The 112,606-nt window shown below is 56.2% G+C and carries 108 protein-coding genes, 3 tRNA genes and 2 pseudogenes (1 of these 113 only partly in view); 64 read left to right on the top strand and 49 right to left on the bottom strand.

Annotated elements, in window-relative coordinates; all coding sequences use genetic code 11:
* Nucleotides 1-51 precede the first annotated feature (51 nt).
* The gene (gene deoA, locus OKF39_RS04125) at nt 52-1,374 is read right to left on the bottom strand and encodes a thymidine phosphorylase (protein WP_041911290.1); all 1,323 of its coding nucleotides are present in this window, start codon (nt 1,372-1,374) and stop codon (nt 52-54) included.
* 103 nt (nt 1,375-1,477) lie between these two features.
* The gene (gene deoC / locus OKF39_RS04120; RefSeq protein WP_032644972.1) at nt 1,478-2,257 is read right to left on the bottom strand and encodes a deoxyribose-phosphate aldolase; all 780 of its coding nucleotides are present in this window, start codon (nt 2,255-2,257) and stop codon (nt 1,478-1,480) included.
* Nucleotides 2,258-2,519: 262 nt separating this feature from the next.
* Between deoC and OKF39_RS04115 the strand changes: the two genes are divergently transcribed.
* Both OKF39_RS04115 and OKF39_RS04110 read left to right on the top strand, forming a co-directional pair.
* Nucleotides 2,520-4,055, top strand: coding sequence for a YjjI family glycine radical enzyme (locus OKF39_RS04115; RefSeq protein ID WP_479983509.1), 1,536 nt, complete (start codon nt 2,520-2,522; stop codon nt 4,053-4,055).
* On the top strand, nt 4,030-4,890 hold the full coding sequence (locus OKF39_RS04110) for a YjjW family glycine radical enzyme activase (RefSeq protein ID WP_045631117.1): 861 nt from the start codon (nt 4,030-4,032) through the stop codon (nt 4,888-4,890). Before OKF39_RS04115 ends, OKF39_RS04110 begins: the two co-directional genes overlap by 26 nt.
* Here OKF39_RS04110 and OKF39_RS04105 read toward each other — a convergent pair.
* The 8 genes from OKF39_RS04105 to OKF39_RS04070 form a co-directional block, all read right to left on the bottom strand.
* The gene (locus OKF39_RS04105) at nt 4,885-5,667 is read right to left on the bottom strand and encodes a TatD family hydrolase (RefSeq protein ID WP_248110349.1); all 783 of its coding nucleotides are present in this window, start codon (nt 5,665-5,667) and stop codon (nt 4,885-4,887) included. The genes OKF39_RS04110 and OKF39_RS04105 overlap by 6 nt on opposite strands.
* Nucleotides 5,664-6,716 carry a patatin-like phospholipase family protein gene (locus tag OKF39_RS04100; RefSeq protein ID WP_032644971.1) on the bottom strand — a complete coding sequence of 351 codons (1,053 nt, stop codon included), beginning with the start codon at nt 6,714-6,716 and terminating at the stop codon, nt 5,664-5,666. Before OKF39_RS04100 ends, OKF39_RS04105 begins: the two co-directional genes overlap by 4 nt.
* A 120-nt stretch (nt 6,717-6,836) precedes the next feature.
* A complete protein-coding gene (locus tag OKF39_RS04095) occupies nt 6,837-6,998 on the bottom strand; it encodes a DUF1328 domain-containing protein (RefSeq protein ID WP_003856556.1) in 162 nt (53 codons plus the stop codon).
* Nucleotides 6,999-7,125: 127 nt separating this feature from the next.
* A complete protein-coding gene (osmY, locus tag OKF39_RS04090; protein WP_028015434.1) occupies nt 7,126-7,743 on the bottom strand; it encodes a molecular chaperone OsmY in 618 nt (205 codons plus the stop codon).
* Nucleotides 7,744-8,043: 300 nt separating this feature from the next.
* Nucleotides 8,044-9,633 carry a peptide chain release factor 3 gene (prfC, locus tag OKF39_RS04085; protein ID WP_028015433.1) on the bottom strand — a complete coding sequence of 530 codons (1,590 nt, stop codon included), beginning with the start codon at nt 9,631-9,633 and terminating at the stop codon, nt 8,044-8,046.
* 91 nt (nt 9,634-9,724) lie between these two features.
* Nucleotides 9,725-10,402, bottom strand: a complete 678-nt coding sequence (gene yjjG / locus OKF39_RS04080) for a pyrimidine 5'-nucleotidase (protein ID WP_479983508.1) — start codon at nt 10,400-10,402, stop codon at nt 9,725-9,727.
* 19 nt (nt 10,403-10,421) lie between these two features.
* Nucleotides 10,422-10,865 (bottom strand): ribosomal protein S18-alanine N-acetyltransferase, encoded by a 444-nt coding sequence (rimI, locus tag OKF39_RS04075; RefSeq protein ID WP_028015431.1) that lies wholly within the window; start codon nt 10,863-10,865, stop codon nt 10,422-10,424.
* Entirely contained in the window at nt 10,834-11,247 is a 414-nt protein-coding gene (locus OKF39_RS04070; RefSeq protein WP_479983507.1) for a DNA polymerase III subunit psi, read from the bottom strand. The genes rimI and OKF39_RS04070 overlap by 32 nt, the downstream gene beginning before the upstream one ends.
* A 102-nt stretch (nt 11,248-11,349) precedes the next feature.
* Between OKF39_RS04070 and rsmC the strand changes: the two genes are divergently transcribed.
* The 4 genes from rsmC (at nt 11,350) to OKF39_RS04050 (ending at nt 12,874) form a co-directional block, all read left to right on the top strand.
* A complete protein-coding gene (gene rsmC / locus OKF39_RS04065; RefSeq protein WP_047363626.1) occupies nt 11,350-12,378 on the top strand; it encodes a 16S rRNA (guanine(1207)-N(2))-methyltransferase RsmC in 1,029 nt (342 codons plus the stop codon).
* A gap of 174 nt (nt 12,379-12,552) precedes the next feature.
* Nucleotides 12,553-12,639, top strand: a tRNA-Leu gene (locus OKF39_RS04060).
* 28 nt (nt 12,640-12,667) lie between these two features.
* A tRNA-Leu gene (locus tag OKF39_RS04055) sits at nt 12,668-12,754 on the top strand.
* 33 nt (nt 12,755-12,787) lie between these two features.
* Nucleotides 12,788-12,874 (top strand) — tRNA-Leu (locus OKF39_RS04050).
* Between the two features lie 41 nt (nt 12,875-12,915).
* Here the strand turns inward: OKF39_RS04050 and OKF39_RS04045 are convergent.
* The gene (locus tag OKF39_RS04045) at nt 12,916-13,185 is read right to left on the bottom strand and encodes a DUF1435 domain-containing protein (RefSeq protein ID WP_032644970.1); all 270 of its coding nucleotides are present in this window, start codon (nt 13,183-13,185) and stop codon (nt 12,916-12,918) included.
* A gap of 216 nt (nt 13,186-13,401) precedes the next feature.
* On the opposite strand from OKF39_RS04045, the gene OKF39_RS04040 reads away from it, so the two are divergent.
* Nucleotides 13,402-14,466 (top strand): GGDEF domain-containing protein, encoded by a 1,065-nt coding sequence (locus tag OKF39_RS04040; RefSeq protein WP_479983506.1) that lies wholly within the window; start codon nt 13,402-13,404, stop codon nt 14,464-14,466.
* A 94-nt stretch (nt 14,467-14,560) separates the two neighbouring features.
* The gene (gene fhuF / locus OKF39_RS04035) at nt 14,561-15,349 is read left to right on the top strand and encodes a siderophore-iron reductase FhuF (protein ID WP_479983505.1); all 789 of its coding nucleotides are present in this window, start codon (nt 14,561-14,563) and stop codon (nt 15,347-15,349) included.
* Nucleotides 15,350-15,445: 96 nt separating this feature from the next.
* Here the strand turns inward: fhuF and OKF39_RS04030 are convergent, their stop codons facing one another.
* Nucleotides 15,446-16,792, bottom strand: coding sequence for a PTS sugar transporter subunit IIC (locus OKF39_RS04030; RefSeq protein WP_028015425.1), 1,347 nt, complete (start codon nt 16,790-16,792; stop codon nt 15,446-15,448).
* A 328-nt stretch (nt 16,793-17,120) separates the two neighbouring features.
* Here OKF39_RS04030 and OKF39_RS04025 point away from each other — a divergent pair, with 328 nt between their 5' ends.
* Nucleotides 17,121-17,579 carry a YbaK/EbsC family protein gene (locus tag OKF39_RS04025; RefSeq protein WP_023331967.1) on the top strand — a complete coding sequence of 153 codons (459 nt, stop codon included), beginning with the start codon at nt 17,121-17,123 and terminating at the stop codon, nt 17,577-17,579.
* A 40-nt stretch (nt 17,580-17,619) separates the two neighbouring features.
* On the opposite strand, the gene bglJ is transcribed toward OKF39_RS04025, so the two are convergent.
* Nucleotides 17,620-18,255 (bottom strand): DNA-binding transcriptional activator BglJ, encoded by a 636-nt coding sequence (gene bglJ / locus OKF39_RS04020; RefSeq protein WP_479983794.1) that lies wholly within the window; start codon nt 18,253-18,255, stop codon nt 17,620-17,622.
* Nucleotides 18,252-18,989 (bottom strand): helix-turn-helix transcriptional regulator, encoded by a 738-nt coding sequence (locus tag OKF39_RS04015; protein WP_041911300.1) that lies wholly within the window; start codon nt 18,987-18,989, stop codon nt 18,252-18,254. Before OKF39_RS04015 ends, bglJ begins: the two co-directional genes overlap by 4 nt.
* Nucleotides 18,990-19,397: 408 nt before the next feature.
* On the opposite strand from OKF39_RS04015, the gene OKF39_RS04010 reads away from it, so the two are divergent.
* The 10 genes from OKF39_RS04010 (at nt 19,398) to OKF39_RS03965 (ending at nt 27,423) form a co-directional block, all read left to right on the top strand.
* Nucleotides 19,398-20,174: a threonine/serine exporter family protein gene (locus OKF39_RS04010; protein WP_028015422.1), complete on the top strand. Its 777-nt coding sequence runs from the start codon at nt 19,398-19,400 to the stop codon at nt 20,172-20,174.
* Nucleotides 20,165-20,638 (top strand): threonine/serine exporter, encoded by a 474-nt coding sequence (locus tag OKF39_RS04005; protein ID WP_041911301.1) that lies wholly within the window; start codon nt 20,165-20,167, stop codon nt 20,636-20,638. Before OKF39_RS04010 ends, OKF39_RS04005 begins: the two co-directional genes overlap by 10 nt.
* A 67-nt stretch (nt 20,639-20,705) precedes the next feature.
* Complete coding sequence (locus OKF39_RS04000; protein WP_028015420.1) at nt 20,706-21,347, top strand: TetR/AcrR family transcriptional regulator; 642 nt, start codon at nt 20,706-20,708, stop codon at nt 21,345-21,347.
* A 41-nt stretch (nt 21,348-21,388) separates the two neighbouring features.
* A complete protein-coding gene (locus OKF39_RS03995) occupies nt 21,389-21,841 on the top strand; it encodes a MarR family winged helix-turn-helix transcriptional regulator (RefSeq protein ID WP_479983504.1) in 453 nt (150 codons plus the stop codon).
* A gap of 84 nt (nt 21,842-21,925) precedes the next feature.
* Nucleotides 21,926-22,354, top strand: a complete 429-nt coding sequence (locus OKF39_RS03990) for an organic hydroperoxide resistance protein (protein WP_013095463.1) — start codon at nt 21,926-21,928, stop codon at nt 22,352-22,354.
* 147 nt (nt 22,355-22,501) lie between these two features.
* Complete coding sequence (gene dnaT / locus OKF39_RS03985) at nt 22,502-23,047, top strand: primosomal protein DnaT (RefSeq protein ID WP_028015418.1); 546 nt, start codon at nt 22,502-22,504, stop codon at nt 23,045-23,047.
* Complete coding sequence (gene dnaC, locus OKF39_RS03980; RefSeq protein ID WP_028015417.1) at nt 23,044-23,781, top strand: replicative helicase loader DnaC; 738 nt, start codon at nt 23,044-23,046, stop codon at nt 23,779-23,781. The genes dnaT and dnaC overlap by 4 nt, the downstream gene beginning before the upstream one ends.
* An 84-nt stretch (nt 23,782-23,865) precedes the next feature.
* Entirely contained in the window at nt 23,866-24,348 is a 483-nt protein-coding gene (locus tag OKF39_RS03975; RefSeq protein WP_063438159.1) for a YjjA family protein, read from the top strand.
* Between the two features lie 268 nt (nt 24,349-24,616).
* Nucleotides 24,617-26,908 carry a phosphatidylglycerol--membrane-oligosaccharide glycerophosphotransferase gene (gene opgB / locus OKF39_RS03970; RefSeq protein WP_048959805.1) on the top strand — a complete coding sequence of 764 codons (2,292 nt, stop codon included), beginning with the start codon at nt 24,617-24,619 and terminating at the stop codon, nt 26,906-26,908.
* A complete protein-coding gene (locus tag OKF39_RS03965; RefSeq protein ID WP_479983503.1) occupies nt 26,908-27,423 on the top strand; it encodes a GNAT family N-acetyltransferase in 516 nt (171 codons plus the stop codon). The genes opgB and OKF39_RS03965 overlap by 1 nt, the downstream gene beginning before the upstream one ends.
* Before the next feature lie 90 nt (nt 27,424-27,513).
* Here the strand turns inward: OKF39_RS03965 and tsr are convergent, their stop codons facing one another.
* Together tsr and hpaR are read right to left on the bottom strand one after the other, a co-directional pair.
* Entirely contained in the window at nt 27,514-29,178 is a 1,665-nt protein-coding gene (gene tsr, locus OKF39_RS03960; RefSeq protein ID WP_028015406.1) for a methyl-accepting chemotaxis protein, read from the bottom strand.
* Between the two features lie 83 nt (nt 29,179-29,261).
* Nucleotides 29,262-29,702, bottom strand: coding sequence for a homoprotocatechuate degradation operon regulator HpaR (gene hpaR, locus OKF39_RS03955; RefSeq protein WP_023334396.1), 441 nt, complete (start codon nt 29,700-29,702; stop codon nt 29,262-29,264).
* A 271-nt stretch (nt 29,703-29,973) separates the two neighbouring features.
* Between hpaR and hpaG the strand changes: the two genes are divergently transcribed.
* From hpaG to yjiA, 14 genes and pseudogenes are all read left to right on the top strand, one after another.
* A complete protein-coding gene (hpaG, locus tag OKF39_RS03950) occupies nt 29,974-31,251 on the top strand; it encodes a 4-hydroxyphenylacetate degradation bifunctional isomerase/decarboxylase (protein WP_479983502.1) in 1,278 nt (425 codons plus the stop codon).
* The gene (gene hpaE / locus OKF39_RS03945) at nt 31,248-32,714 is read left to right on the top strand and encodes a 5-carboxymethyl-2-hydroxymuconate semialdehyde dehydrogenase (protein WP_045400869.1); all 1,467 of its coding nucleotides are present in this window, start codon (nt 31,248-31,250) and stop codon (nt 32,712-32,714) included. The genes hpaG and hpaE overlap by 4 nt, the downstream gene beginning before the upstream one ends.
* Before the next feature lie 2 nt (nt 32,715-32,716).
* The gene (gene hpaD / locus OKF39_RS03940; RefSeq protein ID WP_041911312.1) at nt 32,717-33,568 is read left to right on the top strand and encodes a 3,4-dihydroxyphenylacetate 2,3-dioxygenase; all 852 of its coding nucleotides are present in this window, start codon (nt 32,717-32,719) and stop codon (nt 33,566-33,568) included.
* A gap of 9 nt (nt 33,569-33,577) precedes the next feature.
* The gene (locus OKF39_RS03935; protein ID WP_224066243.1) at nt 33,578-33,958 is read left to right on the top strand and encodes a 5-carboxymethyl-2-hydroxymuconate Delta-isomerase; all 381 of its coding nucleotides are present in this window, start codon (nt 33,578-33,580) and stop codon (nt 33,956-33,958) included.
* A gap of 100 nt (nt 33,959-34,058) precedes the next feature.
* Complete coding sequence (hpaH, locus tag OKF39_RS03930) at nt 34,059-34,862, top strand: 2-oxo-hept-4-ene-1,7-dioate hydratase (RefSeq protein WP_048957186.1); 804 nt, start codon at nt 34,059-34,061, stop codon at nt 34,860-34,862.
* Between the two features lie 10 nt (nt 34,863-34,872).
* Nucleotides 34,873-35,667: a 4-hydroxy-2-oxoheptanedioate aldolase gene (gene hpaI, locus OKF39_RS03925; protein ID WP_059354706.1), complete on the top strand. Its 795-nt coding sequence runs from the start codon at nt 34,873-34,875 to the stop codon at nt 35,665-35,667.
* Nucleotides 35,668-35,688: 21 nt separating this feature from the next.
* Nucleotides 35,689-37,032, top strand: coding sequence for a 4-hydroxyphenylacetate permease (gene hpaX / locus OKF39_RS03920; protein WP_045631051.1), 1,344 nt, complete (start codon nt 35,689-35,691; stop codon nt 37,030-37,032).
* Nucleotides 37,004-37,894: a 4-hydroxyphenylacetate catabolism regulatory protein HpaA gene (gene hpaA / locus OKF39_RS03915; RefSeq protein WP_224066242.1), complete on the top strand. Its 891-nt coding sequence runs from the start codon at nt 37,004-37,006 to the stop codon at nt 37,892-37,894. The genes hpaX and hpaA overlap by 29 nt, the downstream gene beginning before the upstream one ends.
* 195 nt (nt 37,895-38,089) lie before the next feature.
* Nucleotides 38,090-39,652 (top strand): 4-hydroxyphenylacetate 3-monooxygenase, oxygenase component, encoded by a 1,563-nt coding sequence (hpaB, locus tag OKF39_RS03910; protein ID WP_028015397.1) that lies wholly within the window; start codon nt 38,090-38,092, stop codon nt 39,650-39,652.
* A 17-nt stretch (nt 39,653-39,669) separates the two neighbouring features.
* Nucleotides 39,670-40,182: a 4-hydroxyphenylacetate 3-monooxygenase reductase subunit gene (locus OKF39_RS03905; protein WP_069733125.1), complete on the top strand. Its 513-nt coding sequence runs from the start codon at nt 39,670-39,672 to the stop codon at nt 40,180-40,182.
* Between the two features lie 176 nt (nt 40,183-40,358).
* Nucleotides 40,359-41,276 carry a helix-turn-helix transcriptional regulator gene (locus OKF39_RS03900; protein ID WP_048957191.1) on the top strand — a complete coding sequence of 306 codons (918 nt, stop codon included), beginning with the start codon at nt 40,359-40,361 and terminating at the stop codon, nt 41,274-41,276.
* A 191-nt stretch (nt 41,277-41,467) separates the two neighbouring features.
* Nucleotides 41,468-43,621 carry a carbon starvation CstA family protein gene (locus tag OKF39_RS03895; protein ID WP_028015394.1) on the top strand — a complete coding sequence of 718 codons (2,154 nt, stop codon included), beginning with the start codon at nt 41,468-41,470 and terminating at the stop codon, nt 43,619-43,621.
* A 54-nt stretch (nt 43,622-43,675) separates the two neighbouring features.
* The gene (locus tag OKF39_RS03890) at nt 43,676-43,879 is read left to right on the top strand and encodes a YbdD/YjiX family protein (protein ID WP_003856610.1); all 204 of its coding nucleotides are present in this window, start codon (nt 43,676-43,678) and stop codon (nt 43,877-43,879) included.
* Nucleotides 43,880-43,889: 10 nt separating this feature from the next.
* Nucleotides 43,890-44,842 (top strand): annotated as a pseudogene (gene yjiA, locus OKF39_RS03885) (GTPase).
* Between the two features lie 53 nt (nt 44,843-44,895).
* Here the strand turns inward: yjiA and OKF39_RS03880 are convergent.
* The gene (locus OKF39_RS03880; RefSeq protein WP_479983501.1) at nt 44,896-46,254 is read right to left on the bottom strand and encodes an esterase-like activity of phytase family protein; all 1,359 of its coding nucleotides are present in this window, start codon (nt 46,252-46,254) and stop codon (nt 44,896-44,898) included.
* 410 nt (nt 46,255-46,664) lie between these two features.
* On the opposite strand from OKF39_RS03880, the gene OKF39_RS03875 reads away from it, so the two are divergent.
* Together OKF39_RS03875 and OKF39_RS03870 are read left to right on the top strand one after the other, a co-directional pair.
* Nucleotides 46,665-47,210, top strand: a complete 546-nt coding sequence (locus tag OKF39_RS03875; protein ID WP_028015391.1) for a YfaZ family outer membrane protein — start codon at nt 46,665-46,667, stop codon at nt 47,208-47,210.
* Nucleotides 47,210-47,530 (top strand): hypothetical protein, encoded by a 321-nt coding sequence (locus OKF39_RS03870; protein ID WP_028015390.1) that lies wholly within the window; start codon nt 47,210-47,212, stop codon nt 47,528-47,530. Before OKF39_RS03875 ends, OKF39_RS03870 begins: the two co-directional genes overlap by 1 nt.
* 44 nt (nt 47,531-47,574) lie before the next feature.
* Here the strand turns inward: OKF39_RS03870 and OKF39_RS03865 are convergent, their stop codons facing one another.
* Nucleotides 47,575-48,945, bottom strand: a complete 1,371-nt coding sequence (locus tag OKF39_RS03865; RefSeq protein ID WP_063438168.1) for an NAD-dependent succinate-semialdehyde dehydrogenase — start codon at nt 48,943-48,945, stop codon at nt 47,575-47,577.
* A 151-nt stretch (nt 48,946-49,096) separates the two neighbouring features.
* Between OKF39_RS03865 and OKF39_RS03860 the strand changes: the two genes are divergently transcribed.
* From OKF39_RS03860 to OKF39_RS03835, 6 genes are all read left to right on the top strand, one after another.
* The gene (locus OKF39_RS03860; protein ID WP_136486697.1) at nt 49,097-49,840 is read left to right on the top strand and encodes an AraC family transcriptional regulator; all 744 of its coding nucleotides are present in this window, start codon (nt 49,097-49,099) and stop codon (nt 49,838-49,840) included.
* 47 nt (nt 49,841-49,887) lie between these two features.
* Nucleotides 49,888-50,526 (top strand): LysE family translocator, encoded by a 639-nt coding sequence (locus OKF39_RS03855; RefSeq protein WP_324660208.1) that lies wholly within the window; start codon nt 49,888-49,890, stop codon nt 50,524-50,526.
* Between the two features lie 175 nt (nt 50,527-50,701).
* On the top strand, nt 50,702-52,969 hold the full coding sequence (locus OKF39_RS03850) for a type I restriction-modification system subunit M (RefSeq protein WP_136486701.1): 2,268 nt from the start codon (nt 50,702-50,704) through the stop codon (nt 52,967-52,969).
* Nucleotides 52,969-54,312, top strand: a complete 1,344-nt coding sequence (locus tag OKF39_RS03845) for a restriction endonuclease subunit S (protein WP_136486703.1) — start codon at nt 52,969-52,971, stop codon at nt 54,310-54,312. The genes OKF39_RS03850 and OKF39_RS03845 overlap by 1 nt, the downstream gene beginning before the upstream one ends.
* A complete protein-coding gene (locus OKF39_RS03840) occupies nt 54,309-57,569 on the top strand; it encodes a type I restriction endonuclease subunit R (protein ID WP_479983500.1) in 3,261 nt (1,086 codons plus the stop codon). The genes OKF39_RS03845 and OKF39_RS03840 overlap by 4 nt, the downstream gene beginning before the upstream one ends.
* Nucleotides 57,562-58,485: a DUF5655 domain-containing protein gene (locus OKF39_RS03835; RefSeq protein WP_150144771.1), complete on the top strand. Its 924-nt coding sequence runs from the start codon at nt 57,562-57,564 to the stop codon at nt 58,483-58,485. Before OKF39_RS03840 ends, OKF39_RS03835 begins: the two co-directional genes overlap by 8 nt.
* Nucleotides 58,486-58,575: 90 nt before the next feature.
* Here the strand turns inward: OKF39_RS03835 and tssD are convergent, their stop codons facing one another.
* Genes tssD through OKF39_RS03820 form a run of 3 tightly spaced genes read right to left on the bottom strand, consistent with a single transcriptional unit; the run spans nt 58,576 to nt 59,942 of the window.
* Nucleotides 58,576-59,067 (bottom strand): type VI secretion system tube protein TssD, encoded by a 492-nt coding sequence (tssD, locus tag OKF39_RS03830; RefSeq protein ID WP_193542094.1) that lies wholly within the window; start codon nt 59,065-59,067, stop codon nt 58,576-58,578.
* A complete protein-coding gene (locus tag OKF39_RS03825) occupies nt 59,068-59,580 on the bottom strand; it encodes a hypothetical protein (protein WP_333114075.1) in 513 nt (170 codons plus the stop codon). It abuts the gene before it with no gap.
* Nucleotides 59,580-59,942 carry a tlde1 domain-containing protein gene (locus tag OKF39_RS03820; protein WP_479983499.1) on the bottom strand — a complete coding sequence of 121 codons (363 nt, stop codon included), beginning with the start codon at nt 59,940-59,942 and terminating at the stop codon, nt 59,580-59,582. Before OKF39_RS03820 ends, OKF39_RS03825 begins: the two co-directional genes overlap by 1 nt.
* Before the next feature lie 241 nt (nt 59,943-60,183).
* Between OKF39_RS03820 and OKF39_RS03815 the strand changes: the two genes are divergently transcribed.
* Nucleotides 60,184-61,461 carry a DUF445 domain-containing protein gene (locus OKF39_RS03815; protein WP_479983498.1) on the top strand — a complete coding sequence of 426 codons (1,278 nt, stop codon included), beginning with the start codon at nt 60,184-60,186 and terminating at the stop codon, nt 61,459-61,461.
* On the opposite strand, the gene OKF39_RS03810 is transcribed toward OKF39_RS03815, so the two are convergent.
* Nucleotides 61,442-62,305, bottom strand: coding sequence for a LysR substrate-binding domain-containing protein (locus OKF39_RS03810; RefSeq protein WP_479983497.1), 864 nt, complete (start codon nt 62,303-62,305; stop codon nt 61,442-61,444). The genes OKF39_RS03815 and OKF39_RS03810 overlap by 20 nt on opposite strands.
* A 97-nt stretch (nt 62,306-62,402) precedes the next feature.
* Here OKF39_RS03810 and OKF39_RS03805 point away from each other — a divergent pair, with 97 nt between their 5' ends.
* Together OKF39_RS03805 and OKF39_RS03800 are read left to right on the top strand one after the other, a co-directional pair.
* Nucleotides 62,403-62,711: a carboxymuconolactone decarboxylase family protein gene (locus OKF39_RS03805; protein ID WP_028015385.1), complete on the top strand. Its 309-nt coding sequence runs from the start codon at nt 62,403-62,405 to the stop codon at nt 62,709-62,711.
* Entirely contained in the window at nt 62,711-63,091 is a 381-nt protein-coding gene (locus OKF39_RS03800) for a tautomerase family protein (RefSeq protein WP_045259543.1), read from the top strand. Before OKF39_RS03805 ends, OKF39_RS03800 begins: the two co-directional genes overlap by 1 nt.
* Here OKF39_RS03800 and OKF39_RS03795 read toward each other — a convergent pair.
* The 7 genes from OKF39_RS03795 to OKF39_RS03765 all read right to left on the bottom strand — a co-directional run bounded on the left by OKF39_RS03795 (nt 63,082) and on the right by OKF39_RS03765 (nt 68,689).
* Nucleotides 63,082-64,146 carry a DUF2955 domain-containing protein gene (locus OKF39_RS03795; RefSeq protein WP_479983496.1) on the bottom strand — a complete coding sequence of 355 codons (1,065 nt, stop codon included), beginning with the start codon at nt 64,144-64,146 and terminating at the stop codon, nt 63,082-63,084. The two genes, OKF39_RS03800 and OKF39_RS03795, sit on opposite strands and share 10 nt — an antisense overlap.
* On the bottom strand, nt 64,136-65,203 hold the full coding sequence (locus tag OKF39_RS03790; protein ID WP_479983793.1) for an HlyD family secretion protein: 1,068 nt from the start codon (nt 65,201-65,203) through the stop codon (nt 64,136-64,138). The genes OKF39_RS03795 and OKF39_RS03790 overlap by 11 nt, the downstream gene beginning before the upstream one ends.
* Nucleotides 65,200-65,670 carry a MarR family winged helix-turn-helix transcriptional regulator gene (locus OKF39_RS03785; protein ID WP_224066235.1) on the bottom strand — a complete coding sequence of 157 codons (471 nt, stop codon included), beginning with the start codon at nt 65,668-65,670 and terminating at the stop codon, nt 65,200-65,202. The genes OKF39_RS03790 and OKF39_RS03785 overlap by 4 nt, the downstream gene beginning before the upstream one ends.
* 149 nt (nt 65,671-65,819) lie before the next feature.
* On the bottom strand, nt 65,820-66,515 hold the full coding sequence (locus tag OKF39_RS03780; protein WP_224066234.1) for an ArsR/SmtB family transcription factor: 696 nt from the start codon (nt 66,513-66,515) through the stop codon (nt 65,820-65,822).
* A complete protein-coding gene (locus OKF39_RS03775; protein WP_248188661.1) occupies nt 66,490-66,885 on the bottom strand; it encodes an amino acid-binding protein in 396 nt (131 codons plus the stop codon). The genes OKF39_RS03780 and OKF39_RS03775 overlap by 26 nt, the downstream gene beginning before the upstream one ends.
* Nucleotides 66,878-67,201 carry an antibiotic biosynthesis monooxygenase family protein gene (locus OKF39_RS03770; protein WP_479983495.1) on the bottom strand — a complete coding sequence of 108 codons (324 nt, stop codon included), beginning with the start codon at nt 67,199-67,201 and terminating at the stop codon, nt 66,878-66,880. The genes OKF39_RS03775 and OKF39_RS03770 overlap by 8 nt, the downstream gene beginning before the upstream one ends.
* 75 nt (nt 67,202-67,276) lie before the next feature.
* Nucleotides 67,277-68,689: an aldehyde dehydrogenase family protein gene (locus tag OKF39_RS03765; protein ID WP_479983494.1), complete on the bottom strand. Its 1,413-nt coding sequence runs from the start codon at nt 68,687-68,689 to the stop codon at nt 67,277-67,279.
* A 100-nt stretch (nt 68,690-68,789) separates the two neighbouring features.
* Between OKF39_RS03765 and OKF39_RS03760 the strand changes: the two genes are divergently transcribed.
* A complete protein-coding gene (locus tag OKF39_RS03760; protein WP_028015376.1) occupies nt 68,790-69,692 on the top strand; it encodes a LysR family transcriptional regulator in 903 nt (300 codons plus the stop codon).
* Here OKF39_RS03760 and OKF39_RS03755 read toward each other — a convergent pair.
* The gene (locus OKF39_RS03755; protein ID WP_014882392.1) at nt 69,679-70,158 is read right to left on the bottom strand and encodes a carboxymuconolactone decarboxylase family protein; all 480 of its coding nucleotides are present in this window, start codon (nt 70,156-70,158) and stop codon (nt 69,679-69,681) included. The genes OKF39_RS03760 and OKF39_RS03755 overlap by 14 nt on opposite strands.
* 101 nt (nt 70,159-70,259) lie before the next feature.
* On the opposite strand from OKF39_RS03755, the gene pdxR reads away from it, so the two are divergent.
* On the top strand, nt 70,260-71,648 hold the full coding sequence (gene pdxR, locus OKF39_RS03750) for a MocR-like pyridoxine biosynthesis transcription factor PdxR (protein WP_207119554.1): 1,389 nt from the start codon (nt 70,260-70,262) through the stop codon (nt 71,646-71,648).
* Between the two features lie 80 nt (nt 71,649-71,728).
* Nucleotides 71,729-71,983: a DUF4282 domain-containing protein gene (locus OKF39_RS03745; protein WP_039265304.1), complete on the top strand. Its 255-nt coding sequence runs from the start codon at nt 71,729-71,731 to the stop codon at nt 71,981-71,983.
* 94 nt (nt 71,984-72,077) lie between these two features.
* Here the strand turns inward: OKF39_RS03745 and OKF39_RS03740 are convergent, their stop codons facing one another.
* Nucleotides 72,078-72,239: a DUF1127 domain-containing protein gene (locus OKF39_RS03740; RefSeq protein ID WP_048959778.1), complete on the bottom strand. Its 162-nt coding sequence runs from the start codon at nt 72,237-72,239 to the stop codon at nt 72,078-72,080.
* 176 nt (nt 72,240-72,415) lie between these two features.
* On the opposite strand from OKF39_RS03740, the gene OKF39_RS03735 reads away from it, so the two are divergent.
* Nucleotides 72,416-73,831 (top strand): aminotransferase-like domain-containing protein, encoded by a 1,416-nt coding sequence (locus OKF39_RS03735; RefSeq protein WP_041911335.1) that lies wholly within the window; start codon nt 72,416-72,418, stop codon nt 73,829-73,831.
* A 79-nt stretch (nt 73,832-73,910) separates the two neighbouring features.
* Here OKF39_RS03735 and foxA read toward each other — a convergent pair whose 3' ends face one another.
* The 3 genes from foxA to OKF39_RS03720 all read right to left on the bottom strand — a co-directional run bounded on the left by foxA (nt 73,911) and on the right by OKF39_RS03720 (nt 77,466).
* Nucleotides 73,911-76,019 carry a ferrioxamine B receptor FoxA gene (gene foxA / locus OKF39_RS03730; protein ID WP_479983792.1) on the bottom strand — a complete coding sequence of 703 codons (2,109 nt, stop codon included), beginning with the start codon at nt 76,017-76,019 and terminating at the stop codon, nt 73,911-73,913.
* A gap of 121 nt (nt 76,020-76,140) precedes the next feature.
* Nucleotides 76,141-77,094 (bottom strand): AraC family transcriptional regulator, encoded by a 954-nt coding sequence (locus tag OKF39_RS03725; RefSeq protein ID WP_248038461.1) that lies wholly within the window; start codon nt 77,092-77,094, stop codon nt 76,141-76,143.
* 138 nt (nt 77,095-77,232) lie between these two features.
* On the bottom strand, nt 77,233-77,466 hold the full coding sequence (locus tag OKF39_RS03720) for a DUF2171 domain-containing protein (RefSeq protein ID WP_028015371.1): 234 nt from the start codon (nt 77,464-77,466) through the stop codon (nt 77,233-77,235).
* A gap of 220 nt (nt 77,467-77,686) precedes the next feature.
* Between OKF39_RS03720 and OKF39_RS03715 the strand changes: the two genes are divergently transcribed.
* Nucleotides 77,687-77,875: a hypothetical protein gene (locus tag OKF39_RS03715; protein ID WP_047363975.1), complete on the top strand. Its 189-nt coding sequence runs from the start codon at nt 77,687-77,689 to the stop codon at nt 77,873-77,875.
* 38 nt (nt 77,876-77,913) lie between these two features.
* Here OKF39_RS03715 and OKF39_RS03710 read toward each other — a convergent pair whose 3' ends face one another.
* Nucleotides 77,914-79,035 carry a ribosomal protein uL16 3-hydroxylase gene (locus OKF39_RS03710; RefSeq protein ID WP_248038463.1) on the bottom strand — a complete coding sequence of 374 codons (1,122 nt, stop codon included), beginning with the start codon at nt 79,033-79,035 and terminating at the stop codon, nt 77,914-77,916.
* 135 nt (nt 79,036-79,170) lie between these two features.
* Complete coding sequence (locus tag OKF39_RS03705; RefSeq protein ID WP_479983493.1) at nt 79,171-79,773, bottom strand: ATP-dependent Clp protease proteolytic subunit; 603 nt, start codon at nt 79,771-79,773, stop codon at nt 79,171-79,173.
* 88 nt (nt 79,774-79,861) lie between these two features.
* On the opposite strand from OKF39_RS03705, the gene OKF39_RS03700 reads away from it, so the two are divergent.
* Both OKF39_RS03700 and OKF39_RS03695 read left to right on the top strand, forming a co-directional pair.
* The gene (locus tag OKF39_RS03700; RefSeq protein WP_045631073.1) at nt 79,862-80,248 is read left to right on the top strand and encodes a VOC family protein; all 387 of its coding nucleotides are present in this window, start codon (nt 79,862-79,864) and stop codon (nt 80,246-80,248) included.
* 179 nt (nt 80,249-80,427) lie between these two features.
* Entirely contained in the window at nt 80,428-81,045 is a 618-nt protein-coding gene (locus OKF39_RS03695) for a response regulator transcription factor (RefSeq protein WP_049138629.1), read from the top strand.
* Between the two features lie 3 nt (nt 81,046-81,048).
* Here the strand turns inward: OKF39_RS03695 and OKF39_RS03690 are convergent, their stop codons facing one another.
* The 5 genes from OKF39_RS03690 to OKF39_RS03670 all read right to left on the bottom strand — a co-directional run bounded on the left by OKF39_RS03690 (nt 81,049) and on the right by OKF39_RS03670 (nt 88,271).
* Nucleotides 81,049-86,631, bottom strand: a complete 5,583-nt coding sequence (locus OKF39_RS03690; protein WP_479983492.1) for a trifunctional serine/threonine-protein kinase/ATP-binding protein/sensor histidine kinase — start codon at nt 86,629-86,631, stop codon at nt 81,049-81,051.
* 9 nt (nt 86,632-86,640) lie between these two features.
* Nucleotides 86,641-87,021, bottom strand: coding sequence for a response regulator transcription factor (locus OKF39_RS03685; RefSeq protein ID WP_028015364.1), 381 nt, complete (start codon nt 87,019-87,021; stop codon nt 86,641-86,643).
* A 23-nt stretch (nt 87,022-87,044) separates the two neighbouring features.
* The gene (locus OKF39_RS03680; protein WP_028015363.1) at nt 87,045-87,305 is read right to left on the bottom strand and encodes a XapX domain-containing protein; all 261 of its coding nucleotides are present in this window, start codon (nt 87,303-87,305) and stop codon (nt 87,045-87,047) included.
* Entirely contained in the window at nt 87,302-87,523 is a 222-nt protein-coding gene (locus OKF39_RS03675; RefSeq protein ID WP_028015362.1) for a DUF1427 family protein, read from the bottom strand. Before OKF39_RS03675 ends, OKF39_RS03680 begins: the two co-directional genes overlap by 4 nt.
* A 61-nt stretch (nt 87,524-87,584) precedes the next feature.
* The gene (locus tag OKF39_RS03670) at nt 87,585-88,271 is read right to left on the bottom strand and encodes a hydrolase (RefSeq protein WP_023331928.1); all 687 of its coding nucleotides are present in this window, start codon (nt 88,269-88,271) and stop codon (nt 87,585-87,587) included.
* Between the two features lie 219 nt (nt 88,272-88,490).
* On the opposite strand from OKF39_RS03670, the gene OKF39_RS03665 reads away from it, so the two are divergent.
* The 6 genes from OKF39_RS03665 to mcrC all read left to right on the top strand — a co-directional run bounded on the left by OKF39_RS03665 (nt 88,491) and on the right by mcrC (nt 96,451).
* Entirely contained in the window at nt 88,491-90,362 is a 1,872-nt protein-coding gene (locus OKF39_RS03665) for an amidohydrolase (protein ID WP_479983491.1), read from the top strand.
* Entirely contained in the window at nt 90,362-90,769 is a 408-nt protein-coding gene (locus OKF39_RS03660; RefSeq protein ID WP_028015359.1) for a DoxX family protein, read from the top strand. The genes OKF39_RS03665 and OKF39_RS03660 overlap by 1 nt, the downstream gene beginning before the upstream one ends.
* Nucleotides 90,766-92,385, top strand: a complete 1,620-nt coding sequence (locus tag OKF39_RS03655; RefSeq protein WP_479983490.1) for an MFS transporter — start codon at nt 90,766-90,768, stop codon at nt 92,383-92,385. The genes OKF39_RS03660 and OKF39_RS03655 overlap by 4 nt, the downstream gene beginning before the upstream one ends.
* Before the next feature lie 30 nt (nt 92,386-92,415).
* Complete coding sequence (locus OKF39_RS03650; protein WP_023293378.1) at nt 92,416-93,237, top strand: alpha/beta fold hydrolase; 822 nt, start codon at nt 92,416-92,418, stop codon at nt 93,235-93,237.
* Between the two features lie 131 nt (nt 93,238-93,368).
* The gene (locus OKF39_RS03645; RefSeq protein WP_022650329.1) at nt 93,369-95,321 is read left to right on the top strand and encodes an AAA family ATPase; all 1,953 of its coding nucleotides are present in this window, start codon (nt 93,369-93,371) and stop codon (nt 95,319-95,321) included.
* Nucleotides 95,318-96,451, top strand: a complete 1,134-nt coding sequence (gene mcrC, locus OKF39_RS03640; protein ID WP_479983489.1) for a 5-methylcytosine-specific restriction endonuclease system specificity protein McrC — start codon at nt 95,318-95,320, stop codon at nt 96,449-96,451. The genes OKF39_RS03645 and mcrC overlap by 4 nt, the downstream gene beginning before the upstream one ends.
* 40 nt (nt 96,452-96,491) lie before the next feature.
* Here mcrC and OKF39_RS03635 read toward each other — a convergent pair whose 3' ends face one another.
* Both OKF39_RS03635 and OKF39_RS03630 read right to left on the bottom strand, forming a co-directional pair.
* The gene (locus tag OKF39_RS03635) at nt 96,492-97,886 is read right to left on the bottom strand and encodes an MFS transporter (RefSeq protein ID WP_479418754.1); all 1,395 of its coding nucleotides are present in this window, start codon (nt 97,884-97,886) and stop codon (nt 96,492-96,494) included.
* Between the two features lie 45 nt (nt 97,887-97,931).
* On the bottom strand, nt 97,932-99,020 hold the full coding sequence (locus OKF39_RS03630; RefSeq protein ID WP_479983488.1) for a cellulase family glycosylhydrolase: 1,089 nt from the start codon (nt 99,018-99,020) through the stop codon (nt 97,932-97,934).
* A 185-nt stretch (nt 99,021-99,205) separates the two neighbouring features.
* Between OKF39_RS03630 and OKF39_RS03625 the strand changes: the two genes are divergently transcribed.
* Nucleotides 99,206-100,213, top strand: a complete 1,008-nt coding sequence (locus OKF39_RS03625; protein ID WP_479983487.1) for a LacI family DNA-binding transcriptional regulator — start codon at nt 99,206-99,208, stop codon at nt 100,211-100,213.
* Here OKF39_RS03625 and fosA read toward each other — a convergent pair.
* On the bottom strand, nt 100,199-100,624 hold the full coding sequence (fosA, locus tag OKF39_RS03620; protein WP_227442006.1) for a FosA/FosA2 family fosfomycin resistance glutathione transferase: 426 nt from the start codon (nt 100,622-100,624) through the stop codon (nt 100,199-100,201). The genes OKF39_RS03625 and fosA overlap by 15 nt on opposite strands.
* A 199-nt stretch (nt 100,625-100,823) precedes the next feature.
* On the opposite strand from fosA, the gene trpS reads away from it, so the two are divergent.
* Entirely contained in the window at nt 100,824-101,825 is a 1,002-nt protein-coding gene (trpS, locus tag OKF39_RS03615; RefSeq protein ID WP_479983486.1) for a tryptophan--tRNA ligase, read from the top strand.
* A 43-nt stretch (nt 101,826-101,868) separates the two neighbouring features.
* On the opposite strand, the gene OKF39_RS03610 is transcribed toward trpS, so the two are convergent.
* Nucleotides 101,869-102,324, bottom strand: coding sequence for a SymE family type I addiction module toxin (locus OKF39_RS03610; RefSeq protein WP_479983485.1), 456 nt, complete (start codon nt 102,322-102,324; stop codon nt 101,869-101,871).
* A 299-nt stretch (nt 102,325-102,623) separates the two neighbouring features.
* On the opposite strand from OKF39_RS03610, the gene OKF39_RS03605 reads away from it, so the two are divergent.
* From OKF39_RS03605 to OKF39_RS03585, 5 genes and pseudogenes are all read left to right on the top strand, one after another.
* Nucleotides 102,624-103,493 carry a phosphorothioated DNA-binding restriction endonuclease gene (locus OKF39_RS03605; RefSeq protein ID WP_333065391.1) on the top strand — a complete coding sequence of 290 codons (870 nt, stop codon included), beginning with the start codon at nt 102,624-102,626 and terminating at the stop codon, nt 103,491-103,493.
* 317 nt (nt 103,494-103,810) lie between these two features.
* Nucleotides 103,811-104,421 (top strand): annotated as a pseudogene (locus tag OKF39_RS03600) (integrase core domain-containing protein); the annotation flags it as partial.
* 205 nt (nt 104,422-104,626) lie between these two features.
* A complete protein-coding gene (locus OKF39_RS03595; protein ID WP_303569716.1) occupies nt 104,627-105,118 on the top strand; it encodes an ImmA/IrrE family metallo-endopeptidase in 492 nt (163 codons plus the stop codon).
* 71 nt (nt 105,119-105,189) lie between these two features.
* A complete protein-coding gene (locus OKF39_RS03590; protein WP_479983484.1) occupies nt 105,190-105,807 on the top strand; it encodes a hypothetical protein in 618 nt (205 codons plus the stop codon).
* A gap of 69 nt (nt 105,808-105,876) precedes the next feature.
* Entirely contained in the window at nt 105,877-106,305 is a 429-nt protein-coding gene (locus tag OKF39_RS03585) for a hypothetical protein (protein ID WP_303569712.1), read from the top strand.
* Between the two features lie 704 nt (nt 106,306-107,009).
* Here the strand turns inward: OKF39_RS03585 and OKF39_RS03580 are convergent.
* The 4 genes in view from OKF39_RS03580 to OKF39_RS03565 are tightly spaced (at most 1 nt apart) and all read right to left on the bottom strand, a layout consistent with a single transcriptional unit that may run on beyond the window.
* Nucleotides 107,010-107,867 (bottom strand): HNH endonuclease family protein, encoded by an 858-nt coding sequence (locus OKF39_RS03580; protein ID WP_479983483.1) that lies wholly within the window; start codon nt 107,865-107,867, stop codon nt 107,010-107,012.
* Nucleotides 107,864-109,612 carry an AAA family ATPase gene (locus OKF39_RS03575; protein ID WP_479983482.1) on the bottom strand — a complete coding sequence of 583 codons (1,749 nt, stop codon included), beginning with the start codon at nt 109,610-109,612 and terminating at the stop codon, nt 107,864-107,866. Before OKF39_RS03575 ends, OKF39_RS03580 begins: the two co-directional genes overlap by 4 nt.
* A 1-nt stretch (nt 109,613) precedes the next feature.
* A complete protein-coding gene (locus tag OKF39_RS03570) occupies nt 109,614-111,557 on the bottom strand; it encodes a restriction endonuclease subunit S (RefSeq protein WP_303569708.1) in 1,944 nt (647 codons plus the stop codon).
* On the bottom strand, nt 111,557-112,606 hold the 3' portion of the coding sequence (locus OKF39_RS03565) for an N-6 DNA methylase (RefSeq protein ID WP_303569707.1). Its footprint extends 732 nt past the window's final position; 1,050 of the gene's 1,782 nt are visible here — the last part of the coding sequence; the start codon falls outside the window, past its right edge; its stop codon occupies nt 111,557-111,559. Before OKF39_RS03565 ends, OKF39_RS03570 begins: the two co-directional genes overlap by 1 nt.

The following is a 112,606-nucleotide window of genomic DNA, read 5'->3' as shown; positions in this document are numbered from 1 at the left end:
ATTGTTCTCCGTACTTAGTGCTTCATAAAATGCGATCAGATCAGTATACCGCTATTCAGTGATACGACGATAGACCGTCGGTGTGGTTTCCGGTGCTTTATCGTCAAGAGATATTGCCGCTTTCACCGCTTTCGCCGCGTCCTGCCAGCTGGCTTCGTCTTTCGCGTGGATCACCGCCAGCGGACGTTGGCCGTCGACGCTGTCGCCCAAACGGGCCATGTCGGTAAAGCCGACGCTGTAATCAATGGTGTCCGATGCCTGACGACGACCGCCGCCCATAGATACAACAGCCATGCCAAGCGCGCGGGTGTCCATGGCGGAGACAAAACCTTCGCCATCCGCATATACAGCTTTGCTGAGCATCGCGGTTGGCAGGTATTTCGCGTAGTTTTCGACGAAATCGGTCGGGCCTTTTTGCGCCGCCACCATGCGGCCAAAGATCTCCGCCGCTTTGCCGTTGTCCAGCACCGCCTGAAGCTTCGCGCGGGCTTCCGCGTCGTCTTTGGCCAGCTTGCCGGAGATGAGCATCTCAACGCACAGCGCCATGGTGACATCGAACAGGCGCGGGTTACGGTATTCGCCTGTGAGGAACTGCACGGCTTCGCGGACTTCAACCGCGTTACCGGCGCTGGAGGCCAGCACCTGGTTCATGTCGGTCAGCAGCGCGGTGGTGCGCACGCCCGCGCCGTTGGAGACGCCAACGATCGCTTCGGCAAGCTGAGCAGAGAGTTCATAGGTCGGCATAAACGCGCCGCTGCCCACCTTCACGTCCATCACCAGCGCGTCCAGCCCTTCCGCCAGTTTTTTGGCGAGGATAGAGGCGGTGATCAGCGGGATGGAGTCTACGGTGGCGGTAATATCACGCGTCGCGTAAAAACGCTTGTCTGCCGGAGCAAGAGAGCTGGTCTGGCCGATAATCGCCACCCCAACGTCTTTAATAATATCGCGGAAGCGATTGTCATCCGGGAAGATATCGAAGCCCGGAATGGCTTCCAGTTTGTCGAGCGTGCCGCCGGTGTGGCCCAGGCCGCGCCCGGAGATCATGGGAACGTAACCGCCACAGGCTGCCACCATTGGGCCAAGCATCAGCGAAGTCACATCACCCACGCCGCCGGTGGAGTGTTTGTCCACAATCGGGCCGTTGAGGTTGAGGCTTTTCCAGTCCAGAACGGTTCCTGAATCTCGCATCGCCATGGTCAGCGACACGCGCTCAGGCATCGACATATCGTGGAAGAAAATGGTCATCGCCAGAGCCGCAATCTGCCCTTCTGAGACGGTGTTGTCACGAATGCCGTTGATGAAGAAGCGAATTTCTTCGTCGCTTAAAGCAAGACCATCACGTTTTTTACGAATAATTTCTTGTGCGAGAAACACGGTAACCCCCATGCGGAATCGGGTGAATGGCGGCGGGTACGCTTACCCGCCCTGCGATCCTGTAGGCCGGATAAGCGAAGCGCCATCCGGCATTGTCTGGCAATCAGTAGCTGCTTGCGCTCTTACCGTCGCCGTGACCCAGCGCCTTCAGCAGGCTTGCCAGCAGGCTGGACGCGCCGAAGCGGTAGTGGCGGGAGTCAGCCCACTCAGCGCCAAACAGTTCGTCGGCAATCGCCAGGAACTGCTGCGCGTCTTCCGCGGTACGTACGCCGCCCGCAGGCTTGAAGCCAACGGTTTTGGATACGCCCATATCGCGGATAACTTCCATCATGATGCGCGCGCTTTCCGGGGTCGCATTGACCGGCACTTTACCGGTAGAGGTTTTAATGAAATCTGCGCCAGCTTTGATGGAGATTTCTGACGCCTTACGAATCAGCGCCTCTTCTTTCAGCTCGCCGGTTTCGATGATCACTTTGAGCAGCACGTTTGCCGCCGCACACGCGTCTTTACAGGCTTTCACCAGGTCAAAACCGACCTGCTCGTTGCCGGCAATCAGCGCGCGGTACGGGAACACCACGTCAACTTCGTCTGCGCCGTAGGCAATTGCCGCGCGGGTTTCCGCCAGCGCAATCTCAATGTCGTCATTGCCGTGCGGGAAGTTAGTCACGGTTGCAATGCGCACGTCCGGCGTGCCCTGCTCTTTCAGCGTTTTGCGGGCAATCGGGATAAAGCGCGGGTAGATACAGACGGCGGCGGTGTTACCCACTGGCGTTTTTGCCTGATGGCACAGGGCGATGACTTTTTCATTGGTGTCGTCATCGTTCAGGGTGGTCAGGTCCATCAGCTTCAACGCGCGCAGGCTGCTTGCAGTTAAATCGGTCATAACATTCTCCAACGGCAGTGCCGTATAAATTTTACCTTGCGGGTCTGTGAGTATTCTAACATTCACCCGCATCCACACTTCGACATTCATCACAGTTAATGAAAACTGCGTACAAATTTGCATTACTGTAATGAGATCTTCTTCAAACTTTAGCGTGCAAATTGCTGACTAAAGCAGCGATACCCCTTGTTGGATCAAAAGCGCCGGCAGGCTGGCTTCCTACAATCCGTTCATCATCCGCAGAACATTCAAGGAAGTGAACATGCCCGACGCCCTGCAACAACGTTGCCAGCACATTGTGACAAGCCCGGTGTTAACCCCGGAGCAAAAACGTCATTTTCTGGCGCTGGAAGCGGAAAATTATCTGCCCTACCCGACGCTATCTCCGGCCGCACGCGCCGCGCTGGACGAGGGGTTTATCTGCGACATGTACGAAGGTCATGCCCCCTACAAACCGCGTTACGTGCTGCCGGATTATGAAAAATTCCTGGCTAACGGTTCGGAATGGCTGGAGCTGGAAGGCGCGAAAGATCTTGATGACGCCCTCTCTCTGTTAACTATTCTCTATCACCATGTTCCTTCAGTGACATCAATGCCGGTCTATCTGGGGCAGCTTGATGCGCTACTGAATCCGTATGTTAGAATTCTAACACAAGAAGAAATCGATAGCCGAATAAAACGTTTCTGGCGCTATCTCGACAGAACGCTGCCCGATGCGTTTATGCACGCCAACATCGGGCCCACCGACGGCCCTGTCACCCGTGCCATTCTGCGTGCAGATGCTGAACTGAAGCAGGTTGCGCCCAATCTGACCTTTATCTACGATCCTGAGATCACCCCAGACGATTTACTGCTTGAGGTGGCAAAAAACATTTGTGAATGCAGCAAACCGCATATTTCAAACGGCCCGGTGAATGATAAAATTTTCACAAAAGGCCGTTTTGGCGTGGTGAGCTGTTACAACTCTCTGCCGCTGGCGGGCGGTGGCAGCACCCTGGTGCGCCTTAACCTCAAGACAATCGCCGAACACAGCACATCCATTGACGACTTCTTCACCCGCACGCTACCGCACTACTGCCAGCAGCAAATCGCCATCATCGATGCGCGCTGCGATTTTCTGTACGGGCAATCCGGCTTCTTTGAGAATAGCTTCCTGGTGAAAGAGGGGCTGATTGATGCCGATCGGTTTGTGCCGATGTTTGGCATGTACGGTCTTGCCGAAGCGGTGAACGGACTGTGTGAGAAAGCAGGCATGGCGGGGCGTTACGGGAAAGACGAGCAGGCCAACGCGCTGGGTTATCGCATCAGCGAACAGCTTGCGGCGTTTGTTGAAAATACGCCGGTGAAGCACGGCTGGAAGCATCGCGCGATGCTGCACGCCCAGTCAGGCATCAGCTCCGATTCGGGCACCACGCCGGGGGCGCGTCTGCCGTACGGTGACGAGCCGGATCCTGTCAGTCATCTGCTGGCCGTAGCGCCGCACCATAAACACTATCATTCCGGGATCAGCGATATTTTAACGCTGGATGAGACGGTAAAACGCAATCCGCAGGCGGTGGTTCAGCTTTGCCTGGGGGCGTTCAGGGCCGGTATGCGTGAGTTCACCGCGAATGTGGCCGGTAACGATCTGGTACGCGTGACCGGCTATATGGTTCGCTTGTCGGATCTGGAGAAATACCGGGAAGCGGGTTCAAGAACGAACACCACGTGGCTGGGGGAAGAGGCCGCACGCAATACACGTATTCTGGAACGTCAGCCGCGCGTGATAAGCCATGAACAGCAGATGCGCTTTAGTTAGTCAGGTCATCCCCTTCTCCTGCGTGGACGGGCCGGGCAGCCGCCTGGCGCTGTTCCTGCAGGGCTGTAACCTGCGCTGCAAAACCTGCCACAACCCGTGGACCATCGGGCGCTGCAATGACTGCGGGGACTGCGTGCCCCACTGCCCGCACGACGCGCTGACCATTCAGGCCGGACGCGTCTGGTGGCAGGAGAGTCATTGCCAGCAGTGCGACACCTGCCTGCGCCTGTGCCAGCAGCAGGCCACGCCTATGGCGCACCGCCTGAGCGTCGACGAGATCCTCGTTCAGGTCCGTAAATCCGCGCCCTTTATCGAAGGGATCACCGTGAGCGGCGGCGAAGCCACAACCCAGCTGCCGTTTTTGATCGCCCTGTTTACCGCGATCAAAACCGATCCTGAGCTACATCATTTAACCTGCCTGGTAGACAGCAACGGTCTGCTAAGCGAAACCGGCTGGCAAAAACTGCTGCCGGTGCTGGATGGCGCAATGCTGGATCTCAAAGCGTGGGGGAATGAACATCACCGCTTCCTGACCGGACGCGAAAACCCGCAGATTAAGGAGAGTATTCGCTGGCTGGCAGACCGTCACCGTTTGACGGAGCTCCGCTTGCTGGTCATCCCGGAACAGTGTGATTATCTGGAACATATCAAACCGTTGATCGCGTTCATCCACGGGCTGGGGAACGTTCCGGTGCGTATTAACGCGTTTCATGCACACGGAGTTTACGGCGAGGCGGCGTCATGGCGCAGCGCCACGCAGGAGGATATTGAACCGCTGGCGCGGGCGCTGGAAAAACAGAAGATAACGGTGATTCGTCCGGCGCTTTATCTATAGCGTGATGCCAAAAACCGAACGGGTATTTTCGAGCAGCGCGCTGGCAATGACCTCTTCAGGTTCCTGACGCAGTTCGCACAGCACGTTAAACACCCGCGCCGCCTGTTCCGGGCGATTCGGCTGCCCCTGAAAACCATTCAGCGGCATATCGGGGGCATCCGTTTCCAGTAACAGCGCAGAGAGAGGCAGCTGCGCCATTACGTCACGGGTTTTACTGGCGCGCGGATAGGTGATGGTGCCACCGACGCCAATTTTATAGCCCAGTTCAATAAAACGCTGCGCCTGCTGCAGGCTGCCGGAAAAACCATGCACTACGCCTCGTCGCGGCAGGTCGATGCGCTTCAGGTGCATCGCCAGTTTGTCATGAGTGCGTCGGGAGTGGAGGATCACCGGCAGATCGTGACGTTTTGCCAGCCGAAGCTGCGCGTCGAGGATCGTCTGCTGGCGTTCAAACTGCGGATCTTCGCGATAGAGATCGAGGCCGATCTCGCCGATGGCGACAAGTTTCTCTCCCGCACGTTGCAGCACCCGATCCAGCTCTTCAAGATGCTCATCACGATGGCGCTCAATCACAATCGGATGCAGGCCGAGCGCGGCATAAAGCGCGGAGTATCGCGCGGAAAGCTCCAGCACGCGGGTAAAATAGGCGGCTTCAACCGACGGCACAATGATGGCCTGCACGCCGGCTTCGGCAGCTTTCGCAATGCTTTGCGCTTCATTCCCCGTAAACGGCGGGAAATCAAAGTGGCAGTGGGTATCAACAAAGCGGTGCGTCACGCCAGATCCTCATTATCCAGTAAAGCGTCATTCGCCTGCGGAATGTCCACCAGCGGCATGGTCAGGGCGTCATTGGCGACAATTGCAGGTGGCGTAATAATGCGTTTATGGCGATGCAGAGGCGGTTGCTCGGCCAGCATTTTCCCGACGGTCGCCAGGAAGTAACGCCCGCACAGCCGCCCCGTTTTGTAATCCATACGCAACGCAGGCAGCCGGCTGCCCAACGCCATGCTCAGCAGCGGCTTAGGCGGATAAATTTCAAAGATGCGCAGCTTGCCCGGGGGTTTTTCAATAAAGCGCTGCATCGCGCCGTAGGTGGTTTCATGCTGCTTCGCGATGTTCACCAGCGGCTGCAGGCTGCTGTCGCCCAGCCAGCGCTCCATCCGCTTAAACCACTGGGGGGTGTAATACATTTGCGACGGAACGGTACGGATCACCACGATAGTTTTCGCCCCGCGTCGCGCGGCTTCCTGCACCGGCACCGCGTCGCTGATGCCGCCGTCCAGATAGCTGATGCCATCCAGCAGCGCGCCGGTACGATAAAAACCGGGAATAGCGCTGGAGGCGCGGATGATGTCGAGCCAGTTCTCCTTCTGCGGTGAGAAATAGCCCGGCGAATAGTCATCCCCCCGGCTGGCGCACATCCAGAATTCTTTGCCGCTATCAAACAGGCGGGCGGCGGTATCCATGGCCAGCGGCATCTGGCTGGAGGTCGACTCCAGCAGCCAGTCGAGATCGATCAGGTTGCCGCCGCGCACGAAGCGCACCGGGTTAAAAAATTCTTTCGCCGTGGTGAAGCGCATGATCACTTTTCGCGCGTAGCCGGGCTGGTTACAGACATAGGCAGAGAGATTCTGCGCCCCGGCGGACGTGCCGAAGTAGAGGTCAAACGGGTTGAACTGCGCGCGCATAAATTCATCCAGCACGCCGGCGGTAAAAATGCCGCGCTGTCCTCCCCCCTCGCAGACCAGTGCGAGTTGACCCGCACTAAACGGTTTTAACGTCAGCGGCGCAATATTGCCGAGCGTAACGGGAATTCGTTGCCCCACCTCTGCTTTCCTGTTTTGATTATTTTATCACTCCACAGTAACGCACCCGACCTGTAACGCAAATAAGAAAAAGCCAGTCGCAGTGACTGGCTTTATTTTGTTGAAGGAATATTGCGTTTGCTACGGACGTCTACGACCCGTAAACAGGCTGACCAGGAACAGAATAATACCGACGACGAAGACAATTTTAGCTGCCCATGCCGCTGTACCTGCCAGACCACCAAAGCCCAATGCGGCGGCAATTAACGCGATAACCAGAAATATAATGCCCCAACGAAACATAAGCTTCTCCTTTACCATAGTTAATGTCGGCCGCTAAACGTGAGCGCTCAGGTCACTCACCGGCGTTTTTCCAGAGTCGTTCTTATTTCGCCCGCAGGGTTAAACCTTACGGGCGAATGGTCCAGAATTACTTCGTTTTCAGATCGTTTTTAACGCTTTTAACACCATCAATGGCTTTCGCAATTGACTCGGCGCGTTCACTTTGCGCCTGTGAATCAACCGTACCGGAAAGCTGAACCACGCCATCGGTGGTTTCCACTTTCACCTTACGAGACGGCACGATGTCATCTGCTAACAGTTTAGCTTTGATTTCGCTGGTAGTAGCGGCATCACCGGCATAACCTTTCACCGAGGCGTTTTTACCGTCGCGAACGTGCAGTTTATCGCTCACGGATGCAACACCTTCGACACCCTTCGCCACCTTCACAGCCTGTTCGGCCTGGGCCTGGCTTTCAACAAAGCCACTCAGGGTAACGACCTTTTTGTCGGTCTTAACGGAAATATCGGTGCTCTTGATGGCTTCATCATCCACCAGTGCGGCTTTCACTTTTGCTGTGATAGAGCTGTCGTCCATGAAATTACCGACTTTATTCATAGAGCTATCGATTTTTTGCCCTGCGGTGTCGGCCGTGGACTGTGCTTTATCCATGGTGCTGCTTTCCGCCAGGGCGGAACCGCTAACCAGAACGCTACCCAGTGTTACAGCCAGCAGAGTTTTAGAAATCTTCAGTCTTGTCATATTCATCGATGTATTCCTGTGTTTTACCCGTTATTCGGGCTAAATACTTCCTTAGTAGTTTTATATATCGCGAATAAACACACGGGCGAAATGGAGAACCAATCGACATGCATTGAACAGTTAATTCATCCATGCCCGGTGCTAAACACTGAGTTAAATATAGATCACTCTCACAATGCCGCTTTCAGAATTGCGTAAAAAACGCGCGAATAGCGTGAATTTGCGGTGAATTAAGAACATTCCGCAAGGGACTAATAAGACAGGAATAAAAGAAGAGCACGGCGATTGCCGTGCTCCGGGAGAGGATTAGTGTTCGCGCGTTTTGCGGAACTGAACGTCTGGATAACGTTCCTGCGTCAGGTTCAGGTTGACCATCGTTGGCGCGATATAGGTCAGGTTGTCGCCGCCATCGAGCGCCAGCTGAATTTCGTTCTTACGCTTAAATTCTTCGAATTTCTTCACGTCAGAACACTCAACCCAGCGCGCGGTCGCCACGTTGACCGATTCGTAAATCGCTTCCACGTTGTACTCGCTCTTCAGGCGCGCAACCACCACGTCGAACTGAAGCACACCGACCGCGCCGACAATCAGATCGTTGTTGGCGATTGGACGGAATACCTGCACGGCGCCCTCTTCAGAGAGCTGAACAAGGCCTTTCAGCAGCTGTTTCTGCTTCAGCGGATCGCGCAGACGAATGCGACGGAACAGCTCCGGTGCGAAGTTCGGAATACCCGTGAACTTCATCATCTCGCCCTGGGTGAAGGTATCGCCGATCTGGATCGTACCGTGGTTGTGCAGACCGATGATGTCGCCCGGATACGCCTCTTCAACGTGCGAACGGTCGCCCGCCATAAAGGTCAGCGCGTCGGAAATCACGACATCTTTACCGATGCGCACCTGGCGCAGCTTCATGCCCTTCTCATACTTACCGGACACCACGCGCATGAAGGCCACGCGGTCGCGGTGTTTCGGGTCCATGTTGGCCTGAATTTTAAAGACGAAGCCGGTGAACTTCTCTTCCTTCGCTTCCACTTCGCGGGTGTCGGTTTTACGCGGCATCGGCTGAGGTGCCCACTCCACCAGACCGTCCAGCATGTGATCAACGCCGAAGTTACCCAGCGCGGTACCGAAGAAGACCGGGGTAATTTCGCCGCTCAGGAACAGTTCTTTGTCGAACTCGTGAGACGCACCCTTCACCAGCTCCAGCTCGTCGCGCAGCTGCGCGGCCAGCTCTTCGCCAACGGCGGCATCGAGATCCGGGTTGTCCAGACCTTTCACAATGCGCACTTCCTGAATGGTGTGGCCTTTACCGGTCTGATACAGGTAAGTTTCGTCTTTATAGAGGTGATAAACCCCTTTGAACAGCTTACCGCAGCCAATTGGCCAGGTGATTGGCGCACAGGCGATCTTCAGCTCGTTTTCCACTTCATCCATCAGCTCCATCGGGTCACGGATGTCACGGTCGAGTTTGTTCATAAAGGTGAGGATCGGCGTATCGCGCAGACGGGTAACTTCCATCAGCTTGCGGGTACGATCTTCTACACCCTTCGCGGCGTCGATCACCATCAGACAGCAGTCCACCGCCGTCAGGGTACGGTAAGTATCTTCGGAGAAGTCTTCGTGCCCCGGGGTGTCCAGCAGGTTCACCAGGCAGTCGTGATACGGGAACTGCATCACGGAGGTGGTAATCGAAATACCACGCTGCTTTTCCATCTCCATCCAGTCAGATTTTGCATGCTGGCTGGAGCCACGGCCTTTAACGGTACCCGCAGTCTGGATCGCCTGTCCGAACAGCAACACCTTCTCGGTGATGGTCGTTTTACCGGCATCCGGGTGTGAGATAATGGCAAAAGTACGGCGCTTGGCCACCTCTTGCAGATAAGGAGACAACGTCATAATTAAATCTTCTTTTATAAGCGCGGCAGCACGCCACGCATCATGGAATACAAAATTGCGGCTATTTTACCCATCAACGGGGGGCAGGCAATCATTGTTTACACAGGAGTTGCTCCAGTTCGGTCAATGACGTGACGGTCCAGGTTGGCTCGATGCCTTCAGGCTTCACGCGGCCATGCGCATTCAGCCAGACGGTCGACAAACCTGACTTCATACCGCCAAGAATATCAGACTCTGCGGTATCACCCACCATCAGCACGCGATCGCGGTCGGGATTACCGGCCTGCGCCAGCGCATAATCGAAAATTCGCGGATCCGGTTTCGGCACGCCGACCTCTTCCGAGATCACCAGTGCGTCAAAATGATCGCGCAGGCCGGTGCGCTCAAGGCGGATCTGCTGCAGGGCGGTAAAACCGTTGGTGATGATCCCCAGTTTCACCTTGCCTTTCAACGCATTCAGCAGGGAAACCGCGCCCGGCAGGGGCGCACAGATATCGGCCATGGCGTTAAGGAAAGCCTCGTTCAGCGTCCCCGAACTGACCTTTAAGCGCTCCGCCCAGACGTCAAATCGCTGGTGCTGTAGCTGTAACGCGGTGATGGCACCGTTCTGGTAATCCACCCACAGCGGCTTGTTCACCGCCTGATAGTCCTGAAAATCTTCGGCGGTGAAGGTCACGCTATAGTCGAGAAACATCCGCTGTAGGCCGCCGAACGAGTCAAACGTAAACAGCGTTTCGTCGGCATCAAAGAAAATCCAGTCCCATTTCATCGTTACAACCTTATATTCGTTATCCAATTGGCAGAGCCATGATAATGGCGTCTTCACGTCCCTCTGCGGTGGGGTAGTAGTTACGTCGGACTGTCGCCTCGTTAAAGCCTAAGCTTTCATAGAGCGCGATGGCGGCGACATTCGACGCGCGCACCTCCAGCCACAGGGTGAAAACGTCGCGGGTTTCGAGCTCACGAATGAGATGCTCAAGCAGTTCTCTGCCCAGCCCACGGCGCTGAAACGCCGGGTCGACGGCGATGTTAAACAGCGTCGCCTCGTCAAGAACCACCTGCGTGATGGCAAACGCGGCCAGGGTGCCGTCAACGTCCAGACGGTAGTTCAGATAGCGCTCGCCCTGATTGCTGGCAAACGTTTTTTCGCTCCACGGAAAGGCGTGGGCGCGTGTTTCAATCGCGAACGCTGCGGTCAGGTCAGGCGTCGTGAGGGAAGAAATCGTGTTCATATTCGCAGATTTGTTGCCATAGCGCGCTGCGCGCCTTTGGATTGGCTTTCAGCTCGTCCAGCGCTGGTGAGCTGATTTGGCTCCCCTGAAGAGAGATGTCGTTTGTCTCTCCGATGCGCCAGCTGTTACAGCGGCTATCAGGAGGAAGCATGGCAACCCGTTCCGGCGTCAGCTGTAAGACCTGGTCGGGCGTCAGCTTCAGGCAGCGAAGGACATCACCGATCAGGGGCTCATTCAGGGCAGGCAGTTCTTCCGCCACCATCACCAACCGAACGTGCGCGGGGATGGAGATGGCGATTTCGCCCTGCAACGCCGTCGGGCGACGCAAAGCCCACTGGGTGATGCCCAGCTGCTGCAACTGCCAGTCTCGTCGGGATGTCATAGGGATAACTCCTGTCTCTCAGGCGCGCAAATATAGCAAATGTGTCGAAAGTGCGCCATCTACCTACTATAATCCCCGCCTGAGTTTATTGAGGAACAATTCATGTCTGCATTTACCCCGGCAAGTGAAGTCTTGCTGCGTCACAGTGATGATTTCGAAGAAAGCCGTATTCTGTTTGCCGGAGATATGCAGGATGACCTGCCCGCGCGTTTCGACTGTGCTGAAAGCCGTGCCCACACCCAATACTACCACCACTGGCAGGTGCTGAGCCGCCAGATGGGCGAGCGCGCACGCTTCAGCCTGGTGGCGGAGCAGAGCGATATTGCCGACTGCGATACGCTGATCTACTACTGGCCGAAGAACAAGCCGGAAGCCCAGTTCCAGCTGATGAACCTGCTCTCCCTGCTGCCGGTTGGCTGCGATATTTTCGTGGTCGGTGAAAACCGCAGCGGTGTCCGTAGCGCCGAGCAGATGCTGGAAGCCTACGCGCCGCTGACCAAAGTCGACAGTGCACGTCGCTGCGGTCTGTATCATGGCCGTCTGGAAAAGCAGACAACGTTCGATGCCAACACCTTCTGGGACGAGTACCAGCTTGACGGCCTGACCATCAAAACCCTGCCGGGTGTCTTCAGCCGTGACGCGCTGGATACGGGCAGCAAGCTGCTGCTCTCCACCCTGACGCCGCACACCAAAGGCAAAGTGCTGGACGTGGGCTGCGGCGCGGGCGTGCTTTCAACGGTGCTTGCCAGCCATTCACCAAAAGTGCGTTTAACCCTGTGTGACGTGAGCGCCCCGGCGGTAGAAGCCAGCCGCGCAACGCTTGCGGCCAACGGCATTGAAGGCGACGTGATTGCCAGCAACGTCTTCTCTGACGTCACCGGCCGCTTTGACATGATCATCTCTAACCCGCCGTTCCACGACGGGATGGAAACCAGCCTCGAAGCTGCGCAAACCCTGATCCGTGGCGCGACTCGCCACCTCAACAGCGGCGGCGAGCTGCGCATCGTGGCGAACGCCTTCCTGGCGTACCCGAAAGTGCTGGACGAAACCTTCGGCTTCCACGAAGTGATCGCCCAGACGGGCCGCTTTAAGGTCTACCGCACCGTGATGACGCGTCAGGCAAAGAAATAATTCGCCATACAATGCAGGCCGGATAAGCGCCAGCGCCATCTGGCAAGCAGGCGTCGCAATTCCGTCCATTTTTACAGCAATCAATAAAAGGTGCGCACTTTTCTGTTGACGTAAAGCTGAAAACATCTAGAATGCGCCTCCGTGGTTACGATACTTTTACAGTATCGATGGTATGCGAAGGTGGCGGAATTGGTAGACGCGCTAGCTTCAGGTGTTAGTGTCCTTACGGATGTGGGGGTTCGAGTCCCCCCCCTCGCACCATAAATCACGTTGATATTGCTCGCACTGGGCGAAGGTGGCGGAATTGGTAGACGCGCTAGCTTCAGGTGTTAGTGTCCTTACGGATGTGGGGGTTCGAGTCCCCCCCCTCGCACCAACGAGGCGATATCAAAAATAGTAAGATGACTGTGCGAAGGTGGCGGAATTGGTAGACGCGCTAGCTTCAGGTGTTAGTGTCCTTACGGATGTGGGGGTTCGAGTCCCCCCCCTCGCACCAATTATCTTATCTCCCTTCTGTAATACCTCTTATTTTCCCTGTTATTTCAAACTCATCATTATCACCAGAATTGCGCTGACTAATGCGACGCATGATGGCAGTAACACATAATGGCGTAGGTGCTTATGCCAGATCATGCCTGACGTCATCAGTAGCCCTGACACAATGATGGCCTTCCAGCTTTCGATGGAGAGATCGGCAAACATCAAACCGCCAAGGATTACGCCCGGCAGCAATACTCCCCATGCACTTCCCAGCGCCCTGTTCAACATACATCGCCCTTTCATAACGATAATGATAAACAATATCATATGATAAAAATTATCATTTGTCAGCGCGGTGAAGCAAAAAAAATCGCCCTTTCTCCTTATGTAGAATGACAGAAATTTCCTAAGGTGATAAATTGCTCACCTGTTAACTACACATAAACTTTTTCTTATAATTACGCTTTGAGTTTTTTGCATAATTAAGTGCGAAACCACACCTATTCATCTGTTTTAATTAAGTTTTAATAAAAACGCACGACTATGACATCACAATCCTGGCGGTCTTTGGTTCAAAGAAAATATCAATTATCGTTACGTTTATTTTTATTTCTGAACGCAACGTCAGCCGTGTTCTCGGTAACAAACCCGCTCTATTCTGTACGCGTGTTTTCTGCCCCTCTGATTGCTATTTTCGCGATCAGTACTGGCCTGTTCGTCTGGCACTGGAAAAAACGCGCGCGGAAGATAAATATTCCTGCCGTTTCAGCAATCTTTGGTATTTTGTGGGCCTGGCAAATAGATTCGAAATTTTCGCTAATTACCCATGACCAGGCGATGTATTTGATAATAGCTTTACTCACGGTGCTTTTTATCGGAACACTGGCCTTCGCCAGTAATATCAAAGCATTTACGCTGCACTCGCTCCCCGCCTTTATTGTCTGCCTGTGGTTAAGTGACCAGGATATATGGCTAAGAATGTCCTATTCTTTCGCACTTCCTGTGGTGGCTATTGCTATTCATAACATTTTGCAACGGCGCAACGATCGCTTCGCCCAGGAGCTGCTCTCTCGCCTGCTGGAAGAACGGGAAACTCTGACCGATCTCAGTATGATGGACCCGCTAACCGGGCTCTATAATCGTCGCGGCCTGCAAAGCCGTCTGGAGAACCTGCCGGCGGTAGAAAACGGCGAACATTTTGTTCTTTTGATGGATATCGATCACTTCAAAGCCTATAACGACCATTATGGCCATATGATGGGTGACCAGGCGCTGAAGCGCGTCTCTGCGGCAATTCGTGATGCCGTCCGTTCGCGCGATATTGTGGCGCGTTTCGGTGGGGAAGAGTTCATGGTGCTGCTGACGAATATTTCACTTGAACACGCCCGCCATACGGCAGAGGGGATCCGTCAGAAAGTCTATGATTTGAAAATCCCCCATCTGTTCAACGAAAGCGTCGCCACCAATGTCACCATCAGCATCGGTATTGCCATTTTCGAAAACGAGGACGTGGAAAGCGCTCTGGAGAGAGCGGACAGAGCCCTCTATGAAGCAAAGCATTTAGGTCGCAATAACATTCTGCTGAGTGAAGAGCTACAAACCGCTTAAGCGCGTCTTCGGTTAATCAGGACAAAAGTCTTGCCATTGGTATGAGCAATAGTTAGGATTGGCAATCATTATCATTTAGATTTCTATCTCAACTATGGCTACGCATACCGCACACATCGTTGAACCACTCCTCTGGCGAGCGCCCCTCACCAGCGGGAATGCGTCGCTTGCGGATGCCATACGGGACAAGATTGCTAAGACGCGCGCCCACCTGCTGGACTTTATCAGGCTTGATGAAGCGCCCCCGCACCACGCCATGACGCTCGCTGAGTGGCAGCAGCCCTCTACGCTGCAGTCGCTGCTTGCAACCTATTCCGACCATATCTATCGCAATCAGCCGAACCTAACGCGGGAAAATAAACCTCTGCTTTCCCTGTGGGCACAGTGGTATATCGGGCTGATGGTTCCCCCGCTCATGCTGGCGGTATTAACCCAAAAGAGCATGCTGGCGCTCTCCCCGGATCATTTTCACGTCGAGTTCCACGAAACTGGCCGAGCAGCCTGCTTCTGGATTGATCTGCACGAAGATCGCGGCGCAGAGCAGTTCTCTGCTCAGGAACGTCTGGAACAGCTTGTCATCCAGGCCCTGATCCCAGTGGTAGAGGCACTTGAAGCAACGGGCGAGATCAACGGGAAGCTTATCTGGAGTAATACCGGGTATTTAATTCACTGGTATTTAACAGAAATGAAGCCGCTGCTTGGCGATGAGAAAGTGGAGGCCCTGCGCCAGTCCTGCTTCTTTGCCAAACAGCTTTCCGATGGTCGCGATAATCCGTTATTCCGTACCGTTGTGCTCCGTGACGGGCTTCTGGTGCGTCGTACCTGCTGCCAGCGCTATCGCCTGCCGGACGTTAAGCAGTGCGGGGATTGCACGCTGAAGTAGTGCAGTGAATTGCCCGGTGACGCTTCGCTTACCGGGCCTACAAAAACCTCGACTCGTAGGCCGGGTAAGGCGCAGCCACCACCCGGCACAACGTCTTTAAGCCACCTGCTGATTGTCCTCTTCCCCATTACGCTGTGCTTCTTCCGCTTCCTGCTCCAGCAGCTGCTTCTCGTACACCTTGAAGAACGGGTAGTAGATGATTGCCGACACGCAGGCCAGAACCACAACCAGGATAGCCGCGCGGAAATCCCAGCCCAGGGCCCATGCTGCGCCTATCGGTGCCGGTGCCGTCCAGGGAACAACTGAAATAACACGACCAATCAGATCAAATGTCATCGCCGCCCAGGCCAGCACGGCGTTAACCATCGGGGCTAGCAGGAACGGAATAAAGAACACCGGGTTCATTACAATCGGCGTACCGAAGATAACGGGTTCATTGATGTTGAAGAAGCTGGGCACCACGCTCAATCGGCCAATAGAGCGTAAATGCGCTGAACGGCTGCGCAGATAGCAAATCACCAGACCCATCGTCGCACCCGACCCGCCAATCACGATAAAGAACGTCCAGAAGGCTTCCATAAAAATATGTGGCAGAGGATGGCCGGCAGCCAGCGCGGTCTGGTTCGCTCCGAGGTTAGTCAGCCAGAACATCTGCAGCATCCCGGAGACAATAGCCGCCCCGTGGATCCCGGCGAACCACAGCAAATGACCAATCAACACCGCCAGCAGGATCGCGGGCAGCGAATCCGCCGCGGAAACCAGAGGTTTGAAGATGGACATAATTGCCTGCGGGATCAGCATGTCAAACTGAGACTGAATCACCAGGCTCAGCGGATAAAGCGTTAACACCACCACCAGCACCGGAATCAGCAGGTCAAAGGAGTTTTTGATCATCGGCGGCACCTGGTCCGGCAGGCGAATACCGATGTTATGCGCCTTCAGGAAACGCATCATTTCAACGCAGTAAATCGCCACCAGAATGGCGGTAAAAATACCCGTTCCACCCAGGCTATCGACGGGAAGCGTGCCTTTGGTTTTCGGGGCGGCAACCAGCAGAAACGCCATCAGCGACAGCATGGCGCACATGAACGGATCCAGCTGGTGCGTTTTGACATAATGTTTGCCAAGGTTATAGGCGATGGCCGCGCAGATATAAATGGACATAATGCCCATCGTCATATCAAACGGCGTCAGGATCTGGCCTTCAAACTGCTTCGCCATATCCAGCCAGGCGCGCGCGAAACCCCAGGTGGTATCAGGCGAAAACGGCGGGTAAGCAAACACTAATAAAAATGAACCCACAATCATGAACGGCATCGCGGAGATGAACCCATCACGAATAGCCATGACATGACGCTGGGACGAGATCCGCCCGGCGATCGGGCTCACGTAATTTTCAACGAAACGGAATATCAGATTAAACGCAGCATGGTTGGCAGACATGATTGATCTCCTGTCAGACGTTTATTACAGGCGCGCTCGCGCCGCACGTTGTTCCATAAATCAGCTTCACAACCTTGCTGGCTTGCGTACCAGCGGTACTGCTCAGACGAAATGGTTTCATAATTGGCTCTTATTATTGGATACAGGGGACGTTACATACTCAGTATTAATCTACGCATCACGCTCTGCAACCGGTTACTGTAACCGGTTTCTGTGATTGTGAAGAGGATCCAGAAATCAGCCATCCTGGATATTTGTTACTTAAGAGATATTTACAGAGCATAAATTCTTATGACAGATTACGCAGGATATTTGTCAGGAGGAAACAATGAGTTTGCAGTCCGTACAGCAGTTTTTTGCCGACAACGCGCCGGAAATAGAGGTAATAGAACTTAGCCAGAGTACGGCTACCGTTGCGCTGGCTGCTGCCGCCCACCGTGTAGAGCCGGGACAAATCGCCAAAACCCTATCGTTGAAGGTTAAAAATGAGGTGATTCTGGTGGTGGCGAAGGGTGATGCGCGTCTGGATAATAAAAAACTGAAAGACACGTTTGGCGCGAAAGCACGCATGCTCAGCAGTGATGAAGTGGTTACCGTGACGGGTCATCCCGTTGGTGGCGTCTGCCCGTTTGGGCTTGAAAACCCACTTGCGGTTTACTGCGATATCTCTTTAAAACAATACGCTGAAGTGCTTCCCGCCGCTGGCGCTATCCATAGCGCCGTACGTATTTCTCCGGACAGAATGGCAGAGCTGACTTCAGCAAAGTGGGTTGATGTGTGCATCTGAATGGCGCGCCAGGGCATATCTGGCGCGCAAAAGGCACAGGTTACAAAAATGTCGGTTTGCTTAGCCCCACAGTTCTCGGTTCTCTAACCGGAAGATGGGTAAGAATATCCGCTGCATCAAGCAATCCTACGTCAGAATTCACCCCTAGCTTCACCATCGCATTAAACTTATGCGCGCGAATAGTCTTGATATTGCGTTCAAGCTGCGCCGCGATTTCGGGAATGGAATATCCGCATGACATATAACGTAAAATTGCTCTTTCCGTTGGGCTTAACATCCGGTTCTGACTGCAGTACCAGTGGTTAAGCATATTGTCATTAATGCGCAGCGTTTCGCTCAACAATACCACTAACTCCTTCAGCAGGTGTTCAAGGGTCACCGATTTACTGACCACACCGTGAAGACGTGAAGGCGAAAGATGGCTAATCAACCTCGCCTCCATCTCATCCGAGACCAGGATAATGCGCTGAATATGGCTATGCGTAAACGCGAGATCCCGCAGATGCGCCAGGCAGTTACGTCGTTCTTCTCGCGCATCGGAAAGCGAATAGATCAGCGAGAAAAAATTCACGTGTAGCAGTGCTTTCTTAAAGCCATCAAAATCATTAAACAGGTGCAGTTGATATTGGCTGAGTTCAGGCTGCGTAAAAAGATGCTGCAGCCCGACCGCACTCATCGAGCAATTTTCGATGATGGCGATATGTCTTGTTGAATCGGTTTTTTCCATTCCTCGAACTCTCCATAGGCTGACATTAAACTCAGCTCTCTCATTCCCTGTGTACTGTTGATCCAGGCGTACATATCGGCATTACTCCGCAATGAGAGCCTTCGCATCGCACTGTTTTTCTGCGCACTGATCGTTTTATTGCTCTTTTTAAGCAACGTAGCGATTTGGTTAATCCCCCACCCTTTGCCTAACAGGCGAAGCACCTTACGTTCTGAGTGCGTGAGCGCAATAAAGTGTTCGTCGTCATCCTCACTTTCCTCAGGTTCTGGGGTTAATAACGTCTGGCTTATCCGTTCTGCGCGTTCACTCCCTGCCCGGATAGCGTTAACGACACCTTCGATAGGTTCCATATCAGAAAGCAGCGTGCTTTCCGGCCGCATAAGCAGCTCAACGGCAATAGGGTAAAACGGCCGGGAGACCAAAAAGATCCAGTGGATTTCCCGGTACTGGTTCAGTAAGCGGTAATACTCTTCGAGCGTACCCCGTGGGTTCCTGTATTCGCCTGAAACGTCGGCGATAATCACATCTGCGCGGCGCAACTGAAGCAGGGTTAACTCCTGCAGTGAGCGGCAGTAGGTCAATTCAAAATCGGGGAAATGACGTGCCATCACGTCCCCTAACCCATTCTGCATGACGGGTATCCGGCTAATGACAACGCCATGCTTACCAGGCAACGACAACATAGACCCTCCGTGTCCATTTTCCTTCGGTGCGTCATGTAAAACGCACCAAGGTATAAATATTTTCTTCCCTGAGTATAAAAAGATTAATACAAGCAGAAGATGAGATATGTTCTTAGTTTAGGAAATGCCTAAAACAGCGCTAATATCTCATAAAGCGCAAATCAATTTAATTGTGCAGACATTAAAATAACAACAAAATAAAATTAGAATTTCTAAATACAAATATTTTATTATTTCAAATTAATAATTCATCGTATTAATAAATTAATCCTGTAAGTCGTCGTGACGAGGGGGGTAACTGTTTGCATAAACCTTGATCTGACCCACAGCAAGAGCCACTGCACTTTGTGCTAAAAGTAGGCATTACGGGCCAACCGGCAACTATTCACCTTATCTTCGGGATAATACATGCAGGCAGATCGGTCAACGCAGCGTGCTATCACGCGGCTCTGTATTCAGTGCGGTCTTTTTCTGCTCCAGCACGGCGCGGAAAGCGCGCTGGTCGAGGAGCTTTCAACCCGGCTGGGGCTGGCGCTGGGGATGGACAGCGTTGAGAGCGCTATCTCGTCCAACGCCATTGTGCTGACCACCATTAAAGACGGGCAGTGTCTTACGTCCACCCGTAAAAATCACGACCGCGGCATTAATATGCACGTTGTAACCGAGGTCCAGCACATCGTCATCCTGGCTGAGCATAAGCTTCTCGATCTCAAGGAGATTGAAAAACGTTTTAACCAAATCAAGCCATTACGTTATCCACGCTGGCTGGTCGTGCTCATGGTGGGGCTGTCATGCGCCTGTTTTTGTAAGCTCAATAAAGGCGGCTGGGACGGCGCGATCGTCACCTTTTTCGCCAGCAGCATCGCCATGTACGTGCGCCAGCTGCTGACGCACCGGCAGCTGCACCCACAAATTAACTTCTGCATTACCGCGTTTGTTGCCACTACGGTGTCTGGCCTGCTGCTGCGCCTGCCGCAGTTTGCCGCTACCCCGACGATTGCGATGGCCGCCAGCGTGCTTCTGCTGGTGCCGGGCTTCCCGCTGATTAACGCCGTTGCCGACATGTTTAAAGGGCACATCAATACCGGGCTGGCACGCTGGGCTATCGCCAGCCTGCTGACGCTGGCGACCTGCATCGGCGTGGTGATGGCGATGACGCTGTGGGGGTTACGAGGATGGGCGTAATAGATTTTCTGCTGGCGCTGGCACAGGACATGGCCCTGGCGGCCATTCCTGCCGTCGGCTTTGCGATGGTATTTAACGTTCCGCAACGCGCTCTGCCGTGGTGTGCGCTGCTGGGCGCAATTGGCCACGGCTCGCGAATGGTGATGATGACGGCGGGCTTTAACATCGAATGGTCGACGTTTATCGCCTCTATGCTGGTCGGCAGCATCGGTATTCAGTGGTCGCGCTGGTATCTGGCGCATCCGAAAGTGTTCACCGTCGCCGCCGTTATCCCGATGTTCCCCGGCATATCTGCCTATACGGCGATGATTTCCGCGGTGAAAATCAGCCATTTTGGCTACACCGAGCCGCAGATGATTCTTCTCCTTAGCAACTTTCTTAAGGCGTCCTCCATCGTCGGTGCGCTCTCTATCGGGCTGTCGATACCCGGGCTATGGCTCTACCGCAAACGCCCGCGCGTTTGATATTTGTGTTATTTCGCTGCCGTGGAGATAATCTTTCTGGTCCGTTTGGTAAAAATAAGGAAAGGATGTGGCTAACTCTGGCAGCGAACACCCCGATCACAGTGAAGAATCGAGCCTGAAAGAGAAAATTTTTCAGAGCGCTATCGCGCTGTTTGCCGAATTTGGACTGAATGGCGCCCGCATGGAGCAGATCGCGGAGAAAGCAGGTACCACCAAACGCATGGTCGTTTACCATTTTAAAAACAAAGAAAATCTCTACCTGCTCGTCCTGGAGTACGTTTACACCCAAATTCGCGCCAGTGAAAAGGCGCTTAGCCTGGCGGATATGCCTCCCGTCGAAGCGCTGGTCCATCTGGTTGAAGCCACCTTTGACTATCATGCCGACCACCCGGATTACATCCGTATTATCTGCATGGAAAACATGCAGCGCGGCCGTTTTATGCAGCAGTCAAACTATCTGCGGCAGGTCAACCGCAGCGCGCTCGACCTGCTGGAAGGTATCCTGCGCCGAGGCAAAGAAAAACAGCTTTTCAGCCAGACGGTTGACGCCCGCGACCTTCACCGTCTGATCAGCAGCTTCAGCTTTCACTACGTTGCCAACAGCTACACCTTCACCCTGCTGTTTGAAGAGGGTGCAGACGAGCAGGCCCAGCGCCAGCACTACCGTAAAATGGCCGTTCAGGTGGCGCTGCGTTATACCTGCCCCTAAAATTGCTTGCAATTAAATCGCGCACAATCTATATTCATTTCATGAACGCAAAAACGAACGACACGACCGCTGCGCTCCTGCTGGATAACCAGCTCTGTTTTGCCCTCTATTCGGCAAATCTGGCGCTTAATAAGCTGTACCGGCAACTGCTGGCGCCGCTAAACCTGACTTACCCGCAATATCTGGTGATGCTGGTGCTGTGGGAGCAGGATGACGTGACGGTGTCGGACATCGGTGAACGGCTGTTCCTTGACTCCGCAACGCTGACGCCGCTTCTGAAGCGTCTGGAAAGCGCAGGGCTAATCAACCGCCACCGCTCGCGTAAAGATGAACGTCAGGTCGCCATCACGCTGACTGAAGCCGGACGTGAACTTCAGCAGCAGGCACTGGGTATCCCACACGCGGTGGGGTGCGCCGCACAGTGTGATACCGACACCATGCTGGCGCTCAAGCAGCAGCTGGAACTTTTGCGACAACAGATTCAACGCGCGTAAGGCTATACTTTACGCGTTATTATTTACCCATATATATCGCACGCTATTTAATAGCACATACAAAAGTAAGATGAGGAACCTGCCATGTCTTTAGAAAAAGTTGTTTATACCGCCAAAGCAAAAGCCACCGGGGGCCGTGACGGCCGCGCGACCTCTTCCGATGGAGTTCTGGACGTTAAACTGGGCGTGCCCAAAGAGATGGGCGGTATGGGTGGAGAAGTCACGAACCCTGAGCAGCTGTTTGCTGCGGGTTACTCTGCCTGCTTCCTGGGCGCGATGAAGTTTGTGGCGGCTCGCGACAAATTTACCCTGCCAAAAGAAGCGTTTATTGAAGGCGAAGTGGGTATCGGCCCGCTGCCGACCGGTTTTGGTATCGAAGCAAAACTGAATATCCACGTTGAAGGTATGGATCCTGCGGAAGCCAAAAAGCTGGTCGATGCGGCGCATATCGTTTGCCCGTACTCTAACGCGACCCGTGGCAACATCGACGTGACCCTGAATATTATCGCGTGATAACTGCCTGATGGCGCTGCGCTTTTCAGGCCTACGACTGTAGCCCCGGTAAGCGCAGCGCCACCGGGGAAATCCCCTCCATCCCCTCCCCTCTCTGTGCTACCATAAGCCCATATCACGCCCGTAGTAATCAGTTGAGTAAGCGTTATGTCCTCCAGAATTCTGACCACCAGCATTGCTGGCATTGATGCCTTTATGCGCGACCCACGCGGTGTGTTGACCCACGCCGAAGGCGGCACGGTTGCGGTTTTTGCCGACAACGCGCCGGCGTTTTACGCAATCACGCCGGAACGTCTGGCGCAGCTTCTGGAGATCGAAGCGCAGATGTCACGTCCGGCAAGCGACGTCACGCTGGATAACCAGTTTTTTGAAGAACCGGTTAATACCCCGCTAACCGTTCCGATGGGCAAATTTGTCCTGTACGCGGGCTGGCAGCCTGACGCAGATTTTCAGCGGCAGGCAGCATTGTGGGGCATTGCGTTAACTCAGCCAGCCACCGCGGAAGAGCTCGCCGCGTTTATCGCCTGGTGGCAGGCGGAAGGCAAAGTGTTCACCCACATTCAGTGGCAGCAAAAGCTCGCGCGTCATCTTCAAATTACCCGCGCCAGTAACAATGGCCAGCCTAAGCGCGATATCAACACGTTTTCAGAACCGGATAAACAGATCCCAAGTGGATTCCGAGGTGCGAAATGAAGAACGTCGGCGACCTGATGAAACGTCTGCAAAAGATGATGCCAGCCAACGTGAAGCCCGCCTTCACCACGGGTGAAGAGCTGCTGGCGTGGCAAAAGGAGCAAGGTAAAATTCGTGCCGCCGCGCTCGCCCGCGAAAACCGGGCAATGAAAATGCAGCGCACCTTTAACCGCTCCGGTATTCGTCCCCTGCATCAGAACTGCTCGTTTGATAACTATAAAATTGAGACCAGCGGGCAGATGAACGCGCTCGCCGCCGCGCGTCAGTACGTGGATGAATTTGACGGCAATATCGCCAGCTTCATTTTTAGCGGCAAGCCGGGCACAGGTAAAAACCACCTCGCGGCCGCCATCTGCAACGAACTGCTTCTGCGCGGTAAATCGGTCCTCATCATCACCGTGGCCGATATCATGTCCGCCATGAAAGACACCTTCAGCAACCGTGAAACCAGCGAAGAGCAGCTTCTTAACGATCTGAGCAATGTCGATCTACTGGTCATCGACGAGATTGGCGTTCAGACCGAATCCCGTTATGAAAAGGTCATCATTAACCAGATAGTCGATCGCCGCTCTTCGTCCAAACGTCCCACCGGGATGCTGACGAACCACAACATTGACGAGATGACCCGCTTACTGGGTGAACGCGTCATGGACCGCATGAAGCTGGGCAACAGTCTGTATGTCATTTTCGACTGGGACAGTTACCGCAGCCGCGTCACCGGCAAAGAGTATTAAGACAGTTCCAGGAATCGCCAGCAGGGCGCAGGTATATACTGGAACCCCTTCCGGCCCAAAACGGACCTTTTTGAGAAAGCCATTATGAAAAAACAGATTCTTATCAGCACCTTTTTAGGCGCGCTGCTGGTTACCGGCGCAGCACAAGCGGCTTCGTGGCAGGAGTCCCTGTCAAGCGCCGCGAATGAGCTGACCAAAGAGAGCAGCAGCGCCCAGGGCGGGCTCTCGGCCTCTTCTCTCACCAGCCTGCTGAGCAACAGTTCCCAGAGCCTGAGCGCGGACACGATGAACAACGCGGCGGGGATTCTGGAATATTGCGCTAAGCAAAAGCTGGCCTCGGTGACCGACGCGCAAAACGTGAAAAACCAGGTGCTGGGTAAACTGGGTCTCGACACGCAGGAGCAAAAAGCGGACACCAGCTATATGGACGGCATTCAGGGCCTGCTTAACGCGCAAAACGGCCAACAGCTTAACCTGAGCACCCTCGGCAACTCCGCCCTGGCAAAACAGGTGAAAACCAAAGCCTGCGATCTGGTGCTGAAACAAGGCGTTAATTTCATCTCCTGATCCGCCCCATTTTCTGCCACAACACGCCGCGTTTAATGCGATAGGCTTGCATCGCGGCGTTAAACGAGCGTTTTTCCTACCTGCCACCGTCTCAGCGTCCGTTTGTCAGGATGCGACCATCCTCATAAAAACGATTTTATAAACCAAATCCTAACAACAGCACACTTTCGTGACACTAAAATTGCAGCTAAACGACATCGCCATTACATTGTCTTACCAAAAATAAACAGTTAGCCAGCGAAGCACCTGGCGTCATGAGGATATGCTGTTGTCAGAATTCATCTCTCTTATCCTTTTTCTGGCTTCCGTCGGCGTTTATGCCTGGAAAGCCGGCCGTAACACCTGGTGGTTTATCGCCACGCTGGTGGTGCTCGGCATTTTTATCGTTTTAAACATTACCTTATACGCCAGCGATTACTTCACCGGCGACGGCATTAACGATGCTGTGCTCTACACCCTGACGAACAGCCTGACGGGCGCGGGAGTAGGTAAATACATCCTTCCGGGGCTGGGACTGATCGTGGCGCTGGTGACGATTTTCGGCGCGCTCGCCTGGGTGCTGCGCCGCCGTCGCCATCTTCCTCACCATCATGGCTACAGCCTGCTGGCGCTTTTCCTGGCGCTGGCCTCCGTCGACGCCAGCCCCGCGTTTCATCAGATCACCGAGCTTGTAAAATCCCAGTCGCGCGACGGCGATCCGGACTTCGTGGCCTACTATAAAGAGCCGTCGAAAACGATCGCCAACCCGAAGCTCAACCTGGTCTACATCTACGGTGAAAGCCTGGAGCGCACCTACTTTGATAACGATGCGTTTCCGAACCTCACGCCGGAACTGGGCGCGCTGAAAAACGAAGGCCTCGATTTCAGCCACACCATGCAGTTACCCGGCACGGATTACACTATCGCCGGGATGGTGGCCTCCCAGTGCGGTATCCCGCTGTTCGCACCTTTTGAAGGCAACGCCTCCGCCTCGATGTCGACGTTCTTCCCGCAGAATATTTGCCTGGGCGATATCCTGAAAAACTCCGGCTATGAAAACTACTTTATGCAGGGAGCAAACCTGCGCTTTGCCGGAAAAGATGTGTTCCTGAAATCCCACGGTTTTGACCACCTGTATGGCTCAGAAGAGTTAAAAACGACGGTTGCCGATCCCACCTACCGCAACGACTGGGGCTTCTATGACGATACGGTGCTGGACGAAACCTGGAAGAAATTCGAGGAACTTTCCCGCGCCGGGAAGCGTTTTTCTCTCTTTGCGCTGACGGTAGATACGCACCATCCGGACGGGTTCGTCTCGCGCACCTGTAAGCGAAAAAGCTATGACGTGGACGGCAAAAACAACAAGTCTTTCAGCGCCGTGACCTGTAGCCAGGAGCACATCGCCGCGCTGGTCGAGAAAATCAAAGCCTCGCCGTGGTTTAAAAACACCGTCATCGTCGTATCGTCTGACCATCTGGCAATGAAAAACAGCGCGTGGGACCAGCTCAGCAAGCAGGATCGCAGCAATCTTTTCTTCGTGCTGCGCGGCGACCAGCCGCAGCAGGAGTTAATCGCCACCAAACGCAACTCCATGGATAACGGCGCAACCGTGCTGGACATTCTGGGGGGCGACAACTTTATTGGCCTCGGGCGCAGCACGCTGTCGGGGCAATCCCTGTCGGAAGTGTTCCTCAACATGAAGGAGAAAATCCTCGCCTGGAAGCCCGACATCATCCGCCTGTGGAATTTCCCGAAAGAGATGAAAGACTTCACCGTCGATCGGGATAAAAACACCGTTGCCTTCTCCGGCAGCAATTTCCGCCTGCCGCTGCTGGTGCGCGTGTCGGATAGTCGCGTCGAACCGCTGCCGGAAAGCGAGTATTCCGCGCCGCTGCGCTTCCAGCTGGCCGATTTCGCCCCTCGCGATAACTTCGTCTGGATTGACCGGTGTTACAAAATGGGTCAGCTCTGGTCGCAGCCGCTGGCGCTCTCTACGGACTGGTGCGTCTCTCAGGGCCAGCTTGGCGGGGAGCAAACCGTGCAGCATGTCGACAAAGCCCAGTGGAAAGGCAAAACCGCCTTTAAAGATACGGTGATTGATACGGCTCGCTATCAGCACAACATCGACATGCTGAAAATCGTCGACAACGACATCCGCTATAAAGCGGACAGCTTTATCTTTAACGTGGCCGGCGCGCCCGAAGAGGTGAAGCAGTTTAGCGGCATCTCCCGTCCGGAGTCGTGGGGACGCTGGTCAAACGCGCAGCTGGGTAACGAGGTGAAAATTGAGTACACCCATCCGCTGCCGGAGCAATTTGATCTGGTGATCACGGCCAGGGCGTACGGGCCTAACGCGAATAAACCTGTACCGGTGCGCGTGGGCGATCAAGAGCAGACGCTTACGCTTGGAAATGACGTAAGCACTCACACCCTGCATTTTGAGAATCCATCGCGCAGCAGTACCCTGGTGATTGTGCCGCCAGACCCGCAGTCCACCAATGAAGGAAATATTCTCGGCCATTCACCGCGCCAGCTCGGGATCGGCATGGTTGAAATTAAAATTGTGAGTCGCGCAGGCTAATGGTCGCCCTTAACCTCACCGTTCGGCCCACACATTCCGACGACGTTGCCGCCCTGCCCGCCATTGAGCGCGCGGCGGGAGAGCGTTTTCGTGACTACCCCGACCTCGCCTGGCTTGCCGATGGCGAGGTCATTTCCGCTGTACAGCATCTCGGCTATGCCGAACGGGGGCTAAGCTGGCTGGCGCTGGCGAACGACCGTCCCGTGGGGTTTATCCTCACTGAAGCGCACCCTACGTCGCTGTTTATTGTGGAGCTCTCGGTCGATCTGGCCTGGCAGGGAAAAGGGATCGGTCGGCAGCTCATCGCCTGTGCGGCTGACCATGCCCGCCAAATGGGGCTGAGATCGCTGACGTTGACGACGTTCCGGGACGTGCCGTGGAATGCGCCCTTCTATGCGCGGCTGGGGTTTGAAATGATGACGAGGCTGACGTCTGAATTGCGTGAAAAACGCGAAGAAGAGACGGCGCACGGTTTAGCGTATGACTCCCGCTGCGCCATGCGCCTGCCGCTTTGATATCGCCCGGTGGCGCTTCGCTTACCGGGCCTACAACAAGCTTCCGTTGGCCGGGTAAGGCGTAGCCGCCACCCGGCACAACGCGCTGGATCAGAACGTTTCCCAGTTATCGCCCGCGTCCGCCGTCGCGACTTTACGCGACATCACCGGCGCGGCAACGCTTTTCGCGGCAGCGAACTCGCGCGCCTTCATCTGCTCCTGTTGAATGCGGAACACTGCCACGGCCTGCGTCAGACGGCTCGCCTGCTCTTCCAGCGCCGCCGCCGCTGCGGCTGACTCTTCCACCAACGAGGCGTTCTGCTGGGTCACGCGGTCCATCTCTGCCACCGCCAGGCCCACCTGGTCGATACCGCGGCTCTGCTCGTCGGACGCAGAGGCAATCTCGCCCATGATATCGGTCACGCGGGTCACCGCGTTCACGATCTCACCCATGGTTTCACCGGCGCTTTCCACCAGCGTTGAACCCACTTCCACGCGTCCCACGGAGTCTTCAATCAGGCTCTTGATCTCACGTGCTGCCTGAGCGCTGCGCTGGGCCAGGTTACGCACTTCCCCTGCCACCACCGCAAATCCACGGCCCTGTTCGCCCGCACGCGCCGCTTCTACCGCCGCGTTCAGCGCCAGAATGTTGGTCTGGAAGGCAATGCCGTCGATCACGCTGATGATATCGGCAATTTTCTGCGAACTGCCCGCGATGTCACGCATGGTTTGCACCACGTTGTCCACCACCTTGCCACCCTTCTGCGCGGTTTCAGACGCGCTTAGCGCCAGGTGGCTCGCCTGACGGGCGTTCTCGGCGTTCTGCTTAACGGTCGCCGTCAGCTGCTCCATGCTGGCAGCGGTCTCTTCCAGAGAAGCGGCCTGCTGTTCAGTACGGGAAGAGAGGTCGTTATTGCCCATCGCGATTTCGCTCGCGCCGCTATAGATAGCGTTCGCGCCGTTACGCACGTCGCCCACGGTACGCACCAGTTCGCCCTGCATATGACGCAGCGAGTCGGCCAGTTCGCCCATCTCGTTAGAGCCTTCCACGTCGATGCGCTTCACCAGGTCGCCGCTGGCGATGTGGCGGATATTGTCAATGAGACGCGTCAGCGGAGAGATCAGCGCCTGCTTGATACCCAGCCAGACGGCCACGATCACCACCAGCACGGCAACCAGCACGCTGATCAGCACCCAGATAGCCTGAGTGTAAGAGCTGTTGCTGTCTTCAACCGCCATCTGGTAAAGCTTGTCGTTCTGCTGCAGGTAGCTCACGTACTGCTTCTCGAATCCATCCTGGTAGCTCTGGGTCGGCTGGTCGAAGAAGGCGTTGATTTTGCCCGCCCCCAGCAGCTGAATTAGCTCAGCCAGCGCACCGTGGTAAATATCGTAGTTACGTTTAATTTCCAGCGCAGCGGCGTCGCTCTGACGCGGGTCGCGCGGCAGGGCTTCATAGTCAGCCCAGTTTTTTTCCGCCTGTTTCAGCGAGGCAGACGCAATCTGCATCAGATCGTTAACGGTCGCGCCGCTGCCGATATTGTTCTGATCCATCATGTAGCGGATGCCCGCGCGGTTCAGGGTATTACGGGTTTGCAGCAGCGCAACCCAGCTCCCGTTAAGGGTGGATTGTTGCTGACGAATGGTTTGCAGGACGGTGAAATTCTCTTTGTCATTCTTCAGAGCATTAAAGAAAAGACCACCGGATGTGAGTTGTAAAAGGCCAAATATCGCTAAAACCAGCATTAAGCTGGTGACAATCTTGATACGGTTTAACATGTTTTCTCTTTCCTCAGACAGATACAGAATTTTCGGCCTGGAAAGGGAAAACTTTACGAAAATCATCCTGGAATTTGTGGTTTTTACTCTTCTTCCCGCGCTGCGTTATGCCGGTTTCCGAGTTCAATAAACTCTTCCAGCAGCGCCGTCAGCTGCTTCATCTTCTCCGGGGTGTATTCCGCCTCAATCTGCTGATACGCCTCTTCCACCTGCGCCTGGGCGTGCTCGTACAGCGCATTTCCCTCTTTGGTCAGCGACACGTACAGCTTGCGCTGGTCGTTCACCGGCTTTAAGCGCAGCACCAGGCCGTCGCGCTCCATGCGCGTCAGAATGCCGGTCAGGCTCGGGCGCAGAATACAGGTGCGAAACGCCAGATCGTGAAAATCCATCGACGGATGTTCAGCCAGCACGCGCACGATGCGCCACTGCTGCTCGGTGAGGTTATGCCGCTTCACAATCGGACGGAAGTACGACATCGCCGCTTCCCGCGCCTGCAAAAGCGCGATGGTTAATGAATCATGCATAGCCTCTCCCCTTCACATCATTAACAAGTAAACGATTCATAAAAGATGTTTTTATAAACAACGCGTTTCCTGCCAGAAAGTCTAACAGAAACCATTCTGTTTTATTAAGCACCTGATTTACATAACATTAAAAACCAAAATGTAAATTTATTGTTATTCATATCACAAATTCTTCACTTCTGATTGCGAAATAAACAGCAAAAGCATAAAAACAGATCATTAACATATTAATGAAATCATAACCCGGACCGTCGGGGTGAGGAGTAGGTGAATGAAAGATACCGTATTTGCCGTCGCGCTGAACCACCAGAGTCAGCAAGAAGCCTGGGCTGAGGCGTTTGAAAAAGCCCCTTACAACACGCCGCCAAAAACGCCGGTGTGGTTTATCAAACCGCACAACACGGTGATTCGCGCGGGCGAGCCCATTCCTTTCCCGCAGGGGGAAACGGTGTTAAGCGGCGCGACGGTGGCGCTGGTTGTGGGTAAAACCGCCAGCAGGGTGCGCGTAGAGGACGCCGCAGCCTACATCGCCGGGTACGCGCTGGCCAACGAGGTGAGCCTGCCGGAAGAGAGCTTCTACCGTCCGGCCATTAAGGCCAAATGCCGGGACGGCTTTTGCCCGCTTGGCGAGCTGGCCGCCGTTGATAACGTCGACAACCTGACCATCATCACCGAGATCAACGGCCGCGAAGCGGACCACTGGAACACCGCCGATCTGCAGCGCAGCGCCGCCGAACTGCTGAGCGCCCTGAGCGAATTCGCCACCCTCAATCCCGGCGATACGATATTGCTCGGCACGCCGCAAAGCCGCGTGGAGATCCGCCCGGGCGATCGGGTACGCATTCTTGCAGAAGGTTTCCCGCCGCTGGAAAACCCGGTGGTGAACGAGCGCGACGTCGCCCTTTCCCACCGCACGCCTGAACACGCCACGCTGTTCGCCCTCGGTCTTAACTACGCCGATCATGCCAGCGAGCTGGACTTCAAGCCGCCCACCGAGCCGCTGGTGTTTATCAAAGCGCCGAACACCTTCAATGGCGACAACCAGACCTCGGTGCGCCCGAACAATATCGAATACATGCACTACGAGGCGGAGCTGGTGGTGGTCATCGGTAAAACCGCGCGTAAGGTGAGCGAAGCCGAAGCGATGGAGTATGTCGCGGGCTACACGGTCTGCAACGACTACGCCATCCGCGACTACCTGGAAAATTACTACCGCCCGAACCTGCGGGTCAAAAGCCGCGACGGATTAACCCCCATCAGCCCGAACATCGTGCCGAAAGAAGCCATTCCTGATCCGCATAACTTAACCCTGCGCACCTTCGTCAACGGCGAACTGCGTCAGGAAGGCACCACCGCCGATCTCATTTTCAGCATTCCTTACCTGATTGCGTATCTGAGCGATTTTATGACCCTACAGCCGGGCGACATGATCGCCACCGGCACGCCGAAGGGGCTGTCCGATGTGGTGCCGGGCGATGAAGTGGTGGTGGAAGTGGAAGGCGTGGGCCGCCTGGTGAACCGGATTGTCAGCGAGGAGACTGCAAAATGAAAAAGATTAACCACTGGATCAACGGTAAAAACGTCGCCGGAAGCGAGTACTTCCATACCACTAACCCGGCCTCCGGCGAGGTATTAGCGGAAGTCGCCTCCGGCGGTGAAGCGGAAATTCATCAGGCCGTTGCCGCCGCTAAAGAGGCGTTCCCGAAATGGGCCAACCTGCCGATGAAGGAGCGCGCGCGCCTGATGCGTCGCCTGGGGGATCTGATCGACCAGAACGTGCCCGAGATCGCCGCCATGGAAACCGCCGACACCGGCCTGCCGATCCACCAGACCAAAAATGTGCTCATCCCGCGCGCCTCGCACAACTTCGAGTTCTTCGCCGAGGTGTGCCAGCAGATGAACGGCAAAACTTACCCGGTCGACGACAAAATGCTCAACTACACGCTGGTGCAGCCGGTGGGCGTCTGCGCGCTGGTGTCGCCGTGGAACGTGCCGTTTATGACCGCCACCTGGAAGGTCGCGCCGTGCCTGGCGCTGGGCAACACCGCGGTACTGAAGATGTCTGAACTCTCGCCGCTGACCGCCGACCGTCTGGGCGAGCTGGCGCTGGAGGCGGGCATTCCGGCGGGCGTGCTGAACGTGGTGCAGGGCTACGGGGCGACGGCAGGCGACGCGCTGGTGCGCCACCACGACGTGCGCGCCGTCTCCTTCACCGGTGGCACCGCCACCGGGCGCAACATTATGAAAAACGCCGGGCTGAAGAAATATTCCATGGAGCTGGGCGGCAAATCCCCGGTGCTGATTTTTGAAGATGCGGACATCGAGCGCGCGCTGGACGCCGCGCTGTTCACCATCTTCTCCATCAACGGGGAGCGCTGCACCGCGGGCTCGCGCATCTTCATCCAGCAGAGCATTTACCCGGAGTTCGTCAAACGCTTCGCCGAACGCGCCAATCGCCTGCGCGTGGGCGATCCGACCGATCCGAACACCCAGATTGGCGCGCTCATCAGCCAGCAGCACTGGGAGAAAGTCTCCGGCTATATCCGCCTCGGCATCGAGGAAGGCGCCACCCTGCTGGCGGGCGGCCCGGACAAACCGACCGATCTGCCTGCACACCTGAAAGGCGGCAACTTCCTGCGCCCGACGGTGCTGGCGGACGTCGACAACCGCATGCGCGTGGCGCAGGAGGAGATCTTCGGGCCGGTGGCCTGCCTGCTGCCGTTTAAGGACGAAGCGGAAGGGCTGCGGCTGGCCAACGACGTGGAGTACGGCCTGGCGTCATACATCTGGACCCAGGACGTCAGCAAGGTGCTCCGTCTGGCGCGCAACATTGAAGCGGGCATGGTGTTCGTCAACACCCAGAACGTGCGCGACCTGCGCCAGCCGTTTGGCGGCGTGAAGGCCTCCGGCACCGGGCGCGAGGGCGGCGAGTACAGCTTTGAAGTGTTCGCGGAGATGAAGAACGTCTGCATCTCCATGGGCGACCATCCGATTCCAAAATGGGGGATCTGACAATGGGCAAGCTAGCGTTAGCGGCAAAAATCACCCACGTGCCGTCGATGTATCTTTCCGAGCTGCCGGGGAAAAACCACGGCTGCCGCCAGTCGGCCATCGACGGGCATAAAGAGATCAGCAAGCGCTGCCGCGAGCTGGGCGTGGACACCATCATCGTGTTCGACACCCACTGGCTGGTAAACAGCGCGTACCACATCAACTGTGCGGATCATTTTTCGGGCGTCTACACCAGCAACGAGCTGCCGCACTTTATCCGCGACATGACCTACGACTACGACGGCAACCCGGAGCTCGGGCAGCTGATCGCCGACGAAGCGGTGAAGCTCGGCGTACGTGCCAAGGCGCACAACATCCCGAGTCTCAAGCTGGAGTACGGCACCCTGGTGCCGATGCGCTACATGAACGCGGATAAGCACTTCAAAGTGATCTCCATCTCCGCGTTCTGCACGGTTCACGACTTCGCCGACAGCCGCAGGCTGGGCGAGGCCATCGTCAGCGCCATCGAAAAGTACGACGGCACCGTGGCGGTGCTCGCCAGCGGCTCGCTGTCGCACCGCTTTATCGACGACCAGCGTGCGGAAGAAGGGATGAACAGCTACACCCGCGAGTTCGACCGTCAGATGGACGAGCGCGTGGTCAAGCTGTGGCGCGAAGGCCAGTTTAAAGAGTTTTGCAGCATGCTGCCGGAGTACGCCGACTACTGCTACGGCGAGGGCAACATGCACGACACGGTGATGCTGCTGGGGATGCTGGGCTGGGATAAATACGACGGCAAGGTGGAGTTCCTCACCGAGCTGTTCGCCAGCTCCGGCACCGGCCAGGTCAACGCCGTTTTCCCGCTTCCCGCATAAGGAGTTGTTATGCCGCACTTTATTGCTGAATGTACCGACAACATCCGCGCGCAGGCCGACCTGCCGGGGCTGTTCGCCAAAGTGAACGAGGCGCTGGCCGCCACGGGGATCTTCCCGCTCGGCGGCATCCGCAGCCGCGCCCACTGGCTGGACACCTGGCAGATGGCGGACGGTAAGCATGATTACGCCTTTGTGCATATGACGCTGAAGATCGGCGCCGGGCGCAGCCTGGAGAGCCGGGAAGCCGTGGGGGAGATGCTGTTTGCGCTGATCAAAACCCACTTCGCGGGGCTGATGGCGGAGCGCTATCTGGCGCTGTCGTTCGCCATGGAAGAACTCGATCCGACGCTCAACTACAAACAAAACAACGTGCACGCGTTGTTTAAGTAGCCGTCTGCTCGCCCGGTGGCGCTTCGCTTACCGGGCCTACAACGGCCAAGAACGTAGGCCGGGATCGCTACGCGCCACCCGGCAAAAACAGGATATCACCATGCTCGACAAACACACCCATACCCTGATCGCCCAGCGCCTGCATCAGGCGGAACAGTCCCGGGAGCAGATCCGCGCGATCTCGCTAGAGTACCCGGAGATCACCATCGAAGACGCCTACGCCGTACAGCGCGAATGGGTGAGCCTGAAAATTGCCGAAGGCCGCGTGCTGAAAGGCCACAAGATTGGCCTCACCTCGAAAGCGATGCAGGCCAGCTCGCAGATTAGCGAGCCGGACTACGGCGCGCTGCTGGACGATATGTTCTTCCACGACGGCAGCGACATCCCCGTTGACCGCTTTATCGTCCCGCGTATCGAAGTGGAGCTGGCCTTCGTGCTGGCAAAACCGCTGCGCGGCCCGAACTGCACGATCTTCGACGTCTACAACGCCACGGATTACGTCATTCCCGCCCTGGAGCTGATCGACGCCCGCTGCCACAACGTTGACCCGGAGACCCAGCGCCCGCGCAAGGTGTTCGACACCATCTCCGACAACGCCGCCAACGCCGGGGTGATCCTCGGCGGTCGTCCGATTAAGCCCGACGCGCTGGATCTGCGCTGGATCTCCGCCCTGCTCTACCGCAACGGCGTGATCGAAGAGACCGGCGTCGCCGCGGGCGTGCTTAACCACCCGGCGAACGGCGTGGCGTGGCTGGCGAACAAGCTCGCGCCGTACGACGTGCAGCTTGAGCCCGGACAAATCATCCTCGGCGGCTCGTTTACCCGTCCGGTTGCCGCCAGCAGAGGCGACACCTTCCATGTTGACTACGGCAACATGGGCTCCATCAGCTGTCGCTTTGTGTAAGGAGGCGACCATGCAAAACGCATTCAAAGCGGCGCTGAAGGCGGGCCGCCCGCAAATCGGTTTATGGCTGGGGCTGACCAGCAGCTACAGCGCAGAGCTGCTGGCCGGGGCCGGTTTTGACTGGCTGCTGATCGACGGCGAGCACGCGCCGAACAGCGTGCAGACCGTCCTGACCCAGCTCCAGGCCATCGCCCCTTATCCCAGCCAGCCGGTAGTGCGCCCGTCGTGGAACGATCCGGTGCAGATCAAGCAGCTGCTGGACATAGGCGCGCAAACCCTGCTGGTGCCGATGGTGCAAAACGCTGACGAGGCGCGGCTGGCGGTAAGCGCCACCCGCTACCCGCCTGCGGGCATTCGCGGCGTCGGCAGCGCCCTGGCGCGCGCCTCGCGCTGGAATCGCATCCCGGATTACCTGCATCAGGCTAACGACGCCATGTGCGTGCTGGTGCAGATCGAAACTCGCGAGGCGCTGAAAAACCTGCCGCAGATCCTGGACGTGGAAGGCGTCGACGGCGTGTTTATCGGCCCGGCGGATCTGAGCGCCGACATGGGCTTTGCCGGCAATCCGCAGCACCCGGAGGTGCAGGCCGCCATCGAGCAGGCGATCGCGCAGATCCTCAGCGCGGGCAAAGCGCCCGGCATCCTGATGGCGAATGAACAGCTGGCGAAACGCTATCTCGGCCTCGGCGCATTGTTTGTGGCGGTCGGCGTAGATACCACCCTGCTCGCCCGCAGCGCCGAAGCGCTGGCGGCCCGCTTTACCGACGTCACCACAGCAGTTGATAACAATAAATCCGTCTACTAAACGTACGATGTGGAGCGCAACATGACGACCTCAACCCTGCATAATAAAGATGTAGAACATCGCGCAATAAATAAGCTGTTCCGTCGTTTGATCGTGTTTCTCTTTATCCTGTTTGTTTTCTCGTTTCTCGATCGCATCAACATCGGCTTTGCCGGGCTGACGATGGGCAAAGATCTGGGCCTCACGTCGACCATGTTTGGCCTGGCCGCGACGCTGTTTTACGTCACCTACGTGCTGTGCGGGATCCCCAGCAACATCATGCTGGCGAAGGTCGGCGCTCGCCGCTGGATCGCCGGGATCATGGTGGTGTGGGGCATTGCCTCCACCTGCACCATGTTCGCCACCAGCCCCGAAACGCTTTACGTCCTGCGCATGCTGGTGGGCATTGCGGAAGCCGGTTTCCTGCCGGGGATTTTGGTCTATCTCACCTGGTGGTTTCCGGCCTATCACCGCGCCCGCGCCAACGCGCTGTTTATGATCGCCATGCCGGTGACCATGATGCTCGGCTCGATCCTCTCCGGGTATATTCTGGCGATGGACGGGCTGTGGAACCTGAAGGGCTGGCAGTGGCTGTTTCTGCTGGAGGGATTGCCATCGGTGGTGCTCGGCGTGGTGACCTGGTTTTACCTCAACGACACGCCGGATCAGGCCACCTGGCTGGATGAAGACGAAAAGCAGGCGCTGAAAACGATGATCGCGCGCGAGCAGGAGGTCGCCATCGCCCAATCCGTCACGCCGCGCTCGACGCTGCGCGAGGTGCTTACGCCCGCCGTGCTGCTCTACACGCTGGCCTACTTCTGCCTGACCAATACGCTGAGCGCGATCAACATCTGGACGCCGCAGATCCTGCAAAGCTTCAACACCGGCAGCAGTAATATCGTGATTGGCCTGCTGGCGGCGATCCCGCAGTTTTGTACCATCCTCGGGATGATCTGGTGGAGTCGCCGCTCCGACAGGCTGAAAGAGCGAAAAAAGCACACCATCCTGCCGTACCTGTTTGCAGCGGCGGGATGGATGCTGGCCTCAGCGACCGATCACAGCCTGATCCAGCTGCTTGGCATCATCATGGCCTCAACCGGATCGTTTACCGCCATGGCGATATTCTGGACCACACCGGACCAGGTTATTAGCCTGCAATCCCGCGCGGTGGCGCTGGCGGTGATCAACGCCATCGGTAACGTCGGATCCGCCGTTAGCCCGCTGCTGATTGGGATCCTGCGCGACGCGACCGGCAGCTTCAGCTCCGGGCTGTGGTTCGTGGCGGGTCTGCTGGTGGTCGGCGCGCTGGTGCTGACGCGTATCCCGATGACGCAGCGGGTTCAACAGAGGAACGATCATGTGCCAGAGCCCTATCGCCAACATTGATATCAGCAAGGAGTACGACGAAAGCCTGGGCACCGACGACGTGCACTATCAATCGTTCGCCCGCATGGCGGCCTTTTTTGGCCGCGACATGCAGGCGCATCGTCACGACCAGTATTTTCAGATGCACTTTCTCGACACCGGGCAGATTGAGCTCCAGCTCGACGACCACCGCTATTCGGTGCAGGCGCCGCTGTTTGTGCTGACGCCGCCGTCGGTGCCGCACGCGTTTATCACCGAATCCGACAGCGACGGGCACGTGCTGACGGTGCGCGAGGATCTCATCTGGCCGCTGCTGGAGGTGCTCTACCCCGGCACGCGGGAAGCGTTCGGCCTGCCGGGGATCTGTCTGTCGCTTGCCGACAAGCCTGACGAACTGGCGGCGCTGAAGCACTACTGGCAGCTCATCGCCCGGGAAACCACGGCGCAGCTGCCGGGCCGTGAGCATACGCTGGTCCTGCTGGCGCAGGCGGTATTTACCCTGCTGCTGCGCAACGCGAAGCTCGACGACCACGCGGCCAGCGGGATGCGCGGCGAGCTGAAGCTGTTCCAGCGCTTTACCCAGCTGATCGACACCCATTACCACCAGCACTGGACGGTACCGGAATACGCCAGCGAACTGCACCTGACCGAATCCCGCCTGACGGACATCTGCCGCCGCTTCGCCAACCGCTCGCCGAAACGGCTGACCTTCGACCGGCAGCTGCGCGAGGCCAGGCGCCTGCTGCTGTTTTCCGACAGCACGGTCAGCGAGATTGCCTGGCAGCTGGGATTTAAAGATCCAGCCTATTTCGCCCGGTTTTTCAATCGCCTGACGGGTTGCTCGCCCAGCGCGTATCGGGCGCAGAAAGTACCGGTTTCCTGAGCGCATCGCGGTATGTAGGGCGGGTAAGCGCAGCGCCACCCGCCAAAAACCCGCACAGATCACAAATCCCAATCCCGCCCGAAAAGTACCCGCCGTTGTCCCAAACGTCCCTTCACGTTCCGCCCCTCTCACGCTTCAATTAAACAACAAAAACAAAACATAAATTTAACAATCATCTTCCGATACGAGGTCCCTATGAAGCCTGAAGATTTCCGCGCTGATGCCAAACGTCCGTTAACCGGCGAAGAGTATTTAAAAAGCCTGCAGGATGGACGCGAGATTTATATCTACGGCGAGCGCGTTAAGGACGTCACCACCCACCCGGCGTTTCGCAATGCGGCGGCGTCCATCGCCCAGATGTACGACGCCCTGCACAAGCCGGACATGCAGGACACGCTGTGCTGGGGCACCGACACCGGCAGCGGCGGCTACACCCACAAATTTTTCCGCGTGGCGAAAAGCGCCGACGACCTGCGCCAGCAGCGCGATGCCATCGCCGAGTGGTCGCGCCTGAGCTACGGCTGGATGGGCCGCACGCCGGACTACAAAGCGGCGTTCGGCTGCGCGCTCGGTGCTAACCCGGCTTTCTACGGCCAGTTCGAGCAGAACGCCCGGAACTGGTACACCCGCATTCAGGAAACCGGCCTGTACTTCAACCACGCCATCGTCAACCCGCCGATCGACCGCCACAAGCCGGCGGACGAGGTGAAGGACGTCTACATCAAGCTGGAGAAAGAGACCGATGCCGGGATTATCGTCAGCGGTGCGAAAGTCGTCGCAACCAACTCGGCGTTGACCCACTACAACATGATCGGTTTTGGCTCCGCGCAGGTGATGGGCGAAAACCCGGACTTCGCGCTGATGTTCGTCGCGCCGATGGATGCCGAAGGCGTGAAGCTGATCTCCCGCGCCTCGTATGAGATGGTGGCAGGCGCAACCGGCTCCCCGTACGACTACCCGCTCTCCAGCCGCTTCGACGAGAACGACGCGATCCTGGTGATGGATAACGTGCTGATCCCGTGGGAAAACGTGCTGATCTACCGCGATTTCGACCGCTGCCGTCGCTGGACGATGGAGGGCGGCTTCGCCCGCATGTACCCGCTGCAGGCCTGCGTGCGTCTGGCGGTGAAGCTCGACTTCATCACCGCCCTGCTGAAGAAATCCCTGGAGTGCACCGGTACCCTTGAGTTCCGCGGCGTGCAGGCGGATCTCGGTGAAGTAGTGGCCTGGCGCAATATGTTCTGGGCGCTGAGCGACTCCATGTGCTCCGAAGCCACGCCGTGGGTGAACGGCGCGTACCTGCCGGACCACGCGGCGCTGCAAACCTACCGCGTGATGGCCCCGATGGCCTACGCGAAGATCAAGAACATCATCGAACGTAACGTGACCTCCGGGCTAATTTATCTGCCGTCCAGCGCGCGGGACCTGAACAACCCGCAGATCGACCAGTATCTGGCGAAGTACGTGCGCGGCTCCAACGGAATGGATCACGTCGAACGCATCAAGATTTTGAAACTGATGTGGGACGCCATCGGCAGCGAGTTTGGGGGTCGTCACGAGTTGTACGAAATCAACTACTCCGGCAGCCAGGATGAGATCCGCCTGCAATGCCTGCGTCAGGCGCAAAGCTCCGGGAATATGGACAAGATGATGGCAATGGTCGACCGCTGCATGTCCGAGTACGACCAGCACGGCTGGACCGTGCCGCACCTGCACAACAACAGCGATATCAACATGCTCGACAAGCTGCTGAAATAGCGCAGCGGGAGGTTACAATGCATTCAGATGAACAACGCCTGCGTTTTCGCGACGCAATGAGCAGCCTGTCGGCGGCGGTCAATGTGGTCACCACAGAGGGCGACGCCGGACGCTGCGGCATTACCGCCACCGCCGTCTGCTCGGTGACGGATACACCGCCGTCGGTCATGGTCTGCATTAACGCCAACAGCGCCATGAACCCGGTCTTTCAGGGCAACGGCAGGCTGTGCGTCAACGTGCTGAACCACGAGCAGGAGATCATGGCCCGCCACTTCGCCGGGATGACGGGGATGGCAATGGAGGAGCGCTTTGCCCTCTCCTGCTGGCAGAAAGGCCCGCTGGGGCAGCCGGTGCTGAAAGGCGCGCTGGCGAGCCTGGAAGGCGAGATTTCCCAGGTGCAAACCATCGGCACGCATCTGGTTTATCTTGTCGAAGTGAAAAACATCATCCTGAGTGACGCGGGACACGGCCTGATCTACTTTAAGCGCCGTTTCCACCCGGTGATGATGGAGATGGAAGCCGTCGTGTGATCCCCCTCGCGCTGGCCTTTTTTCGGGCCAGCGCCGCTTTCTACAAAAATTCCTAAGGTTTCCGCTAAATCACGCCGTTATATATCCATAAGAGAAATTTTCTGTGCCTGAATACTGACATCTCCGGTCAGTGCTTTTGCATTGTTCAGCGCATACCCAATATACAGGAAGACCTTATGGCTAAAACGACGCGGAGCCGCTCGGCTGAACGTCTGGTCGATATTCTCCTTGAGCTACATTTACACGGGGTGGTAAACCGCAGTGCGCTAATGGAGAAATTTAAAATTACCGAGCGTACCGTCTACCGGGATTTAAATGCGCTCTCGCCCATTGTTGAACATACCGGTAACGGGCTATATCGACTGATCCACTCCGCCCAATCTCCCGGCGGGCAGGGATTACATCATGCTCTGGCTAACTTCCTGAATGCCGATAACTTTTTCCCTGAAAGAAATACGGACTTCTGGCAAAAGCTGGAGGCGCGCGTCGACGAAAACCATATTCTTATCCTCGGTAATGACGCAGAGCACACGGTGCAGCGTGATATCCGCCGCCATTTAGCGAAAATCGAGAAATCGATTAAGAACCATAATGTCTGTCAGATCGTTTATAAGGGTAAAACCCGTCTGATTAATCCCTATAAACTCATTAACAAAAAAAATATATGGTATTTACAAGCTACCGAAAATAGCCGATTGAAATCCTTTTCATTAAGCCAGATTAGCTGGTTTGATGTTCAAAAAACCTTTTTTACCCCTGATGAAAATGTTCGGGAACTGCTGGAAAAAAGCCTCGACCCGTGGGTGTCCGAAACTACTTTCACCGTGAAAATATTCATTAAGGATAATATTTCACATTACTTCCTGCGCCGCGATCTCCTGCCGGAACAGGAGCTGCTGGAGGAGCGGCGCGGCGGCGTCACGCTGCGCTGCCAGGCGGCACACGAAAACCAGATCCTGCCGCTGCTGTTCTACTGGCTGCCGAATATTCAGATCCTGGAGCCAAGCTGGCTGAAGGAGAAACTCATCAAGACGCTGGAAAGCTACCTGTCGATGGAGCGCAGCCCGGAAAACCACGTGATCTCAATCACATAATTTTCCCGACCAGCGGCGAGCCTGAACCACTCGCCGCGTCCTTTGACCGCTCATCCATCACTTTCAACCACTCACTCATTTACCGTCCTTTACGCGCGCGCGGATCTGGCACGATCGCTCCAGCATTAATCAATACCTCCTCACAACGAACCCTGACCCTTTTTTCTTTACATAAAAAACCAGGTCTTACTATGGATACTAAAAAACTACTTAAGCACGTGCCCTGGGCCTTACTCGGGATCCTCGGCGCTTTTTGTCTGGCGGTTGTCGCATTACGCCGGGGCGAACACGTCAGCGCCCTGTGGATCGTGGTCGCGTCGGTTTCCGTCTACCTTGTGGCCTATCGCTACTACAGCTTGTACATCGCGCAGAAGGTCATGAAGCTCGACCCGACGCGCGCCACCCCGGCGGTCATTAACAACGACGGCCTGAACTACGTGCCAACCAACCGCTACGTGCTGTTTGGTCACCACTTTGCCGCCATTGCAGGCGCTGGCCCGCTGGTCGGCCCGGTGCTGGCCGCCCAGATGGGCTACCTGCCGGGTACGCTCTGGCTGCTGGCGGGCGTGGTGCTGGCGGGAGCGGTGCAGGACTTTATGGTGCTGTTTATCTCCTCGCGCCGTAACGGCTCGTCGCTGGGTGAGATGATCAAAGAAGAGATGGGCCGCGTGCCGGGAACTATCGCCCTCTTCGGCTGCTTCCTGATCATGATCATCATCCTCGCCGTGCTGGCGCTGATCGTGGTGAAAGCGCTGGCCGAAAGTCCGTGGGGCGTCTTCACCGTCTGCTCTACCGTACCGATTGCGCTGTTCATGGGCATCTATATGCGCTTCCTGCGCCCTGGCCGTGTGGGTGAAGTGTCGGTCATTGGTATCGTGCTGCTGGTCGCCTCCATCTACTTCGGCGGCGTGATTGCGCACGACCCGTACTGGGGCCCGGCGCTGACCTTTAAAGACACCACCATCACCTTCGCGCTGATCGGTTACGCGTTCGTTTCCGCCCTGCTGCCGGTGTGGCTGATTCTGGCTCCGCGCGACTACCTGGCGACCTTCCTGAAAATCGGTGTCATCGTCGGGCTGGCGATCGGGATTGTCATCATCAACCCTGAGCTGAAAATGCCGGCGGTGACTCAGTACATTGACGGCACCGGTCCGCTGTGGAAAGGCGCCCTGTTCCCGTTCCTGTTTATTACCATCGCCTGCGGCGCCGTGTCTGGCTTCCACGCGCTGATCGCCTCCGGCACCACGCCGAAGCTGATGGCTAACGAAACCGACGCGCGCTTTATCGGTTACGGCGCGATGCTGATGGAGTCCTTCGTGGCGATCATGGCGCTGGTTGCGGCGTCGATTATCGAGCCAGGCCTGTACTTCGCGATGAACACCCCGCCGGCGGGTCTGGGCATCACCATGCCAAACCTGCATGAGATGGGCGGGGAAAATACCGCGCTGATCATGGCGCAGCTGAAAGAGGCCAGCGCACACGCGGCGGCGACCGTCAGCTCCTGGGGCTTCGTGATCTCGCCTGAGCAGATCATGCAGACCGCGAAGGACATTGGCGAACCGTCCGTGCTGAACCGCGCAGGTGGCGCGCCGACGCTGGCCGTGGGTATCGCACACGTGTTCCACAAAGTGCTGCCGTGGGCGGACATGGGCTTCTGGTACCACTTCGGTATTCTGTTCGAAGCGCTGTTCATCCTCACCGCGCTGGATGCCGGTACCCGTGCGGGCCGCTTCATGCTGCAGGATCTGCTGGGCAACTTCGTGCCGTTCCTGAAGAAAACCGACTCTCTGGTAGCGGGTGTTCTGGGTACTGCCGGGTGCGTAGGCCTGTGGGGCTACCTGCTGTACCAGGGCGTTGTCGACCCGCTCGGCGGCGTGAAGAGCCTGTGGCCACTGTTCGGTATCTCTAACCAGATGCTGGCAGCCGTTGCCCTGGTGCTCGGTACCGTTGTCCTCGTGAAGATGAAACGCACCAAATACATCTGGGTGACTGTGGTTCCTGCGCTGTGGCTGCTGCTCTGCACCACCTGGGCGCTGGGCCTGAAGCTGTTCAGCACCAACCCGCAGCTGGAAGGCTTCTTCTTCATGGCTAACCAGTACAAAGAGAAGATTGCCGCAGGCGGCGCGGATCTGACCGCGCAGCAGATTGCCAACATGAACCATATCGTGGTGAACAACTACACCAACGCGGGTCTGAGCATTCTGTTCCTGGTGGTGGTGTACAGCATTATCTTCTACGGCATCAAAACCTGGATGAAAGTGCGCAACACCGAAGGCCGTACGGATAAAGAGACCCCGTACGTGCCGGTGCCGGAAGGCGGCGTGAAGACCTCTTCACACCATTAATCTGGTTGTATTCAGCCCCGCTTCGGCGGGGCTTTGTTCTTATCAGGATGGACTATGTTTGGTAACTTAGGCGAAGCAAAAAAATACCTCGGTCAGGCGGCGAAGATGCTGATTGGCATTCCGGACTATGACAACTACGTTGAGCATATGAAGACCAACCATCCGGATAAGCCGTACATGACCTACACCGAATTCTTCCGCGAGCGTCAGGAAGCGCGCTACGGCGGAAGTGGAGAAGGCGGCGTCCGCTGCTGCTAAAGGAGAGACCATGACCCCGATTGCCGTTACCCTGCTGACCGGTTTCCTCGGCGCCGGTAAAACCACCCTGCTGCGCCACATCCTGAACGAGCAGCACGGCTTCAAAATCGCCGTCATCGAAAACGAATTTGGCGAAGTCTCCGTTGACGATCAATTAATCGGAGACCGCGCCACGCAAATCAAAACCCTGACCAACGGCTGCATCTGCTGCACCCGCTCTAACGAGCTGGAAGACGCCCTGCTGGACCTGCTCGACAGCCGCGATCGCGGTGTCATCGGCTTCGACCGCCTGGTGATCGAGTGCACCGGCATGGCCGACCCCGGCCCGATTATTCAGACCTTTTTCTCGCACGATATTCTTTGCCAGCGCTACCTGCTGGACGGGGTGATTGCCCTGGTAGACGCGGTCCACGCCGACGAGCAGATGAACCAGTTCACCATTGCCCAGTCTCAGATAGGCTACGCCGACCGCATTCTGCTGACCAAAACCGACGTGGCAGGCGACAGCGAAAGACTCCGCGAGCGCCTGACGCGCATCAACTCGCGCGCGCCGATTTATACGGTGACGCATGGCGATATCGATCTATCCCAGCTGTTTAACACCAACGGCTTTATGCTGGAGGAGAACATCACCGCAAAACCGCGCTTCCACTTTATGGCAGACAAGCAAAACGACGTGGCGTCGATTGTGGTGGAGCTGGACTACCCGGTGGACATCAGCGAGGTCTCGCGGGTAATGGAAAACCTGCTGCTGTCGTTTGCCGACAAGCTGCTGCGCTACAAAGGCATGCTGTGGATCGACGGCGAGCCGAACCGCCTGCTGTTTCAGGGTGTACAGCGCCTGTACAGCGCCGACTGGGACCGCCCGTGGGGCGATGAAGCGCCGCACAGCGTGATGGTGTTTATTGTATACAGCTGCCGGAAGAAGAAATCCGAGCAGCGTTTGCAGGTCTGAAGAAATAACCGCCTTGCTTCCCCTCTCCCCTGTGGGGAGAGGGGAAGGATGATGGGTAAAATTATTTCAACGCCTCCGGCAGCGTCACAATCCACAGCTCGCTCTCTGACTCCGGCTTCTTCAGCGGCTTCACGCTGAGCGTGGTTTCCACCGGTTTATCATCCAGCGTCAGCTTGCCTTCCTCGTTAACCCGATAGTCCTTGAGCTTTTTGCCCTCGACCGGATGCTGCATCGCCACCTTCACGCCAAAGTCGTTATCGTTCGCCACCGCAAGCCGTTTGCCGTCGATCAGCGCCAGCCCTTCGGCCTTCTCCTGTTTCCAGCCCAGCGCGCGCAGATCGACGACCTGCGTTTTTGCAGCAAGGGTAATGCCGCGCTGCGCCAGGGTTTTCTCATCATCAAACTCCGGGTACTCGCCCGGCTTGTCGAAAGCGGTCAGGTCGCTCGCCTTGCTGAGATCCACCTTGTAGATAAGGTTACGCATCGCGTCATTTTTATCCTCACCCTGTTCAATCAGCAGGATGTGCTGGTCGTCCAGTGCCACGATGTCGCCGATTTTAGCGTCGTTGTTTTTGCTGTAGGCCGCGCTGTCGATGGGGTAGCCGTACATCACCGTTTTCCCGGTCGCCGGGTCGAAGCTGACCAGACGCGTAAACAGCGCCTGCTTTTTGCTCTTACCGTCGATATCCAGCGTGCTTTGCACGGCGGCGATAATCCGCCCGTCCGGCATCCGGGTCAGGCCTTCAAAGCCCCGGTTCGGCTGGCGCCATTTGATAACATTTGGCAGACCGCCCGCGATGGATTTTTCCCCTTCCGCCGCCTGCGGCCCGTGGATCGCCAGAATTTTCCCTTTGCTGTCGACGTTAATCAGGAACGGGCCATACTCGTCGCACAGCCAGAAGCCGCCCTTGCCGTCCGGGGTGATGCCTTCCGTGTCCAGCCCGCGGTTGTCACCCTTCAGAATTTTGAGGGTATCGCTGAACGCCACCTCGTTGGTGGCTCCAATCACGCCGCTTTGCAGCGGCAGGCCGTTAATCTCGCCTTTATCATCATGCAGCGGGCGGGCATCCGTTGCCTCCGCTTTGCCGTTCTGAACGCGAATGGTCATCAGCAGCGGCGCGAAATCCGGCGTGACAAAAATTTTGGCTTCGTTTTTACCCATTTTGGGCGCATCGGCGTTGGGACCGCGATCGGTCACGGTCGCGAAGGTCAGAGCATCGCCCTGCTTGCCCGTAAACAGCAGGCCGGAGCCAATCCCTACCGGGAGTCCATTCGGAAACGCACCGGCAAACGCGCCGCTGTATTTCACGTGTGAGCCGTCAGGGAAGCTGACAACATAGCGCTCAGCCGTGGGCTGCGCCGCCAGGCCAGAGAAAGAGAGCGTACAGCCGATAAGCACAGGAATGATTTTTCTTTTCATATTGTTAGCATCCGGAAAGTGAAGCCCACAACGTAATGAACAAACGTGTCAGAAAAATGACATGGAAAGGAAACGTGGTCGGGCATCTGAACGAATAATGACCATAAAAATGTAAAAATTTGTTTTTTTATGTGATTTTAGAAATGGAATTGGAAATTATTAGAAGCGCAATTAATGCATCTCAAATCACTATCCCTGCCTCGTTCAGATTTCGTTTAGTCAAAAAATTAAACTGTTCCTCAACACCTGAAATTTGCGCGTTGACACGCCGACAACCCAACTTAAGCGTTACAAATAAAGATAAAAGAATTAACAATTACAGCATGAAAAGTCGATTTGCATCACATTTGCAGTCATAAACATCGCTTGTTAAGGTGCTCCCAGATTAATTTGATGATGAGGCACGAAACATGAAAAAACTGAACATTCTTCTTCTTTCTGCACTGACCGCCATCTCGGGTTCCGCACTGGCAATGGGCGGCAGCATTGAGCAGGGTAAAAACTTTACCAACCTCAACCTGGAAATGGGCAAATCCTCATCCGGTGTTTATCTCGAAAGTAACTGGCTGAAAAACACCGACGACGGTACCCAGACCGGTGGCGTGGGCGCAGGCTACAACCTGGAAGTGGGCCCGGTGATGCTGAATGCGGGTGCAAAAGCCATCTACATCGGCCCGAAAAAAGGCGATAACGGCGTGGCCTTCCCGATTGGCGGCGGCGTAAACGTTGCGCTGACCGACAGCATCCACGTCTATGGCGAAGGCTATGCGGCACCAGAAGGCCTGAACAACAGCGTGAAAAACTACGTTGAAGCTAACGGCGGCGTAAGCTGGACCCCAATCAAACCGGTTACGCTGAAAGTAGGCTACCGCCACGTGAGCGTTGACGGCAAAGATGGTCGTCCAAACCACACCCTGATTGATGGCGCATATGTCGGCGGTGGAGTTAGCTTCTGATGAAACACCGCATTACCGCGCTTTGCGTTCTGAGCCTCACGCTGATGCTCACCGGCTGCGTCCAGTACAAATGGGTAAAACCGGGCGTGAGCGACGCTGAGATGAATAAAAAGCTTACGGAATGCGAAGCGCAGGCCCTGATCGATCTGCCTCCGGATAACGTGGTGACCGGTTCGAGCTCGGAAAAAACGGACAAAAAGAACAAGAAAAAGGATATTTCCACGAGCTACACGGTTGAAGACGCGAATGAATATCGCCGGGATACGTTAGTCGACAGCTGCATGTTCAAAAGCGGCTGGGACAAGATCGAAGTACAGTAATCAACTAAAAAAACCTGCCAACCGGCAGGTTTTTTTATTACCTCTTACTTACGCACCACCACCAGCTTCTGGTTCACAAACTCTTTGATCCCCAGATCCGACAGCTCGCGTCCGTAGCCGGAACGCTTCACGCCGCCGAACGGCAGCTCTGCTGCGGTATCGGTGAGCCAGTTGATGTACACCATCCCGGTCTCGATCCGCGACGCCATTTTCTTCGCGCGCTCGATGTCCTGGCTGAACACCGCCCCGCCCAGGCCGTAGTGGGAGTCGTTCGCCAGCGCGACCGCCTCGTCGTCGTTTTTCACCACGTACATCTGCGCCACCGGGCCGAAAAACTCTTCGAAGTACGCCGGGTTCTCACGCGATATATTCGTCAGGATCGTCGGTTCGAAGAAGCTCCCGTCGCGCTGCACCGGCTTGCCGCCATAGTGCAGCGTGGCACCGTTTTTCACCGCCTCGTTAACCTGTTTGGTCAGCGTTTCCAGCGCATCTTTGGAAGAGAGCGGCCCCAGCGTGGTGCTCTCGTCCAGCGGATCGCCAATCTTCACCTGCTTAAACGCCTCGGTAAATTTGCTGAGGAAGGCATCCGCAATCTTTTCATGCAGGATAAAGCGCTTCGCCGCGGTACAAACCTGCCCTGCGTTGTTGAGCCGCGCATTCACGCCAATCTTAACCGCTTTATCCAGGTCCGCGTCGTCCAGCACCACAAAGACGTCGTTACCGCCCAGTTCGAGGGTCGATTTCTTAATGTGCTTCGCCGCCTGCGCGGCCACCACGCTGCCCGCCTTTTCGGAGCCGGTTAGCGCTGCGCCCTGCACGCGATCGTCTGCGATGATATTCGCCACCTGTTCCGACGAGATAAACAGGTTCGTCCACGCCCCTTCCGGCGCGCCCGCCTCGCGCACCAGATGTGCAAAGGTCTCGGCGCAGTGCGGCACGATGCTGGCATGCTTGGCGATAACGGGGTTACCCGCCGCCAGGTTTGGTGCCAGGACGCGCATCAGCTGGTAGTACGGGAAGTTCCACGGCTCGACGGCCATCAGCACGCCGATGGGGTGATGCTCCACCCACGCTTCCCCAAGTTCAGAGTCGTACTTCACCGGGGCGAGGAACTGCTTCGCGTTGTCGGCGTAGTAGCGGGCGATCTGCGCACAAAGCTTCACCTCGCCGCGGCTCTGTTCGATGAGCTTACCCATCTCCTGGCTGGCGATTTTGGCCAGATCCTCCACGCGCTCGTCGATCAGGTCGGCAAGCTTATGCAGCACCGGCAGGCGCTGGCTGATGTCGCCTTTCGCCCATTCCGAATGGTAAAGCGCATCGGCCGCCTTGAGCGCCGCTTCGATATCCGCGTCGGTATGTGAGGGGTATTCTTTGATGAGCTGGTTAGTGGCAGGATTTACTGTCTGATAAGCCATATCGAATCTCCATGTTTTACCGCTTAGGGTATTAAGGGTAGTCAACATGACTGGCTGTGGACGTAAAGTTGGGTATATCCGGAAGGTTCTGAGTTAAGCAGTGCCGGACGGTTCGCTGACGTGGTATAAAAAACGTCCAGAAGGAGTTTCCATGACCGATACCCGACACGTTCGCCAGACTTTTCACCGCGCCAGGGGCCTTGAGCTGCGCAGCACCTGGCAGAGCACGCAGGCGTACAAACGCCACTGTCACCCTCAACTCTCCATCGGCGCGATTGTTGAGGGCCAGACCTGCTGCGTGTGCCATGACCAAGAGTACATTCTTCATCCCGGGGACCTCATTGCGATCCCGGCTTATGTGCCGCACAGCTGCAACCCCGTCGACGGGCAGCCGCGCAGCTACCATATGCTCTATATCGACACCGATCTTCCTCTGGCGCTACAGGTGATTCGTAACCCTGCCCTGTTTGCCCATTACCTGGACGTCGTTAAGACAATGTCTCCAGCGTCCGTGGAAGCGCTGCTTTCTGCCCTTCCCCGCTGCGTGGATAACGCAGACGCGCTTCGCCCAACCAGCCAGCAGGTTCAGGAGGCGTTTCTTTCCAATCTCACCAGCCCGCCCTCTCTCGACGAACTTGCCCAACGCTTCTCGCTGCGCAAGGAGACGCTGATCCGCACCTTCCGGCAGGACACCGGCCTGACGCCGGGCAGCTTCCTCAACATCTCCCGCGTGGAGTTCGCCAAAGCGCGGCTACGTGCCGGGGACGACATCGCCGACGTCGGCTACCAGAGCGGCTTTGCCGACCAGAGCCATTTTCATAAGACCTTCGTCAGCTATACCGCCGCCACGCCGCGCCAGTACGCCACGGGCCGATCAATATCAGACAATAAATAGGTTCTGCAGCGCCGTAGCCTGTCCTCAGATGGTTAACTGAGGTCGCTATGGAACTGTTCTTCCCTTCCGCTTTTCTCGCTCTGGTGCTGGCGCATTTTGTTGCGCTGTTGAGCCCGGGTCCGGATTTTTTCCTGCTTGTGGGCTACGCGGCGCGCTATCGGCTGCGCGGCAGCGCCGGGCTGTGCGTCGGCATCGCCGCGGGTAACGCGCTCTATATTGTTCTGGTGATTATCGGCTGGAGCGCGCTGCGCCAGTTTACGTGGCTGTTTACGCTTATCGAGGTATGCGGGGCGCTGTACCTGCTGTGGATCGGCTCGCATCTTGTGCGCAGCCAACCGCAGGCACTGGCGCTGAATGAACCCCGTCAGCGCTGCCCCTCGCTGCGCAAGCAGATCCTGCTGGGGCTCGGCTCGGCGCTGCTTAATCCGAAGAACGCGTTGTTCTATCTGGCGCTGATGACGGCGCTACTGGGACCGGACGTGACGCTGCTTCAGCAGTCGACCTGCGGTCTCTGGATGGTGATGGTGGTGCTGGTATGGGATCTGGCGCTGGTGTCGCTGATGGGTTTGCCCGCGGTCCAGCAGAAGCTCAGCCGTGCGCTGTGGCTGATAGAGCGCACGGCGGGGGTGGTGCTGATGGGGTTTGGCGGGTGGGTGCTGTGGCGATTATGCGTTAATGCTATATAACCAGACTCCATCATTTATTTTGAAAAATACATTCATTAAATCCATAAATCACTGCAATATATATACATAACATACTGATTTAGATCGGTTTTTAGTGATCAATGGTTTTGATCATGATAAAAAGAGGGTTTTAATTGATCATCAAAATGCCTTAAAAATGGGCAAGGACGCTTTTATGAGTACCCTGAATTTCTCCCAAACGGCAGCCTTTATCTGGTCTGTCGCCGATCTGCTGCGCGGTGATTTTAAGCAATCTCAATATGGCCGCATTATTCTTCCGTTTACCCTGCTGCGCCGCCTGGAATGCGTGCTTAAAGAGACGAAAGAGGCCGTCGTTATTGAGGCTCAAAAAGTTCGCTCTTCTCCCCTACCGGAAGAAGCGAAAGAAAAGTTAATTCTGCGCGCCACCAACGGGCTGACGTTCTTTAACGCCTCGCCGCTGGACCTGAGCAAAATGGGGCAAAACGACATCAAGGCCAACCTGGAAAACTACATCCAGTATTTTTCCAGAGACGCGCGGGAGATTTTCGAGCACTTTAAATTCAGCGAATTCATTGGGTTGCTGGACGATGCTAATCTCCTCTACAAAGTGGTGCAGAAGTTTGCCACCACCGATCTCAGCCCGCGGGCCATCTCCAACCATGATATGGGGCTGGTCTTTGAAGAGCTAATCCGTCGTTTCGCCGAAAGCTCCAACGAAACCGCCGGTGAACACTTCACGCCGCGCGATATCGTGCGCCTCACCACTTCGCTGGTGTTTATGGAAGATGACGAGGCGCTCACCAAAGAGGGCGTTATTCGAACTCTTTACGACCCAACGGCGGGTACGGGAGGCTTTCTCTCGGCCGGGATGGAGTATGTTCACGAGCTGAATCCAAAAGCGGTAATGCGCGCGTTTGGGCAGGAGCTGAACCCGGAATCCTACGCCATCTGCAAGGCCGACATGCTGATAAAGGGTCAGGACGTCAGCCGCATCAAGCTGGGTAACACCCTTTCTAACGATCAGCTTCCTGCCGACCGCTTTGATTACATGCTGTCGAACCCGCCGTTTGGCGTGGACTGGAAGAAGATCGAAGCCGACGTTAACAACGAGCATCGCAAAGGATTTGATGGCCGTTTCGGGCCTGGCCTGCCGCGCGTTTCCGATGGCTCACTGCTGTTCCTGCTGCATTTAATCAGCAAAATGCGCGATGCCGATACCGGCGGGCGCATCGGGATCATCCTCAACGGTTCGCCACTGTTCACGGGCGGCGCGGGCAGCGGCGAAAGCGAGATCCGCCGCTACATCCTTGAAGCCGATCTACTGGTAGGGATCGTCGCCCTGCCCACCGACATGTTCTACAACACCGGGATCGCCACCTACGTGTGGATCCTGTCGAACAAAAAGGCGGCGGAGCGTAAGGGCAAGATCCAGCTGATCGACGCCAGCAAGCTGTGCAGCAAAATGCGTAAGTCATTGGGCGCTAAGCGCAACATGATGAGTGAGGAAGACATTCGGCTCATTACTCGCACCTTTGGCGACTTCGACGTCGTGGAAGTTAAAAACGCCGATGCAGAACGCACCCTGGCCTGCAAGATATTCAACAGCACCGACTTTGGTTTCCGCCGCCTGACCATTGAGCGCCCGCTGCGTCTGACGGCCCAGGTCACGGATGAAGCCATTGGCGCGCTGCGCTTTGCGCCAAAACCGCTCAATGCACCAATGATGTGCCTGTACGACGCGTTCGGGGCTTTCTGGCAGGACGAGAACTACGGCAGTTTTGCGGAGTTCGAGCCGGAAGCACGCGCCATTATCAAAGCCGAATTCTCCGAGCTTAAAGAGAAGCAGATTAAAGATCTGCTCGACGCAACGCTGTGGCAACACCAGCGCGCGCTAATGGTAAAAGCGCAAAAAATCCAGTCGGCGCTGGACAGTAAAGCAGGCGGTCGCGCTCAGCCGAGCGATGATTTCAATCAGTTCCAGCTGACGCTCAAAGAGGCGTTCAAAGCTGCCGCGGTGAAGCTTGATGCCAAAGAGCATAAGCAGTTTATCGAGGCCATCACCCGCAAAAACCCGGACGCGGAGCCGGTCGTTAAAAAGGTGCTCAAGGAAGATGCGCAGCCGCTGTACGGCGCGTTTTCGTACCGCGGACAGGTGGTGGAATTTGAACAGGACGCAGACCTGCGCGACAACGAGAACGTGGCGCTCGATCCGTCTGTTTCGACCAGCGATTTGATTGAAGGCTATGTGAAGGCGGAAGTGCTGCCGCACGTGCCGGACGCCTGGATTAATGCCGACAAGCGCGACGCCCGCGACGGCGAGGTTGGCGTTGTCGGGTATGAGATTCCGTTTAACCGACATTTTTATGTCTATAAGCCACCGCGCCCGCTGGAGGAGATTGATGCGGAGCTGGATGCGCTGAGCGCGGAGATTATGAAGCTGCTGCAGGAGGTACACTCCTGATGGCTAAGTATAAGGCGTATCCGGAATATAAGGATTCTGGGGTTATATTTTTAGATAATCCACCTTCTCATTGGCATACAATTAAAATTAAGCATTTATTAAAACTTAAGAATGAGATAGTCGGTAATAATCATACCAACTTCACTTTGTTATCACTAACTTTAAATGGAGTTATTACTAGAGATATTTCTTCCGGTGAAGGGAAAATCCCTGAAAGCTTTGCAACATATCAACGCGTTGAAAGAAACGATTTAATTTTTTGTCTATTTGATATGGATGAAACACCTAGAACTGTAGGATTAAGTTCACAAAGCGGAATGATCACCGGAGCATACAATGTTTACAAATGCAATAACAAAGCAGACCCGTCATTCATTTATTATTACTTCTTGTACATCGACTCATTTAAAAGGTTAAAACCTTACTATACTGGATTACGTAAGGTAGTAAGAAGTGAAACATTTGATTCACTTAAACTACATTTACCTTCTATCAAAGAACAGTTAAAGATTGCTATTTATCTTGGGCATCAAATAACCAGCATAAATGGGTTAATCGAAAAACAACTACAACTCATCGAACTACTAAAAGAAAAACGTCAGGCAGTAATTAGCCATGCCGTAACTAAAGGGCTAAATCCTGATGTTCCGATGAAAGATTCTGGGGTTGAGTGGTTGGATCGAATTCCTGAACACTGGAATATAATCCAGGTAGGAAGGTTATATAATAGAATAAAACGTACCGGAAAAGCAGATAAAGAGCTGTTATCAGTTTACAGAGAACATGGTGTCATACCAAAATCCAGCAGAGATGATAATAATAACAAACCCTCTGATGATTTATCTCAATACCAGTTAGTTAAAATTGACGACTTAGTGTTAAATAAAATGAAAGCATGGCAAGGTTCAATAGCCATTTCAAAATTTGAAGGGATTGTAAGCCCTGCATATTTTGTATACACACCCCAGAAATCAATAAATGAATTAGCTCAGAGTCAATATATACATCACCTGCTAAGAAATACGCTATACATTACCCAATACTTATGTCGTTCTAAAGGCATACGCATTAATCAATGGGATTTAGATCCTGAAGAATTTAAAACAATTCCCGTACTTTTACCTCCTAAAACGGAGCAAAAAGAAATTCATGAAATGATTGATAATGAAACTAAAAAAATCGACACCCTCATCCAAAAACAACTCCAGCAAATTGAGCTTCTGAAAGAACGTCGCACCGCCCTGATCGCCGCCGCCGTCACCGGCAAAATCGATCTCCGCAACTGGACACCTCCCGCCAGCAGCACCGAAGCATACCTCACCGCTGAGGAGGCCACAGCATGATCGCCGACGTCACCAAAGAAGCCAATCTACAGGCCGATATCATAATCCAGATGTGCCAGAACGGCTGGATCCCCGGCACTGGCAGCAAGTACGATCGCGAACGCGCGCTCTATCCGCAGGATGCGCTGACGTTTGTCCAGATCACCCAGCCGCAAGAGTGGGAAAAATTCACCCGCATCTACCCCAACGACACCGAGCGTCATTTTCTCGATGCGCTGGTCGCGCAGCTTAAAAAAGCCGATGCCAACGCCACCGATCTCCAGTCCCGGACCTACGGTACTCTGGGGGTGCTGCGCCACGGCATCAAAAGCCATAATGCGCGCTTCTCATTATGCCAGTTCAAGCCGGATCACAACCTCAACCCGGACACCCTTGCGCGCTATCGGCAGAACATCTGTCGAATCGTCCCCGAACTGGTTTACAGCCCCCACGCGAGCGGTACCGATGCGGAGGCCAAAGCCAAACGCTGGCGCATCGATCTGGTGTTGTTTATTAACGGCCTCCCCGTCGCAACGCTTGAGCTGAAATCCGAGTTCAAGCAGACGGTCAGCAGCGCCATTAACCAGTATAAAAAAACGCGCCTGCCAAAAGATCCGGCGACCAACAAGCCTGAGCCGCTGCTGACCTTCAAGCGCGGTGCGCTGGTGCATTTCGCCGTCAGCCAGTATGAGGTCTACATGACCACCCGGCTTGCTGGCGATGACACGTTCTTTCTGCCATTCAACAAAGGCACTAAAGAGGGAGGTGCGGGTAACGATATCCCGGAGGATAACCATGAATACGCCACCAGCTATCTCTGGAATGAAGTATTACTCCCTGACAACCTGCTAAAAATTCTTGCCTGCTTTGTCCATCTGCAAATCGAGGAGAAAGAGGACTGGGACGGTAAAAAGGTCAAAAAAGAGAGCCTGATCTTCCCGCGTTATCATCAGTGGGACGTGGTGAACAAGCTTATTGCCGCCGCAGTCGAAGAAGGCACCGGCAACAAATACCTTATCCAGCACAGCGCCGGATCCGGGAAATCGAACTCCATCGCCTGGACGGCGCATCAGCTCTCCTGCCTGCATAACGAAAAGGGTGAAAAACGCTTCCACTCGGTGATCGTTGTGACTGACCGCACCGTGCTGGATGACCAGCTGCAGGACACCATCTATCAGTTTGAACATGCGGACGGCGTGGTCGGACGAATCAACAACCGCGAGGGCGAAGGGTCGAAATCGGAGAAGCTCGCCAGCGCGCTGGAGCACTCACAGCCCATCATCATCGTTACTATCCAGACCTTCCCGTTCGTACTTAAAGCAATTGAAAACAGCACCAGCCTAAAAGAGCGAACCTACGCGATCATCGCAGATGAAGCGCATTCTTCCCAGAGCGGCTCCACGGCGCGCCAGCTGAAAGAAGTGCTGATGAGCGAAGGGGCCGACGACGATGTGGTCCTGACCTCTGAAGATATCCTCGACGCCACCCTTGCCGCACGCAGCGGGAGCAGCAACCTTAATTTCTACGCCTTCACCGCGACGCCGAAGGCGAAAACCCTGGAGCTTTTTGGCCGCCGACCCAACCCGCACGAACCCGCGTCCAGGACCAACAAACCTGCGGCATACCATGTTTACTCCATGCGCCAGGCCATTGAGGAGGGCTTTATCCTCGACGTGCTGAAGAACTACACCAATTACAAAGTCGCCTATAAGCTGCTGCAAAAAATGGGTGATAAAGACCAGGAAGTGGACAGCAATCGGGCGAAGATCAGGCTCAACCAGTGGGTGACGTTGCATGAACACAATGTCGCGCAAAAGGTAAAAGTCATCGTTGAGCACTACCGTCAGCATGTGATGCATCTGCTCGGCGGGCAGGCGAAGGCGATGGTAGTGACCAGCTCGCGCAAGGCTGCGGTGCGCTACAAGCTGGCTTTCGATAAATACATCGCTGAAATGGGCTACGGAAAAATCGCCGCAATGGTGGCATTCTCAGGCGAAGTCAAATTCCAGGAAAATGACATGAACGACCTCGCGCTGTTGCACCAGAAATTTACTGAAATCAGTATGAACCCGGCGCTCAAAGGCCGCGATATGCGTAAGGCGTTTGATACTGATGACTATCAGGTGATGCTGGTGGCCAACAAATTCCAGACCGGCTTCGACCAGCCGAAGCTGTGCGCCATGTACGTGGATAAAGCGCTTGGCGGCGTGGAGTGCGTACAGACGCTGTCACGGCTGAACCGAACCTACCCCGGTAAAAAGGAATCCGGCACTTTTGTACTCGATTTTTATAACGAGCCTGACGATATCCTCGCGGCCTTTCAGCCCTACTACCAGACGGCAGAATTGACCGATGTCAGCGATCCAGGTCAGGTTTTCGATCTGTACGAGAAACTTCGCGCAATGGGCATATTTTTATGGCACGAAGTCGAACAGCTTTGTGAGGCTTTTTACAGCAAGAAAAAATCGAATGCGAAGATCAGCAACATCTGCCTGCCCGCAGTAAACCGCTGGGCAATGCGGTATACCTCCGCGAAAGAGGCGTATATCAGCGCCAAACAGATCTATGAGTTAACGAAAAGGGATTCCCCTAATCCCATTTTGCTCGCCAACGCGGAAAACAGTTTTAAAGCCTGCAAGCAGGAAAAAGATCGTCTCGAGATCTTCAAAAAAGATCTCGGCAGCTTTGTACGCTTTTACGAATTTATGTCCCAGATCGTCGCCTACGATGACAAGTCGCTGGAGAAGTTAAGCCTTTATTGTCGTCACCTTCGCCCCTTGCTGCGCGAAGAGTCGATAGATGAAGATGACGTCGATCTTTCCAATGTTGAAATGAGCCACTATCGGCTTTCAAAGATCCAGGAGCAGCATATTAAGCTTCAGGAGGATGCAGCAGAGTATAAGCTCAACCCGGTTAATGACGTCGGCACTGCAAAAGCAAAAGATAAGAAAGAGGAGTTTTTGTCGCAGGTGCTGTCACAGCTTAACGAGTTGTTTATCACCGAAAACCTGACCGATAAAGACATGCTCAACTACGCCTTCGTGGTATACGATAAGCTTGCAGAAAACAAACTTGTCATGACCCAACTCGACAACAACACCCGTGAGCAGGCGATGCTGGGCGACTTTACGAAAGCCATTGATGATGCCGTGATGGACAGTAATGAAGCGCACAAGGAGATGATGATGCAGTACTTATCGTCCCCTGACGTTGCCAAAGGGTTTGCTCACCTGATGTATGACATCGCAAAAATGCGCAGAGAATTGACTCATGAGTGATATCCAGCTGTTCCGTTACAGTGCTAGCGGCGTAAAAGAACTTTCCGGGAAAGCAATAACCATCGAAAAAGAGCTGCAATCCTTGATCGAATCCCGAATGGAGACTTTTCTCGGGGTTCGTTTTCTCGACAGTGAATACAGCACCGGTAAGACTCACCGTGGACGTATTGATTCACTGGGGTTGGACGAAAATAACTGTCCGGTCATTATCGAATACAAACGTCACAGCAACGAAAATGTGATCAACCAGGGGCTGTTTTATCTGGACTGGCTCCTCGATCATAAGGCTGAATTTAAGTGGCTGGTAATGGAGAAGCTCGGCAAAGAGACGGCGGAGGCTATCGACTGGTCAGGTACGCGCCTGCTTTGTATTGCCGCTGATTTCAATAAGTATGACGAACATGCCGTACAGCAGATTAACCGCAATATCAGCCTGATTCGTTACAAGCTTTTTTCTGACGACCTGCTAATGTTCGAACTGGTCAATGCCGTGGTTGAAAACGCGTTCTCGGAAGCAGCAAACGATACGCTAACCTCAACCTCAGGCAAGCGTAACACACGAACGCATAGCGAACAGCTCGCCAGCGCGTCCACAAAATTAGCCACCTTATTCGAGCAGCTAAAAAGCTACGTCCTGTCTCTTGGCGATGAAGTGCAATACAAAGAGCTGAAGCTATACGGCGCATTCCGTCGTCTGAGGAATTTTGTTTGCGCCGGCGTTTACCCCGTCACCGATCCCCATATCCGCTTATGGCTGAAACTGGATCCTGAGCATATTCAGCTGGAAGAGGGGTTTAGCCGGGATGTAACGCATATTGGGCACTGGGGAACGGGCAACGTTGAGCTGGTCGTTCGCAATGAAAATGACCTCATGAAAGCGAAACTGCTCATCGAAAAGGCTTATCAGGAGAACTGATACTCATTTGTTCCAGGGTCAAAAGCGTTACATTCTGTTCGTCAGAATGCGTTCATGCTCCGGGGAAAATTTTCTCCCGGAGCTGGCTAATCAAGCCCCTAACCGGTAATCCCAGTCATCCGAATGAATAACGTTACCGTCACGGTAATGCCAGGTAATCTTTTCATAACGAAGCAAAACGAGCTCAAGATGCCCCTGCTTTTCATGGTAAGTCTCTTTCACGTCATGCATTAATGAAAACACCGTGACGACCTTCACCGCTTCCAGCGTTATTGTGAAATAAATTTCTTCCTGACCGGCATCATTGATTCTGTACAGGTCGATAGTCGCTTTCCTGAGCGTACCGCCCGTGCTAAGCGCTTTATAGAGAAAAACGCTGGAGGCATCAATTTCCTTTTCAATAAGAAAGGGACGATGCTGGCGTTTACTCAATGCTCTGCCATTATGCAGGTCAGAATTATAGCTTACGTTATGATAGAGCCCTAAAACCTCAATTTGGTTTTCACGGTCTTTAACTATCACGCTCCCTTTTATGATATTACCCGCATCGTCAGTTAATGACATATATCCCGGAATGGCCATTTAAATATCCTTATCGAATGGAACAGAGTGTTCAAGGGTGGCGATCATAACGGCGAGACATCTTTTACCCTTTGGGCTTTTAACTTTAAACATCTCCCTGATTGAATCGACATAAAGCTTATTACTCTCTGCTTCCGTCTCGGGGAAATTGGCAAAAGCGCAGACTTGTTCAATAGTGAGCAACGGTTTATCGTCATTTAAGATTGCTAAAACACCCTCAGGGTTATGCGGGATGGCTTCAGAAAGCGATGCCTTTAAATCTTCAGCCGTACTGGCGTCCACTCCGGGCTCAAGAGCACTCGCCACGGCTAACCATGCCTGAGTTCCTTTACCTATCTCTGGAATGACATGATTCCACCATTCCGACTCACCGCTATCATTAGCATACAACTCTGCTACAACACTTCTTGCACCTTTATCGTTTATCATCTGGATAATCTGCGCAGGAGTGTGTTTTTTGGCAAAGAGAGCCATCGGAGCACATAAGAAGAGTAGTGCAATCATATATTTCATTATCGCACCACCAGTATTGTGTCACCCGAATCATAAATAATATGACGCTTGTCCTGGCCGTTCATAATGATGCAGCCTGCTGATGCAGAACCTGGCGGCTGACCTTTTTTATCACCATGAATTTGAAAATGATCTCTACCAAAGGTATTGGTCCCCGCTATAGGCTCAAGAATAATGGCCTCAGCACTTTTATGATTATTCCATCCGGAAATAAAATAAATACCTCTGGGAATGGGTCCTCTGTTTCGTTGACTTTCACACTCTGGCTTATCTTTCGATTCACCCGCACCGCTGTAGCAGTTAGCGACAAACACACCATTATGACTCAATATCCCTGTCGAAACTTTATACTCCCATGTCATCAATACCGTCTCCTTTCATGAATAGTCCTTTATCTTATGGCTAATAAGAGCGTTAAAATGATTACGATGGTCACAAAACATCACGTCCACAATAAATAAGCACAAAAAATATAGAAAAATTAATAATAGATAATTTTGATGTATATAATTTTTATATAAAAGCCGTGTGTTCAGGCAGAGATTGCGTCTCCTCCTTACACCAGCTTTGCACTTTTGGTTCACTTGCCTCTATCCTTAACCCATGGAAAAAATCGCTGAACTCAAACGCGCCAAGCTGCTGGCGCTGTCGCTGCTGCTGATTGCCGCCGCGGCCTTTGTCACCACCCTCTTCCTGCCGCAGACCTTCTGGGTGCGCGGCGTCAAAGCCATTGCCGAGGCGGCGATGGTCGGCGCGCTGGCGGACTGGTTTGCCGTCGTCGCGCTGTTCCGCCGGGTTCCCATTCCGTTTATCTCACGCCATACGGCGATTATCCCGCGCAATAAGGACCGAATCGGCGACAATCTTGGCCAGTTCGTGCAGGAGAAGTTTCTTGATACTCAGTCGCTTGTGGCGCTGATCCGCCGCTATGAGCCAGCGCAGATGATTGGCGCCTGGTTCAGCAAGCCCGACAACGCCCAGCGTGTCGGGCTGCATCTGATGCAGGTGATGAGCGGTTTTCTCGAGCTGACCGATGACGGACGTATTCAGCGCCTGCTTAAACGGGCGGTGCATAAGGCCATCGACAAGGTCGATTTCACCGAAGCCAGCGCCGTCATGCTGGAGAGCATGACCAAAAACAACCGCCATCAGGTACTGCTGGACGCCATCATCAACCGGCTGATTACCCTGATTCAGCGGGAAAGCACGCGGGAGTTTATTGCCGATCAGATTGTCCACTGGCTGAAAACCGAACACCCGCGCAAGGCGATGGTGCTGCCTACCGAATGGCTGGGCGATCAAAGCGCGGAGATGGTGTCGAACGCGGTGAACACGCTGCTGGACGATATCAGCCACGACCGCACGCACCAGATCCGCCAGGCGTTCGACCGCGCCACGCTGAAGCTTATCGACAACCTGAAAAACGATCCGGAAATGGCGGCGAAAGCCGACAACATCAAGCACTACCTGAAAAACGATGAGGCGTTTAACCGCTATCTGGGCGAGATGTGGGCTGACCTGCGCCAGTGGCTGAAGGCGGATATGCAAAGCGAGGACTCGCGCGTGAAGCAGCGCATCGCCAACGCCGGGCTGTGGTTTGGCGAAACGCTAACAAACGACGCCAGCCTGCGCGCGTCGCTGAACGAGCATCTGGAGCAGGCCGCGCACCGCGTCGCACCGGATTTCGCCGCGTTCCTGACCCGCCACATAAGCGACACGGTCAAAAGCTGGGACGCCAAAGACATGTCCCGCCAGATTGAGCTGAACATCGGCAAAGACCTGCAGTTCATCCGCGTCAACGGCACGCTGGTGGGCGGGACGATAGGCCTAATCCTGTTCTTACTCTCGCAAGTCCCAACGCTTATCCATTCAGCGTCCTGAGGATCAGCGCCTTCATGCTGGTAATAGCTGCATCGGGGGAGGCGCTCCCCTGATGCAGCGCGATCCCCAGCTCTCCTGCATCTGGCAGCAGGTGGCTGTCGATCCGTAACGTCTCGGGCAGACCAATACGCGTGCGGAGCGTAATACCCAGCCCCGCGCTAACTCCCGCCCACAGCCCGCTCAGGCTATAGCTGGTATAAGCGATACGCCAGGGAATACCTGCGGCATCCAGTGCCGCGATGGCCCGGCTTCGCAGGAGGCAGGGCGCGTCAAACATCACCAGCGGCAGCGGCTCACCTCGTTGCAGAAGGACCTCAATGTCCTCGCGGGACCGGCAAATCCATGCCAGCGATTCGCTTCGCACGTAGTCGCCTTCTCGACCTTCCTGCCAGACCAGCGCCAGATCGAGTTCATTCGCCGCCACGCCGCGCAGCAGCGGCGGGTTGCGATCGACGCGTGCCGTCATGCGAAGCTCAGGGTGTTGTCTGTGAAAATCGCCGAGGACCTTCGGCATCACGGACTCGCCAAAGTCCTCCTGCATACCCAGCCGCACCTCGCCCTGAAGCAACTCACCTCTGATAGCCCGGAGCGCTTCATCATTTAATACCAGCATGCGTCGGGCGTAGCTCAGCAGAATTTCACCCTCTCGGGTCAGTGCCAGCGTACGCCCCTGCTTAACGGTCAGAGCCATGCCACACTGCTGCTCCAGCTTTTTTAACTGGGCACTGACCGCAGAGGTGGACCGACACAGCCTGTCCGCCGCCTCGGCAAAACTGGCGGACTGAATCCCCTCCACAAAGCTGCGCAGCGCGTCCAGGTCTAATGCTGAAAAGCGTTTATCCATATCATCCTCATTTTCAGGACATTCAGTCCTGAACATTGCGATTTTATTTATGGTGGCAGCCTGCGAGAGTGATTTCCAGACGACAGGAGGAATAAAAATGAGCACAACACTGAATCGCGACACGCTTGCGCAGGTTTCCCCTAAGCTGGCGGAACTGAGCCAGCAGGTCCTTTTTGGCGATATCTGGCAGCGTCCGCAGCTAGCCCCGCGGGATCGCAGTCTGATCACGCTTGCCGCGCTGGCAGCCCTGGGGCGCACCGCGCAGCTTCCCTGGCATATCGGCTTCGCCCGGCAAAACGGCGTGACGGACGACGAAATAGCCGAAGCGTTTACCCATCTGGCGTTTTACGCAGGCTGGCCGGCCGCCGTCAGCGCGCTGAGCAGCCTTGCAGAGGAGAAACAGTAATGCCGTTTGTTCGTATCATGACGGGTGACCGCTATAGCGAGATGCAGCAAAAGCAGATCTCGGACATTCTGCACCAGGCGCTGACGGAAACCTTCGCCGTTCCTGCACAGGACAGGTTCCATTTTTTTGAATGCTTCGCGGCCGGGGATCGATACATTGATCGGCACTATCTCAGCACGGGCAGAACGGAGGGGGCGATACTGTTTAATATCGTTGCTGGTAAGCCGAGGAGCACTGAACAGAAATCTGCCCTCTACCATCAGCTGGCTGCGCAACTGAATGAGAAGATGGGCATTGACGGTGGAGACGTGATGGTCGTTATCCAGTTTACGGCCGCTGAGGACTGGAGCTTCAGTGGCGGCAAACGCTATCAGCCCTGAATGACGTAGCGCGTGGCGGCGAAACGGTTCAGGATCAAATGCACCAGAAAGACCATCGTCAGCGTCGCCACCAGCGAAAAGGTCACGGAGGTGATGCGATAGAGATCGCTGAACACCAGGTCGCTGTCCGGGTGCATGTTCTGCCCGAACATAATGCCGATGGTCGTGATGCTGGAAAACCCCACGCCCGCGCCCACTTTCTCCATCACGTGCAGCCGCGCGCCAAACGCAAGGCCGAGGCCAATCAGCGGCATCATCAGCAGCATATGGCTGCTGTGATCGTAGAGGATAAGCTGCACCACCAGAATGTAGAGGCAGCCCAGCACTACCCCGACCACGCGCCAGATGGAGCTCATCACCGCGCCGCGGTAGTGCATAGGGAACAGGATCAGAATCCCTGCCATCAGCGCCGAGAGCGAATCGCTTAAGTCGCTAATCTGAAACACCACGAAAATCATCGTCGCGACGCTGCCGGAGAGCAGCAACTCGTGGCGCACGCGGGCGTCGTCTTTCTCAATCAGCGGCGGCGGCTTGCGGGGCTCCACGTCCGGCAGCAGGTAGTTCATCAGCGCGCTCAGGCACACCGCCATCACGCTCGCTTCAATGTTGGAAAACAGCAGCGTGTGCCAGTTGGTGGTGGGGTAGCTCATAAAGTTGAGCATTACGCTCTGGCACACAACGCCCATCGAGCCGAACAGGAACAGCGGCCCTTTGCTCATAAAGCGAAAACGCATCACGTAAAGGGCAAATACCACCAGCGTCATGATGACCGGCCATTGGGAAAGATAGCCGATGATAATCACCATTTCGACGCAGTTCAGCGATGCGCTGAAGAAAAACTGCTTCGCCACGTGGCGGTTAAACACCGGCACCAGCGACAGCAGCATGATCGGATAGACCACGAAAAACACGCCGTAGCTGGTGTTGTAGAAGCTCGATATGCTCAGGGCAATCATCCCGGCAAAAACGATGCGCAGGGTCTGGCGAAAGTCGTTTGCCGTGTAGACGATGTTGCCGTGCGGGGTAAAGACCCGCGCCAGCGTATTAATAGACATAGTGAAGCAGGCTCACCAGGTGGATCTGCATTCCGGAGAAGAAGCGCGCAAACGGCCCTTCGCTGTTGTAGAGCTGCACGGTCGCCCGCGCGCCGGTTGGCAGCGGCTTCGGCAGCGGCTCATCCAGCGTGACGTGAATGCGCATGCGCTGGGCGTCTCGTACCCAGCGGTTAGAGGTCTCCGGTTGGGAGAGCTGGCCGTTAACCGCCTCCTGGCCTGCGAGGATCCCCGCGTCGCTGCTGGCCACGTGGGCGCGGAACACCTGCCCCGGGAAGGTGTCAAACACCACGGCGGCATCGGTGCCCTGACGGGTATGGCGCAGGCTCTTCTCGCGGAAATCGGCCACGATATCGGTCTGGTTGTTTACCAGCGCCAGCGCGGCGGAGCCGGATGAGGCGTAAAAACCGGGGCTTAACTGCAGGTTACTGACCGTGCCGTCCGCCTGGGCGTAGACCTTTGTCCAGCCGAGGTTCAGTTCTGCTTCATCCAGCGCGTTGCGGTATTTTTGCAGCGTCACGTTGCGGTGTTCCTCGCGCTCGCCGCGCTGGATGCGCAGGTTCCGGATGTTGGCCCGAATCGTGCTGACGGACTGCTCGCTGCTCTGCCAGGCGGTGCGGACCTTATCCAGATCCGCCTGCGAGACGTTCTGTAACGTGCTCAGCTTCTGATAGCGTTCGAAGGTCACCTTGTCGTTACGCGCGGTCAGCACCGCGGTTTTCAGGCTGGCCTGCGCGGCGGCGATCTGCGCGTCCAGCTGTTCGTTAGAAAGACGCGCCTGCTCCAGCGCGATTTGCGCCGCTTCCACTTTATTGCGAAACGGCGTGTCGTCGAGCTCAAACAGCAGATCGCCTTTCTTCACCTGGCTGTTGTTGTGGACATGTACCGCCGCCACGTAGCCGGAGACGCGCGGAGAAACCGGCGTCACCACGCGCATGACGGTGGAGTCCGGCGTCAGCGGGATCCAGATATCCGCGACGACAAAATAGATAAACATCAGCAGGAAAGAGGCAATACTCACCCTTACCCAGCGGGCAAATTTTTGTTCAGGGGTCATTATTTTTCGGTCTTGTTGTCTTCTTCGCGGATTGTCCGCAAATTGCAGGCGATTTGATTTAACGTGGCGCTGAAAATCTCGAGATGTTCCGGCGCGATGTGTTGCGACACGCGCGCCTGATAGGTCTCAATCACCTGAGTGAGCCTTTTTAATATGGCTTTTCCCTCAGGCGTCAGCGTCAGAAGCCGGATGCGCTTGTCATAAGGCGATGTGGTGCGCAGCAGGTAACCCTGTTTTTCCAGCTGTGTCAGGGTGCGCATCAGCGGCGGCAGTTCAATACCCTGCACCTCCGCCAGCTCACTCATTGAGACGTTATCCCCGAGCTGATGAAGCTGCATCATCACCGTCCAGCTCGACTGGGTTAAGCCGGTATCGAGAATGGCATCATCGATCACCGCACGCCACTGGCGCACGATCATTGCCATCCGCATGCCCATCGGCCTGCGGCAGAACAGTTCTTCTTCACTCATGGGGAAACCTCTCGTCACACGCGGTCAAGATAATAGTTATCAGGGTAAGTATCAAGAAACGCGAGACGAAAGAGCAGGAATTGCGAAAACGATGTCTCCCTCTCCCCGTGGGAGAGGGTCGGGGTGAGGGCACCAGCCCGCAGTGGAGTTTAGCGGCTAAAATGCCTCCTGACGGCACTTTTTCCCGAAGCCGTCACCACCACCTCCCTGTACCCCGCCACCCGCTGGATCCACCCTTTGCTTTCCAGATGAATAAGCAGCGCCGCGCCAGCTTCGCCTCCGAGGTGAAACCGCCGCTCGCTCCAGTCCAGACAGGCGCAGCAGGCCTTGCGGCGCGGATGAGCGCTTAACGACACGCCGAGCTTCAGAAACTGCTCCCGGCCATACAGCGTGAGCGCTGAACCGTCTACCTCCAGCCAGCCTTCCGCCTGCATGAAATCGTAGATCTTTACCGCCACCGTGCCCGCCAGATGATCGTAGCAGGTCCGCGCCTCCCGCATGGCCTTCGGCGCGGTGGTTTCCGGCGGCGCAATGCGGCTCCAGGAGAGCCCCATCATCTGTTCGATCAGCTCCGCCACGTCGTGCCCCGCCAGACGATAGTAGCGGTGCCGCCCCTGAGACAGACAGGTAATCAACTTTCCCTCCACCAGCCGGGCGAGATGCCCGCTGGCGGTCGAGGGGGCGACGTCTGCCGCGGTGCTCAGTTCAGTGGCGGTCCACGCCCGCCCGTCCATCAGCGCACACAGCATCTTCACGCGCGACGGATCGGCCATTGCCGCCGCCACCGCCGCAATGGCCTGCTCCAGCGCCGCGCCGTTATCAGTCGGTAAGCTTGTCTTTAACATGTGCTGCCCAGGGTTCGGTGATCTCTGCGGCCAGCTTATCATCATCCGTCAGCAGAATAAGGTGATTCGCATGGTCGCTGTACTGGGTAAGAACAGACACGCCGCGTGCCGCCAGCGCCGCCGCAATTTCACCCAGCTCGCCGGGACGCGACTGCCTGAGCTTTCTGATCACCGGCTTTCGCACCGCCTGCACGGTAAACCCGGCGTCGAGCAGCACGCGTCGCGCTTTTTCACCGTCCTCCACCAGGAAATGGGCCTCCGTACCGAATACGCCACCGCCTTCCAGCCCCACGCCGTTGCGGCCTAAAAGCTGTCCAAAGCGCGCCAGCTCGCCGGGCCCGTCGCGGAAAATCACGTGAACGTCATACATTCGCGCGCCCTCCCGTTTCGGAACTGTACTCCCGCACCAGCTGCGCCACGCGAATACGGTAGAAAGAGAAAATCGACTCCCGCCCTTCGGCCTGCGCCGCCTGATGGAAGACGTTCTGCTTCCAGCGGCGGACGGCCTCTTCATCCCGCCACCAGGAAAGGGAAAGTATTTTGCCGTCGGTCGTCAGGCTCTGGAACCGTTCGATGTCGATAAAGCCGTCGATGTCGGCCAGCAAAGGCTTAAGCTCTGCGGCAAGTTGGAAGTAGCGCGCCTGATGGGCAGGCGCGGCTTTGGCTTCGAAAAGGACTGCGATCATGATGGTCTCTCCGCTGTGATGTTGAGGAGAGAATGCAGGATGGAAAAGCACAATGCTTCGGTAAAGAGCGAAGCTTTAGCCCAGAACCGACCTCGGCTCCATAAACGCGCGGATCCCCCACTCGCCCATCTCGCGCCCCACGCCGGAGTGCTTAAACCCGCCGAACGGCGCTTTCGGTTCATGGGCCAGGGTGTTCACCAGCACGCGACCGGAAACAATCTGCTGCGCCACGCGGCGCGCGCGGTCCGCACCGCCCAGCACCACCGCGCTCAGGCCGTAGTCCGTGTCGTTGGCAATGGCAATCGCCTCCGCCTCGTCACGATAGGGAATTACGCACAGCACCGGGCCAAAAATCTCGTCGCGGGCAATCGTCATTTGGTTGTTCACGTCGGCAAACAGCGTCGGGCGCACAAACCAGCCGTCCTGCGTGCCTTGCGGCCGCCCCTCGCCGCCCGCCAGCAGGCGCGCCCCCTCTTCGACACCTTTGCGGATATAGCCCTGCACCCGCTGCCACTGCTTTGCGCTGACCATCGGGCCGACGTCCGTTGATTTATCGCGCGGGTCGCCGGAGTTCACCGCCGCCACGGCCTGCGCCAGCGCGGTTTCGATCTCCGCCTTACGCGAGTAAGGCACCAGAATGCGCGTTCCGGCCACGCACGCCTGCCCGCTGTTCATAAACCCGGCCTGAATCACCAGCGGGATCGCCTGCGCCAGATCCACGTCATCCAGCAGGATCGTCGGCGATTTCCCGCCTAACTCCAGCGTCACGCGCTTAAAGCTTTCCGCCGCGTTGCGCAGGATCGCCTTGCCGGTATGCGTCGAACCGGTAAACGAGATTTTTGCCACGTCCGGATGGCGGCTGATTGTGTCACCGACCGTCTCACCCCGCCCGGTGACGATGTTAAACACGCCCGGCGGCAGAGCCGCATCGCGCAGCGCTTCGGTGACAATCTGCGTTTGCAGGGCGCTCATTTCGCTCGGCTTGATCACCGCCGTACAGCCCGCGGCCAGCGCGGCCGCCAGCTTGCCGCAGATAAATCCTGCGTCGCTGTTCCACGGCGTAATCAGCCCGGCCACGCCAAGCGGCGTCATCTGCACCGTGGCTGCGCCCGCGGGGGTGACGAATTCAAACGCCTCCAGCGCCTCAATCGCCTGAGCAATCACCTCCGCCGGATAGCTGGCCATCCACGCCGAGCGCGAGGCGGGCGCGCCGTACTCTTCGATGACCGCTTCCAGCAGATCGTCGTGACGAGCGGCCACGGCGGCGTGCATACGTTTTAGCGCGGCAATGCGCTCCTGCTTTGTCGTCTGCGACCACGCGGGGAACGCCGCTTTTGCCGCCGCAACGGCGCGCGCTGCGTCAACCTCATCCGCCAGGCGTACCTGCCCGATGACCTGCGCCGTCGCCGGATTGTATAAATCAAACCGTTCGGTGCCGTGCGGGGTAACAAATTCGCCGTTAATAAAGATCTGTTCGATAGTGTGCATATAAACCTCCTCAGGCTGTGTGAGCACAGTCTGGCACGGCTTCTCCGTTGCGATAATCCACGCTATGCTGCAAGGGTTGTTTCGATTTTCAGGATAATCTATGCATCGTTCAGGTCTGACAGAGCTGGAAGTGGTTATGGCGGTGGTGCGGCGCGGCAGCTTTCGCGGCGCGGCGCAGGAGCTCGGCATGTCCGCCACGGCGGTCAGTAACGCCATCGCCGGGCTGGAGAGCCGCCTGGATACCCGCCTCTTTAACCGCACTACCCGCAGCGTGGCGCTCACCGACGCCGGACAGCGCTACGTGGCGCGCGTTGGCCCGGCGCTGCAGGAGATCCGCCTCGCCAGCGAGGAGATCCACAGCGACACCGGGGAACCCGCCGGCACGCTGCGTCTGAACGTGCCGAACCATATCGGCACCCTGTTTCTGGACCAGCTGCTGATCGACTTTATGATCCGCTACCCGAAGATGCGCGTGGAAACCGTCAGCGAAGCGCGCATGATCGACATCGTCGCGGAAGGCTACGACGCGGGGATCCGCCTCGAGGAGTCCGTGCCGCAGGACATGATCGCCGTGCCGCTGACCGGCGAGATCCGTCAGCTGGTGACCGCCACGCCGGACTATTTTGCCCGTCACGGTACTCCGCAGACGCCGGACGATCTGCTTTCACATCAGGGGATCGGCATGCGCATGGCCCACGGCGGGATCTACCGCTGGGAGCTGGCGCGTCGGGGGGAAACGTACGCCCTTGCCGTACCGCCGCGCTTTGCGACATCCGATCTTTTCGCCTCGATCCGCGCCGTAAAGGCGGGATTAGGGGTAGGATTTTTGCCGGAACTGTATATCCGGGAAGAGCTTGAGCGTGGAGAACTGGTGAGCGTTTTAAACGACTGGGCGCAGCCCTTTGCCGGGCTGCGCCTGTATTACCCCGGCCATCGCCACGTCCCGCCGGGACTGCGGGCGCTGGTGGCGATGATCCGCGAGCGCGGGATTATTCCAGGTTAGCCTTATTCAGCCCGTAAGCCGCGTCCAGCGAGCCGGGCGCCATGCGGGAGGTGATCCCCAGACGGTTCCAGGCGTTGATCGCCACGATGGCGAAGTTCAGCTCTGAAATCTCCACGTCCGAGAAGTGCTCCGCCACGCTGCGGTACAGCGCGTCGCTCACCCCGTGAACGCCAATCTGGGTCAGCGCTTCGGTGAAGGCCAGCGCGGCTTTCTCGCGGGCGCTGAACAGCGGGGACTCGCGCCAGGCCGCCAGATGGTACAGGCGCAGCTCGCGTTCCCCGGCGATTTTGGCCTCTTTAGAGTGCATATCCAGACAGAACGTACAGCCGTTCAGCTGCGACACGCGAATGTCGATCAGGTGCTTCAGCGCCGGGTCGATGGAGGTTTTTGCCACCTCCATGCTCAGGGCAGACAGCGCGTTGGCGAGGGCAGGTGTAACTTTATGGTGGTTAACGCGAGTGCTCATTGTCTTTCCTCTTTTTGTGCGGCATGTGCCGTGCGATGAGGCAAATCTACGCCGTTCATGACATAGTAAAAAGATACAAAAAGCGTGAAATGAGGTAGGACATGAAGCCGGGCTATCACGACATTTATTCCCGCTATCGCGACAACATCACGCGCGGCGTGCTGAAGCCGGGCGATAAGGTGCCTGCCATCCGCGTACTGGCGGAAGAGCTGAAGGTGGCGCGCAAAACCGTCGAAACGGCGTATGCCATTCTGACGGGTGAAGGGTATCTGGTGAGCCAGGGCGCGCGCGGCACGCGGGTCAACCCGGATTTACTGCTGCCGGATAACAATGCCCCTGCAGAACAGCCTACCGGCACGCTTCCGGCCTCGCTTATCAGCCAGCGCGAGCGGGCCGGTTTTCTGCGCCCCGGCATCCCCGCCCTCGACAGCTTCCCGTATAAAAAATGGCTGCTGCTGGCGGGCCAGGCGACGCGCGCCATGCGTCAGGAGGAGATGCTCAACCCGCCCGTCCTGGGCTGGTATCCGCTGCGGCAGGCCATCGCCAGCTATCTCAATATCTCACGCGGCTTGTCCTGCACCGCCGAACAGGTGCTGATCACCAGCGGCTACAGCGGCAGCCTGCGGCTGATCCTTGACACCCTCGCCAGCCGCAGCGACAAGGTGGTGTTTGAAGATCCGGGCTACTTTATGGGTCAGCAGTTGCTGAAGCGGATCGTGCCGCGCCTGCATACGGCGCCGGTCGATCGCTGCGGCATTGATACGGACTACCTGCTTCGTCACCATCGTGATGCGCGTTTTGCCATCGTCACCCCCTCGCACCAGAGCCCGCTGGCGGTGACGCTCTCCCTGCCGCGCAAGCAGCAATTGCTCGACTGGGCCAGCCAGAACGAGGCGTGGATTATCGAAGACGATTACGACGGGGAGTTTCACTACACCCGCAAAGTGCTGCCGTCGCTGAAAAGCCTCGACCAGCACGACCGGGTGATCTTTATGGGCACCTTCAGTAAAACCATCATGCCGTCGCTGCGCATGGGTTACGTGGTGATGCCCGCCAGCACCGTCGGGGCCTTTACCGACTGCGCGGATATCACCACCAGCGGCCAGCCGGTGCTGATGCAGAAGATCCTCACCGCGTTTCTCAACGAAGGGCATTTTTTCCGCCATCTCAAAAAGATGCGCGCGCTGTACCAGACCCGCCGCGACTGGATGATTGCCGCCCTGCGCGAGGTGTATGGCGATCTGTTTTTCACCGAGCAAAACGACGGCGGGATGCATATCGTGGCGTTTCTCACCAAAGGGAGCTGCGACCGGGAAGTGGCCCGCTGCTGGCAGGAACAGCAGCTGCAGGTCAATGCACTCTCGGAGTGGTATCGCGGGTCGGGCAAACGCTACGGGCTGGTGATGGGCTATAACAACGTGCGGACGTATCAGGAGGCGGTGGAGCTGCTGGAAAGGCCGAAACGGCAGACGCTGGAGATATTACTCTGAATTCAGATATCTGCCCAATTAGCACCAATTTAAAATATCGATATAATCTGATGGCTTTTTACATTTCTAAGGAAAAGAAAATGAAATCAATTTTGGGATTTGATTATTTATTAACACCACGCGTGCTGGTCTTATTTTACTGGATCGCCATGCTGCTTATTTTTGCAGGCGGTGTGTATACCATGTTCAGCGACCATCTCATCACCGGCTTTATCGGTACAGTATGCAGCCTGGTCGGATGCCGCGTGATGTTCGAACTGATTATGGTTGCGTTCAAGAACAACGAATATTTGCGCCGTATCGCTGAAAACACGTCCGTAAAATCTGCCGAATAATCCGCTTGTTATATGCCGGGTGGCGGCTACGCCTTACCCGGCCTACGTTCTTCTGTAGACCCGGTAAGCGTAGCGCCACCGGACAACCCTATCCTCATACATCATATCGCGATAACCCAACGTCCTTGAGCTGCTCGTCGCTCATCTGGCTCAGGATGCGGCGGGTGCGGTTGATGCGATACCAGTTGCGGATCGTTTTGCCGATCCAGACAAATACGACGAACGGACGTTTTGAACGGTTCTCGTAGAATTCCATAATGCTCTCCTCACTGTGCCAGTGGGGTTATCTTCCTGCAAATCGACCTGCGCAATACAGATGCAAAAACAACTTTTGTTTAACATACAGATCCGCTAAAACGGTATCTGCATGCCGTTTTTTGCGGCAATCTGTACTGGTTTAATAATCTGTATGGTGAAAATAAAGGATACAGCATGACACGCTATCAACACCTGGCCAACCTTCTGGCAGAACGCATTGAACAAGGGCTGTATCGCAGCGGCGAGCGTCTGCCGTCGGTGCGCGCCCTGAGCCAGGAGCACGGCGTGAGCATCAGCACCATACAGCAGGCCTACCAGATCCTCGAAAACCTTCAGCTGATCACCCCCCAGCCGCGCTCCGGCTATTTTGTCTCGAAACGCAAAGCCCAGCCGCCCGTCCCGGCGATGACGCGCCCGGTGCAGCGCCCGGTGGACGTCACCCAGTGGGATGAGGTGATGATGCTGCTGGACGCCCGCGCCGACAAAGAGATGATCTCCTTTGGCGGCGGCTCGCCGGACATTAACCAGCCGAGCCTGAAGCCCCTGTGGCGCGAGATGAGCCGCCTTGCGCAGCATAACCCAAGCGAGATGCTGAGCTATGACGTGCTCGACGGCCGCCTTGAGCTGCGCGAGCAGATCGCCCGCCTGATGCTGGACGGCGGCTCGACCGTCTCGGCAAGCGACATTGTGATCACCAACGGCTGCCACGGCGCGCTGTCGATCGCCCTGCTCTCGGTGTGCAAACCGGGGGACATCGTGGCGGTGGAGTCGCCATCTTTTCACGGCACCATGCAGATGCTGCGCGGGTTTGACATCAAGGCGATTGAAATTCCCACCGACTCTGAAACCGGGATCAGCATTGAGGCGTTAGAGCTGGCAATGGAGCAGTGGCCGATCAAGGCGGTAATCCTGGTGCCCAACTGCAATAACCCGCTCGGGTTTATCATGCCGGAAGCGCGGAAAAAACAGGTTTTAGCCCTCGCCCAGCGGCACGATATCGTGATTGTGGAGGATGACATTTACGGTGAGCTGGCGGCGGAGTACCCGCGCCCGCGCACCATTCACTCGATGGACATCGATGGCCGCGTGATCCTCTGCAGCTCGTTTACCAAAACCGTGGCGCCGGGCCTGCGCGTCGGCTGGATTGTGCCGGGACGCTATTACGACCGGGTGATGCACATGAAATACGCCGCGGGCGGGTTTAACGTGCCGGGCACCCAGATGGCGGTGGCGGCTTTTATTCGCGACGGCCACTACCATCGCCACGTGCGCCGTATGCGCCAGATTTATCAGCAGAATATGGAAACCTACACCTGCTGGGTGCGGCAGTATTTTCCGGCGGAGATTTGCGTCACGCGCCCGCAGGGGAGCTTCCTGCTGTGGGTTGAGCTGCCAGAGAAGGTGGATATGGTGTGCGTCAGCAAGCAGCTGTGCCGGCTGAAGATCCAGGCGGCGGCCGGATCGTTATTTTCCGCGTCAGGGAAGTACCGCAACTGCCTGCGGATCAACGTGGCGCTGCCGCCAACGGATAAACATCGCGAGGCGTTGAAGAAGATGGGCGAGGCGATTGTGATTGCGATGGAGGAGTAGTACGTTTTTTAGCGCCGGTGGCGCTACGGAATAGAGTAGGCCGGGTAAGGCGAAGCCGCCACCCGGCAAAATCAACGACTCAGAACTTCCACGAAACGCTGCCCACAATGCTGCGTTCCGCACCGAAGTAGCAGTAAGAGAGCGAGTTACACGCCGCGACGTAGCTTTTGTCCGTCAGGTTATTGACGTTCAGCTGCGCACTCACGCCCGTAAGCCCCACTTTCGACAGGTCATACCCCACGACCATGTCCACCAGCGTGTACGATGGAAGCGTATGGGTGTTCTGGCGATCGCTGGCGATCCCGTTGACATAGCGCACGCCGGAGCCGACGGTCAGGCCATCCAGCGGGCCGGTTTTGACGTCGTAGCTCAGCCAGGCGCTGGCCATGTTACGCGGGGCATAGACGGCGCGCTTGCCCTCCTCTTCCGGGCTGCTCTTCTTATAGCGAATATCCGTGTAGGTGTACGCCGCCTGCATACGCAGGCTGTCGGTCAGCTGACCAATCGCCTCCAGCTCAACGCCTTCGGATTCGATTTCACCGATGGAACGGTACGGATCGGTCGGCTCCTCTTTGGTGGCAATGTTCTTCTGGTTGATGCGGAACACCGAGGCGCTGAACTGGCTGTTCATCCCTTCTGGCTCATACTTCACGCCCGCTTCCCACTGCTTGCCCTTCATCGGATCCAGGATATTGCCCTGCTCGTCGGCAAAGCTGGTCGGCGTAAAGGCGGTGGAGTAGCTGACGTACGGCGCAACGCCGTTATCAAACAGATACAGCAGCGCCGCGCGGCTGCTGAAGTTGTTTTTATCCAGATCGCTGCGGGTGTGGTTAAAGTTGTCGACGTTCGACACGCTCACCTGGTCGTAACGCCCGCCGAGCGTCAGGCGCCAGCGGTCAACGGACATCTGATCCTGTAGGTAGTAACCGGTCTGGCGAAGCTTATGCTTTTCCCTGCTGTACTGGGTGATGTAGTCCGGCTTCGCACCGTAAACCGGGTGGAAGGCGTCAATCGGCGGGAAGCCGCCATAGTAGCCGGTCACGTTGTTGGTGCGGTCCTGGTAGTCCATCCCGATCAGCACGCGGTGGTTCACTACCCCGGTGTCGAAGCTGCCGTCGACCTGGTTATCCAGGGTGATGGCGTTCATCTTCTCGTCGGAGCCGGAATAGCCGCGGTTCAGCTCGGTGTCATTCAGCCAGCCTGCGGCATACACCTGGTTCAGCTCCACTTTGGTGTGCAGGTAGCGCAGCTTCTGTCGCACGGACCAGCCGCTGTCAAACAGGTGCTCAAGGTTATAGCCGACCATGTTTTCCCGACGATCGTACTTGTCGTAATCGTCTTCACCTTCAAAGAACGTGTTGGAGATTTTCTTCCCGCTGTGCGGCACAACCGTGCCCTCGTACGGCAGGCCGGAGTGGCTGCCGCCTTCCGGATCGCGGTGCAGGTAGGCCATCAGATCCAGACGGGTGTTATCGGTGATACGCCAGGTCAGGCTCGGCATCAGCGCGTAACGCTCTTCCTTCAGCGGATCGAACTGGGAATCGGCATAGCGGGTCATCCCGCTGAGGCGCACCGCCACGCGGTCATTATCATCAACCGGGCCGGTGACGTCGAACATCGCTCCACGCTGGCTATTGTTCCCGGCGAAGAGCTTGATCTCCCCGCCCGGATCGAACGACGGCTTACGGGAGGTAAGCGCCACAATCCCGCCCGGCGATGAACGGCCATAGAGCACGGAGGCCGGACCGCGCACGACTTCGATACTGTCCAGGAACCACGGATCAACCACCAGCGAGCTGTGGGAGTTAGTGTCGCCCATCATCTTCAGGCCGTCCAGGTAGACGTTGTCCAGGCTGCCGTCAGAGAAGCCGCGCAGCACCATGTAGTCAAAGCGGTTAGACGCCCCAATCTGGTTGCTGTAGACCCCCGGCGTGTAGCTCACGGCCTGACGCACGCTGGTTGCGCCCTGCTCTTCGAACTGCTCGCGCGTGACGATAGAGACCGACTGCGGAGTTTCAATATCCGGCGTTTCAAGCTTGGTGGCCGCAGACTGCATCTGCGAGGTCACCACCACGGTGTCAGTTTTTTGCGCATCCTGCGCCAGTAAAGGAAAAGCGACGCTACCGGTAACCCATCCCACCAGCAGTGCCAGACGCGATTTAGCAAGCATAACCCTCTCCAGAGATATTTCTTATTGTTAATAAGAATTATTACCTTTTTGAGAGTGCAAACGGCTATGCGCGCCGCCAGGTTACGTATGCGCGATGCTAAACCGCACGGGATGCGTTCGCGCGATGGGCGAAATTACGTTAGCGGAGTTTGCGCACGTCGCCCGGTGAAATTCCGTAATGACGACGAAATGCGGTGGCGAAGTTGGTGGCATGCTGATACCCGCACATCCAGGCCGCCTGCTGCACGCTGTGGCCTTCCAGCAGATAGCGGCGCGCCAGCGCAAGGCGACAGTCGCGAAGATAATCGAAGAGGGTGCAGCCGTAGCGCTGACGGAACTTGCTGCGCAGGCTGCTTGGGCTCATTGCAGCCAGGGCTGCCAGCTGCGCGAGAGTATGATCCCGTTCAGGAGACTGTTCCAGCATGCTCCGCACACGTTCCAGGCGCGCATGATCAGGACGGCTCGGGCAGGGCTGCTGGCGCTGGTTCAGGCCGTGGCCGAGCAGCTGGTACATCAGCCCCTCCAGCAATAGCTTACGCGCGAGCATGCTTCCCCTCTGCTGCTGCGCATGCTGAATGCCTGACATAACAAACTCGGGAACGTGCCAGACAAACGTGGGTGTATTCAGGTTTTGCCATTCCAGCAGCAGCGACTCAAGCAGGGCTTCACGCCCGGCTTCATGCGGGTACACGCCAAACGAGAGCGTTTTCAGCGCGCTGTCGGCGTCGTGACGCGCACTCATCACCTGTTCCTCACTCAGACGGGCGCTGAACGCCATGCCGGGACGAACGTGATAGTCGATGCCATTGAGCGCGATCGTAACGCACCCTTCCAGGACTACCAGCATATAGAGCGGGCTGCTGTGGCGGGATGTGGTTTCGTAGGGTTGTAATACATGCACGTCGGAGTGGGTCAGCGAAATGCCGGACGAGAGCGTCATCTCTTCCACATTCCCCTGCAACACCGGGCTGCCGCTGACCTGCTCCCCTTTTAACAGCGGGAAACGGTAGTCGATGCCGTAGCGCTCGCCGAATACCTGAAAATCCTCAACAAAAAATATGCGTTTCGCTGATCTATTTTCACTCTGGAGCATAATTCGGGGCCTGCATCGGGAAAAGGACAGGCAAAACAGTACCATCCCTTTGCCATATCAGCAATCACCGGGCGCAGACACTATTACGCTCCGGACAAAGCCGGAGCGAAGATATATATTTCTTTACGAGAAATATATTTATGCTTCCTGCCACTCAGCAAAAACCTCTTTATGGTTTTTGGTCAGGATAACTTTATTATCTTCGACCTTATCGACCCAGCCGAGAGGAATAAAGTGGTGCTTGCCGCCTGATTCAGGGTCACTCTTAGCAAGCTTGATACGCTCGCCGTCTAAATGGTCCACAACCCCGACGTGCGTTCCGCAGCTGGCGACAACCTGAGTGTGATCCTTAATTGCGCTTTTATCTACCATAATCATTCTCCTGTTTCGGTTATTTGCCTGTTGCACGAAAAATAACTGTAGCGCATAAATTCAGGCTTAAAAGGCTTATTAGCATTTTGAAACATCATTGACAGAATGGAATATTATGTCTATTTAACGCCGAAGTGAAAAAATAAGAATGAGATGAATTATTTCCGACTGATTATTTCCCGATCATAATTAAATTATCGCAACCAACGAGGAGGTATTTATGACGATTCGCAACAATAATCGGGCAGAAATTTCGCTGGCTCTTGGTGAAGCGGTCCTGGACATCGTGCAAAAAGGCCATGAGGTATCGCGAGAGAATCTCGCCCAGGCGATGAAAATCAAAGCGGAGAAAGAGCGCGACGACGAGCGGCTTTTGAACTACTGGAAGGCGTGTAATATGCTGGTTTGAACGTAGCGGCGTTTAGGCTGACTAAACGCCGCCTCCTGTTACTCGTCGAAGTACCAGTACCCGTGGTTAATCAGCCCGGTGAGTTCGTCAACAAACGCCGGGTTTTTCAGCGCGTCGCCCAGCTCGGCCTGGCCGAGTTCGGTGTAGCGGCACAGCGCATCCGCGCCCTTCGCGTCTACCGTCTCCAGCTGTTCGCTGTTGATGAAGAAGCTGCCGTTAACGTTCAGCACGCGCAGGCCGTTCAGGCGCGACAGCGTTTCGCCGCCCTGCAGCGCGTCCAGCACCTCGTCTGCCGAATACGGCGGCTCGGCGGCGGCGATATCCAGCTCGTGGCGCGGCGTGGAGACGAAGCTGCCAAACCATTTCGTGAAATCGTCCGGCTTGCTAATCATGTCGATCATCATCTGACGGATACGATCGAGCTCGTACTGCTCCACGCGGCCCGGGTGTTCGCGGCAGGTCAGATCCGGATCGCTGTAGTGTTCGCCGCCCAGATCGTTTTCCAGCGCGTAGTCGGCAAAGCTGCTGATCAGATCGCGGCCGTTCGGCCCGCGGAAGCCGACGGAGTAGTTGAGCGCGGTTTCATGGGTGAAGCCGTCATGCGGGAATCCAGGCGGAATATAGAGGATATCGCCCGGCTCAAGATCTTCGTCGATGATCGGCTCAAACGGATCCACGTGCAGCAGCGCCGGATGCGGGCAGAACTGACGCATCGGCAGCTTGTCGCCCACGCGCCAGCGGCGGCTGCCCATCCCCTGAATGATAAACACGTCGTACTGATCGATATGCGGACCCACGCCGCCGCCCGGCACGGAGAAGGAGATCATCAGATCGTCCAGACGCCAGTCCGGCAGGACGCGGAACGGACGCACCAGCTCCGCGGCGGGCATATGCCAGTGGTTCACCGCCTGCGCCAGCAGCGACCAGCCGGTTTCGCCCAGACCGTCAAAGTGCTCAAACGGACCATTGCTGGCCTGCCATTTGCCGTTAGCGTGGCTCACCAGACGGCTATCGACTTCCGGCTCCATCGCCAGGCCTGCCAGCTCGTCCGGGGTAATCGGGTCGACAAAATTCGGGAAGGCATTTTTCAGCACTACGGGTTGTTTTTGCCAGTATTTCTCAAGAAATTCCGGCCAGTTCAGGTTCAATTGATACGCCATGGGTAGCACCAGTGAGAGGGGAAACAGGCGCGATTATAGGCAAGAAGGCAGAGGGGGAACTTGTCATGGGTCAAACGAGCGCGCGTAGGTCGGGTAAGGCGAAGCCGCTACCCGACACGTACACGGTAGTAAAACTTAATCCAGGTTCAGCTCGTCGTAATGGGTAATCAGTTTGCCCACGATGCCGTAGTCCAGCGCTTCTGCCGGAGACATCCAGTAGTTGCGGTCGGTGTCTTTTTTCACTTTTTCCAGCGGCTGGCCGGTGGCGTCAGCGATCAGATTGTTGACGCGATCCAGCATGCGGATGATCTCGCGCGCTTCGATCTCAATATCCGTCGCCTGACCGCGCACGCCGCCCAGCGGCTGGTGGATCATAAAGCGGGTATTCGGCAGCGAGTAGCGGTGCTCTTTTTTCGCTGCCAGGAAGATGGTGATCCCCGCGCTCGCCACCCAGCCGGTGCCGATGACGTGCACTTCCGGACGGATGAACTTGATGAAGTCGTGAATGGTGTCACCCGCTTCCACGTGGCCGCCCTGGCTGTTGATGTACAGCTTGATCGGATCGTTGCTGACGCTTTGCAGCAGGATCATCTGGGTAATGACCTTCTGCGCCAGCTCCTGGTTGATCTCGCCGGAGATGACAATCGAACGGGACTCCAGCAGTTTTTGCTGCAGAGCGCCCGCGCCGCTTGACCCTTCCGCTTTGTCCTTGTCGCTTTCTTTCAGTGTGTAGTGCATTGTTGTTTCCTCAGCTTGTCGCGCTCAAAACCAGAGTGTAGCCTGTTTTATCGGTGAAAGTCCTCACAGACAAATAACGAGGGAGCTTATGAATATCGCACATGTCGCACTCTGGACCCGCAGCCTTGAAGCCCAGGTTCAGTTCTGGGAAACGGTGTTTAATGGCCGCAGTAACGAACGCTACGTCAGCAAAAACCGTCCGGGGTTTGAATCCCATTTTATTACCCTGGATGACGGGCCGACCCTCGAGCTGATGACGCTGCCGGACCTGCCCGACGCCCCGTCGCACCCGGAGTTTATCGGCTGGGCGCATATCGCCATTAACGTCGGCAGCAAGGCAAAGGTGGACAGCATGGCCGAGCGGGCGCAGGCAAACGGCACGCTGCTCAGCGCCCCGCGCATGACCGGGGACGGCTTCTATGAAGCGGTGATCGCGGACCCGGACGGCAACCGCATTGAGCTTGTCGGTGCATAAAAACAGCGTTTCATTCCTTCACCGCCCCCGCCCCGGCTCGCTATACTTCATATGGTTATCATATTGTTAAATGATAATGATATTTAATGTGTTAAGATGAAAGTCAGCATAAACAGTCTCTTACGCCACCGTTGAGACTGTTTGCATCCTCGACATTTAAATCAGCACCGGGGCGGTGAATGGAACACATTGTGTATGTGGTTGATGACGATGACGCGGTCAGGCAGTCCGTAATCGGGCTGCTGGAATCGGCAGACTTAAACGCCATCGGCTTTTCATCAGCAGAAACGTTTCTTCAACACCGGTTTGAGGATCTGCCGTCGTGCGTGATCCTCGACATGCAGATGCCCGCCATCTCTGGCTTCGAGGTGGCGGACGCGCTCAAAGACAGCGGGCGCGAGATCCCGATTATTTTTCTCACCGGCCACGGCACTATCCCGATGTCGGTGCGCGCCATAAAAGGCGGCGCGTACGAATTTCTCACCAAGCCCGTCGAATCCGCCGCGCTGATCGACGCCATTGCGTCCGCGCTGCAGCTGGCGGAAAACAACGCCGAGCGCAATAAAGAGCACTACGCCCTGAAGCAGCGCCATCTGTCCCTCACGCCGCGCGAGCACGAGGTGCTTGAGCTTGCCATCACCGGCAAGCTCAACAAGCAGATTGCCGCCGAGCTAGGCGTCAGCGAGATCACGGTGAAGGTGCACCGCCGCCGCGTGATGGAGAAAATGCAGGTGCGCTCCGTGGCCGAGCTGGTCAGGGCCGTTGAGCGCCTGACCAAAAGCCAGCCCGCGGAGTAACGTTTACCCTTCCTGCGCGGCCAGCGGCAGCGCGAAGGTAAACACCGTGCCGTGCGGCTCCCGGCGGCGCGCGCTCAGCTTTCCGCAGTGGCGCTCGATGATGCTGGCGCTGATGGTCAGCCCCATCCCCATCCCCTGCGGCTTGGTGGAGTAGAACGAGTCAAAAATCTGCTCCAGCCGTTCGGGCTCAATGCCGCTCCCGGTATCGGCGATCTCAACGATCACTTTCCCGTCCGCGTTGGCGGTGCTGAGGATGATGGTGCTGGCGCGATCCCTCACCTCGGCCATCGCCTCTACCGCATTCATCACCAGATTCAGCAGCACCTGCTGGATCTGCACGCTGTCCCCGGTGATAAAGCTGTCGCTGGCGTTCAACAGATAATCAACGCTAATGTGTCTCTGCTCCAGCTCGCTGCGCGAAAGCGTGATGATATGGTGGATCAGGTAGTGCATATCGATGCGCGAGAAGGTGGGATCCTGCTTGCGCGTCAGGGACTGGATGCTGCGAATGATCTCCCCCGCACGCGCGCCTTCCGCGGCGATCTCCTCCAGCCCTTCGCGCACTTTATCCAGGCGGGCGGGCTCGCGGCTGAGCCAGCGCAGGCTCGCCCCGGCATTCGAGACGATGGACATCAGCGGCTGGTTGATCTCGTGGGCGATGGAGGAGGTCAGTTGCCCGACGGTGGTGGCGCGGGAAACGCGCGCCAGATCCGCCTGCGCCACCCGCATGGCATCCTCCGCGGCGCGCTGGCTGGTGATATCCGTAATAATGCCGTAGTACTCGTTCACCTCGCTGCCCACCCCCACCGGATCGCCAATTCCGAGGATGTAGCGCGTTGAGCCGTCGGTGCGCTTTATACGAAACTCCGCACGCATGGAGAGCCCGTCGCGCACGCTCTGGGTGACGATGGCGCTGATGCGGGCGTAATCGTCCTCGTGGACGAAGGTTAAAAACTCCGCCATGGAGATCATCTTTTGCTGGTCGGGCAGGCCGAGAATGCGGGCGTACTCTTCCGAGACAAACATCAGATCCTGCTCCAGCTCCCAGCGCCAGCTGCCGGTGTGGCTGATCTGCTCGCCCAGCATCAGCGAGGTCTGGCTGGCGCGCAGCTCTTTTTCCACCCGGCGGCGCTGAATGTTCTCCGCCAGCAGCTCGGCGTAGAGCCGCGCCGTCTCCAGGGATACCGCTGCCTGCGCGCCCAGCAGGCTGACCACGCGCGAGTGCTCGGCGGTGAAGACCTCCGGCATCAGGCGGTTTTCCAGGTAGAGCACGCCCACCAGCCGCGCCTGTTTGAACATCGGGACGCACATCACCGCCGCCCCCGAGGTCACCAGATAAGGGTCCTGGCTGAAGGGATGAAACTCCTCCGGCTTGCCGGTGCGGATCTCCTGCCCGGTGCGGATCACCGCAGCCAGCACCGACAGCGGCATGTCGGTCGCCATCGGCACGTCTTTCAGGATCCGCACCCGCACGCCGTCGGTGCTGGTCCAGGCGCTGGCCTCGATCTCCGGGATCAGGTTATCGCTCACGCGAAGCAGCAGGCCGCGCTGCGCCCCGGCGCGTTCGAGCAGGATGGTCATCAGGTTTTCAATCAGGCGCTCAAGATTGATCTCTTCCGACAGCGCGCGGGAAGCCTTGATCACGCTCTGCAGATCGCGGATCGTCTCGTTCTGAGCAAACGCCACCGTGTCGTAGGCGCTGGCCTGCCCGGAGGCCAGCAGGTGCGGGAAATCCTGCTCCAGCTGGCGCACCTTGGCCTGCGCGCCCGCGCGGCCCCAGGCGGCAATCGAGCCGCGGAAGTGCGCGTCTGATGCGGTCGGGTAGCCGCAGGCCAGCGCAAAGCGGCCCGCCAGCTCGTGGGCCAGGGCGTTAATCGGGTTAAAGCCACCCTCGCGGGAGAGTCGGACCGCCTTCTCATACTGCTCAAGCGCAATGCTGTTCATCCCGTCCAGACGGACAATTTCGGCGTAGATCAGCGCCTCTTTATCCGCGAACGTGCCGGGATTAATGCGCGCCCAGAGGGCGATTTTGTCGTAGTGTGCGTGAATGCTGCGGCGGTGATTCGCCGAAAACGTCTCCGGCGTCAGCTGACGTGAGAGCGCCAGCGCACTGTAGAGATGGTAATCCAGCAGATGGATATGGCCCGGTGCAGACCACGCGTACCAGCCCGCCATCTCAAGATCCGCCTGCGCGTCGGTATACTCGCCGCAGGTAAAGTGCGCCATGCCACGGTAGAGCCAGTACCAGAACAGCATGGTGGAGGTCTGCTCCGGGGCCTGCTCCGGCGACGCGGGAAGCAGCGCCTCGGGCAGCGCCTGCGACGCGGTCCAGGTGCCGATCGTCGGCGTGCGCAAAAACTCCACGAAGGTGCGCTGGAGCATCAATATGGTCTCCACGTCCTGGAAGTGGGTTTTACGCACAAACGCCAGGCCGCGATCGATGCTGGTCAATACCCCATCCAGGTGATCGCCCCGTGAGAGGAAGTTAATGACCTGATGGCAGGCCGCAAAGCAGGCCACCGTCATATCGCCGTGGGTAACGGCGGCGGTGAAGCAGGCTTTTGCGCACTCGATGGTGAATGACAGCGGCTGGGTCCAGACGCTGAGCTGGTCGAGGGGCAGCAGGGTTTTGGCTTCGAACGCGTCGTAGCCGTGGCGGTTCACCAGCTCGCGGGCCAGGGTGCCGTACTGGAACCCGAGGCGGTACTCGGCGTAGCGCTGGCCAATCAGCACGCCAAACCAGGCCATCGCCGTGGTGGAGGCGCCAGTGATGCCGTGGTCGAGGGTGAGGTGCATCATGCGGCAGAGCAGCAAAAAATGCAGGCGCGGGCAGATGAAGCTGGCGCAAATGCTGGCGCTGTAGAGCAGGTTCATCACCGCTTCGGTTTCCGGGTTATCCATTCGCGACAGCTGGGCAAAAAGGCTTTGCGGCGCGTCGGCCGTGCGGTTGCAGAAGTGTTCCCAGGCCTCGTCGCAGTCGGCATCTTCCGGGTGGCGGCCAATCTGAATACCAAAAATCCCCAGCCAGCAGAGCGCCGCCTCCAGCGCCAGACGGCTGTCCGACTGGCGAATGTACACTTCCACCAGCAGGTTGGCCGCCAGCGCCTTTTCGGTCAGCCCGCCGGGGCAGCCGAGGATGGCGTCACACAACTCGCGGGTGCGCTCCAGGTGCCCCAGAGCAAACTCGCAGCCCGCCTCTTCGATATCAAGCATAAAGTCTGACACCGTCCCGGCGTTGCCCAGCGCTCTGGCGGTCTGGATATAGCTGAGCGCCGATGGATAATCCCCCGAACGCTTTGCCCGTCGTGCGGCCAGCAGGCTCAGCTCGCGGAACATCTGGCGCTGCGGCGCGGGCTGGATGCAGTCCAGCGCGGCCGTGACGTGGTGAACGGCGCGGAACAGCAGTTCGTTCCCCGCGGCCTGACGCGCGGCGTCGGCCAGCAGGCTGGCGGTGGTCAGGTGAAGATGGCTTTTCTCATGCTGATCCAGCATCGCAAAGGCCGCCTCCTGCACCCGGTCGTGGGTGAAGGCGTACTCTTTTTCCGTCAGCACAATGAGCTGGGCCATCACCGCCGGATGCAGCGCATAGCGCATTTCCGCCATCGACATGCTGACCACCCGGCAGATCATCTCCATCTCGCCCGTGCCGCCGAGGCAGGCGAGGCTGCCCAGCAGGCGGCGCGTCTCGTCGGGCAACTCTTCGAGCTGCTCCAGCACCAGGGTAACGACGTTTTCGGTGTAGTGCCGGGCGCGGATCGCCTGCAGATCGTAGTGCCACTTATCCTGATATTTGTTGTGCACCACCAGCCCGTCATCCACGATGCGGCGGAAAAATTCGTGCACAAAGAGCGGGTTGCCCCCGGTTTTCTCGTGGATCAGCGTGGCGAGGTCGGTCGTCGCCGCGCTGCGGGCACGAAATATCGTCGCCAGCCAGCGCGCCACCGCCTTCACGGACAGCGCCTGCGGGACAATTTCAGTCGCGTTTTGCGCCGCTTCCGGCAGGCTCGCCAGCTGCTGTTGCAGCGTTGGTTCAGACAACGAACCGATATCGCGGTGGGCGACCACCAGCAGCAGCGGGATAGCGCCGCAGGTCACCAGCAGATGTTTCAGCGTATGCAGGCTGGCCGCGTCGCTCCACTGGAGATCGTCGAGCACCAGCACCAGCGGGCAGCCCTGAGAAGCAAAGGTTTTTACCAGCGCCAGCACCATATGGCTGAAGCGCGCCCGGGCATCAATGGAAAAGGTATCCGCCGAGTAGCGCGGCTTGCTCTCAAGCAGCAGCCCCAGCTCGGGCACCAGGCTGACGGCCAGCGCTTCGTACCCCTCCAGGGCGCGGGACAGGCGGATTTTCCACTTCGCCACCTCTTCCGCGGGCAGCCCCAGCAGGTGCAGCGTCAGGGTGCGGAACGCGGAGCTTAATACGCCGTAGGGCAAAGACGGCGAGAACTGATCGACTTTCCCCACCGCCAGCAATACCTGACGCTGCTGCAGCGTTTTGAGCGTCGTCGCGATGATGGACGATTTGCCAATCCCCGACGGCCCGCCGATCGTCACCAGCTCCGGCACCAGGTTCTGCCCCACCCGCTCAAACGCGGCAATGACGTCATTCGCCTGCGGATGCGTCGCGAACAGGGAGTCCGCCAGATGGATCGCGGGAGTGCGGTCCTGCTGGCCGGGCGTAAAGGCGACGATCTCGCCCTCGCAGGTCAGCGTCGCCTGGCAGCGGCGGAGGTCGGCAATCAGCCCGTCGACCGTCTGGTAGCGGTTATCGGGGTGCTTTTCCAGCAGCTTGAGGATGATGGTCGACAGCATCCCCGGCACGTCCGGGCGAATCACGTCCGGGGCCAGCGGCTCCGAGGCAATATGGTAGTGCGCCCAGTTGGTTTGATCGTCCTCCCCCAACTCAAACGGCAGGCGACCGGTCAGGAGTTCATACAGCACCATGCCGAGGCTGTAGAGATCGCTGCGGCCGTCAACGGGACGCCGGGTGCGGGTGGTGTGCTCCGGCGACATATACGCGGGCGTACCGCCTGAAACGGCAAGCCGGGTCTGGGAGAAGGCACCGGAGAGGCTACAGGAGAGGCCAAAGCTGCCCAGACGGCAGGTGGCATCGTGATGAACAAAAATCGCGCCGGGCTTGATATCGCCGTGGATCAGGTTTTGCAGGTGCATCTGGCGCAGGGGAACGCAGATCTGGATCGCCATCTCAATAAATCGCGAGATCCCCGAGATCGCCCTGCCCGCGCGCCGCGCCAGCAGTTCAAACGCAAACGGCGCATACACCAGCGCGAAACGTCCCCGGTACTGGGTGGAGGCAACGGCGCGGATGGCCCAGCTGTCCTGCAGCACGTCACGCAGCGCAAATTCGTTTTTTAGCAGCCGCGTGGCCCGCTCTTCCTCTTCGTCGCTCACCGCTGTGGCAATGATGAACGAGCCGCCTGAATGGGGATGGCGCGCGTGCATCCAGGCGATACCGCCCTCCTGCGCCAGCACGGTAAAAATCACATCCTCTTTAAGGACAAAAACCCGCCCCTGGTGAAGATTCCCCTGGGCGGGCCAGAATGCAGGCTGCTCGTGTTCGTTCATCCGCGATCCTTATCGTCGGCGGGCCAGCTCCCGCTGTATATGATCCAGCAGAATATCGATGTTAATGGGTTTACGCAAAAATGCAGCGGCGCCCAGGCTAAGAGCGTACCGCTGCATATTTTCATCAGCATGACCGGAGATAAAGATCACGGGCGGCGGGGGAACGGCCAGCAGCCGCAGCTTGTCAAACAGCTCCAGGCCGCTCATGCCCCGCAGCTTGATATCGGCGATCACCAGCGCCGCGCCGGACAGGGCGAGCGGATGGCTCAGAAATACCTCTGCCGAATCAAACGTATCGGCGGCATACCCTTCCGACTCCAGGAGATTACTCAGCCCGCTGCGGACGGAACGTTCGTCATCAATGATGGCAATGCGCCACGGCAGCGTCATGCTGTCTTTCCTCAAAAAAATCATTAAACGTCGCGATCGTCCTTAGCGGGCGCGGGGGGCGCCGTGCCGCTGATTTTCGGCACGCATTCGTGACGAAACCAGGCGAGGGTAAACGGTTCGCGACTCAGTAAACGCCGTCCCACCGGGATGAGCTGTTCACCCACCAGCATGCCAAACAGGCCAAGCAGGGCGACAACCGGCGGTGCCGGGGAATGAACGTCGAGCAGGGCGTAAATTACCCCAGCAACCACGCCGCACACCAGCGAAATTATCCATGCTCTCATGACGTCGCTCCCGTCTGCGATTTCACCTGCGGAACCGTTACCTGAGGAGGCGGCGCGCCGTCGCGGGATAACAGATGGCGCGTCGCCTGTTCACCCGCCAGCATCCCCAGCAGGCCAATCAGCGCCAGCGCGGGCGGCGCGGGGGAGCGCACCTTCAGCACGGCATACATCAGGCCAATCAACACGCCTGCGGCAAGAGATATCAGCCCAGTACTCATTGTGAACTCCAGAGAAAGAGGCAGCGGCGAGCCGGATGAGGGACCAGCCCGCCAGCGGAACTTAGCGAGCCGGGACCGGCGCTAAGGTGCGGTGCTCGCTCTTCTGGCGAGACGGTGCTTTGTGCACCATGGTGTAGGCGTAATCCACGCCCATGCCGTACGCGCCGGAGTGTTCGCGCACGATATCCATTACCGCGGTGTAGGTCTCTTTACGCGCCCAGTCGCGCTGCCACTCCAGCATCACCTGCTGCCAGGTCACCGGGATCACGCCTGCCTGGATCATGCGCTGCATCGCGAAGTCGTGGGCTTCTTTGGAGGTGCCGCCGGACGCGTCCGCCACCATATAAATTTCGTAGTCGCCTTCCAGCATCGCGCACAGGGCAAAGCTGTTGTTGCACACTTCGGTCCACAGGCCGGCAACCACCACCTTCTTCTTGCCGTTAGCCTTCAGCGCGTCGCGCACCTTCTGGTCGTCCCAGGAGTTCATGGAGGTACGCTCCAGAATGTCCTGGCCCGGGAACACGTCCAGCAGCTCCGGATAGGTGTTACCGGAGAAGCTTTCGGTCTCAACGGTGGTGATGATGGTCGGGATGTTGAACACTTTGGCCGCTTTCGCCAGCGCCACGGTGTTGTTTTTCAGCACCTGGCGGTCAATAGACTGCACGCCAAACGCCATCTGTGGCTGGTGATCGATAAAGATGATCTGACAGTTCGCAGGGGTTAACACTTCGAGCTTTGAAGAGGTCATAGCATTTTCCAGTGGTTAAGGGTAGAAATCGCCGCGAGCGCCGCGACGATAAAGTCACCCTCATCCTGCGGTTTTCCGTCGCCGCGCGTAATTATCTCTTCGTATAGTTAACCTTAGGTATAGTTATACTTTGGTATACCTATCCTATTGTATAACTGGATTTTTGCCGAAACCGGTTCCCATAATCCTGACCATTCCCCCTCTCAGTCAGGAGCAGTTATGGTTACCCTCGGTAAAGCCGATCTTATTCTGGTTAACGGCCAGTTTCACACCGTCGATCGCGAAAATCCTGTCGCGGAAGCCGTTGCCGTGCGCGACGGAAAATTTCTGGAAGTGGGTACCGTCGCCGAGGTGATGCAGTACCACTGCGACGGCACTAAGGTGGTGGATTTGAAAGGCCACACCGCCATCCCCGGCCTGAACGACTCGCACCTGCACCTGATCCGCGGCGGGCTGAACTACAACCTCGAGCTGCGCTGGGAAGGCGTGCCGTCGCTGGCTGATGCCCTGCGGATGCTGAAAGAACAGGCCCTGCGCACGCCGTCGCCCCAGTGGGTGCGCGTGGTGGGCGGCTGGAGCGAGTTCCAGTTTGCCGAGCGCCGCATGCCGACGCTGGACGAGATTAACGACGCCGCGCCGGACACCCCGGTCTTCATTCTGCACCTGTACGACCGCGCTCTGCTCAACCGCGCCGCGCTGAAGGTGGTCGGCTACACCAAAGAGACGCCGAACCCGCCGGGCGGCGAGATCCAGCGCGACGCCAACGGCAACCCGACCGGGATGCTGATTGCCCGTCCGAACGCTATGATCCTCTATGCCACGCTGGCGAAAGGGCCGAAGCTGCCGCTGGAGCAGCAGGTCAACTCCACGCGTCAGTTTATGCGCGAGCTGAACCGCCTGGGGCTGACCAGCGCCATCGACGCGGGCGGCGGCTTCCAGAACTACCCGGAAGATTACGAGGTGATTGCCGAGCTGCACGAGAAAAAGCAGATGACCATCCGCATCGCCTATAACCTGTTTACCCAGCGTCCGGGTCACGAACTGGAAGACTTTGAAAAATGGACCGACATGCTCACGCCGGGCCAGGGCAGCGACTTCTTCCGCCACAACGGCGCGGGCGAGATGCTGGTCTTCTCCGCCGCCGATTTTGAAGACTTCCTCGAGCCGCGCCCGGACCTCGCGCCGGGCATGGAGGACGAGCTGGAGCGCGTGGTGCGCCATCTGGTGGAGCACCGCTGGCCGTTCCGCCTGCACGCCACCTACAACGAATCCATCAGCCGCATGCTGGACGTGTTCGAGAAGGTGAACCGCGACATTCCGTTCAACGGCCTGCACTGGTTCTTCGACCATGCGGAAACCGTTACCCAGGCCAACATCGACCGCATCAAAGCGCTGGGCGGCGGCATTGCCGTGCAGCACCGCATGGCCTTCCAGGGGGAGTACTTTGCCGAGCGCTATGGCATCGAAGCTACCCGCCACACGCCGCCGGTGGCGAAAATGCTCGAGACCGGCGTGCCGGTGGGCTTAGGGACGGACGCCACCCGCGTGGCGAGCTACAACCCGTGGACCGCGCTCTACTGGCTGGTCTCCGGCCGCACTGTAGGCGGGATGCAGATGTACGATCATAGCGCCCGTCTGGACCGCGATACCGCCCTGATGCTCTGGACCCAGGGTAGCGCGTGGTTCTCCAGCGAGCAGAACCAGAAGGGGCAGATCAAGGTCGGCCAGCTCGCGGATCTGGCGGTGCTGAGCAAAGACTACTTCCGCGTGCCGGAAGAGGAGATCAAGGGCATCGAGTCCGTCCTGACGGTGGTCAACGGCGACATCGTCTACGCCGCAGGCACCTTCGGCCCGCTCGCGCCACCGGCCATTCCGGTCCTGCCCGAGTGGTCTCCGGTGGTGAAAGTGCCGGGCCACTACCGCAGCGCGCCGCCGCAGGCCGCCCGCGTGGGCATGAGTGTGGCTCACCACTGCAGCGGCCCGTGCGGGGTTCACAGCCACCAGCATGATTTCGCCCGCACGTCAGAGATGCCGGTGTCCGACGATAACGCTTTCTGGGGGGCGCTGGGCTGCAGCTGCTTTGCATTCTGATGAAAAACACTACTATGCCGCCCCGGGTCGATCTGGGGCTGTTCTTCCTGCGCCTCACCGGCAGCCTGCTGCTGCTCTACGTGCACGGCCTGCCGAAGGTGCTGCACTTCAGCGAAGAGCTGACGCGCATTGAAGATCCGTTCGGCTTCGGGCCTTACGCGAGCCTGATCCCGGCGATCGTCGCCGAGGTCATCTGCCCGCTGTTGATCATTGCGGGCGTCTACACCCGCCTGGCGTGCCTGCCGATTATCGCCGTGCTGCTGGTGGCGATGCTGGCGGTCCACCCGGACTGGTCGATTGCCGAAGGGCAGTTTGGCTGGCTGCTGCTGATTATCTTCACCACTCTCGCCCTCACCGGGCCGGGCCAGTGGCGGCTGCAGCGTAAGGCAACGGAGAGGTTCGCATGACCCAGGTTAACGACGTTCGCGACGCACACGTTGAGACGACGCCCGCGCGGGCGGTTTCGCCCTGGCAGCCGCTGAGCCAGCCGGTGTTCCGCATGCTGTGGATCGCCACGGTGGTCTCTAACGTCGGCTCATGGATGAGCGACGTCGGCATCAACTGGAGCATGCTGACGCTCAGCGCCGATCCGCTGGATATCGCGCTGGTGCAGGCGGCGAGCAGCCTGCCGATGTTCCTCTTCGCCCTGCCGTCCGGGGTGATGGCGGACATCGTTGACCGACGTAAATACCTGCTCTTCTCACAACTGTGGGTGTTCATCGCCGCCGCCGGGCTGACGGTGCTCTCCTTCACCGGACACGTCACCCCTACCGTTCTGCTGGTGGCGACGTTCCTGCTGAGCGTGGGCGCGGCGATGAGCTCGCCGCCGTTCCAGGCCGTGGTGCCCGATCTGGTGAGCAAGCCGGAGCTGGGTGCCGCCGTGGCGCTGAACTCGCTCGGGGTGAATATCAGCCGGGCGATTGGCCCCGCGCTGGGCGGTTTTCTGCTTTCGCTCGCCGGGCCGTGGATGGTGTTTGCCCTGAACGCGCTGTCCGTGGTGGGCGTGGCGTGGGTGCTGTGGCGCTGGCGTCCGGCCCCGTCCGTGCAGCGCCTGCCGCCGGAGCACTTCTTCTCCGCGGTGCGCTCCGGCATTCGCTACGTGCACGCCGCGCCGGTGCTGCGCAACGTGCTGGTGCGCACCGTGGCCTTCTTCGTTTTCGGCAGCGCGGGCTGGGCACTGCTGCCGCTGGTGGCGCGCCGCGAGCTGGGCTTAGGCCCGGCGGGCTACGGCGTGATGCTGGCGTGCATCGGCCTGGGGGCGATTGCCGGGGCGATCCTGCTGCCGCGCCTGCGCCAGCGGCTGAACGCCGATCGGCTGATGGTGGCCGCGAGTCTGGTTTTTGCCCTCACCATGCTGGCGCTGGCGTTCGTGCGCCACGTCTGGCTGCTCAACCTGTTTGAGTTCTTCACCGGCTTCGCGTGGATTGCGGTGCTCTCCACCCTCAACCTCGGCGCACAGCGCAGCGCCGCCCGCTGGGTGAAGGCCCGGGCGCTGGCGGTCTACCTGACGGTGTTCTTCGGCTCGATGACCACGGGCAGCGCCATCTGGGGGCAGATCGCCTCGCAGTTTGGCACCCCAACCTCGCTGGTTGTCGCCACACTCGGGATGGTGCTGGCAAGCGCAACGGTGTTCCGCTGGAAGCTGGAGAAAGATCCTGATTTAAACCTCGACCTGAGCGGGCAGCCGCTGGACGGCGTGGAGATTGAGCTGCCGAACGAGCGCGGCCCGGTGCTGGTGTCGCACGAGTACATCATCGACCCGCATAACGCGAAAGCCTTCCTGGAGGCGGTACACGAGCTGCGCCGGGTGCGCCGCCGCGCCGGCGCGATGAGCTGGGCGGTGTACGAGGATATCGAACGCCCCGGCCTGTTTATTGAGATCTTCCTGATGGGCTCGTGGATTGAGCATCTGCGCCAGCAGGAGCGCCACACCATGAATGACCTCCTGCTGCAGAGCCGCGTTCTGGCTTTTCATCAGGGCACAACATCACCGGCAATTCGCTATCTGGTCGCGCCGGTATAACCATAACCATCACCTGTACAGGAACACACTATGGCAACGTTTAAGGCAAAAGACGGCACGCAGATTTACTACAAAGACTGCGGCGCGGGCAAACCGGTTCTCTTCAGCCACGGCTGGCCGCTGGACGGCGACATGTGGGATAGCCAGCTGAACTACCTGGCGGAGCGCGGCTTCCGCGCCATCGCCTTTGACCGTCGCGGCTTTGGCCGCTCGGATCAGCCGTGGAACGGCTACGACTACGACACCTTTGCGTCCGACATTAACGACCTGATCACCACCCTGGACCTCCAGGACGTGACGCTGGTGGGCTTCTCCATGGGCGGCGGCGACGTGACCCGCTACATCAACAACTACGGCAGCGCGCGCGTGGCCGGTCTGGCGCTGCTGGGCGCGGTCACGCCGATCTTCGGTAAATCCGACTCCTTCCCGCAGGGTGTGGATCAGAGCGTGTTCGACGGTATTCGCGACGGACTGCGTAAAGATCGCGCCCAGTTCATCAGCGACTTCGCGACGCCGTTCTACGGCATCAACGCCGGGCAGACCGTCTCTGCCGGTGCCCTGACCCAGACGCTGAACATCGCTCTGCTGGCATCCCTGAAGGGCACCATCGACTGCGTGACCGCCTTCGGCGAAACCGACTTCCGCCCGGATATGGCGAAAATCGACGTGCCGACGCTGGTGATCCACGGCAGCAACGACCAGATCGTGCCGTTTGAAAGCACCGGCAAGCTGGCGGCGGAGATGATCAAAAACGCCACGCTGAAGGTGTACGACAACGCCCCGCACGGCTTCGCGCTGACCCACCAGGATCAGCTCAACGAAGATCTGCTGGCGTTTGTGAAGTCGCTGTAATGTCGTCCAGGGGCATGTTGATCCGGCATGCCCTTATAGATCACTGTTTTAGGTAGTTATTCACTCAGGCTTACAATCCCGTAAAATTCATTCGCCAGGTTACTGAAGCCTGTAATTTTACTGGAGAGCATATGGACGCAGTTGAGCAAGACGTCAGATTCGAATGGGCAGACTTTTATCAGGCTTTTGCCTCTCAGCTACTAACCTGGCGAAATCGAAGAGAGGAGTTGGTGGCGGGTATTCACCGCATTGCTGCTGAGATTGGTAGTATGTCACACCTACAGGACAAGCCCGCTAATGGCGTCCCCCATCCTTTGAAAGACATTTGTCCTTTCACCACTATGGGCTTGTTTAATCGCTCGCTTACCGTTACCAACCGAAGAAATATCGCAGCCAGCCTGGCAAAACTGATAGGCGTTCGTGAAAAGGTTCCTGAATCGTTCGACGGTATTCCGCTACTAAACAATCAGAAATCATGGTTCTTTGGCTATGAGAAATCACGTAAGCCTGAAGACATCGATACGCTGTGGGAAATGTTTTCTCAGGCAATCTCCTTCGCCGACACCCCAAACGCCGATCCCGCTGACTTCCTATTTTCTTATGACGCCGCATCTAACGTGCGCAATGTGGGCTGGAACCTGACAATGGGATTGTACTGGCTACGCCCCTGGTTCTACCCTACGCTGGATAGCCAGTCTCAGTACTACATCCAGAAAGTCCTGAACATTAAAATCATTAAAAAAGGTGCCAAAGGGCGCTGTAGCGGACACAACTATCAGACCGTAGCCCTGGCGCTCAAAAAGGCTTTTACCCAGCCAAACTATCCGGTTCACTCCTTCCCTGAACTCTCTCTGGCGGCATGGAATATCGATTTGCAACAGTCAAATGATGAAGTCGAGCGGCTGACATGGAAAGCGTATTTGCTCAATAAGATCAAGGTGCTGTGCCTACGTAAAGACAGCCCATTTTTCTCTTTGAGGGAGTTAAAAGAGGCCTATCTGGATGAGATTAAGGCGGATTATCCCAATAACAATACTATTGAATCATCCATTTCATATTATCTGCAAAAACTACGTGATGATGATGAACTGGAGTTTCAGACCCCCGGCAATTATGAATACCTCAACTTCGATAAAGGTGAATTGCAGAGCATCACCGAGGAAACGGTTGAAGAGAACGTGCCCGCAGAAATCCCCCACAAGCCTTACACGATAAGCAATTTGATCGATGAGGGCTGCTTTTTAGAAGAGGAAAAAATCCAATTCATCCTTCAGCGGTTACAGGCCAAAAAAAACCTGATCCTTCAGGGCCCGCCGGGAACCGGTAAAACCTGGCTTGCGCGCCGTCTGGCGTATTGTCTGATGGGCGAGGAAACCTCTAAGCGCATCAGCGCGGTGCAGTTCCACCCTACCCTCTCCTACGAAGACTTTATTCGCGGCTGGCGTCCTAACAATGAAGGACGTTTAGCACTGGTAGACGGGCCTTTTCTCCATGCAATCGACAAAGCAGTAAACGATCCGACAACTAAGTACGTGGTCATTATTGAGGAGATTAACCGGGGCAATCCTGCGCAAATTTTTGGCGAAACGCTGACGCTGATGGAGGCGGATAAACGTACGCCGAATGAGGCGCTTGAGCTCTCATATCGATCTGATATGGATGAAAAAACCTACATTCCTGAAAACCTGTATATCATCGGGACGATGAATATCGCTGACCGCTCGCTTGCCCTGCTAGACCTGGCATTACGGCGCCGCTTTGCGTTTATTGATCTAAAGCCCGAGTTTAACGACGCGTGGAAAAAATGGGTTAACCAACGGTTTAATGTGAGTCTGGAAACATTAGCCCTTATCGAATCCAAATTAACCGCGTTAAATGAAAAATTGTCCAGGGATGCGGCCCTGGGACCTCAATTTTGTATCGGGCATAGCTATGTAACCCCACCTGCGGGGTTGAAAATTGACGACGGGATGGCCTGGTACGAGCAGGTTGTCGAAACCGAAATCTGCCCTTTACTTGCCGAATACTGGTTTGATGCGCCGGAGAAAGTCCAGGATTCCAGAAAGGAGCTTCTCAGCGTATGACCGATCTTGCTGAACGTGACGATACGCAGGCTCGGGCAGCGGTATCGCGTATTCCTTTGCGGAATATCTGGCTATTGATGCTGTACGCCTCCAGTCTGTTTCGCCACCACGGACGCAGCATGGTTGCCGCTGAAAACAATCCGGAGGAGATCCCGGCGCTGGTGGCGAGGATCCTGCTTCACGAAGTGGAGCAGCGGCTGTTAAGGCATTTAAGTATGGGATACCAAACTCGCCGCGCCACGCTTAACAGGGTAAGGGGACGCATTGATGTTCTGCGCACAACCAGTCGACAATTGCTTGAGCGGGCACAGGTAGCCTGCCAGTTTCAGGAAATGACGCTGGACACACCACGAAATCGCTATGTTCGCTCTGCGTTAGAGCACCTTGTTCCGCTGCTCAGCGACGGCACGCTGGCTGCACAATGTCGCGCAATGGCAATCAATTTGCGTCGTCGTGGTATTGAGGGGAGTATGCCCGGCAAAGGTGAACTGCCGTCAATCACACGTTTTGGCCGCCACGATGCGGCGGATAAAGCCATGGTCGATGCCGCGAAGCTGGCATTTGAATTATGGCTACCAACCCAAACTGCGGGGCAAAAACTGTTGCCAACGCCGTCTGATGACCCTTATTGGATGCGCAAGCTGTTCGAGAAAAGTATGGCGGGTTTCTATCACTTCCATCTTCCCAAAAAAGACTGGACAGTCGCTGCCGGAAAAGAGTTGAAATGGGGATTAACGTCTCAAAGTGCAGGGAGCGAAAGTATTTTCCCAACCATGAACTCGGACATTATTCTTGAGCACAAGCAACCTGCACAGCGCGTCATCATCGACACCAAATTCAATAACATTCTGACTAAAGGCTGGTATCGCGATAAGAGCTTGCGCAGCGGTTATATCTACCAGATTTATACCTATCTGCGGACGCAGGAGAACCGAACAGACCCATTATCTCTCCGTTCAGCTGGATTATTACTTCATCCAGCCGTCGATGTAATGCTCTACGAATTCGTTGAGGTACAGGGGCATAAAATCCACTTTGCCACCGTAGATTTAGCAGCAGATGCCGTCACAATGGCTCAGCAATTATTGAAATTAGCGCGTGATTGCTGTGGGATAACTGACGTGAATTAAGTTCTGAAGTGGACGCCTGCATGACAGGCGCCCATTTCTCTTAGTTCGCCGGGGCCGGACGCTCCAGCCGATCATTCTCCGCACGGCTATTTTCTACATGATGCCGACGCTCCGCCAGCAACCGACAAACCTCCGCATGCTTCTCCTCGGTAAAGGTAAAGCGCGACATAAAGCCCATGCGGATCAGCGACCCAATCGCCGGTAACAAACAAATCCCGAAGAACAGCCCCGACAGTACGCCTTCGCTCTGGATTTGCGCCTGCGGCACGTAGCCGATCATCGTCAGAAACACGCCGATGAGCCCGCCGCCCACCGCTACCGACATCTTGCCGGTAAAGGTCTGCCCGGAGAAGGTGATCGCCGCGCAGCGCTTGTTAGTGTGGTACTCCGCGTACTCGATGGTGTCGGCAATCATCGACGAGGTGAGGATGTTGGTCATCATCACGAACAGCGTGCTCAGGCCGAGCAGAATAAACAGCATCGTCACCTGCTGATATCCGACAAACCACATCACCACGCGCACCGCCACGTCCAGCCCGCAGAGGATCATAAACAGCTTCCGCTTCTGCATCCGGCGCGTCAGCATCGGGGCGACCAGACACAGCACCGCCGCCACAATGCCCATCACGCCAATCGCCATCTGCAGGCTGCCGTCGCCCAGGTTGTTGATAAAGAAGTAGATATACAGCCCGCCCGCCACGTTGTGGAACACGCAAAAGAAGAACGACAGCAGGACGATAAACAGCGGCTTGTTCTGGCGCAGGTTGTGGAAGGTGTCGCGGATGGTCACCTTTTCCGGGCTCGGCGGCACACGCTCTTTGATCTGCATAAAGCCGTTAAGCATCAGCGGCAGGCCCACCAGCATCATCACCAGCGCCGCCATAAAGTAGCCTTTATCGTTGCTGTACTGGGCGAAGAACGCCGCCAGCTTCGGGAAGAAGATATTGGCGCAGGCAATCCCGGCGTTCACCCCGAGCATCGCCGCCGTCACCGCGCGGGTGCGCTGGGCGGAGTCGTTGGTCATCACCGACGACATCGACCAGAACGGGATATCGGAGATGGCGTACAGCGTCCCCCACAGGATATACGTCACCCCGGCGTAGAGGATTTTGGTGGTCATGTCCGCTTCGATTTTATAGAACGACAACAGCGTGACGCCGGTGATCAGCAAAGGCGCAATCAGCAAAAAGTGGCGAAACTTGCCGAACCGGCTGTTAATGGTGTCCATTATGCTGGCAAACAGCGGATCGTGAACCGCGTCCCACGCGCGGGCAATCAGGAAGATGGTGCTCGCCGCCAGCGCCGAGATCCCCAGCACGTCGGTGTAAAAATAGTTAATAAACGAACCCACTAAACCAAAGCTAAAACACTGACCTAAACCATAGCCAAAATAAGACCACAACTCGCGAGACGGTATTTTCATTGTCGTTGCCATAGTGCGTACCTGGTTGCCCGGCGACAGCACGCCGGGTCGTTATTATTAGCCCTGCGGATTCGGGGCGATTTTGCGCAGCTTCTGCATCAGCGCAATTTCAGCGCGTGAGAACGGAATGCCGTTCTCCTCAAACACGTCGTGGAACCAGAGGCGACAGTAGTCCGTGGACTCCTTCATCACCACCGGCCACGGCAGCCACGTCTGGGTTTTGCCGCGCACCAGCCCCCACTGATACGGCGCAACCTTCGCCATGTACATCAGCGGAAGCTGCTCTTCGATGGTGCTGCCCACGTGGCGCGCCAGCCATTCGGTGCAGAAGATTGGGCGGCCCAGCGCCTGAAGTTGCTGGATAATCGCCGTCATGCGCCCGGTATTGGTGTAGGCGTGGAAGCTCACCACGTCCGAGAGCGCCAGCGCGGTCTGGTCCAGCGGGTGCTGGAAGAACGTCTCGCCTTCCTCTTCCGGCGGCAGGCGCCACGCGCAGACGGTAAGCGGCTGGGTTGGATCTTCTTCACGCACCCAGCGGAACGCCAGCTTCATCAGCGCGTGGGCGCAGGTCTCCAGCTTCGCGTCGTACTGCACCTCCTGCGTGCCGGTCGCGAAAATGCCGCGGTTGCCCGGCTCGTTATAGAGATCCCACAGCAGCACGCGCTTATCGTCGCGGAACTGGCGGATAACGTCGCGGATATAGCGTTCAATGTCTGCCCAGCAGTCGGGATCGCACACCTTATCGCGACCGGGGCTCGCCGCCGCCTGGCTGTTGTGCTTGCCCGGCACGGGCGGCTTTTGCGGGCCAAGGTACGGCTCGTCGCCGGAGAAGCCGCAGTCGTCCATTAGGGTCAGCATTGTGCTGAACCCGTGGTCGTCGGCAATCGTCAAAAAGTGGTCGATGCGCGCCATCAGCCCGTCGCGGTCATGCTCCCAGACGATAAACGGCAGATTAATGCGCAGGGTGTTATAGCCCGCCTCCGCCGCCCAGCCCAGCTCGCGGTCAATGGTTGCGGCATCGAAGGTCTCTGCCTGCCAGATATCGGTCCAGTTCACCGCCGTCGACGGCAAATAGTTAAACCCGCACAGCCAGCCTTTCTGCTCATACCACGCCTGTGCCTGCTCCCTGCTCCACTGCTCTTTCATTACGCATCCTCTTACTGATAATATTTAGCTAATAAATATTAGCTGCGGGATAAATGCGCAAATCACGGCGTTTAGAAAAGCGATGCCCCTCACAAAGTTCACGCTTCGATGAATGAGAAACGTGATCGACGGCGCTAAAGCGTGCGGTTAGGGTATGATGCGAAGTCGCGAAAGGGAGAGGACGGATGAAGCGAAAAACAAAAGTGACGATGAATGATATTGCGCGGGCGGCAGGGGTGTCGCAGGCGACGGTATCGCTGGTGCTTAACCAGGCCCGCAACATCAAGCTCAGCGACGACACCCGCCAGCGGGTGATTAGCGTCGCCACCGAGCTCGGCTACGACCGCCTCCCCGCCGTTCACGCCCCGCGCAACCAGGAAGAGATCGCCCTGCTGGTTAGCTCCATGCAGAGCTTTGACCCGTTTATCGACGCCATCAGCCAGGCGCGGGAAGCGGCGTGGCGCAACGAGACCCTGCTCACCGTCTACGACTACGGCGACGACGTGGAGCTGGCGCTGAACATTATCCGCCAGCTCGAGAAGCGCAACTGCATCGGGATTATTCTCGCCTCTCCGGTCACCACGCTGGTGGACATGACGGCGTTTCACGACTGCACCCGCATCCCGCTGGTGCTGCTCAACCAGCGAGACCCCGGCTCGCCGCTGCTGCCGTCGTTTATCCCGGACGACTACGCCAACGCTTTCCAGGTGACTAAACACCTCATCGCCTGCGGGGCCACGCGCATCGCCCACATCACCGGCGAGAGCTGGATGGAGGCCTCCCGCCAGCGTCTGGCGGGCTACCGGGCGGCGCTACAGCAGGCCGGATTAGCGTGCGACGACGGCCTGGTGCGCCAGACCAACTGGCAGTTCAGCGAGTCCTTTACCGCCACCACAGCCCTGCTGGAGCTGGCCGAGCGCCCGGACGCCATTTTCTGCGCCAGCGACTGGCTGGCGATTGGTTGCTATCAGGCGCTGGCGGTGAATGGCGTGCGCATTCCGCAGGACATGCTGCTGGCGGGCTACGACGACCAGAAGATCTCCGAGCAGCTCACCCCGCCGCTGACCAGTATTCAGCTGCCCTACAGCGAGCTGGGACGGCTGGCGGTGGAGTACCTGTGCAATGAGGAAGATGCCGCCACGCACGTGACGCTGGCGGGCAGGCTGAAAGTGCGCGCCTCAAGCCTCGTCTGAGGTAAACACCATGCCCGCGTAGGGCTTCTCGCGACACGCCGCCAGCCGCGCGGCGAGGCTGCCCACGTGCAGCTCCAGCTTGTGCCCGTCCGGATCGAGAAAGTAAAACGACGCCCCCTCGCTTTTGTTCTGCTTCCAGACGGTGACGCCCGCCTGCTCAAGCCTTTGCGAGAACGGTTCAAAATCCTCTTCCGCCACGGTAAACGCGTAGTGGGTATAGTCGCTCTCCTGCGGCGGCACGTACCGGCGCGCCTCGTCGTACGACAGGCAGACCCATAGATCGCCGCAGGTGAGATAGGCCCCGGTATTCCAGCGGGCGTGCAGCGTCAGCCCCAGCAGCTCGTGCCAGAAGCTGATGCTTTTTTGCAGGTCGCTGACCGCGAGGGTCAGGTGGTTGAGTGATTGCAGCATGACGTGCCCTTTTGTTTTTCGCGCCGAACGTGGTACGGTAAAAGCATGAACATAAACCACGCCGTCCTCACCGTAAACCGCTGGTGGCTGCCTTCTTAAAGGCGGCACGGAGTAGTTTTCCCCATTTTCAGATAGCCGCCGAAAGGCGGCTTTCACATTTCTAAGACCCCTTTCGGCAACTGCACATTAAGGAGTCTTTATGAACATGCAAACCATCCTCACCGGCGATCGCCCAACCGGCCCGCTGCACCTCGGCCACTTCGTCGGATCGCTGCGCCAGCGCGTGGCGCTCCAGCACACACACAACCAGTTTGTGCTGATTGCCGACCTGCAGGGGCTGACCGACAACGGCAGCAACCCGCAAAAAATTCGCGACAACATCCCCGAAGTGCTGGCCGACTACCTCGCCGCCGGCATCGACCCGAACCTGACCACGATCTGCCTCCAGTCCGCCCTGCCCGCCCTCGCCGAGCTGACGATGCTGTATATGAACATCGTCACCGTCGCCCGCGTGGAGCGTAACCCGACGGTGAAAAACGAGATTGCGCAGAAGGGCTTTGCCCGCTCGCTGCCGGTCGGGTTTATGGCCTACCCCATCAGCCAGGCGGCGGACATCACCGCGTTTAAGGCCGAGTGCGTGCCCGTCGGCGACGACCAGCTGCCGATGATTGAGCAGACCAACGAGATTGTGCACAAGATGAATAGCCTGCTGCCCGCCCCGGTGCTACGCCACTGCAAGGCCATGCTGAGCGACACCAGCCGCCTGCCCGGCATCGACGGCAGCGCCAAGATGTCGAAATCGCTGGGCAACACGCTGCACCTTTCGGCCAGCGAAGAGACCATTCACCGTGCGGTCAGCGCGATGTACACCGACCCGAACCACCTGAAGGTGAGCGACCCGGGACAGATTGAGGGGAACGTGGTGTTTACGTACCTCGACGCGTTTCATCCGGACAAGGAGAAAGTGGCGGCGATGAAGGCCCACTATCAGGCGGGCGGGCTGGGTGACCGGGTATGTAAGAACGAGCTGGAGGCGTGTTTGCAGGAACTGATTGCACCGATGCGGGAGCGGAGGGCGATGTATATGCAGGACAAGGGGGAGCTAATGGCGATGCTGAAGCGCGGGACCGAACGGGCGCAGGGGGTGACGCAGGAGACGTTGAGGGAGGTGAAGGTTGGGTTGGGGGTGCCGGTGTTTTGAGAGCGATATAAATAATAATCCCGGCGCAGGGCCGGGATATTTATCAGGCTTTGCGCTTAATCACCGGAATATCACCGGTGTCATTTAACGCGCCCGGAAATGTTTTTAACCACTGCGCGACTTTCTGCTTATTTATATTCACCACGCTCATACCTTCCAGGCATCCCCATAATTCTCTTGTATGCTGTGGTGTAATCACAATGCAGTCTTTCATGGCGCGGATTTTCACCGGCATACCGTTGATAAAACCTGCACGGGTTAACCAGTTTCCGCCCAGAAGAAGGTATTTCATGTCTATGCGAGCATACAGTTCGCAACAGGCTGCACTGTCCTGCGGTGTTTCCGCGCGTGGATGGACGGGTGCCGCGTTGGTCTGGTTGCCGTGCAGACGGCGGGCGCTGTTTTTGCGTACCAGTTCGCGGTTTTCAATCATGCCGGTGAAAGCGTCTGATTCTGTTTTGCAAACGGTAAACTCTGGCTTAAAATTCGTCGCAGCCATATACAACTCCATATTAGTTGGTTGTGGTTAGCGGTATGGGGGTGTTGCAGCACCTTCATATCGCGAATTCTTCGTTAAATTCTCTTTGATACTTCCTTTGCCGTTCGGCGTAATTTCTTGTGCTCATTATACAGGGCTGAATATAAATACAGCGGTTTGGTGTGGGGAAATTTGGAATTTGCGAGGGGGATTCAGGAAATAATGTTATGTACGATAAGGTCATGTTTTTCTTGTTTGCGGGTTGATTGGTCTAGGTTTTGCGAGCATCATCGCAATTATTTACCTTCTACCGTAACGCGATGGCTTCCAGCAAAACTCTCGAACAGGCAATTGCCGACATCACCATCTGGCGCAAAGGCGAACAGCGTGCGCCGCATAAGCCTTTATTGCTTCTGTACGTGCTGGCGAACTATCAGCAGGGGCATGCGCGACTGTTTGATTACGGTACTGAGGTCCACGAACAGTTGCTTAGCCTGCTAGAACGCTTTGGCCCACAGAGGAAGGCGCATTACCCAAATATGCCCTTCTGGCGGCTCAAAGGGGACGGTTTTTGGGATCTGAAGAATACTGAGTTCTGTTCGACCACTGGCAGTAAGCAACCGCCTGTTAAAGAACTTGTGGAACATAACGTCGCAGGCGGGTTTGATGAAGAACACTTTGCGCTGCTGAATAAGAACAAAAATCTGATCGGCTCGCTGGCGCAGCAGATTCTTGAAGCGCACTTTCCTGAAAGCATTCAGGAAGAGATCGCGGATGAGATGGGTTTTGATATTCAACAGATCCGTAAGGTTCGCGATCCGCTGTTCCGCCAGCAGGTGCTGCGTGCTTATAACTATGAATGTGCAATCTGCGGATTCAACATGCGGCATGATAATGCCACCGTTGGACTTGAAGCCGCGCATATTAAATGGAAGCAGTTTGGCGGGCCGTGTGAGATACCGAACGGGCTGGCGCTGTGTGCGATTCATCATAAGGCGTTTGATAAGGGGTCAATTGGGCTGGATGAGAGTATGCGGGTGCTGGTGTCCGAGGCGGTGAATGGGGGCGGGATTGTTGGGCGGCTGTTCTGGGATTTTGCCGGGAAGCAGATTGCGTTGCCGATGGTGAAAGGGAATTATCCTGGGGAGGGGTTTGTGGAGTGGCATCGGAGAGAGGTATTTAGAGGATGAGTGCGAAGGCCGGACTCGAATTTCACATCTAATAGACTGATATCAATATAGTTTACAAACAGGCATAAATAGTTATACCCGCAGTTGTACCCACAAGTTAAAATCCGTACAAAAAATAGACATTGCGAGTGGGTGTAAAGCCATACCAGTAGAACACCGATATGGCTGTCAAAGCAAGATTCAGGCAGGCAGGTATCAATTCTCATCTAATATACCGCAATGTTAGTAATGTCTTTATATGCCACATGAGGAACTCCCCATGACGAAACGTTTTTCAGACCAATAGATCATCAGTATTCTCCGCGAGGTTGAAGCCGGGATACCACCTTTATCATCTGAGTAGGCAGGGCGTAAAACGCAGACGACGTCGTAAAGGGCTGGCAACAGAGCGTCTGCCGCTGCTCCGCCCGGTGGCGCCCAATCTGACCTAGTCGATGGATTTCTTCATGGACGCACAGGCCACCGTTCGCAGGATAAAATGCCTTATCTGCGTGGATGACTTCACGAAGGAATGTCTGAAGATCACTTTTGCATTTGGGGGTTCAGGCGTGCATGTCACGTGTATCCAGGACAGCATTGCACTGTTTTGCGGCTATCCGGCTACGATAAGAACGGACCTGGGGCCGGAATTTACCTGTAGAGCACTTGACCAGTGGGCTTATGAGCATGACTTGGAGCTGCGGCTTATCCAGCCCTGCAGCCGACACAGTTCTGAATTATTGAGAGTTTTAACGGACGCTTTCGCGATGAATGCCTGAATGAACACTGGTTCAGCGACATCAGTCATGCTAGGAAAACCATTAGTGAATGGCGTCAGGATTATAACAAGTGCCGCCCACACTCCACGATGAATTATTAGACTCCGTCTGAATTTGCGGCGGACTGGAGAAAGTGTAATTCTGATAGTGAAGGATCCGACATTATTAACGGAGCGTTGTATCTAATCTTGGGGGCAGGTCAGTGCCGCTATACTAGATGCGATGTGTGACATTACACATCAAATCAGGTATTGAAAAACCACAGAATGTGGTAAACTAGCGTAACTAATAGCGCCTTAGTTTGAAATTCGATAGCTTTTCGGGGCGTTTGAACCATTGACAGACCATCAATAATTTATCAAGTAGGAGGCAACCATGAACCATACAGTTAACACTGTTCTTGATCGTTATTGGGATCGCCAACTACCTATCGATCCGAAAAAAATCGCTGAGGCATGGGGTGCTCGTGTTGAAGAGATTACCGACTCGGAATCGGATTATGACAATGATGGGTTGAGCGGCATTGCTGTAATCAAAAAAGGTGTGCCACGCATTTACTACAGCCCCTCTGATCATCCTAATCGCCAGCGCTTTACAATTGCGCATGAACTTGCTCATCACGTCCTTGGACATACAAAGGAAGGTGAAAAGCATCGTGACAGCGTTGCCGATTATTCAACAGGTGCGAAGAGCCACCTAGAAATTGAAGCGAATAAGTTCGCTGCAGCATTGCTGATGCCTGAGGTAGCAATTCGTACTTTAATTACCCGCGAAGGTGTATCAACGACACTGGAACTCGCTAGGATTTTCAAAGTATCTGAAGCGGCAATGCATTGGCGCCTGAAAGAGATAGGATTAGCTTACTAACTGCTTCCCTACTCTCCTAAATAGAGATATAAATCACCATCATACAATTAATAATGATGGTGATTTTTTTTATGGCTGATGAAACCCCTGTAGATTTATCTGGCGACGAAGAAGAAGAGAAAGATACCACTCCTGACAAGCCTTCGGCTGAGGATGGCAAAAAGGAAAAGCCAGCGGTTCCCGATCGATACAAAAATTCTTTAATTCAGCGCGAAGAAGAAGATGCACACGAACGCCGGTCTATGCGTGTTGTTCTTTTTTTCGTTGTTCTTCTCTTTGCAGTTGTCTTTCTTGCTGCGGGATTATCTTTCGCCTTAGATGTTGGATATGGCCTCCTTTCTGCTAAGAAAAGCATTGTTGGCGCTCTTACCAATTCTGATTCTAACCAATGCCTGGTGCCACTGAAATGCATCACCGAAAGCGCAGGCACCTCACAGCTTAAAGAGCTTCCTAATGCAGTTAATTTAAACACCGATTGGTTGTCAGCTGGTTCTCTAATCTCGATCGTGGCATTTGTTCTGGGGGTTGGTTTAACGCTCATTCTGACGATGCTAAAGTTCTCCTTTAACCACCCAACGGATAAACCAGCTAAGCACGATGTGGACTCAACAGCTGTTGAGATAGCCACGCCGCTAAGCCAGCTGATCGTGAACTTCATTTCGTTCCTGAAAGATAAGTTTTCTAAATAACCAGCATTTTTGTGAAGGGATGCTGGATTCGTCTTTGACATTGAAGTTATTAAAGGAGATAGAAATCAAATGAAACTTAACACTCTGCATGCACAGCTTGAGCATGTGTTAAACGGACTGCGCTGGATGCTTGATGAGGACGTTGAGGGCTGGGGGCGCGGAAATACCAAGATTCCAACACGTTTTACAGAAAGCGTTAAACCGTTCTTCCGCTTTATGGTACCGTACTGCATTCAGGAGATCGCACCTGGTCGATATGTGGTTCTCAATCGGGGATATAAACCGCTTGGTATCATTGGCGAATCAATGAGTACACCAATAATTGATTACATTGATTATGCTGTCGATGGCCCTGCCGAGCTGCCAAAATTTTCCACAATGTATGCACCGCTTAACGATCGCTACCTTTACAATGATGTAACTGTTCCCTGGGAAAGCAGGAAGCTGCTGAATGCGTATATGGCACGCCTTGAAGCCCTGATTAAAGCGTTGTCATGACATAAAAAAGCTGGCTTTTTGTTTACCTTACTGCTCCAAACTGTGAATCGCTGCGGGTATAACAGACACCTCTGAGTCATTTAAAATGACTCAGAGGTGCACATGTAGCGGTCGACAAAATTGGCCACCAAGTTAGAGTTTTTTCATTATTTGTTTTCCGGTTCGTTTGGCGGTAAGGTACTGCATCACGCCAGAAGAATCGTATCCATATTACAACGCGCTAATCAAAGCTAATGAGTGTTATGGTCAGTTCAGGGGATGGGCTGAAATTGCACAGAGTGAAGGACTGCGCTTAAAAAGGAAGGTACAATCAAGTCAGGGAGGAAAGAGCACAGCACAAAAAAGTTGAGCCGTCCTTATCAGAACTGAGCTCATCAGAATACTGGCGGAGAAAGTGGAGAGTGGCGAGACATTTGCCAGCAAAGTTAACTTATCCGAAGCTGTTGCACCGGCCCTTTATGCTCGAACATGCAAGTCAGATATCCATTAAATCCAAGGCTGGTAGCGCGGAAGAATTAGCCCCACGCATTAATGACTGATTGAAACGTAACCGTAGCCCTAATGAAGAGATTAGTGCGCTGGCTGGAAAGTTGATTGGATAAATTACTGCGACAGTAGGTGGGAGTAATGCCACCTACTGTCGCATAAAGTAGAAATTTACCAAGTTCAGTGAGCCTTCAGGCTGATCATGTATTCGCCTCACCTCACCCAACCAATCTAGAAAGCTGTGGATCGTTGCGCACCAGCAAACACCAACGAGCTACAGCTGATAATTCAGCTGTTGTGCTGGTCATTTCGCGCACTCTAGCTCGAACCTCGGTCAACTTCGCTTTGGCTACTGGATTATTGCCTGTTCTGCAGCGAGCTTTGGCTTTTGTATAATCATCGATTAGCCTGTCAACTTGCTGCCAGACTTTGCGACGAGCTTCTGCCAGGGGGGCATGTTCATTGAGTTTGAGTCGCTTTACCGTCTCATTGACTCGCTCCTGCTCCCACGCAGAGGAACCTGGCATAGGAATGACCTTCCCTTCTTCGTCGAAGGCAATAAGTGCAACATCATCATCATCAATCGGATCGAGTAGATAACGCGTTTCGGATTCCTCACAGGGCTCGGAGTAGGTAGAACAAAGTGAGCCGTCCTTGAGTGGAAACCACCCACCTTTTTTACGGTTGCCGACGTTGCCGCACACACGGAAATTCATGTAGTCAAATGCCAGCCACCAGTAGCCATCACGCAGGCTTGCATCCAACGCCTTAGCTTCTTTCTTGGGGCGAAAATGCTCCACATCGTAATGTGAGTACAACTCACGTACCTCAGAAAACCAGCATTTACCCGCTGACAAGGCCAACAACCATTCCTTCAGTACACCCCAGTGCGCACTGTTGGCATCTATCAGTGCGTTGCGTTCGTTTCGCTCGTCTTCTGCGTCTAAGGCAGCCAAGGCACCTACTAGTTGGGCCGATTTCGCCAACCAAGCATCCCATCGTGCTTGTGTCCATGGTACCCAGTTCGGGATGTTTGTATCGGTAGGTCGCTTGTGCTCTAGGTCAATCCAGATCATTGGTCACCTTCCTCTCGCAAAATCTCATCAATGATCGAATCGGCGATGACATCCTGCTCGGCCTGTTCCTCTGGTGTGAGCACAGGTTTGCGGAAACGGCGATGTTGCGCCATCTTGCGCACAAACATTGCGTAGTCGGGATCACGGAAGTCGGCGGTCGAAAAGCCCAAGTCAGCCAGCTCTGCTGACAAACGGCTCAGTTCCTCATCCTCTTCGAGGGAGCGAGGTGACAGAACGAACAGTTCATTGCGACGGAACAAGCGGCGCTCGGTTTCGATATCCAGCGTGGACGATAAACCAAACAAGTCGCTCTTGAGTAGCCCTGTTACGCCCATCCCTTGCGGGTGCTCATCCGGGGTATCGACCAATGTACGGTTACCATCACGACGCATTATATAAACTTGCTCACGCTTCAGACTACCCACCATCATGGGGTCATGAGTGGTTATAATTATCTGCGACTCGCTCCTTACTGGCGATGCAGTATTGGAACTCATTACTCCTTCAATATCGTCGAAATAGCGCAACTTCCAGATAGGATTCAGGTGGGTGTCGGGTTCATCAAGCAGGAACAGGCACTGGTCTTCTCGGGTGATGCGCATCAGGCCTAACACGGTGAGCATTTGCAGCTCGCCTTCTGATAAATGTGTAAAACTTACCTTGCCGCCATGTTCATCGCGCTTCTTCACCGTAATACGCACTTCTTCGATCAGGTCACCAATATAGGCACCCTCGGCGTAGCGGAAGAAACTATCGGCGCTGCCGATCAGTTCACCAAGTTGTTTAAGTTTTTCCTGATTTGGCACAAACAGATACAGCTGCTTCTGTTTTTCGGTACGGCCACGAAAGTCGATCTGTTTGATCGCCTCTTGCTCAATCGGAGCCCAAGCCACTTGCCACAGTTTATCGAGGAATTCGCTCACCACATTGCCGCGCGCATACCAAAAGCGCGGGTCACCCTCGTTCAGTTCTTGCTGGTCGAATTTGCCGCTACGGCGCTTTTCACGCAGGCGGTATGGTTCTTTCAGCACAAACAGAGCGGACTCCAGCGACTCAATATGTAAGTTCTTAAGCATCTTCTGAAACACCGGGTCGTCAGACAGCAGGCAGGCCAGCAGCACCAGTTGGCTATGGCCACCGCGACAATAAAACAGACGGCGCAAGCGGTCATCTCCCGCTTGCTTCAGTCGTGACTCATGACGGCGTTTGGCTTCTTCGACGGCGCGAATATCTGATTCGGACCCGGTAAAGTTCTTCAGCAGTTGCTCAGACAGCACTTCATCTGTAGTGATTTCCTGGCGCTGGTTGAAACGGCGCTGGTGCTCTTGAAACAAGGCTTCGATACGCTCGTTACGGCCCGAGTAATAAGCAAAAATATGCGCAGGCAGCAGCTCACGGTTTTTCAACAAGTAGCCTTGAGATTCAGCTTTACCGTCAACCCACACGTAGGGGCGTTTTTGCCTGGCGGTATTAGCCCCAATGCGTACCACATGACCACGAATGCTGTATTCCAGCGTGTAATCGAACGCCGCGTCATGGTCCAAATCGACATCGCGGAAGATTGTAAGCAATGCTTCAATTAGGTTGGACTTACCAGTGCCGTTCTGGCCAATCAGGGCATGGCTACGGATGGGTTTAGGTGGTGCATCGGTCGCGCTTGCACTTGGTTGCAAGTGCGTTGCGAAAGTGATGTCGAGATCGCGTAGATTGCGAAAAGTTGGGATGATGATGTGCAGCAATTGCATATCAGGCACTTACCTTGTCGGCTGGTTTTTCACGCACTTCGGCGGGGACCGGTTCCAGAATCCAACCATGCACCACTTCTGTTTTCAATTGCGCGTAGAAGGCGTCAATCTCACCGCCGAATCGCTGCCATAAATCCTTGGCACTCATCTCACCATGGTGACGTGCCAGAATTGTAGCCAGCGGCGCTTGGGCTTTAATGTCAGGCGTTGTGCCCAAACGTAGTGGAACTATCAGCTCGATTTGCGGGGCTTTCATGGGTTCTTCCTCTTGTTCGATGGCGATCCCAGTGAGGCTGGCGACGGCAGATATTGCAACCCGCTCGGCAGTTTTCACTGCATCAAAAAGTTTCTTTTCCAGTGTGTCACAGAAGCTCATTAACTTATCTATGCGTTCGACAATACGTGCTTGCTCCTCGGGTGGTGGCACTGCAACAACTATCAGATTCATTTTCTCCTGATTCATCTTTGGCTGCGCTGTCCCGGTTACATAGGGCTTAAGATCGATTGCATTGATATACAGCTCGAGGTATCTGAGGGCGATACCATTGACGGTGTCAAGCACGTGTGCATGGTTGTTTACCCAGTAGCGACCAGTTGCAATAAAGGCGATTGGGGTGCTTCGATTAATAAGATTCGCTCCATCTTCGCCAACGAGTAGAAGATCTTCTTCAAATATAAAGTCATCGATATGGTCAATGATTCCCGACGCACCGTAATAGGGGAATTCTCCGCGTCTAGGCTCTCGCTCCGATTTCGATAATGGGATGCGCTGCCCGTCTCTACAAATTGAAACCTCACCCAGTCGGCAAAACACCCATCCACGCGGCAGTATAAAAGGCACTTCTCTTTCTTCGACGGTAGGAAATGAAGTTGCCCTCCTAATCACACCACTGGTTACTAATCGATCCTTCTTTGTCTGCACAGAGCGTATGAATTCAATCGCCTTTTCAGAATCAGTTTCACATTGGTCAACGAGTAGGCCTTGGATTCCAAGCTGGAAAATTAGATTCCGCAGCTCTTTCACATCCTCTGGTGTATGAAACAGCCACCCAAAGTTGTTGGCCACGCGAGTCCAAGTGGTTCGGAGTTCGTGTGGGCTGCTGGCGCTGGCGACTGCTTGCAGGGTGGTCTGGCGCAGCGCGTTTTGGAGTTTGTGGCGGGCTTGCTGTTGCGCCTCCAGCTTGTCGCACAAAGCCATCAGCTCATCGACTTTGGCGACTATGCGCGTTTGTTCAGCCGTAGGGGGTAATGGCATGGCACAAAGCGCGAAGTAATCTGTAGGTAGACGTTTTTGCCCTGCTGTGCCAGTCATACTGGCTTCCCCCTTTGCCCGAAACAAAGGTGAGCGCAAGAACAGGTACACATAACCAGGATGAATAAACTGGCTAATTGGGCGAAAAACATGGAACTCTGTGGAGCCAGCGCCTATGTCATGTTCGAGGCCGGAAACAACAGCTGCTTTACCGTTTTCAAAACAGGGGGTAATTTTTGCCAAAATAACATCACCGTTGGCAAAATGGGTATAACCTTTGTGTATTTTTGACCAAGGTTTTATTTCACCTGTTATTTTTTTTGAATGTTTTTCAGAAACTCCAGCCATGGGAACGAATGTGGCCATGGCCGTTTCTTCAGCTTGGTTGCGTGGATTGATTTCACCAAGATCTAGTAATCGGCTCCAGCGCCAATTGAGGGGAAGATCAATGGCTGGTGGAACAAGTTTTGATGACTCCAATTTTGGTGAGCGCTTATATCTTTTTCCGGCAATAAGTTGCTGTCGGATACGAGCGACGTTGTTGAGTAATTCGTCCGCATCGCTATCTTTTTCATCTTGGGTGGTTAGTCTACCCGTTACCGCAAGTTGATAAATCAACTCTCGCAGCCGTGCAATCCCTCCCGGCGCATGAGCCACATGCCCAAATTCAGACAAAAATTGTTTCGCGTCCATCAAGCATCCTCACCAGAAAAGTGGTGAGCCAAGGCTGCGGCTAACTCGCTTTTGAGCTCATTTTCAGTTTCTTCAATCTCTCCCAGCAGCTTTTTGTATTTGGTCAAAAGTTCTTCGGGATCAAAACTTTCTTTTTCTGGGGCATTAGGGTTTTTTAGGTCAAGATTGAAAATCGGCCAATAGTGGCGATCACCCGCCGCTTGGGCATCACGGGCTTTTAAGCGTAGACTCTCGCTTTCATAGCGCAAAATTTCAATTTCATCATCAACAGCCTGGCGCTGGGTTTTATCGCTGACACCTTTAATGGAATCGCGCATATCGCGAATGCGGTTATCCAATTCGCTGGCTTTGTTGTTGAGCTCTTCGGCGAGTTGCCAGTACGGTTGTGCAGCAGCTTCGGCCTGTTCGCGCTTACTTTTGAAATCCACCTTCCAGGCGAACTCATTTTCTACGCGGTCGGCAAAGTCGTTTTCCTCCGAGCCCCACCACCCTCGCTCGGGTTCGAATTCTTCTAGCCGAATGGGTTTGGTTTTGGAGTAGCTCTTGTAGCCCTTAGGGTAGGGGTGTTCATAAAACCAGATGGTGTCAGTCTGGAAGTGTTCGGTGCCATCGTCCACCGTGCTGCCCTTGGTGAAAAACAGCAGATTGGTCTTGATGGTGGTATACGGCGCAAAAACACCTTTGGGTAAGCGGATGATGGTGTGCAGTTTGCAGTCGCGCAGCAGCAGTTTTTTCAGCGTGCCTTTGATGCCATCGCCAAATAAAAATCCATCGGGCAATACCACGGCAGCACGACCTTTTTCCTTAAGTAGTTTTTTAATGATGAGCGCCATAAACATATCGGCGGTTTCGCGGGTTCGAAGGTCAGCCGGATAGTCACTGCCTACCCCATCATCCTCATACCCTCCGAATGGCGGGTTGGTAATGATGCAGTCAACCTTATCGTTGGCACTCCATTCGTTCCAGCCAATACCTAATGTGTTTTTGTGCTCGATCTGGCTGGGCACATCAATACCGTGCAGCAGCATGTTGGTGGTGCAGAGCAGGTG

The sequence above is a fragment of the Enterobacter cloacae complex sp. HYC042_NIDB genome, from assembly GCF_056673315.1.
Note: the sequence above shows the minus strand (reverse complement) of the source record. Positions and strands in the feature narration are given on the sequence as shown.

What these genes read in the sequence shown, in the direction of transcription:
- OKF39_RS03990 (WP_013095463.1), top strand. Translation starts at nt 21,926, where the DNA reads ATGTCTTTAGAAAAAGTTGTTTATACCGCCAAAGCAAAAGCCACCGGG.
- OKF39_RS03825 (WP_333114075.1), bottom strand. Translation starts at nt 59,580, where the DNA reads ATGAAATATATGATTGCACTACTCTTCTTATGTGCTCCGATGGCTCTC.
- OKF39_RS03645 (WP_022650329.1), top strand. Translation starts at nt 93,369, where the DNA reads ATGGACGCAGTTGAGCAAGACGTCAGATTCGAATGGGCAGACTTTTAT.
- OKF39_RS03865 (WP_063438168.1), bottom strand. Translation starts at nt 48,945, where the DNA reads ATGGCTTATCAGACAGTAAATCCTGCCACTAACCAGCTCATCAAAGAA.
- fosA (WP_227442006.1), bottom strand. Translation starts at nt 100,624, where the DNA reads ATGCTGCAATCACTCAACCACCTGACCCTCGCGGTCAGCGACCTGCAA.
- OKF39_RS03670 (WP_023331928.1), bottom strand. Translation starts at nt 88,271, where the DNA reads ATGACCTCTTCAAAGCTCGAAGTGTTAACCCCTGCGAACTGTCAGATC.
- hpaE (WP_045400869.1), top strand. Translation starts at nt 31,248, where the DNA reads ATGAAAAAGATTAACCACTGGATCAACGGTAAAAACGTCGCCGGAAGC.
- OKF39_RS03575 (WP_479983482.1), bottom strand. Translation starts at nt 109,612, where the DNA reads ATGCAATTGCTGCACATCATCATCCCAACTTTTCGCAATCTACGCGAT.
- pdxR (WP_207119554.1), top strand. Translation starts at nt 70,260, where the DNA reads ATGAAGCCGGGCTATCACGACATTTATTCCCGCTATCGCGACAACATC.
- OKF39_RS03610 (WP_479983485.1), bottom strand. Translation starts at nt 102,324, where the DNA reads ATGGCTGCGACGAATTTTAAGCCAGAGTTTACCGTTTGCAAAACAGAA.
- dnaT (WP_028015418.1), top strand. Translation starts at nt 22,502, where the DNA reads ATGTCCTCCAGAATTCTGACCACCAGCATTGCTGGCATTGATGCCTTT.
- OKF39_RS03805 (WP_028015385.1), top strand. Translation starts at nt 62,403, where the DNA reads ATGAGCACAACACTGAATCGCGACACGCTTGCGCAGGTTTCCCCTAAG.
- OKF39_RS03795 (WP_479983496.1), bottom strand. Translation starts at nt 64,146, where the DNA reads ATGTCTATTAATACGCTGGCGCGGGTCTTTACCCCGCACGGCAACATC.
- OKF39_RS03765 (WP_479983494.1), bottom strand. Translation starts at nt 68,689, where the DNA reads ATGCACACTATCGAACAGATCTTTATTAACGGCGAATTTGTTACCCCG.
- OKF39_RS03650 (WP_023293378.1), top strand. Translation starts at nt 92,416, where the DNA reads ATGGCAACGTTTAAGGCAAAAGACGGCACGCAGATTTACTACAAAGAC.
- OKF39_RS03705 (WP_479983493.1), bottom strand. Translation starts at nt 79,773, where the DNA reads ATGCACTACACACTGAAAGAAAGCGACAAGGACAAAGCGGAAGGGTCA.
- tsr (WP_028015406.1), bottom strand. Translation starts at nt 29,178, where the DNA reads ATGTTAAACCGTATCAAGATTGTCACCAGCTTAATGCTGGTTTTAGCG.
- OKF39_RS04005 (WP_041911301.1), top strand. Translation starts at nt 20,165, where the DNA reads ATGGGCGTAATAGATTTTCTGCTGGCGCTGGCACAGGACATGGCCCTG.
- dnaC (WP_028015417.1), top strand. Translation starts at nt 23,044, where the DNA reads ATGAAGAACGTCGGCGACCTGATGAAACGTCTGCAAAAGATGATGCCA.
- OKF39_RS04040 (WP_479983506.1), top strand. Translation starts at nt 13,402, where the DNA reads ATGACATCACAATCCTGGCGGTCTTTGGTTCAAAGAAAATATCAATTA.
- OKF39_RS03875 (WP_028015391.1), top strand. Translation starts at nt 46,665, where the DNA reads ATGAAAAAACTGAACATTCTTCTTCTTTCTGCACTGACCGCCATCTCG.
- OKF39_RS03665 (WP_479983491.1), top strand. Translation starts at nt 88,491, where the DNA reads ATGGTTACCCTCGGTAAAGCCGATCTTATTCTGGTTAACGGCCAGTTT.
- OKF39_RS03975 (WP_063438159.1), top strand. Translation starts at nt 23,866, where the DNA reads ATGAAAAAACAGATTCTTATCAGCACCTTTTTAGGCGCGCTGCTGGTT.
- OKF39_RS03775 (WP_248188661.1), bottom strand. Translation starts at nt 66,885, where the DNA reads ATGTATGACGTTCACGTGATTTTCCGCGACGGGCCCGGCGAGCTGGCG.
- OKF39_RS03895 (WP_028015394.1), top strand. Translation starts at nt 41,468, where the DNA reads ATGGATACTAAAAAACTACTTAAGCACGTGCCCTGGGCCTTACTCGGG.
- yjjG (WP_479983508.1), bottom strand. Translation starts at nt 10,402, where the DNA reads ATGAAATGGGACTGGATTTTCTTTGATGCCGACGAAACGCTGTTTACG.
- hpaR (WP_023334396.1), bottom strand. Translation starts at nt 29,702, where the DNA reads ATGCATGATTCATTAACCATCGCGCTTTTGCAGGCGCGGGAAGCGGCG.
- OKF39_RS04045 (WP_032644970.1), bottom strand. Translation starts at nt 13,185, where the DNA reads ATGATATTGTTTATCATTATCGTTATGAAAGGGCGATGTATGTTGAAC.
- OKF39_RS03735 (WP_041911335.1), top strand. Translation starts at nt 72,416, where the DNA reads ATGACACGCTATCAACACCTGGCCAACCTTCTGGCAGAACGCATTGAA.
- deoC (WP_032644972.1), bottom strand. Translation starts at nt 2,257, where the DNA reads ATGACCGATTTAACTGCAAGCAGCCTGCGCGCGTTGAAGCTGATGGAC.
- OKF39_RS03965 (WP_479983503.1), top strand. Translation starts at nt 26,908, where the DNA reads ATGGTCGCCCTTAACCTCACCGTTCGGCCCACACATTCCGACGACGTT.
- fhuF (WP_479983505.1), top strand. Translation starts at nt 14,561, where the DNA reads ATGGCTACGCATACCGCACACATCGTTGAACCACTCCTCTGGCGAGCG.
- OKF39_RS03595 (WP_303569716.1), top strand. Translation starts at nt 104,627, where the DNA reads ATGAACCATACAGTTAACACTGTTCTTGATCGTTATTGGGATCGCCAA.
- OKF39_RS03835 (WP_150144771.1), top strand. Translation starts at nt 57,562, where the DNA reads ATGAGTGATATCCAGCTGTTCCGTTACAGTGCTAGCGGCGTAAAAGAA.
- rimI (WP_028015431.1), bottom strand. Translation starts at nt 10,865, where the DNA reads ATGAACACGATTTCTTCCCTCACGACGCCTGACCTGACCGCAGCGTTC.
- OKF39_RS03715 (WP_047363975.1), top strand. Translation starts at nt 77,687, where the DNA reads ATGACGATTCGCAACAATAATCGGGCAGAAATTTCGCTGGCTCTTGGT.
- OKF39_RS03855 (WP_324660208.1), top strand. Translation starts at nt 49,888, where the DNA reads ATGGAACTGTTCTTCCCTTCCGCTTTTCTCGCTCTGGTGCTGGCGCAT.
- OKF39_RS03625 (WP_479983487.1), top strand. Translation starts at nt 99,206, where the DNA reads ATGAAGCGAAAAACAAAAGTGACGATGAATGATATTGCGCGGGCGGCA.
- OKF39_RS03840 (WP_479983500.1), top strand. Translation starts at nt 54,309, where the DNA reads ATGATCGCCGACGTCACCAAAGAAGCCAATCTACAGGCCGATATCATA.
- OKF39_RS03905 (WP_069733125.1), top strand. Translation starts at nt 39,670, where the DNA reads ATGCATTCAGATGAACAACGCCTGCGTTTTCGCGACGCAATGAGCAGC.
- OKF39_RS04025 (WP_023331967.1), top strand. Translation starts at nt 17,121, where the DNA reads ATGAGTTTGCAGTCCGTACAGCAGTTTTTTGCCGACAACGCGCCGGAA.
- OKF39_RS03995 (WP_479983504.1), top strand. Translation starts at nt 21,389, where the DNA reads ATGAACGCAAAAACGAACGACACGACCGCTGCGCTCCTGCTGGATAAC.
- hpaA (WP_224066242.1), top strand. Translation starts at nt 37,004, where the DNA reads ATGTGCCAGAGCCCTATCGCCAACATTGATATCAGCAAGGAGTACGAC.
- OKF39_RS03570 (WP_303569708.1), bottom strand. Translation starts at nt 111,557, where the DNA reads ATGGACGCGAAACAATTTTTGTCTGAATTTGGGCATGTGGCTCATGCG.
- hpaD (WP_041911312.1), top strand. Translation starts at nt 32,717, where the DNA reads ATGGGCAAGCTAGCGTTAGCGGCAAAAATCACCCACGTGCCGTCGATG.
- OKF39_RS03785 (WP_224066235.1), bottom strand. Translation starts at nt 65,670, where the DNA reads ATGAGTGAAGAAGAACTGTTCTGCCGCAGGCCGATGGGCATGCGGATG.
- bglJ (WP_479983794.1), bottom strand. Translation starts at nt 18,255, where the DNA reads ATGAGTGCGGTCGGGCTGCAGCATCTTTTTACGCAGCCTGAACTCAGC.
- OKF39_RS03755 (WP_014882392.1), bottom strand. Translation starts at nt 70,158, where the DNA reads ATGAGCACTCGCGTTAACCACCATAAAGTTACACCTGCCCTCGCCAAC.
- OKF39_RS04110 (WP_045631117.1), top strand. Translation starts at nt 4,030, where the DNA reads ATGAACAGCAGATGCGCTTTAGTTAGTCAGGTCATCCCCTTCTCCTGC.
- OKF39_RS03935 (WP_224066243.1), top strand. Translation starts at nt 33,578, where the DNA reads ATGCCGCACTTTATTGCTGAATGTACCGACAACATCCGCGCGCAGGCC.
- OKF39_RS03810 (WP_479983497.1), bottom strand. Translation starts at nt 62,305, where the DNA reads ATGGATAAACGCTTTTCAGCATTAGACCTGGACGCGCTGCGCAGCTTT.
- OKF39_RS04030 (WP_028015425.1), bottom strand. Translation starts at nt 16,792, where the DNA reads ATGTCTGCCAACCATGCTGCGTTTAATCTGATATTCCGTTTCGTTGAA.
- OKF39_RS03745 (WP_039265304.1), top strand. Translation starts at nt 71,729, where the DNA reads ATGAAATCAATTTTGGGATTTGATTATTTATTAACACCACGCGTGCTG.
- hpaG (WP_479983502.1), top strand. Translation starts at nt 29,974, where the DNA reads ATGAAAGATACCGTATTTGCCGTCGCGCTGAACCACCAGAGTCAGCAA.
- prfC (WP_028015433.1), bottom strand. Translation starts at nt 9,633, where the DNA reads ATGACGTTGTCTCCTTATCTGCAAGAGGTGGCCAAGCGCCGTACTTTT.
- OKF39_RS03695 (WP_049138629.1), top strand. Translation starts at nt 80,428, where the DNA reads ATGGAACACATTGTGTATGTGGTTGATGACGATGACGCGGTCAGGCAG.
- OKF39_RS03780 (WP_224066234.1), bottom strand. Translation starts at nt 66,515, where the DNA reads ATGTTAAAGACAAGCTTACCGACTGATAACGGCGCGGCGCTGGAGCAG.
- OKF39_RS03850 (WP_136486701.1), top strand. Translation starts at nt 50,702, where the DNA reads ATGAGTACCCTGAATTTCTCCCAAACGGCAGCCTTTATCTGGTCTGTC.
- OKF39_RS03845 (WP_136486703.1), top strand. Translation starts at nt 52,969, where the DNA reads ATGGCTAAGTATAAGGCGTATCCGGAATATAAGGATTCTGGGGTTATA.
- OKF39_RS03870 (WP_028015390.1), top strand. Translation starts at nt 47,210, where the DNA reads ATGAAACACCGCATTACCGCGCTTTGCGTTCTGAGCCTCACGCTGATG.
- osmY (WP_028015434.1), bottom strand. Translation starts at nt 7,743, where the DNA reads ATGAATATGACAAGACTGAAGATTTCTAAAACTCTGCTGGCTGTAACA.
- OKF39_RS03680 (WP_028015363.1), bottom strand. Translation starts at nt 87,305, where the DNA reads ATGAGAGCATGGATAATTTCGCTGGTGTGCGGCGTGGTTGCTGGGGTA.
- OKF39_RS03890 (WP_003856610.1), top strand. Translation starts at nt 43,676, where the DNA reads ATGTTTGGTAACTTAGGCGAAGCAAAAAAATACCTCGGTCAGGCGGCG.
- OKF39_RS03720 (WP_028015371.1), bottom strand. Translation starts at nt 77,466, where the DNA reads ATGGTAGATAAAAGCGCAATTAAGGATCACACTCAGGTTGTCGCCAGC.
- OKF39_RS03580 (WP_479983483.1), bottom strand. Translation starts at nt 107,867, where the DNA reads ATGATCTGGATTGACCTAGAGCACAAGCGACCTACCGATACAAACATC.
- OKF39_RS03760 (WP_028015376.1), top strand. Translation starts at nt 68,790, where the DNA reads ATGCATCGTTCAGGTCTGACAGAGCTGGAAGTGGTTATGGCGGTGGTG.
- hpaH (WP_048957186.1), top strand. Translation starts at nt 34,059, where the DNA reads ATGCTCGACAAACACACCCATACCCTGATCGCCCAGCGCCTGCATCAG.
- mcrC (WP_479983489.1), top strand. Translation starts at nt 95,318, where the DNA reads ATGACCGATCTTGCTGAACGTGACGATACGCAGGCTCGGGCAGCGGTA.
- OKF39_RS03710 (WP_248038463.1), bottom strand. Translation starts at nt 79,035, where the DNA reads ATGGCGTATCAATTGAACCTGAACTGGCCGGAATTTCTTGAGAAATAC.
- OKF39_RS03900 (WP_048957191.1), top strand. Translation starts at nt 40,359, where the DNA reads ATGGCTAAAACGACGCGGAGCCGCTCGGCTGAACGTCTGGTCGATATT.
- OKF39_RS03770 (WP_479983495.1), bottom strand. Translation starts at nt 67,201, where the DNA reads ATGATCGCAGTCCTTTTCGAAGCCAAAGCCGCGCCTGCCCATCAGGCG.
- OKF39_RS04010 (WP_028015422.1), top strand. Translation starts at nt 19,398, where the DNA reads ATGCAGGCAGATCGGTCAACGCAGCGTGCTATCACGCGGCTCTGTATT.
- OKF39_RS03815 (WP_479983498.1), top strand. Translation starts at nt 60,184, where the DNA reads ATGGAAAAAATCGCTGAACTCAAACGCGCCAAGCTGCTGGCGCTGTCG.
- OKF39_RS03585 (WP_303569712.1), top strand. Translation starts at nt 105,877, where the DNA reads ATGAAACTTAACACTCTGCATGCACAGCTTGAGCATGTGTTAAACGGA.
- OKF39_RS03690 (WP_479983492.1), bottom strand. Translation starts at nt 86,631, where the DNA reads ATGAACGAACACGAGCAGCCTGCATTCTGGCCCGCCCAGGGGAATCTT.
- hpaX (WP_045631051.1), top strand. Translation starts at nt 35,689, where the DNA reads ATGACGACCTCAACCCTGCATAATAAAGATGTAGAACATCGCGCAATA.
- OKF39_RS04015 (WP_041911300.1), bottom strand. Translation starts at nt 18,989, where the DNA reads ATGTTGTCGTTGCCTGGTAAGCATGGCGTTGTCATTAGCCGGATACCC.
- OKF39_RS04115 (WP_479983509.1), top strand. Translation starts at nt 2,520, where the DNA reads ATGCCCGACGCCCTGCAACAACGTTGCCAGCACATTGTGACAAGCCCG.
- OKF39_RS03740 (WP_048959778.1), bottom strand. Translation starts at nt 72,239, where the DNA reads ATGGAATTCTACGAGAACCGTTCAAAACGTCCGTTCGTCGTATTTGTC.
- trpS (WP_479983486.1), top strand. Translation starts at nt 100,824, where the DNA reads ATGAACATGCAAACCATCCTCACCGGCGATCGCCCAACCGGCCCGCTG.
- hpaB (WP_028015397.1), top strand. Translation starts at nt 38,090, where the DNA reads ATGAAGCCTGAAGATTTCCGCGCTGATGCCAAACGTCCGTTAACCGGC.
- OKF39_RS04095 (WP_003856556.1), bottom strand. Translation starts at nt 6,998, where the DNA reads ATGTTTCGTTGGGGCATTATATTTCTGGTTATCGCGTTAATTGCCGCC.
- OKF39_RS03675 (WP_028015362.1), bottom strand. Translation starts at nt 87,523, where the DNA reads ATGAGTACTGGGCTGATATCTCTTGCCGCAGGCGTGTTGATTGGCCTG.
- OKF39_RS03655 (WP_479983490.1), top strand. Translation starts at nt 90,766, where the DNA reads ATGACCCAGGTTAACGACGTTCGCGACGCACACGTTGAGACGACGCCC.
- OKF39_RS03590 (WP_479983484.1), top strand. Translation starts at nt 105,190, where the DNA reads ATGGCTGATGAAACCCCTGTAGATTTATCTGGCGACGAAGAAGAAGAG.
- OKF39_RS03880 (WP_479983501.1), bottom strand. Translation starts at nt 46,254, where the DNA reads ATGAAAAGAAAAATCATTCCTGTGCTTATCGGCTGTACGCTCTCTTTC.
- hpaI (WP_059354706.1), top strand. Translation starts at nt 34,873, where the DNA reads ATGCAAAACGCATTCAAAGCGGCGCTGAAGGCGGGCCGCCCGCAAATC.
- rsmC (WP_047363626.1), top strand. Translation starts at nt 11,350, where the DNA reads ATGTCTGCATTTACCCCGGCAAGTGAAGTCTTGCTGCGTCACAGTGAT.
- OKF39_RS03725 (WP_248038461.1), bottom strand. Translation starts at nt 77,094, where the DNA reads ATGCTCCAGAGTGAAAATAGATCAGCGAAACGCATATTTTTTGTTGAG.
- tssD (WP_193542094.1), bottom strand. Translation starts at nt 59,067, where the DNA reads ATGGCCATTCCGGGATATATGTCATTAACTGACGATGCGGGTAATATC.
- OKF39_RS03635 (WP_479418754.1), bottom strand. Translation starts at nt 97,886, where the DNA reads ATGGCAACGACAATGAAAATACCGTCTCGCGAGTTGTGGTCTTATTTT.
- OKF39_RS03800 (WP_045259543.1), top strand. Translation starts at nt 62,711, where the DNA reads ATGCCGTTTGTTCGTATCATGACGGGTGACCGCTATAGCGAGATGCAG.
- OKF39_RS03685 (WP_028015364.1), bottom strand. Translation starts at nt 87,021, where the DNA reads ATGACGCTGCCGTGGCGCATTGCCATCATTGATGACGAACGTTCCGTC.
- OKF39_RS03820 (WP_479983499.1), bottom strand. Translation starts at nt 59,942, where the DNA reads ATGACATGGGAGTATAAAGTTTCGACAGGGATATTGAGTCATAATGGT.
- OKF39_RS04070 (WP_479983507.1), bottom strand. Translation starts at nt 11,247, where the DNA reads ATGACATCCCGACGAGACTGGCAGTTGCAGCAGCTGGGCATCACCCAG.
- OKF39_RS03660 (WP_028015359.1), top strand. Translation starts at nt 90,362, where the DNA reads ATGAAAAACACTACTATGCCGCCCCGGGTCGATCTGGGGCTGTTCTTC.
- OKF39_RS03700 (WP_045631073.1), top strand. Translation starts at nt 79,862, where the DNA reads ATGAATATCGCACATGTCGCACTCTGGACCCGCAGCCTTGAAGCCCAG.
- OKF39_RS03860 (WP_136486697.1), top strand. Translation starts at nt 49,097, where the DNA reads ATGACCGATACCCGACACGTTCGCCAGACTTTTCACCGCGCCAGGGGC.
- OKF39_RS03605 (WP_333065391.1), top strand. Translation starts at nt 102,624, where the DNA reads ATGGCTTCCAGCAAAACTCTCGAACAGGCAATTGCCGACATCACCATC.
- OKF39_RS03630 (WP_479983488.1), bottom strand. Translation starts at nt 99,020, where the DNA reads ATGAAAGAGCAGTGGAGCAGGGAGCAGGCACAGGCGTGGTATGAGCAG.